Origin of the sequence: Microbacterium marinum (assembly GCF_014204835.1) — a bacterium.
Classification (GTDB): Bacteria; Actinomycetota; Actinomycetes; order Actinomycetales; family Microbacteriaceae; genus Microbacterium; species Microbacterium marinum.
In genome coordinates this window covers 2,257,939-2,370,201 of record NZ_JACHMD010000001.1, presented here as the reverse complement: position 1 = coordinate 2,370,201, position 112,263 = coordinate 2,257,939, and the positions used below count along the sequence as shown (strand labels likewise).

Genomic DNA, 112,263 nt, shown 5'->3' with positions numbered 1-112,263 from the left:
GTCCGTTCCACCACCACCTCGAGATGCGCGGCTGGCCCGAGATCACGATCGTCGTGCGGATGTGGGTGATCGCCGGCATCCTCGCGGTGTTCGGCGTCGGAATGTTCTACGTCGCGTGGCTGGCGGCGATGTGAGCGCCCCGCTCGACACCCTCACCAGCTGGCACGCGGACTGGAAGGGATTGCGGGTAGCCGTGCTCGGTCTCTCCGTCACCGGCTTCTCCGTGGCCGACACCCTGGCCGAACTCGGCGCCGAGGTTCTCGTCGTCACCGAGAACGCGTCGGAGGAATACGCGCGGCTTCTGCCCGTGATCGGCGTCGGCCTCGCCGAGGGCCCGCTCGACACGGTGCCGGCGGCTCTCATCGACTTCGCGCCCGAGGTCGTCATCGCCTCGCCCGGCTTCGCTCCGCACCACCCCGTCGTCGCCTGGGCGCAGAGCGAGGGCATCGCCCTCTGGGGCGACATCGAGCTGGCGTGGCGCGTCCGCGACAAAGTGCTCCGCGCGGACGGCAGCCCCGCCGACTGGGTGCTCATCACCGGCACCAACGGCAAGACGACCACGACGCAGCTCACCGCCACCATGCTCGTCGCCGGCGGCCTGCGCGCCGCGCCCTGCGGCAACATCGGCGTTCCCGTTCTCGACGCGGTCCGTGACCCGGAAGGCTTCGACGTCCTGGTCGTCGAGGTATCCAGCCACCAGCTCTGGTACCTCGGACTGCAGTCCGGACCCGACCGCCTGTCACCGCACGCGAGCGTGTGCCTCAACCTCGCCGAGGACCACCTCGAGTGGCACGGCTCGTTCGACGCGTACCGCGATGCGAAGGCGCAGGTCTACGACAACACGCGTGTCGCGTGCGTCTACAACAAGAGCGACCTCGCGACCCAGGCGATGGTCGAAGACGCCGAAGTGGTCGACGGATGCCGCGCCATCGGCTTCGACCTCGGTGTGCCCGGCCCGAGCGACCTCGGCCTGGTGGACGACATCCTCGTCGACCGGGCGTTCCTCGACGAGCGTCGCACGAACGCCCTCGAGCTGACCACCCTCGACGAACTCGCGGCCGCCGGTCTCACGGCGCCGCACGTGGTCGCGAACATCCTGGCTGCCGCGGCGCTGGCCCGCTCTCTCGACGTCGCGCCCGCCGCGATCCGCGATGCGCTGCGGGGCTTCCGCCTCGACCCGCACCGCATCGAGGTCGTCGCCGTCGCCGCCGGTGTCACCTGGGTCGATGACTCGAAGGCGACGAACCCGCACGCCGCGGCATCCTCCCTCACCGCGTATCCCGGCGCGATCTGGGTCGTCGGCGGACAGCTCAAGGGCGTCGACATCGGCGACCTCGTCGCTGCGCGGGGGCCCGCGGTGAAGGCGGCGATCGTCATCGGCGTCGAGCGAGACGCGGTCCGCGCGGCGTTCGCGCGACACGCGCCCTCGGTCCCGCTGTTCGAGGTCGATCACGCTCACACTGAAGATGTCATGACCGAGGTCGTCGCGCTGGCGGCGGACGTCGCCCGTGACGGAGACGTGGTCCTCCTCGCTCCGGCTGCGGCGTCGTTCGACCAGTTCGCGTCGTACTCGGACCGCGGCCGGCGGTTCGCGGTCGCAGTGAACGAGCGGATCGACCGCGACGGACACGGAAGGGATGCCGGTGACCTCGACGACCGACCGTCCCCTTCCGGCGGACTCCGCTGACCCGGGACGCGGCTTCACCGCGAGGGTGAGCCTCGGACGGGTCTTCACCCCGGTCCCGAGCGAGTTCCTCCTCATCACCTCGACAGCGCTCCTGCTGACCGTCTTCGGACTCGTCATGGTGCTGTCGGCGACCATGGCCACGTCGGCCAGCGCCGAGGACGGACCGTTCCAGACGGTGATGAAGCAGGCGATGTTCGCGATCGTCGGCATCCCGCTCATGCTCGTCTTCAGTCGACTTCCCGTGCAGTTCTGGAAGCGCATCTCGTGGATCGCGCTGATCGGCGCGCTGGGGCTGCAGCTGCTCGTGTTCACCCCGCTGGGGTACGAGTTCGACGGCAACCGCAACTGGATCGCGATCGCCGGTGTCCAGGCCCAGCCGTCCGAGTTCCTGAAGCTCGCCTTCGCGCTGTGGCTGGGATATGTGCTCTACCGCAAGCACACCCTCCTCGGGCTGTGGCGGCACGTCTTCATCCCCGTGGTGCCCGTCTCCGCAATCGTCATCGGATCCGTCGTCGCCGGCCACGACCTCGGCACCGCGATGATCCTCGTGCTCATCCTGCTGGGAGCACTGTTCTTCTCCGGCGTGAAGCTCCGCGTCTTCGTCATCCCCGCCGTCGTCGCCGCGGGGATCGTGGCCTTCCTCGCCATCTCTAGCCCCAACCGCATGGCGCGCATCACGAGCTTCCTGAACCCGAACTGCATCGACGAGTACCTGACGACCTGCTACCAGCCGCTGCACGGCATCTGGGGCCTCGCCAGCGGGGGAGTCTTCGGCCTGGGGCTCGGAAATTCGCGCGAAAAGTACGCGTGGCTGCCCGCGGCCGCGCACGACTACATCTTCTCCATCGTGGGGGAGGAGCTCGGCCTCATCGGCTGCGTCGTCGTGCTCGCCCTGTTCACGCTCTTCGCCATCGGCGCGTTCCACGTCATCCGCAAGACGCACGACCCGTTCATCCGCATCGCAGCCGGCGGCATCACGGTCTGGATCGTCGGTCAGGCGCTCATCAACATCGGCGTCGTGCTCCGCGTCTTCCCCGTTCTCGGCGTTCCCCTGCCGTTCATGTCGCAGGGTGGCACGTCGCTCGTGTCGGTCCTCATGGCGTGCGGCGTGCTCCTCGCCTTCGCACGCACTCTGCCGAGTTCGCATCCGGTCGTCGCCGAGCCCCGCCGGTAGGCTCGATCCGGTGACGACGTACCTTCTGGCCGGCGGTGGCACCGCGGGCCACGTGAATCCCCTGCTCGCCGTGGCCGATGCGATCCGTGCGCGCGAGCCCGAGGCGACGGTGCTGGTGCTCGGCACGAAGGAAGGCCTCGAAGCCCGCCTCGTCCCGCTGCGCGGCTACGAACTGCTGATCGTCGACAAGGTCCCCTTCCCCCGTCGGCCGAACAGTGCGGCCCTCCGCTTCCCGGCCCGGTTCACGCGCGCCATCGGTCAGGTGCGCTCTCACATCCGCGAGCGCGCGGTCGACGTCGTCGTCGGCTTCGGTGGGTACGCCTCGGCGCCGGCCTACGTCGCGGCGCGCCGGACGGGCGTGCCGTACGTCGTCCACGAGGCGAACGCCAAGCCCGGGCTGGCCAACATCCTGGGCGCACGCCGCGCTGCGGCATCCGGAGTCGCTTTCGAGGGGACGCCCCTCCGCGGCGCCGAGGTCGTCGGGATGCCGCTGCGACCCGAGATCGTGAACCTCGACCGCGATGCACTGCGCGTCGAGGCCGCCGCCGCGTTCGGCCTGGACCCCGCCCGGCCGGTGCTGCTGGTCTTCGGCGGATCCCTCGGTGCGCTGCGCCTCAATCGCGCGTTCGCGGGCGGGTGGCGGTCGGTGGTGGATGCCGGATGGCAGATCCTTCACGCGGTGGGAGAGCGCAACGAGGCAGTCGACCCCGGCGATCCGGCGTACCGCGTCGTGCCCTACATCGACCGCATGGACCTCGCCTTCGCCCTCGCCGACGCCATCGTCTCGCGCTCGGGAGCCGCGACGGTGAGCGAGATCAGCGCCCTCGGCATCCCCGCGGTCTACGTTCCCTACGCCGTCGGCAACGGCGAGCAGGCGCTCAATGCGACCTCCGCCGTGCAGGCGGGCGCGGCCCTCCTGATCCCGGACGGCGAGTTCACCGAAGACCGGATCCGGACCGAGATCGCGCCCCTGCTTCGGGATGCCGCCGCGCTCACGCGCATGCGAGCGGCGGCATCCGAGGTCGGCACCCGCACGGGGAGCGAGAACGTGCTGGCCCTGATCGATCGCGCGCTGGCGCGCTGAGGCGTCCAGCGCGCCGCAGCCGCCGCCCAGGGCCCGCGATCTAGACTTGACGGGCCATGATTCGACCCGATCTCACGCTCCCGATTCCGGAGCACATCACCGCCGCCCACTTCATCGGGATCGGCGGGTCGGGCATGTCCGGCCTCGCCGGGATGTTCCTCGATCGCGGCATCCGCGTCTCAGGATCGGACCGCTCCGACAGTGCCGCCATGCAGGCTGTCGCCGCGCGCGGCGCGACGGTGCACGTCGGCCACGCCGCCGAGAATCTGCCCGACGACGTCGATGCGATCGTGTTCACCGGCGCGATCTGGCCCGAGAACCCGGAGTACCTGCTGGCGAAGGAGCGCGGCATCCCCGTGCTGCACCGCTCGCAGGCTCTGCACTGGCTGATCGGCGGCCGTCGCCTGGTGAGCGTCGCGGGCGCCCACGGCAAGACGACGTCGACCGGCATGATCGTCACGGCCCTGCGCGCGGCCGGCGCAGACCCGACCTTCGTCAACGGGGGAGTCATCGCCGCCCTCGGCGTCTCGAGCGGCACCGGCTCCGACGACATCGTCGTCATCGAGGCGGACGAGTCCGACGGGTCCTTCCTGCTCTACGACACCGCCGTCGCCCTCATCACGAACGTCGACCCCGACCACCTCGACCACTGGGGGTCGCGCGAGGCCTTCTACGACGGCTTCGTCCGGTTCGCGGATGCCGCCTCCGAGGCCGTCGTGATCTCCGCCGACGACCCGGGTGCGCGCGAGGTCACGGCGGCGCTGTCGCACGCTCAGGTGGTGACGTTCGGTCGTGCGGAGGACGCCGACCTGCGTGTCTCGGACATCGCGACCGACGGGCCGGTCTCCTTCACGCTCCACTACGCCGGTGACACCGCCACCGGCCGACTCGCCGTTCCGGGCGCGCATAACGCGATCAACGCCGCGGGCGCCGTCGCCGTCCTGATCACCCTCGGATACGACCTCGAGCCGGCCGTGCGTGCGGTCGAGGAGTTCGGCGGCACGGTCCGCCGCTTCGAGCTGCACGGCATCCGCTCCGGCGTCAGCGTGTACGACGACTACGCGCACCACCCCACCGAGGTCGCCGCCGCCCTCTCCGCAGCGCGGACCGTGGTGGGCGATGGCCGCATCATCGCGCTCCACCAGCCGCACACCTACTCGCGCACGCAGGCGATGTACCGGGAGTTCGCGGAGGTGCTCGAGACCCTCGCCGACCACACGGTCGTCCTCGATGTGTACGGCGCGCGTGAGGACCCGGTGCCGGGTGTCACCGGTGAGCTGGTCAGTGGAGCGTTCGCCGACCCTGATCGTGTGCACTTCGTCGCCGATTGGCAGGATGCCGCCGAGTACACGGCATCGGTCGCCCAGGAAGGGGACTACGTCATCACCCTCGGCTGCGGCGACGTCTATCGCATCATTCCCCAGGTGCTCGAGGCCCTCGGGTCGGAGCGGTAGGGATGCGACGGCCGTCTCCGCTGCCGTCGACTCCGTCGGCCGGTCGCCCGTCGACGCCGGCGCCCTCGCCGGTCGCGCCCGACGACGACGCCTCGACGGAGGCGGTTCCGGCCGATGCGGGTGCGTCGGGGCCGATCGCCCCGGTGCTCCCGCTGATCGCGGGGGAGCGGCAGGCGGAGAAGAGCGACCCGCTCGACGGCGAGGATCCCGAGCCTGACGACGCGGCATCCGATCGTCCGCTGGGCGTTCGCGACGTCTGGGCCGCCGCCCGCGCGCGCAGGAGGGCGCTTCGCCGCGAGATCCGGCGCTTCACGGCGCGCCAGCGGCGACGGCGGAACGCCTGGCTCGCGGCGGTGGGCGCAGTGCTCGTCGTCGCTGTCGGTGCGGTTGCGCTCGCGTACAGCCCGGTGTTCGCCGTGTCGACGATCACCGTCGTCGGCGCCGAGAAGCTCGACCCCGCGGTGGTCGAGAACGCTCTCTCGGGGCAGCTGGGCACGCCCCTGGCCCTCGTCGACTCGAGCGACGTCAAGGCGGCGCTCGTGACGTTCCCCCTGGTCGAGACGTACACGATCGAGGCGCGCCCGCCGCAGGAGCTGGTCGTGCGCATCGTGGAGCGGACGCCCATCGGCTCGCTGTCGTCGAAGGCAGGGCACACTCTGGTGGATGCCGCCGGCGTCGCGCTGGCGACGACGAAGGACGCGCCGGAGGGGTACCCGGCTCTCACGGTGACCGGTGGTGCCGGGTCCCGCGCGTTCGCCGCCGTGGGGGCTGTCTACCGCGCGCTCCCGGAGGATCTGCGCACGCAGGTGCGCGCCGTCTCGGCGACCACCCCGAACGACGTGACGCTCACGATCGAGGGTGCGGACGTGCTGTGGGGCGGCGCGGAGGACTCCGCCGAGAAGGCGGTCGTGCTGCGCGCAGCGATGGCCGCCAACCCGCCGTCGAAGGTCGATCTGTACGACATCTCGTCGCCCGGTGCGGTCGTCATCCGCTGACTTCGGACTCGATCTGACGACACGCCCAGCGTGTTGCGCTCACCGCTGTCTCGCGCGCCTACTTTCGGAATCAGGAATTGCATACTCGGCAATTCTTTAAACCTCTGGTTGAGGTTGAAGGTTTGCACTTGAGGTTCGGGACGATACGGAGGCCGGCGTGAGCCAGAACCAGAACTACCTTGCAGTGATCAAGGTCGTTGGCGTGGGCGGTGGCGGTGTCAACGCCGTCAACCGCATGATCGAGCTCGGCCTTCGCGGCGTGGAGTTCATCGCGGTCAACACCGACGCGCAGGCGCTGCTGATGAGCGACGCCGACATCAAGCTCGACGTGGGCCGCGAGCTCACGCGTGGACTCGGCGCCGGAGCCGACCCCGAGGTGGGTCGCCGTGCGGCGGAGGACCACGCCGAGGAGATCGAGGAGGCCCTTGCGGGCGCCGACATGGTCTTCGTGACCGCCGGTGAGGGTGGTGGCACCGGCACCGGTGGCGCCCCCGTCGTCGCGCGCATCGCGAAGTCGATCGGCGCGCTCACCATCGGTGTGGTGACGAAGCCCTTCTCCTTCGAGGGACGCCGGCGCCAGACGCAGGCGGAGTCCGGTGTCTCCAAGCTGAAGGAAGAGGTCGACACCCTCATCGTCGTCCCGAACGACCGGCTCCTCGAGATCAGCGACCGCGGCATCTCGATGATCGAGGCGTTCGCCACGGCTGACCAGGTGCTCCTCGCCGGTGTGCAGGGCATCACCGACCTCATCACGACGCCGGGTCTCATCAACCTCGACTTCGCCGACGTGAAGTCCGTCATGCAGGGCGCCGGATCGGCGCTGATGGGCATCGGCTCGGCTCGCGGCGCGGATCGCGCGATCAAGGCGGCGGAGCTCGCTGTCGAGTCGCCGCTGCTCGAGGCGTCGATCGAGGGCGCGCACGGCGTGCTGCTGTCGATCCAGGGTGGATCGAACCTGGGCATCTTCGAGATCAACGATGCCGCGCAGCTGGTCAAGGAGGCCGCGCACCCCGAGGCCAACATCATCTTCGGAACGGTGATCGACGACACCCTCGGCGACGAGGTGCGGGTCACCGTGATCGCGGCCGGCTTCGACGGCGGTGAGCCCTCGGCCAAGGTCGAGCCCATCACGGCGACCCGGCCGGCGTCCGCTCCCGTCCTGCCTCCGCTTCCCGCCGACACGGTCGCGCGCGATCTGGCGGCAGCGGAGTCCGCGTCCTCGAAGGAGTCGGTGTCGGTGTCGGCGCCCGTGTCGAACAACGACTACGACTCGGCGTTCGGCGACGACGACCTCGACATCCCCGATTTCCTGAAGTAAGTCGGGCGCGACCTCACGTGAACCTTCGATCGCGGCTCGCCGACATCGATGCGCGCATCTCGGATGCCGCTCGAGCGGCGGGCCGCGATTCGTCGGAGCTGACACGGATCGTCGTCACGAAGTTCCACCCGGTGGATCTCGTCGAGGAGCTCGCCGCCCTCGGCGTGACCGACGTGGGGGAGAACCGTCAGCAAGAGGCGACGGCCAAGCGCGCGGCCTACGGCGACGGACCCCTGCGCTGGCACTTCATCGGCCAGGCTCAGACGAACAAGGCGCGGGCGATCCGTGCGGTGGCGGACGTCGTCCATTCCGTCGACCGCGTCCGCCTCGCCGACGCCCTCCACGCGGCGGCTCCCGAGGGCGACGCCGAGCCGCTGGACGTGCTCCTGCAGGTGAACCTGACGACGGACACGGGCCGCGGCGGGGTCGCACCCGTCGATGTCGAGGCTCTCGCCCAGCACGTGCGCGCGCAGTGCCCGTCGCTGCGACTCCGAGGCGTCATGGGCGTCGCTCCGCTCGATGAGGCGCCCGCATCGGCGTTCGCCCGCCTGGCTGAATCCTCGGCCGTTGTGCGCGGCGTGGACCCCGACGCCACCTGGATCTCCGCCGGCATGACCGGCGACTTCGTCGAGGCGATCGCCGCAGGCGCGACACACCTGCGGATCGGCTCGGCAATCACCGGCCCGAGGCCGACACACGGTTAGCCTCGACACAGACGAGCAAACGGAGGATGCGATGTCGAACCCGCTCAAGAAGACCATGGTGTACCTGGGCCTCGCCGATGAGGAAGAGGTCTACGAGGAGCAGGCTCCGCGCCGCGAGAAGCAGGTGGAGAACAAGACCGCTCCGGTGACTCCGATCCACCGTCCCGCCGTCGTGCGCCAGCCCGCGCCGTCCGCGATCAGCGAGATCGTCACCGTCCACCCGAAGCAGTACCGCGATGCTCAGTCCATCGCCGAGAACTTCCGCGACGGCATCCCGATCATCATCAACCTCTCGCAGATGAGCGATGCCGACGCGCGCCGTCTCATCGACTTCGCCAGCGGTCTGTCGCTCGGCCTGTACGGCCGCATCGAGCGTGTGACGAGCAAGGTCTTCCTGCTGTCGCCGGAGAACGTCGCGGTCTCGGGTGAGGGAGCCATCGCCTCGGGCGACGCCGACTCCACCCCGTTCACGCACTGACGTCGTGTCGATCATCGGCCTCATCGCCGGGATCCTCAACACGCTGGTCCTGATCTATGTGCTGTTCCTCCTGGCACGTCTGATCCTCGAGTACATCCCGATGTTCAACCGGGAGTGGCGTCCCCGAGGCGGCATGCTCGTGGTCGCCGAAGTCGTCTTCACGGTGACGGACCCGCCCCTGAGATTCTTCCGTCGGTTCATTCCGCCGCTGCGGATCGGACCGATCGCGCTCGACCTCGGATTCCCGCTCACCATGCTCAGCTGCTTCGTGCTGCTGTCGATCACCCAGGCGCTCAGCGCCCTCTGACCCGTCGTCGCACCCGTCACCTCGTCGGACTATGCTGGCGGGGTACGGCTCGCGCCTCGCGGGTCAGTCACTGACCGGCCCGCCTCCAGAGCCCAGAAAGAGGAAAGACACATGCCTTTGACTCCTGAAGACGTCGTCACGAAGCAGTTCCAGCACGTCCGCTTCAAGGAGGGCTTCGACCCGGACGAGGTCGACGACTTCCTCGACGAGATCGTCGTCGAGTGGCGCAAGACCATCGCCGAGAACGAGGAGCTCAAGGCGAAGCTCGCCGCGTACGAGTCCGGTGAGACCCCGGCCGAGGCTCCCACGCCCGCCGCCGAGCCGGAACCGGAACCGGTCGTCAGCGAGGTTCCCGCCGCGGAGCCCGCCGCCGAGGCTCCCACGTCCGCAGCGCCCGCTGCCGCGTCCGCCGGCATCATCGAGCTCGCTCAGCGCCTCCACGACGAGCACGTCGCCGAGGGTAAGGCGCAGAAGGAGAAGCTCATCTCCGAGGCGCAGACCGAGGCCGACACCATTCTCAACGACGCGCGCACCAAGGCCCGCGACGAGATGACCCGCCTCGAGAGCGAGCGCGGAACCCTCGAAGCTCGCATCAGCGAGCTGCGTCAGTTCGAGCGTGACTACCGCGTCCAGCTGCGCGGCTTCATCGAGGAGAAGCTGCGCGACCTCGACGTGGCCGGCACCTCCGGCGCAACGCCGATCTCGGCTTCCTGACGCCTCGCACCTTGTCGAGCCGTACGTCCGCTCGCCGGACGACTCTGCACGCTGCAGCGGCCGGCACCACCATCGCGATCCTCGCGGTGCTGGTGCTGGCCGCTGATCAGTTCACCAAGTACCTTGCGCTGGAGAACCTGCCCGAGAAGCAGGCGGTCCCGGTGCTCGGCGACGCCCTCCAGCTGTTCCTGACGTTCAACCCCGGTGCCGCCTTCTCCCTCGGCGAGGGAGTCACGTGGGTCTTCACCCTCGTCCTCATGGCCGCCGCTCTCGTGATCGTCTTCCTCGCGGTCAGCCGGGTCCGCACGCGGTCGTGGTCGATCGTCCTCGGACTGCTGCTCGGCGGCATCCTGGGCAACCTCACCGACCGGTTGCTGCGTCCGCCGGGGTTCCTGACCGGTCACGTCGTGGACTTCATCCACACGCCGTGGCTGTGGCTCGGTTTCCCGTCGGCGATCTACAACGTCGCCGACATGTTCATCGTCACGATGATGATCAGCGTCGCGCTTCTCGTCCTGCTCGGCATCCGATTCGATGGATCTCGGGAGAAGGACGACACCGAGCAGGCGCCGGCGGCGACCGCCGACCCGGATTCGGCTCCCTGACATGGAGTCGCGCAGCCTTCCCGTCCCCGACGGCTTGGACGGCGTCCGGGTGGATGCCGCTCTCGCCAAGCTCCTCGGCTTCTCACGGACCTTCGCCGCCGAGGTCGCCGAAAGCGGTGGGGTGGCTCAGGACGGCCGCGTCCTCGGCAAGTCCGACAAACTCGTCGCGGGCGGATGGCTCAGCGTGGAATGGGAAGACCGCCGCGGACCGGAGATCGTTCCGATCGCCGTCCCCGACCTCGGGATCGTCCACGACGACGACGAGATCGTCGTGGTCGACAAGCCGGCGGGCGTGGCCGCGCATCCGTCCCTCGGTTGGGAAGGACCCACCGTCGTCGGCGCTCTGGCGGCGGCCGGCTTCCGCATCGCCACCTCCGGGGCGGCCGAGCGTCAGGGTGTGGTGCATCGCCTCGACGTGGGCACCAGCGGCCTCATGGCGGTGGCGAAGACCGAGCGCGCCTACGTCGCCCTGAAGCGCGCGTTCAAGGAGCGCGAGGTCGACAAGATCTACCACACCGTGGTCCAGGGCCATCCCGATCCGCTCTCAGGCACGATCGACGCACCGATCGGCCGGCACCCGAACCACTCGTGGAAGTTCGCGGTCACGCCGTCGGGGAAGGACTCGGTGACGCACTACGAGACGATTGAGGCGTTCCCGGGCGCCTCACTGCTCGAGGTGCATCTCGAGACGGGGCGAACCCACCAGATCCGCGTGCACATGGCAGCCCACCGGCACCCGTGCGTTGGAGATCCGCTCTACGGGGCCGATCCCACGCAAGCTGCGCGTCTCGGGCTCAGCCGTCAGTGGCTCCACGCCCGGGAGCTGTCCTTCGCGCACCCCGCGAGCGGCGAGTGGGTGACCTTCACGTCCGAGTACGCTCCTGACCTCGCGCACGCGCTCGGCATCCTCCGCGGCGACTGAGCCGCGTGGCGGTCACCGGCCGCCGTGGAAGGACGCGGGATCGTCTTCCGCGATGGCGAGGGCGATCTTCCGCACGTGGGTCTGGTCGACCTCCACCAGCTCGCCGAGGCCGTACCACCCGACCTCGGTCAATTCGCCGTCGGCGGGGTGGGGTTCGCCCGCCACCCAGTCGCAGCGGAATACGAGGTCGAGGTAGTCGACCTGGTCGCCGTTCGCGTACACGACGCGCGGGACCTGCTGCACGTGGGCGAGCCGCGTGACGCGCACCTCGATGCCTGCCTCCTCGCGGCATTCCCGGACGGCCGCATCGGCGGGTTCCTCACCGGGGTCGATGATGCCGGAGACGGGCTGCCATGCGCCGTTGTCGGCTCGACGGCCGATCAGAACCTTCTCGTCCTTGAAGACGATCGCCGTCACACCGACCAGGGGCAGGGGATCCGTGCCGATCTTCTCGCGCAGGGTGAGGACGAAATTGGGAGTGGCCATGGACCCAGCCTAGGTTCCCCATCGATGCTCACCCTGAGGGTGAACCTGAGGCGACCTGGTCCGACCTACGGCGATCCGGGTCGGCGATGTCCGACCCCTTCGTAGACTCGAGAGGTGGCATCCGATTCCTTCGTCCATCTGCACGTGCACAGCGAGTACTCGATGCTCGACGGTGCGGCCAAGATCAACGCCATGACGCAGGCGGCGGCCGATTATGGGATGCCGGCGATCGCCGTCACCGATCACGGGAACACGTTCGCGGCGTTCGAGTTCTACAACGCCGCCCGGAACGCCGGGGTGAAGCCGATCATCGGGCTCGAGGCCTACGTGACGCCCGGTACTCACCGCAGCGACAAGTCGCGCGTGCAGTGGGGTTCGCCCGACCAGAAGAGCGACGACGTCTCGGGTTCGGGCGCCTACACCCACATGACCATGTGGAGCCAGACCACCGAGGGCATGCACAACCTGTTCCGGCTGAGTTCGCGCTCGAGCATGGAGGGTTACTACTTCAAGCCCCGCATGGACCGAGAGCTGCTCCAGACCTACGGGAAGGGACTTATCGCGACGACCGGATGCCCCTCGGGTGAGGTGCAGACCCGACTCCGGCTCGGCCAGTACGAGGCGGCGCGTGCGGCGGCCGCGGAGTTCCAGGACATCTTCGGCAAGGAGAACTACTTCGCCGAGATCATGGACCACGGGCTGCCCATCGAGCGCCGGGTGATGAGCGATCTCATCCGCCTCGCGAAGGATCTTCAGATCCCCCTGGTCGCCACGAACGACTCGCACTACACGCATCAGCACGAAGCCGACGCGCACGAAGCGCTCCTGTGTGTGCAGTCCGGGTCGACGCTGGACGATCCCAACCGCTTCAAGTTCGACGGCGACGGCTACTACATCAAGACGGCACAGGAGATGCGGCAGCTGTTCCGCGATCACCCCGAGGCCTGTGACAACACCCTCCTCATCGCCGAGCGGTGCGAGGTCGAGTTCAACACCTCCGCCAACTACATGCCGCGATTCCCCGTGCCCGACGGCGAGACCGAGGACAGCTGGCTCATCAAGGAGGTCGAGGCCGGCCTCCACTACCGGTATCCCGGTGGCATCCCCGACAAGGTGCGCAAGCAGGCCGAGTACGAGACCGGGATCATCCTCCAGATGGGGTTCCCCGGGTACTTCCTCGTGGTGGCCGACTTCATCAACTGGGCCAAGGACCACGGCATCCGCGTCGGCCCCGGCCGAGGCTCCGGTGCCGGTTCGATGGTCGCCTACGCGATGAAGATCACCGACCTCGACCCGCTCGAGCACGGGCTCATCTTCGAACGCTTCCTCAACCCCGACCGCGTCTCGATGCCCGACTTCGACGTCGACTTCGACGACCGGCGCCGTGGTGAGGTCATCGACTACGTCACCGAGAAGTACGGCTCTGAGCGCGTCGCCCAGATCGTCACCTACGGCACGATCAAGTCGAAGCAGGCGCTGAAGGACGCCGGCCGCGTGCTCGGGTTCCCGTTCAGCATGGGGGAGCGGCTCACCAAGGCCATGCCCCCGCCCGTCATGGGCAAGGACATGGAGCTCGGCGGCATGTTCGACCCCGAGCACAAGCGGTACAAAGAGGCGAGCGAGTTCCGTGCCCTCATCGACACCGACCCCGAAGCCAAGACCGTGTTCGAGCGCGCGCGGGGCCTCGAAGGGCTCAAGCGCCAGTGGGGTGTGCATGCGGCGGGCGTCATCATGTCGTCCGAGCCGCTGCTCGACATCATCCCGATCATGCGTCGCGAGCAGGACGGTCAGATCGTCACGCAGTTCGACTACCCGTCGTGCGAGACGCTCGGGCTCATCAAGATGGACTTCCTGGGGCTGCGAAACCTCACCATCATCTCCGACGCCCTCGACAACATCCGTACCAACCGCGGTGAGGAACTCGACCTCGAGCACCTCGCGCTCGATGACAGACCGGCCTACGATCTGCTGACGCGCGGCGACACCCTCGGTGTGTTCCAGCTCGACGGCGGCCCGATGCGCTCCCTCCTGCGGTTGATGAAGCCTGACAACTTCGAGGACATCTCGGCCGTCATCGCCCTGTACCGCCCGGGCCCCATGGGCGCGAACTCCCACACGAACTACGCGCTCCGCAAAAACGGGCTTCAACCGATCACCCCGATCCACCCTGAGCTCGAGGAACCGCTGAAGGACATCCTCGACACGACCTACGGCCTGATCATCTATCAGGAGCAGGTCATGGCGATCGCCCAGAAGGTCGCCGGGTTCTCGCTCGGACAGGCCGACATCCTCCGGCGCGCCATGGGCAAGAAGAAGAAGTCCGAGCTCGACAAACAGTACGAGGGCTTCTCCGGGGGCATGAAGGAACGCGGGTTCGGCGAGGGCGCGATCACCGCGCTCTGGGACATCCTGCTGCCGTTCTCGGACTACGCGTTCAACAAAGCGCACTCCGCCGCCTACGGACTCGTCTCGTACTGGACGGCCTACCTCAAGGCCCACTACCCGGCCGAGTACATGGCGGCGCTGCTCACGAGCGTCGGCGACTCCAAAGACAAGATGGCCGTCTACCTCAACGAGTGCCGTCGCATGGGCATCAAGGTGCTGCCTCCCGACGTGGGGGAGTCGATCCGCTTCTTCGCGGCCGTCGGCGAAGACATCCGCTTCGGTCTGGGCGCCGTCCGCAACGTCGGCGCGAACGTCGTCGACGGGATCGTCGCGGCCCGTGAGGCCGAGAAGTACTCGAGCTTCCACGACTTCCTGTCGAAGGTCCCCGCGCACGTCGCCAACAAGCGCACGGTCGAGTCGCTCATCAAAGCCGGCGCGTTCGATTCGCTCGGCTCGACCCGCCGTGCCCTCATGGAGATCCACGAGGATGCCACCGAACAGGCCGTCCTCGACAAGCGGCGCGAGGCGAACGGCGAGGTCGGCTTCGACTTCGACAGCCTCTGGGGCGACGACGAGCCGCAGCAGGTCGCCCGCGTGCCGGAGCGCCCGGAGTGGACGAAGAAGGACAAGCTCGCCTTCGAGCGAGAGATGCTCGGCCTCTACGTGTCGGACCACCCCCTCGCGGGTCTCGAGATCCCGCTGGCCAAGCACGCGTCGACCTCCATCCACGACCTTCTCGCCTCGGAAGACATCGGCGACGGCGACATCGTGACCGTCGCGGGGCTCGTCACGAGCGTGCAGCATCGCGTGGCGAAGCAGAGCGGCAACCCCTACGGCATGATCACCGTCGAGGACTTCGACGGCGAAGTCACGGTCATGTTCATGGGGAAGACGTATACCGAGTTCCAGTCGATGCTCCAGGCCGACGCGATCCTCGTCGTCCGCGGCCGGGTCTCCCAGCGCGATGACGGTCGGAATCTCCACGGTCAGTCCGCCTTCGCACCCGACCTCGGAAATGTGGATGCGTCCGGGCCCCTGGTGCTGATGGTGCCCGAGCATCGAGCGACGGAGACGACGATCGCCGGTCTCGCGGCTGTTCTGAACCGGCATCCGGGATCGACGGAAGTCACGCTGAAGCTTCACCGGGGCGGCGTTGCGAAGGTCTTCGAAGTGCCCGCGCAGGTCGACGTCACGGTCGACCTCTACGGCGAACTGAAGGGCCTCCTCGGGCCGCAGTGCCTCGGCTGACCGCATCACCTCGCGGGGTAGGATCGCAGGCGGCGTGCACCGGCGCCATTCGGAAGGAGCATCGTGACCGACGAGAAGACGAACCCCGAGACCCCGGAGGATGCCGCGTTCACGGCGGACGACGTCAGTGACACGGTTGTGCGCGACGAGCCGACCGCGGCGTTCGAGCCGCTGCCGGCAGACGAGCCCACCGCCGTCTACGGTCAGGACGACACCTCCGTCGTTTACGGCGAGGACGAGCCCACCGCCGTGTACGGCACGGATGATGTCGCGGCGGCGTCGGATGCCGATGGCTCGGACTCCTACCGCGCTGCTGAGCCGGCCGACGCGGACCCGCTCCCGTCGACTGCCGAATCGACCGTCCACGAGGGCGCGGACGCCGTGCCCCCGCAGTACGGGGTCGGGCCGTTCTCCCTCCGCGAGGTGTCACTCCTCGGAGTGTGGGCGCTCGCCTTCCTCTTCTCCTTCTTCCCGCTCTACGTCGCGGACGACTTCAGCCGCTTCTTCGGCGGGCCCACCGTCTGGACGGCGGGCATCGACTGGGTGCTCGCCATCGGAGCGCCCACCGTCGCGGTGTTCCTGCTCGTGCTCCGCCGTTTCTCGCCCGACGGGATTCGCCGGGTCGGGTCGCTCGGTATCGATCAGTTCGCCTCGGTCGCGTTCTCTGTCGGCGCCGTCATCTGGGTGGGCTGGCTGTGGGGCAACATCGCCCGTGGCATCGCGAGCGGCTTCTGGCTCAGCAGCTGGGTGGTCTGGGTCGAGGCGATCCTCTTCCTCGCCGCCGTGGCGCTGACCGTGGTGGCCCCCTTCATCCCGCCGTTCCACGAAGACTTCCTGCACCGGGCAGAGACGACCTCGCACCGTGTCGCCCGTCGTGCACGGCCGGTCGTCGCCCGACCCGTCTCGGACGCGCGGTACACGATGGCGGCGCCGTCGGTCGACCCGGAGCCCGCCCCGTTCGGCGACCCCATCGACGACGACGAGCCCGCTCCGATCGCCGCTCCCGCTCACCAGGCCTTCTGGGCGCTCGTACCTGCCGAGCGCGACGTGGTCGACGAGAACGGCATCCCGCTGTTCCGCATCGGCCCGACCGCCTGGGCGCTGGTGATCGAGGATCGCGGTGACAGCTTCGTCGTGCGCCACGAGGACGGTCGCATCGGCTACCTCACCGACGTCTCCGGCGTCACGCGCGGCTGAGCCGCCGGTAACCTGGAGGGATGCTCCGGACGATCGATCTGCGCGGCCGCGCCGTTGAACCTGACGACCTGCTCGCTGCGGTTCCACGTGCCGCCGCCGCACGTGATGAGGCACTCGCGACGGCGGCGGCGATCGTCGCCGACGTCGCCGCTCGCGGCGCCGACGCGCTGCGTGAGCAGGCGTCCCGCTTCGACGGCGTCGACGGGCACGAGATCCGGGTTCCCGCGGCACACCTCGATGAGGCACTAGCGTCGCTCGACGCCGGCGTGCGTGCCGCTCTCGAGAAGGCCATCGATCGGGTGCGCCACGCGTCCGCTGCGCAGGTCCCGGCCCCGATCGTGACCGAGGTCGCGCCGGGCGCTCGCATCGAGCAGCGCTGGCGGCCGGTCCGCCGCGTCGGCGTGTACGTCCCGGGCGGAAAGGCCGTCTACCCCTCCAGCGTCGTCATGAACGTGGTCCCGGCGCAGGTCGCCGGCGTCGCCGAGGTCGCCCTCTCCTCTCCTCCGCAACGTGATCACGGCGGACGTGTCCACCCGGTGATCCTGGCCGCCGCGAAGCTGCTCGGCGTGACGGAGGTCTACGCGATGGGCGGGGCGGGTGCGATCGGCGCGTACGCCCACGGCGTGGGGGAGCTCGCTCTCGCTCCGGTGGACGTCATTTCCGGTCCCGGCAACAACTTCGTCGCCCTGGCCAAGCGTGTCGTGGCGGGAATGGTGGGAACGGACTCCGAAGCGGGGGCGACCGAGATCCTCGTCGTCGCCGATGAGTCCGCCGACGCCGATCTCGTCGCCGCGGATCTCGTGAGCCAGGCGGAACATGACGAGCAGGCGGCGGCGGTGCTCGTCACGGCATCCGAGCAGCTCGCCCGCGCCGTCGGTGCCGCAGTCGAGGTGCGTGCGCGCGCCACTCTGCACGCCGATCGCGTGGCGATCTCGCTGGCCGGTCCGCAGTCCGCGATCGTCCTGGTCGATGACATCGAGACGGCGACGGCGTTCAGCAACGCCTACGCTCCCGAACACCTCGAGCTGCACGTGTCCGACCCACGTCCGGATGACTTCGTCAACGCCGGTGCGGTCTTTGTGGGCCCGTGGACTCCCGTGAGCCTCGGCGACTACCTCGCCGGGAGCAACCACGTGCTGCCGACGGGCGGCCAGGCACGGTACGCGGCCGGACTGTCCGCGTCCACGTTCCTTCGTCCGCAGCAGGTCATCACCTACGATCGCGACGCCCTCGCCGCGGTGCGCGACGAGATCGTCACGCTGTCGTCTGCCGAGGTGCTCCCCGCGCACGGCGAAGCGGTCACCGCTCGTTTCGACGCGTAATCTGGTCTGCCATGCACTGCCCGTTCTGTCGCCATTCCGACTCCCGTGTGATCGACTCCCGTACGAGCGATGACGGCCTCAGCATCCGCCGCCGTCGCCAGTGCCCGAAGTGCGGCGGCCGGTTCACGACCGTCGAGACCGCGAGCCTGAACGTCATCAAGCGCTCCGGCGTCATCGAGCCGTTCAGCCGCGAGAAGGTCATGTCCGGTGTGCGGAAAGCGTGCCAGGGGCGCCCCGTGACGGAGGCAGACCTCGCCGTCCTCGCCCAGGCCGTCGAAGAGTCGGTGCGCCAGACGGGTGTTTCCCAGATCGACGCGAACGAGATCGGCCTGGCGATCCTCGGCCCCCTCCGCGAGCTCGACGAGATCGCCTTCCTCCGTTTCGCAAGCGTCTACCAGGCATTCGAGACGCTGGAGGACTTCGATGCGGCGATCGCGCAGCTGCGGGCAGACCACGTGGGCGATCGCGGCACGACCGAGGCGTGATGAGTCGTCCTGGAGGACGGCCGCTGCGGCTCTAGGCTGAGAGGCGATGTATCGCCTCCTCTTCGATCTCGTCCTCCGCCGTTTCGACCCCGAGACCGCTCACCATCTGGCCATGGCGGTGATCCGCGCTGCCGGCGTGTGCCCGATCGCGGCCGTCGTGCGACGATTCACCCGCCCCGCGCCGGAGCTGCGGACCGAGGCCCTTGGCCTGGTCTTCGAGTCGCCTTTCGGGATTGCGGCCGGGTTCGACAAGAACGCCGTGGGGGCGCTGGGCCTGCATGCCCTGGGCTTCGGTCACATCGAGGTCGGCACGGTGACGGCGATCGCGCAGGACGGCAATCCGAAGCCTCGCTTGTTCCGTCTGGTCGCCGACCGGGCCCTGATCAACCGCATGGGGTTCAACAACCTCGGCGCCGCGGCGGCAGCGGAGCGACTGCGGCGCATGCGCGACCGCCGGCGGCGGCCGGTCCTCGGTGTCAACATCGGCAAGTCGCGGATCGTCGACGTCGCGGACGCCACGGCGGACTATGTGGCGAGCACGCGCCTGGTCGCCCCCGTCGCCGACTACCTCGTCGTCAATGTCTCCTCCCCGAACACGCCGGGCCTGCGGGGGCTCCAGGCTGCGGAGACCCTTCGCCCGCTCCTGGAAGAGGTGCACCGCGCCGCGGGCGACACGCCGCTGCTCGTGAAGATCGCGCCGGACCTTTCCGACGATGAGATCGACGCGATCGCGCGGCTCGCCGTCGACGTCGGACTCGCGGGGCTCGTCGCGACGAACACGACGATCTCTCGCGACGGATTGACGACGGATGCCGCTGCCGTTGCCGCCCTCGGCGCCGGGGGACTGTCCGGTGCGCCGCTTCGTGCGCGATCGCTCGAGGTCCTGCGGCGCGTGCGGGCCGTCGTGCCCGCGAGTTTCTGCGTCATCGCCGCGGGTGGTGTGGAATCGGCATCCGACGTCGTCGAACGAATCGACGCCGGTGCGGACCTCGTGCAGGGCTACAGCGCCTTCGTCTACGAGGGGCCGTTCTGGGGCCGACGCATCAATCGTGACCTCGCTCGGATCCGTTCGCCGCGCCGCTGAGCCGAGGCGGCATCATCGGCTCCGCCGTTGCCATTAGAGTTCTCTCATCACCACTGGGGGATGGGAAAACTCAATGAAGAAGTCATTCGTCGCGCCCTTCGTCTTTCTGACGATCGCCGCGATCTCTCTGACGGGCGCGCCCGCTGCTGTCGCCGATGATTCGGAGCCGACACCGACGCCGGCGAACGTCGTTGTCAACAAGCCGGGGATCTTGACGCTGCCGAACGGCGACGGTGTCAGGGACACCACGTCGTTCACCGTCGAGGCCGACGCTCCGACCACGGTCGCGCTGTCGCTCGTCGACCCGGCCGATGAGAGCGTCGTCAGCGTCCTCGACCCGGTCATCCTGACCGAGGGTGCGCTCACGGCGACGGTTCCGCTGACGCTCGACGGTGTCGTCCGTCCGGGCGGCTTCGCGCTCCGTGCCACGCCGGAGGGCGGGGAGACAACGTCGACGAAGGTGATGATCGGGTCGGGTCAGCCCCAGTTCGCCAACATCGCGCTCAGCCGCAGTGTCATCTACACCTACAAGAAGGCGACTGCTCGTTCGAGCGTCGCCACCGTCTACGCACGTGACGAAACGGGCGAGCGCGTGCCGTTCACCGGCTCCGTGGCAGCGAAGGTCGGATCGAAGACGGTCACCTCGAAGGTGTCTTCGGCGGCCGGAGCCGACGCGAAGGTGACGATCGCCGCCACGTCGCTCCCGCTGGGAGCGGGCACGGTCACGTTCACCGCGACCGCTCAGGGACTCACCTCGAAGGGGTCCGCGAAGCTGACCGTCCGGAACGTCGCGGTCACCGCGACGAAGGTCTCCGCATCGCAGCGGACGGTCTACCCCGCGAAGGACGGTTACCTGGATGCCACCAAGATCGCCGTTTCGGCGAGCTCGTCGACCGGCAAGACGATCGGCGCGACCGGCACGGTGAAGATCGTGCGAGGCAGCAAGACGGTGCGCACCTGGAAGCTGTCGTCGACCAAGTCCTGGTCCACCACGTGGGACGGCAAAGTCGGCGGCAAGGTCGTTCCGGGCACGTACACGGTGAAGGTCGCCCTGAAGGGCCCGGAGGGCGCCACGAAGTCCGCGTCCACCACGATCGCCGTCAAGAAAGGCAAGCTTGTGTCGACGAAAACGAAGAAGACCTACAAGGCTTCATCGATCCTGAAGACCTACACCCCGTTGGACGAGTACGGCCAGGGATATTGCCAGTATGACGAGGTGACCTTCGGCTGCATCGGTTTCGACGGCTACTACGGCGATGATGCGGTGTCGCTCATCGCGGAAGGGTCGACGACCATTCCGGCCTCGGTGCGGAGCGCGAAGGCTTTCGGCGCCGTAAAGGTGAAGATGACCCTCAATGCTTCCGGAGTATCCGGCCAGGCTGTGTGGGGGTACGGATCCGTGTCCGATCCGACCGCAAAGGTCACGGCGATGAAGAAGGGCAACACGTCGCCTGGTTGGTACACCGTACCGAAGTCGGGGACGAAGCTCGGCGTCGTCGCCGCGACGGGCGAGTACTCCTATTTCTTCGCGAAGACGATCACGGTCGAGTACAGCCACAAGAAGATGGTGAAGTAGACCCCGCACGACGAAGGGCCCGCACCAATCAGGTGCGGGCCCTTCGTCATGAACCGTTCAGGACGGGTACTGTCCGCGGGTCACCTGCGGCTTGGGGAGGCGCATGAAACGCATCTGCACCGAACGCATCGCGGCGTACCAGCCGAGGCCCTTCTCGCGCCGGTCGCCCCACTTGTCCTTCGCGAGCGACTTCACCTTCCGGCTCAGGATGATCATGTCGGCCACGACGAACAGGATGTACGCCCACAGGCCCACGTAGGCGTAGAAGACGACCGTGTTGTTCGGCACCAGTGCCACCAGGATGACGAGCACCAGCAGCGGCATGACCAGCTCGCCCGCGTGCCACCCGGCATCCGTGTAGTCGCGCGCGAAGCGCCGCTGCGGCCCGCGATCGCGCGGAGTGAGGTACCGCTCTTCACCGTTGGCCATGCCGACGCGTGCCTTCTCACGCTGCGCGGCGAGCTCGGCCTTCGCGCGTGCGCGGGCCTCCTTGGTATTGGCGACGAGGGGTCGCTTCCGGGCGGCCTCCTGTTCCGAGCGCGAGGGCGTCGGGCGGTTCTTCCCGGGGCCGCTCGGGGCGTCGGGTGCGGTGTCGGCGGGAGGCGGAGTCTTGGCCACGGGGGAGGGTCCTCGGGATCGTCGGGAAAGCGTGCGCCATAAGATTACCCGCATGACCTCAGACACCCCCCGATCCGAGGCGGTGCGCGAGGCCGGTCTCGCCGCCGTCCCCGCCGCCATCGCCGACCTGGGCGCGCTCGTGCGCATCCCCTCCATCGCCTTCCCCGGTTTCGACCGTGGCGAGGTCGAGCGCAGCGCTGAGGCCGTGAAGGGTCTGCTCGACGGTCTGGACCTGTTCGATCGCGTCGAGATCAAGACGGCGACGGTGGCCGAGACGGGGGAAGAGGGCATGCCGGCCGTGCTCGCTTCGCGCGCAGCCCGCAACGGGCGCCCCACGATCCTCCTGTACGCCCACCACGACGTGCAGCCGGTGGGCGACGAGGAGCTGTGGGAGACCCCGCCGTTCGAGCCGACGGTCCGCGACGGTCGCATCTACGGGCGGGGTGCCGCCGACGACAAGGCGGGCATCATGGCGCACGTCGGCGCGCTGCGCGCGATCACCGAGGTGCTGGGATCGGACTTCGACCTCGGCGTCAACATCTTCTTCGAGGGTGAGGAGGAGGCTGGTTCCGCGTCCTTCGCCCAGTTCTTGAGTGACAACGCCGACGCCCTCCGTGCCGACGTCATCGTCGTCGCCGATTCCGGCAACTGGGATGCCACGACGCCTGCCCTGACGGTGTCGCTGCGCGGCAACGTCCGGTTCACCCTCGACATCGAGACCCTCGACCACGCGTCGCACTCGGGCATGTTCGGCGGCGCCGTGCCCGACGCGATGCTCGCGACGGTTCGCCTCCTGAACTCCCTGTGGGATGAGGAGGGCGCGGTGGCGGTGGCGGGGCTCCGGCATCGCGACGCCGAAACCCCCGCCTACACCGAGGAGACCCTCCGCGATGAGGCGGGGCTCCCGGCGGAGGTGTCGCCGATCGGCCGGGATTCCATCCTCAGCCGCATCTGGAACAAGCCCTCGATCACGGTGACGGGCATCGATGCTCCGAGCGTGCGCAACGCCTCCAACACGCTCTCCCCGAAGACGACCGTCGTGATCAGCAGCCGGATCGCACCGGGGCAGGAGGCACGCGAGGCGTTCGAGGCGATCGAGGCGCACCTGCGCGAGCACGCGCCGTTCGGCGCGAAGCTCACCTTCCGTGACGTCGACTTCGGCGACCCGTTCCTCGTCGACACGACGGGGTGGGCGGTGGCGCAGGCGCGCACCGCACTCGCCTCCGGCTACGGCGTCGATCCCGTCGACATCGGTGTGGGTGGCTCGATCCCCTTCATCGCCGACCTGGTGCGCGAGTTCCCCGCCGCGCAGATCCTGGTCACGGGTGTGGAGGACCCGCACGCGCGTGCCCACAGCCCCAACGAGTCGCTTCACATCGATACGTTCCGCAACGCACTCGTCTCCGAGGCTTTGCTCCTGGAAAGCCTCGACGCGACCGTCCTCTGACGGCGACGCGGCGTAGAATCGACAGAGCACGCCACTCCCGCTCCTGAAGAGCACTGGTGGCCCGAACCCGGGGAGAGTCATGACCGACATCGCCACGCCGACCACCGAGACCACGCCCGCGCACGGTGTCGCCCTGAGCGACGCCGCGGCCGCGAAGGTGAAGAGCCTCCTGCAGCAGGAGAACCGCGACGACCTGCGTCTTCGCGTCGCCGTGCAGCCGGGTGGCTGTTCGGGTCTCATCTACCAGCTCTACTTCGACGAGCGCTACCTCGATGGCGACCAGACAGTCGACTTCGACGGCGTCGAGGTGATCGTCGACGACATGTCCGTGCCGTACCTGGACGGCGCGAAGATCGATTTCAAGGACACGATCTCCGAGCAGGGCTTCACGATCGACAACCCCAACGCCGCCGGCAGCTGCGCCTGCGGCGACAGCTTCCACTGATCCATCCGGGCCCCTCACTTTCGGCCGTGCCTACCTGAGCGGTTGGCCGGAATCGCTTGAGAGGTTGCCCTAGACTGGCATGAGTCTGACCTTCATGTCCCCGAAAGGTGCACCGTGCGCGTCAAACGCCGACTCCGTTGGGCCATCGTTCCGCTGGGGATCGCCACTGCGATCACCCTGGCGGCGTGTAGCCCTACCACTGCGAACGGCTTCCTCCCCGGCTTCGACGAGGAAGGTGGTCAGGCGACCAACCAGACCTCGATGATCGCCGGTCTGTGGACCACGTCGTGGATCGTCGTGCTGGCGGTGGGTGTGATCACCTGGGCGCTGATGGGCTTCGCCGCGATCGCCTACCGCCGGCGCAAGGGCCAGTCCGGCCTGCCGGTGCAGCTGCGCTACAACATGCCGATCGAGATGTTCTTCACGATCGCGCCGGTCATCCTGGTGCTCGGCTTCTTCGCGTTCACTGCACGGGACCAGGCCATCCTCGAGACGCAGTACGAGGACCCCGACGTCTGCATCACGGCCATCGGCAAGCAGTGGGCGTGGGACTTCCAGTACACCGGCAACGACTGCGAAGACCCGTCGGACGCGGTCTGGACCATGGGCGTCCAGGCGCAGACGGACGCCGAGGGCAATGTCATCAACGAGGTCCCCGAGCTCGTCCTCCCGGTGAACCAGAAGGTCACCCTGAAGCTCGAGTCCCGCGACGTCATCCACTCCTTCTGGATCATCGACTTCCTCTACAAGAAGGACATGATCCCGGAGCGCGACAACTACTGGTCGTTCATCCCCACCAAGGAGGGCGAGTTCGCCGGCAAGTGCGCCGAGCTCTGCGGCCAGTACCACTCGATGATGCTCTTCAACGTGAAGGTCGTCTCGCAGGACGAGTATCAGGACTACCTCGCCGAGCTCGAGGCCGCCGGCCAGACCGGTGACATCGACGACGTCTACGACCGTCAGCAGAACCTGCCCGGAACCGACGGTTCGGGCGAAGCCGAGGGAGCAGAGAACTGATGGCCACCAACGTCCCCTCCGGACAGCCGCTCCCGCCGCGCCAGGCGGCGCTGCTCAGCAGCAGCCGCGTGGAGCACAAGGGCAACATCATCGTCAAGTGGATCACCTCCACCGACCACAAGACGATCGGGTACATGTACCTGATCGCCTCCGTCATGTTCTTCATGCTCGGCGGCGTCATGGCGCTGATCATCCGTGCGGAGCTGTTCGAGCCCGGCATGCAGGTCGTGCCGACCAAGGAGCAGTACAACCAGCTCTTCACGATGCACGGCACGATCATGCTGCTGATGTTCGCGACGCCGCTGTTCGCCGGCTTCGCCAACGCCCTGCTGCCGCTGCAGATCGGCGCCCCCGACGTGGCGTTCCCCCGTCTGAACGCGTTCGCCTTCTGGCTGTTCACCTTCGGCTCGCTGATCGCGGTCGCCGGCTTCCTCACCCCGCAGGGTGCCGCGGCGTTCGGTTGGTTCGCCTACCAGCCGCTCGCCAATGAGACGTTCTCGCCGGGTGCGGGTGGCGATCTCTGGATGCTCGGCCTCGGCATGAGCGGTTTCGGCACGATCCTCGGCGCCGTGAACTTCATCACGACGATCATGACGATGCGCGCCCCCGGCATGACGATGTGGCGCATGCCGATCTTCAGCTGGAACACCCTCGTCACCAGCATCCTGATCCTGATGGCGTTCCCCGTGCTGGCCGCGGCCATCCTGGCCGCCGCCGCCGACCGCATCCTCGGCGCGCACATCTACGACCCGGCCAACGGCGGTGCGCTGCTGTGGCAGCACCTCTTCTGGTTCTTCGGCCACCCCGAGGTCTACATCATCGCGCTGCCGTTCTTCGGCATCGTGTCGGAGATCTTCCCGGTCTTCAGCCGCAAGCCGATCTTCGGCTACAAGACCCTCGTCTACGCGACCATCGCCATCGCGGCGCTGTCGGTGTCGGTGTGGGCGCACCACATGTACGTCACCGGCGCGGTCCTGCTGCCCTTCTTCGCCCTCATGACGATGCTCATCGCCGTCCCGACGGGTGTGAAGATCTTCAACTGGATCGGCACGATGTGGCGAGGCTCGATCACCTTCGAGACGCCGATGGTGTTCTCGCTGGGCTTCCTGGTGTCGTTCGTCTTCGGTGGTCTGACCGGTGTCATCCTCTCGTCGCCGCCGCTCGACTTCGCCGTCTCCGACTCGTACTTCGTCGTCGCCCACTTCCACTACGTCGTCTTCGGCACCGTCGTGTTCGCGATGTTCGCGGGCTTCTACTTCTGGTGGCCGAAGTGGACCGGCAAGATGCTGAACGAGCGCCTCGGCCTCGTCCACTTCTGGCTGCTGTTCATCGGCTTCCACATGACCTTCCTCATCCAGCACTGGCTGGGCGCGGACGGCATGGTCCGCCGCTACGCCGACTACTCGGCCGCGGACGGCTGGACGTGGCAGAACCAGGTCTCGACGATCGGATCGATGATCCTGGCGGCATCCATGGTGCCGTTCCTGCTGAACGTGTGGATCACGGCGCGTACGGCGCCGAAGGTCACCGTCAACGACCCCTGGGGGTACGGCGGTTCGCTCGAGTGGGCCACCAGCTGCCCGCCGCCGCGGCACAACTTCACCTCGATCCCGCGCATCCGCAGTGAGCGTCCGGCATTCGATCTGAACCACCCTGAGGCCGGGATCCCGGTCGGCGTCGGCCCGGCGAAGGACGCGCCCGACGCACCCGTGATGGACCTGGCGAACGGTGAGGTCAAGTAATGAAGACCAACGTCAACCTGTGGTGGATCCTCGCGGCCTTCTTCGGCCTCGTGGCCGTGGTCTACACGGTCTGGAGCATCCTCGCTCACCCCTCGCTCGTCTGGTACAACGCGATCGAGTGGGTCGGATCCGTCGCCCTCGTGTTCGTCACGATGATGGCCGCGATGATCGCGTTCTACACGTCGCGTGTCGAGCGCGCCCAGGGTGGAGAGCTGCCCGAGGACTCGCTGACGGCCGACATCGACGACGGTGACCCCGAGATGGGCGAATTCTCGCCGTGGTCGTGGTGGCCGCTCGTGCTCGCCGGCTCGGCGGCACTCGCCTTCATCGGACTCGCCGTCGGCGAGTGGATGGTCCCGATCGGCATCGGCGTCTTCGCCGTCGCGATCGTCGGCTGGGTGTACGAGTACTACCGCGGGTACTTCGCACGCTGAGCACCTCGACTCTGCGCATACGCGCCGGCGTCGCTTCAGACGTCGGCGCGTTTCGCGATGTCAATCAGGATGCCGCTTTCACGTCGCAGCTCGCTGCGGCGGTCGCCGACGGTGTCGGTGGCGGCCCGTCCGGCGACCTTGCGTCGGCGGCGCTGATCCACCGATTGATCGCCTCGAGCCTCTCTGTGCGAGACGCGGAGGACCTCATCGTCCGTCTGCGGATGGCGAATTGGGATCTGGGCGCCTTCATCCGCCGGGATCCCGACCTCGCGGGGATGGCGAGCACGCTCACCGGAATCTGGTTGGTGGAGGACGCCGGTCTGCTTCTCGCTCACACCGGCGACTCCCGCGCATATCTCCTCCGCGACGGGGAGCTCACGCGCGAGACGCGCGACGACTCGTTCGTCCAGGCACTCGTCGACCGGGGCCTCATCACGTCGGACGCCGCCTGGTCGCACCCGCGGCGGAACATCATCACCGCGTCCCTCAGCGGAGCCGATGGAGACGTCGTCCGCGTGGAGTCGCGGGCGGCGGCCCTGGGCGACCGATGGCTGCTGTGCAGTGACGGTCTGACGGACTACGTGCCAGAGGCGGAGATCCTCAGCATCCTCTCGTCGGCAGAGGACGTGACGAAGGCGGCGCGACAGCTCGTCGATGTCGCGCTCGAGGCGTCGTCACGCGACAACATCACCGCGATCGTGTGCGACGTCGAGTCTGGCGCCCCGTACGAGACCGCCGTTCCCGTCCTGGCGGGCGCTGCGGCGCATCGGTATCCAGAGGTGCTCGAGGCCGGTCTCGCGACGGCGTGAGGCGACTGTGCCGCGTCAGGTGGACGCGGACGGGCGCACGACCATGACGAGCGGGTCGAATGTGCGGGGGAGGGGACCCTCTGCTCCCTCGACCGGGTAGCCCTCGCGCGCCCAGTACTCGTACCCGCCGATCATCTCCCGGACGGCGTAGCCGAGGCGGGCGAACTCCACCGCGCCCTTCGCTCCGGCGTTGCAGCCGGGGCTCCAGCAGTAGACGACGACGTTCGCGTCGCGGGGGATCTCCGCGCCCGCTCGTGCGGCGATCTCGCGGTAGGGGATGTGCAGGGCGCCGCGTGCGTGCCCCTGGTTCCACGCCTCCTCGCTGCGCACGTCGACGAGGACGACATCCTCGCCGGCGCGCTGCGCGGCGTACACATCGCTCGGGTCGGTCTCGTGGCGGAGCTTGTGCTCGAAGTAGGACAGGGGGTCTGGGTGGGTCATGGGATCGACGCTACGGCAACGACAAAGCGGCGAGGATCGACCTGACGGTCAGTCCTCGCCGCTTTCCTGCCAAGCGACGTCAGTCGTCCTTCTCGGAACGGTCCTTTGTCTCGGCGGACTTCTTCGGCTTCTTCCCGGCATCGCCCTCATCGGGGACGATGATGTTCGACGGACGGTTGGCCGTCTCCGGGTTGTGGCCGTCCTCGATCGGGTGCAGCGGAGCGTCGGGGACGCTGGCGCGCTCGTGAGCGCCCTGGATCTCCGCTGCTTCCTCGGTCGCGATGTGGTCGAGCTCGTGGTGCTGGTGAGCCTCGGCCGCGGCGATCTCGGACTGTGTGACGGGGGAGAGGCGGTCTTCGAAGAACCAGCGCGACAGCGAAGCGCGCATGTTCTGGTGCCACGGGATCCGACCCTTGTCGTTGGGGCGGACCACCAGAGGCTCGTTGATCTCGAAGTCGATGAGCTTCACGCGCTCATACGCGTCCACGGGCTGGTGGACCTCGATGTACTCGCCACCGGGGAGCCGGACGATGCGGCCCGACTCGTAGCCGTGGAGGGCGATCTCGCGGTCCTTCTTCTGCAGCGCGAGCGCGATGCGCTTGGCGACGAAGTACCCGATGACCGGTCCGACGATCAGGAGCGCCTGCAGCGTGTGGATGACGCCCTCCATCGTGAGCGAGAAGTGCGTCGCAATGATGTCGGAGGATGCCGCTGCCCACAGGACCGCGTAGAAGATGACGCCCGCGACGCCGATGGCCGTGCGCGTCGGTGCGTGGCGGGGGCGCTGCGCGATGTGGTGCTCGCGCTTGTCGCCGGTGATCCACGCCTCGATGAACGGGTAGACCGCGACGAGGACGATGAACAGACCGAGGACGGCGATCGGCAGCAGGATGCCGAACGACCAGGTGCGGTCGAACAGGACGATGTCGAGGTTCGACGGTGCCAGACGCAGCGCGCCGTCCGCGAAGCCGATGTACCAGTCGGGCTGGGTTCCGGCGGAGACGGGCGAGGGGTCGTACGGGCCGTAGTTCCAGATCGGGTTGATCGTGAACAGCGAGGCGATCAGGACAATCACGCCGAACGTGATGAACAGGAAGCCGCCCATCTTCGACATGTACACGGGAACCATCGGGTAGCCGACGACGTTGTCGTTCGTGCGGCCGGGGCCGGCGAACTGCGTGTGCTTGTTGATGATCATCAGCATGAGGTGCACGACCAGCAGGCCGATGAGGATCAGCGGCAGCAGGAGGATATGCAGCGTGTAGAGGCGGCCGACGATCGCCATGCCCGGGAACTCGCCGCCGAAGAGGAGGTACGAGGTCCAGGTGCCGATCAGCGGGATGCCCTTGATCATGCCGTCGATGATGCGCAGACCGTTGCCCGAGAGCAGGTCGTCGGGGAGCGAGTAGCCGGTGAAGCCCTCAGCCATCGCGAGGATGAAGAGGATGAAGCCGACCACCCAGTTGAGCTCGCGGGGCTTGCGGAACGCGCCGGTGAAGAAGATGCGCAGCATGTGCACACCGATCGAGGCGACGAACAGCAGGGCTGCCCAGTGGTGGATCTGGCGGACCAGCAGGCCGCCGCGCAGGTCGAACGAGATGTGCAGCGTCGACTCGAGCGCCGCAGACATCTCGATCCCGCGCAGCGGGTGGTAAGCCCCGTTGTAGTGCGTGGGTGCCATCGACGCCTCGAAGAAGAACGTCAGGAAGGTGCCCGAGAGGAAGACGACGACGAAGCTCCACAGAGCGATCTCGCCGAGCATGAACGACCAGTGGTCGGGGAAGATCTTCCGTCCGAGCTCCTTCACCAGGCCGGATAGGCTGGTCCGCTCGTCGAGGTAGTTGGCGGTGGCGCCGATGAAACGACCGCCGAGGGGCTTGTCGGCCGCCTTCGGAGCGGATGCCGACGCGGTCTCAGTCGCGGTGCTCAATGACGCTCCCAGAAGCTCGGCCCGACGGGCTCTTCGAAGTCGCTCTTGGCGACGAGGTAGCCCTCAGCGTCCACTTCGATCGGCAGCTGGGGGAGCGGTCGGGCGGCCGGGCCGAAGATCACTTCGGCGCCGCGCGACACGTCGAACTGCGACTGGTGGCAGGGGCAGAGGAGGTGGTGGGTCTGCTGCTCGTACAGCGCCACCGGGCAGCCGACGTGCGTGCAGACCTTGGAGTAGGCGACGATGCCGTCGTAGGACCACTCGAGCTTGTTGTACTCGGCGGGCAGCTGCTCGGGGAGCAGCCGCATGAGGAGGACGATGGCCTTGGCCTTCTCCTCGAGGTATCCATCCAGGTGGTCGACGTCCTTGAGGGACTCCGGGATGACGTGCACGGCGGAGCCGAGCGCGACGTCGGCGGCGCGGATGGGCAGACCGGAGGGGTCGTGCGCGAGGCGCTCGCCCTTCTTCCACATCGTGTGCTTCAGGAGGGCGACCGGGTCGCCGGCGAGCGGCTTCTCCTCGGAGCTGTGCGGTGCGAGACCGCGGAAGAGGGTGACGCCGGGGATGATCGAGGCGACCAGCGCAGCGATCAGCGAGCCGCGGATGGCGGTGCGGCGGCCGAAGCCGGACTCCTCGTTCGCCTCGCGGAAGACGTTGATCGCACCCTCGCGGGTCGACTCCTTGCCGCGGGTGGTGTGGCGGGCCTCGATGTGCTCCTTGTCCGACATGATCGCCTTGGACCAGTGGATCGCACCGATACCCAGAGCGAGCAGCGCGAAACCGATGCCCAGACCGATGAAGAGGTTGTTGCTGCGGATGTCGCCGAACTCGCCGCTCTCGATCGGGAACAGCATGTAGGCGGCGACGGCCCACAGGCTTGCGGCGAGAGAGATGTAGAACAGCGTGTAGACGGTGCGGACCGCCCGCGTCATCGCCGCCGGGTCCTTGTCGGTCATCCGCTCGCGGTGCGGCGGGAGACCCGGGTTCTGCACGGGGTCGGTCACCGCGACCGCGAGCCCGGACGAGGGCTTGGTGGTCGCCCTCTGGAGCTCGAGCGGCTCTTCCTCGTGTGACATTGTGCTCCTCGAAATCGAATTCTTTACGTCAGTGGGGGATCAGTTGGACTTCGCGGTGATCCACACGCACACGCCCAGCAGCGTCCCGATACCGAAGATCCAGATGAACAGGCCTTCGGAGACAGGACCGAGGGAGCCGAGGCTGAACCCGCCCACGGACTCGCTCTCCTGGAGGTACTGAAGCGACGAGATGATGTTGCGCTTCTCTTCGGGCGTCAGCGTCATGTCGTTGAAGACCGGCATGTTCTGCGGGCCCGTCACCATGGCGGCGTAGATGTGCAGCGGGCTGGTCTTGGTCAGCGCCGGCGCGTACTTGCCCTCGGTGAGTGCACCACCGGCTGCGGCCACGTTGTGGCACATGGCGCAGTTGATGCGGAACAGCTCGGCGCCCTCGGTGAGATCGCCCTTGCCGTCGAGAAGCTCCTCGTCGGGGTAGGTCGGGCCGGGGGAGACCGACTGGACCCACGACGCGACGGCCTCGATCTGCTCCTGCGTGAACTGCGGAGTCTTCTGCGGCGCCTGGGGGCCCTGAGCCTGCAGCGGCATGCGGCCGGTGGCCATCTGGAACTCGACCGACAGCTCACCGACGCCGTAGAGCGACGGCCCGTCGGCGGTGCCCTCCATGTTGAGGCCGTGGCAGGTCGCGCAGTTCGCCTGGAAGAGCTTCTTGCCGTCCTCCACGGTCAGCGTCGATGCCGTGTCCGTCGACTCGGTGGAAGCCATCGCGGCGGACGCTCCCGCGTAAATGCCGCCGGTCAGCAGGAGACCGACGCCGATGAGGGCGGCGGCAGCCCACTTGCTGCGGCGGCCCGTCTGCCGACGCGGGGTCTTGGATGCCATGAAGGAACTCAGCTCCGCTCTGTATTACCGGATGAAGTAGATGACCGCGAACAGGATGATCCAGACCACGTCGACGAAGTGCCAGTAGTACGACACGACGATGGCGGAGGTCATCTCCTTGCGACCGAAGTTCTTGACGGCGAACGCACGACCGATCACCAGCAGGAAGGCGATGAGGCCACCCGCCACGTGCATCGCGTGGAAGCCGGTGGTGAGGTAGAACGCCGAGGCGTAGGGGTCTGCGCTGATCGGCATCCCCTCGGCGACCAAGGTGGCGTATTCCCAGACCTGGCCCGAGACGAAGACCGCGCCCATCACGAAGGTGAGGAAGAACCACTCGACCATGCCCCACTGGCGGAAGTTCCAGACCGATCCCTTGCGGTAGGGCTGGAACCGCTCGGCGGCGAACACGCCGGCCTGCGTGGTGAAGGACGAGAGCACCAGGATCAGGGTGTTGACCGCGGCGAACGGGATGTTCAGCAGCTCGGTGCGGTCCTCCCACAGGCCGGGGGAGATGTTGCGGATCGTGAAGTAGATCGCGAACAGCCCAGCGAAGAACATCACCTCGCTGCCGAGCCACACGATGGTGCCGACGGCAACCGGGTCCGGTCGTTTCACCGAACGCAGTGCCTGGTTGTAGGTCGCAGGAGTGGTCGTCACATTCCCCATTATGGCCGATTTCGTGGCAGAGGTTTCGCATCCCTGAAGGTGGTTCCGTCTTTCGGGGGTGTGAGGATCTGCTCTGCTGCCGCCGCGAGTCCGCTGGCAGTGTCCTGAGTAGGATCGGGGGTCATGGCGGACATGTACTCCTGGCCCGAGATCCTCACCTCCCTTCTTGCGAAGTCGGACCTCAGCGTGTCGGAGTCGACCTGGGCGATGCGCCAGGTGATGAGCGGATCGGCGACGCCCTCCCAGCTGTCGGCCTTCCTGATCGCGCTCCGGGCGAAGGGCGAGACGGTCGACGAGATCGTCGGTTTCCGTGACGCGATCCTCGAAGCTGCCGTGCCGCTGCCCGTCCGCGCTGAGGTGCTCGACATCGTTGGAACGGGCGGCGATCGTTATGGGACCGTGAACGTCTCGACGACGGCCTCCGTCGTCGTCGCCGCCGCCGGGATCCCCGTCGTGAAGCACGGCAACAAGGCCTCCAGCTCGAAGTCGGGGTCCTCCGATGTCCTCGCCGCGCTCGGCATCGACCTGACGCAGACCCCCGAGCGTGTCGCCGCCGTCCTCGACGAGGTCGGCATCACGTTCGCGTTCGCCTCCGCGTTCCACCCTGGGTTCCGGCACGCCGGGCCCACGCGCGCCGAGCTCGGCATCCCCACGGTCTTCAACTTCCTGGGGCCGCTGTGCAACCCGGCGCGAGCCGAGGCGAACGCCGTCGGTGTCGCGCAGCTCGACCGGGTCCCGCTGATCACGGGCGTCTTCCGCACCCGCGGCGCCACGGCGCTCGTCTTCCGAGGGGACGACGGAATGGATGAGCTCACCACCACCGGCCACAGCCGGGTGTGGGAGGTCAGCCGCGGCGACGTGCGCGAGCACGACGTGGATCCGCGCGACATCGGCATCCCGCGCGCCGAGATCGCCGACCTGCTCGGCGGTGACGCCGCGCACAACGCGGCCGTGGTCCGCCGGGTGCTGGAAGGGGAGGGCGGCCCCGTGCGCGACATCGTCCTGCTGAACGCCGCCGCCGGCATCGTGTCGTACCGCCTCTTCCAGGATGCCGCCGAGCTGCAGCGCCCGTTCCTCGACCGGTTGCACGAGGCATTCGGTGAGGCGGCAGCGGCCGTCGACACGGGTGCGGCGGCGGCGAAACTGGGCGCGTGGGTGGACGCATCGCGTGCGACGGGGAATGCCGACCGAACAGGCGATTAAACCCGGCGCAGAGCCGTGTGCTGCGGCATCCGCCCGCAATATCGTGAGGTCATAAGAAGGCTCACGAAAGGATGCCGCTCATGTCCGACACCGTTGCCACCGCAGACACCATCGAAGCGCCGCAGAAGAAGGTGGGACTGGTCAAGATCATCGGCACGCTCGGGATCCTCGGCGGCATCGTGCTCATCATCGCCGGGATCATCGTGTGGTCGGTCGTCTCGTCGCAGCTCCGCGCGGAGAACATCACCGTTCCCGACGACGCGATGGCCTTCCAGGGGCAGACCGTCGCCGGCCCGCTGACCGCTTACGTTCAGGCGGACATCATCCAGCTTCACGCGCTCGAAGCGTCCGGGGGCAAGACGTACGCGGAGCTCGAGCAGGACGACCCGGTGCGCGCCGTCATGATGAACGCGTCGTTCCTCCGTGCCTCGCTGTTCACCTCGGTCGTGTCGTTCGGCGTCGCTGCCTTCGCCATGGGCATCGGGGTCCTGTCGATCCTCGTCGGCACGGGCCTCAACCGGCTCGCGTCGGCACCCGTGGTCGTTCGACGGGCGACTGTGGTCTGATACAACGCATGAGACCCGTCGACGCGCTCACCGAGATCGCCGAGCTCCTTGAACGGAACCGGGCGTCGCGGTACAAGTCGAAAGCGTTCCGCGCGGCGGCCGAGACGGTCGCAGGTCTCAGCGCAGCCGAGCTCGCCGACACGGGGCGGTTGCGCTCACGGAAGGGCATCGGTGATTCGACCTTCGCGGTCATCACCGAGGCCCTTTCGGGCGTTGTGCCGCAGTACCTCCTGGACCTCCGGGCATCGGTGGAGCCGGAGACGACCTCGACGTTGCGGACCCTCCTCAAAGGCGACCTGCACGCGCACTCGGACTGGTCGGACGGGCTCACCTCGATCGACCTGATGGCCGATGCGGCGCGAGCGCTCGGTCACGATTATCTGGCGCTGACCGATCATTCGCCTCGCCTGCGAGTGGCGAACGGCCTCTCCGCCGAGCGGCTGCGCCAGCAGCTGACAGAGCTCCCGGCGTTCTCCGGCGGCGGTTTCACCCTGCTCAGCGGGATCGAGGTCGACATCCTGGACGGCGGCGCGCTCGATCAGGAGGACGCGCTGCTCGATGAGCTCGACATCGTCGTCGCTTCTGCGCATTCCAAGCTCCGCATGGACGCGGGGCCGATGACGCGGCGCCTGGTCGCGGCGGCGTCGAATCCCCGCGTCGACGTGCTCGGGCATGTGACGGGCCGGCTGGTGAGCGGGTCGCGCGGAACCCGTCCGCCCTCGACGTTCGACGCGCGGGCCGTCTTCGAGGCCTGCGCCTCGAACGGGGTGGCGGTGGAGATCAACTCGCGGCCCGAACGGGAGGATCCCCCCGACGAGCTGCTGTCGCTCGCCGTGGAGATCGGGTGTCTGTTCGCTATCGACTCGGACGCGCACGCCTCTGGGCAGCTGTCGCTCCTCGATCACGGGGCGGCCCGTGCCGAGCGTCTCGGCGTGGATCCGGACCGGGTCGTGACGACGTGGTCCCTCGACCGGCTGCGGGACTGGTCGCGCGGACGCTGACCGGTGAGGCGCTCAGGCCCGCGCGGCGACCGCGTCGGCGGCGCGCTGTGCCGATGCGCCCAGGCCCCACGCGTCGGCGAGGGCGGTGACCGAGGCGGCATCCGGTTCGCGGAGGCGGGCGTCGACCGGTGCGAGATCGAGGGTTCGGACCACCTCGACCACGGTGGGTGCGACGGCGAGGTAGTCGGCGGCGGCGAGGATCTTGGCGCGGACGCCGGCGCTCATACCCTCGCCCGCCTCGGCGGCGGCGCGGATGCCGGACAGGTCGCCGTGTGCGGCGAGCAGGGTGGCGGCGGTCTTCTCTCCGACGCCGGCGACGCCGGGCAGACCGTCGGAGGCGTCGCCGCGCATGACGGCGAAGTCGGCGTACTGGGCCGGGAGGATGCCGTACTTCTGGGTGATGAGGCTGTCGGTGAGCTCTTCGAGGTTGCTCATGCCGCGGCCGGTGTAGATGACTCGGACTCCGCGGGCGTCGTCGACGAGTTGGAAGAGATCGCGGTCGCCGGTCACGACGTCGACGGGGATGTCGCTCTGGGTGGCGAGGGTGCCGATGACGTCGTCGGCTTCGTGTTCGGCGATGCCCACGATCGGGATGCCGAGGACGCCGAGTGCCTCCCGGATCACGGGGATCTGGGTTTCGAGCGGGTCGGGGATCTCTTCGACGTCGGCGCCGGTGTCGACGACCTGGGCGACGCGGTGGGCTTTGTAGCTCGGGATGAGGTCGACGCGCCACTGCGGTCGCCAGTCGTCGTCCCAGCAGGCGATGAGGTGCGTCGGCTCGTAGGTGGTGACGAGTTTGCCGATCATGTCGAGGAGACCGCGGACCGCGTTGACGGGGCGGCCGTCGGGAGCCTTGACGGTGTCGGGGACGCCGTGGAAGGCGCGGAAGTAGAGGCTGGCGGTGTCGAGCAGCATGAGGCGGTCGGTCACCGGACCATCCTGGCACTCAGCAGCCCGGGCCGTCCGGGTCTTCTGCGCAGGTCTGCTCGACGAGCGCGGTCTCGACGTCGACGATGCGGATGGGAACGGCGTCGGTCGACACGTCGAGGATGCCGGCGATGGGGAACCAGCCGAAGCCGGCGTCGCCCTCAGCGGCGTATCGGATGTCGACGTGCGCGTCGTAGGTGCCGACCGCGGTGTAACTGTGGCTGGTGGGCGTGGCGGTGAACTGCGGGGCGCCGAGATCGGCCCAGTCGGTGCCGGGGGTGGTCGTCTCGCGAGTCGTCGAGTCCCCGTAGTGGAAGAGGTACGACACGGGCGTGAATCGCACGGTCACCGGGATGTCGAAGATCTCGCCGTCGACCGTGTGGGGCGCGGCGTCGACGACGAAGTTCGTCGGCATGCCCACGACGCCCATCCCGCCGGGTTCGCCGGTGAGGTTCGGCGGGTCGGGCGCGTAGACCGCGACGTCCTGGATCGTCGCGGTCGTGACGTCGGGTGCCTCGGGGTCGGCCGGCTCGGCTTCCCCTTCGGGCGGGATGACTCCGCGGCAGAGACTGTCGTACGGGCACCGCCCGAACCACTCGTCGGCGGTCAGCCCTCCCGGGTAGATGCGCTCCGGCTCCTCTGTCGGGCCAGGGGCGGGCGTCCAGTCGTCAACCCGGTCCGGAGCGGGAGCATTGCGCTGCTGGACCTCCTCGCGAGTAGCTCCGATCGCCACCGACGACCCGCTGTTAGTGGCAGCACAGCTCGTTCCCGCCAACCAACGGTTTGAGCTTCCGCATCCGCGGTCATCAGCGGCCGCAGACGTCGGCGCTGCGTTGAGCAAGGTTAGTACCGCCAGGGATACGGCTATCCCTCGCATGTCGCGGCCACATCACTAGTGTCGATGCGTTGCAGGCGAACGTCTCCGGCCTCGTTACGCACGAGAGAGATCGTCTCGAGTTGTCGGTCTGGACGGTCTGCGCTCACCAGGGACGTCCCGTTCGCATCGCGCACGTCCACATTCGAGACGTCGATACAGCTCTCGATGTCGACTTCATTGCCGTCGCTTCGCAACCCATTGATAGCGAGGATTCGGGTTTCTCCGCTGACAGACTGTCCTGCGGCGTGCATTTCGGAGAACGTGCGGCGATCGAGATCGTTGAGTTCGCCAGTCGTCAGGGCGAACAAGGGCTCGAACGTCTGCGGATCGGCGAGATCGACGTCATTCAGAGCGTCGACGTAGGCGCGATAGGTCTCCTCGGCGGCGGCGAAGGCCTCCTCTTCCGACGCGAATCCTGTGGCGGTGGGACTGGGCTCAGGTGCGGGCGGAGCGCACGCGGAGAGCGAGAAGGCGGCGAGGCATGCGACGAGGATCGTCGTGATCGTGGGCGCAGGTGCTCGCATGCGACCACCGTAGCCAGGCGACTCGCAACGCCGGTGGGTTCTCCACAGGACGTAGGCTCGGATGCCAACAACGAGAATCGGGGGAGGAGATGTCCTTCGGAGCTGCGGCATCCGTTCCCCGAGGTCGACGGTTGAACGCTCAGGCGCCCTGCCCCTGCGGCGGCGCGGAGTTCGGATCGTGCTGCGGACCGGTCCTCGCCGGCGCGGACGCACGCGATCCCGAGGCGCTGATGCGCTCGCGGTACACCGCCTTCGCGCTCGGCGATGTCCGGCATCTGCGCGACACGTGGTCGCCGCGGACGCGCCCCGATGACGTCGGGGTCGACACCGACACGGACTGGCTCGGGCTCACGGTGGAGGCGAGCTCCGCCGCGGGGGACGAGGGTCGTGTGTCGTTCCGTGCGCGGTGGCGCGACCGACGCACCGGCGAGTCCGGCACCCTCTCGGAGCACAGCCGGTTCCAGCGGCACTCCGGGCGCTGGTACTACGTCGAGGCCGTCTGATACCCTGGAGCGTCACGCACGTGGCTCTTCAGCCGCGCCTGTCCGACATCGCAACATCATCCACCACGCCTCGACCGGCTTCCGCACGTCCTCGTGCGGACTGACCCGAGGCCCGACGACAACACCATCCAAGGACAACCCCCTACATGACTAACGCAACGACCGCCCCGGCCACCAAGCAGGTCGCCATCAACGACATCGGATCTGCTGAGGACTTCCTGGCCGCGGTCGAGAAGACCCTGAAGTTCTTCAACGACGGAGACCTCATCGAAGGCACCGTCGTGAAGATCGACCGCGACGAGGTCCTCCTCGACGTCGGCTACAAGACCGAGGGTGTCATCCCCTCGCGCGAGCTCTCGATCAAGCACGACGTCGACCCCAACGAGGTCGTGGGCGTCGGCGACCAGGTCGAGGCCCTCGTTCTCCAGAAGGAGGACAAGGAAGGCCGCCTGATCCTGTCCAAGAAGCGCGCGCAGTACGAGCGTGCATGGGGCGACGTCGAGAAGATCAAGGAGAACGACGGTGTTGTCACCGGTTCCGTGATCGAGGTCGTCAAGGGTGGTCTGATCGTCGACATCGGTCTCCGCGGCTTCCTGCCCGCGTCGCTCATCGAGCTGCGCCGCGTCCGCGACCTCACGCCGTACCTCGGCCAGGAGCTCGAGGCCAAGATCCTCGAACTCGACAAGAACCGCAACAACGTCGTGCTCTCGCGTCGTGCGCTGCTCGAGCAGACCCAGTCGGAGTCGCGCTCGAACTTCCTGAACAACCTCCACAAGGGCCAGGTCCGCAAGGGCACGGTCTCGTCGATCGTCAACTTCGGTGCGTTCGTCGACCTGGGTGGCGTCGACGGTCTCGTCCACGTCTCCGAGCTGTCCTGGAAGCACATCGAGCACGCCTCCGAGGTCGTCGAGGTGGGCCAGGAGGTCACCGTCGAGATCCTCGAGGTCGACCTCGACCGCGAGCGCGTCTCGCTGTCGCTCAAGGCGACGCAGGAGGACCCGTGGCAGGTCTTCGCCCGTACCCACGCGATCGGTCAGGTCGCTCCGGGTAAGGTCACGAAGCTCGTCCCGTTCGGTGCGTTCGTCCGCGTCGCAGACGGCATCGAGGGCCTCGTCCACATCTCCGAGCTCTCCGGCAAGCACGTCGAGCTCGCAGAGCAGGTCGTCTCCGTCGGCGAAGAGGTCTTCATCAAGATCATCGACATCGACCTCGAGCGTCGTCGCATCTCGCTCTCGCTCAAGCAGGCCAACGAGTCTGTCGACCCCAACGGCACCGAGTTCGACCCGGCGCTGTACGGCATGGTCACCGAGTACGACGAGAACGGCGAGTACAAGTACCCCGAGGGCTTCGACCCCGAGACCAACCAGTGGAAGGAAGGCTTCGACGAGGCCCGCCTCGCCTGGGAGGCCGAGTACGCCGCTGCTCAGGGTCGCTGGGAGGCTCACAAGGCCGCCGTCGCCAAGGCTCTCGAGGCCGAGGCTGCCGCTCCGGTCGAGACCGGTTCGTCGTCCTTCTCGTCCGAGGTCTCCGGCGGCGCCGGTACCCTCGCCGACGACGAGGCGCTTGCCGCTCTCCGCGAGAAGCTGTCCGGTCGCTGATCGAACACCCGCATCACCGAGGGGTCGGAGCTTCGTGCTCCGGCCCCTCGGTCGTTCTCGCGCGCGTGGCCGCGTGAGGAACACCTGCGCGGACGGTAACGTTCAGCTGTGAGCAAGAGGGCATCGGCGGATCGGCGCCGTTCGGGAGCGAATCCCGGCATGCCCGGCCGGCTCCGGGCTGTCCTGGGCACGGATGCCGGGGACATGCCGCTCACGGAGCTGCGCGATCGCATCGTGGCCAACAACCAGATGCTGCTCACGGCGATTGTGGGAGCGATCTTCCTGTCGGGCATCGCCGCGGGATGGCTGGCGAACGTCCCGCAGTTCGTCGTCGGTGTCGTCATCATCGTCCTCGCGGCTCTGGCGAGCCTCGCCGTCCCGTGGTCTCGCGTCAGCCCGACGTGGGTGGGCGTGATCCCGCTCGTGGACATCGTCGCCATCGCCTTCCTCCGCTCCGCAGACGTCCCCGGCGTCGCGCTCCTCTGGGCGTTCCCCACGATGTGGCTCTCGTCCCTCGGGCGCATCTGGTTCATCGCGGCCTGCGTCAGCGTGATCGGCGCCTACTGGGTCACCCTCGCCTACCTGCCGAACTTCGAATGGACCTGGGCGGTCATCGTGCTGCCGGCGGTGATCATCGCGATCGGCGCGTCGACCTACAACGCAACCCGGCGCTTCGTCGCACAGCGGACGCTGATCGACAAGCAGACCGAGCGCCTCACGGCCGCGCTCCGGCACGCGAGTCGGCAGGAGCAGCTCCTCGCGGAGGTGCTCGACACCGTCGACTTCGGCGTGCTGCGCGTCGGGCCGTCGGGAGAGATCACGTTCGTCAACGACGCCCTCGGCCGGTTCCAGCAGCGCATCCCCGGCTTCGGCCGCGTCGATGCGGTGGGGGAGATCTTCGCGGCCGATGGTCAGACGCCGCTGGACCCTTCGGAGCGCCCACTCGCGAGAATCATGCGGGGGGAGACCTTCGACGACCTGGTCGTCTGGTACCCGGTCTCCGAATCACGCCGCGCGGCGCTCAGCCTGACCGCACGGCGGCTGGCGGATGCCGACGGTCAGCCGGCCGGCGTGGTCCTCGTCGCCCGCGACGTCACCGAGGAGCGGACGGCGCTGAAGGCGCGCGACAGTCTCGTGGCATCCGTATCGCATGAACTGAGGACGCCGCTGACGTCGATTCTCGGGTATCTGGAACTCGTCCTGGACAACGAGGACGTCGCGGAGGGCGTGCACCGACAGGTCGACGTCGCCTACCGCAACAGTGAGCGGCTGCTGGGGATCGTGTCGGGCATCCTGGCCGCATCCACGGCGTCGCGGATGTCGGCCGAGGTGACGATCTCGCCCCGCAGCAGCGACGTCGCCGACCTGTTGCGCGCATCGGCATCCGACCTCGGGCCGGTGGCGCGGGAGCGCGCCATCAGGATCGACATCGACGACGTCACCTCGGCGCCCGCGTTCATCGATCCCTCGCGGATCCGCCAGGTGATCGACAACCTCGTCAGCAACGCGATCAAGTTCAACCGCGACGGCGGAACCGTCACCCTCGGCAGCTCCACCGACGGCGCGCACACCTGGTTCCTCGTCCGCGACACCGGCATCGGACTCACTCCCGAGGACCAGGACCGCGTCTTCGAGCGGTTCTTCCGGGCAGAGAGCGGCGTCCCGGGCACCGGCCTGGGACTCGCGATCAGCCTCGAGATCGTGCGCGCCCACGGGGGCGACATCACGGTGACGTCGACCCTCGGGCTCGGGACCACCTTCATGGTGCAGGTCCCGGCGAACGCCGAGATCGCGGCGACCGAGGTCGAGGACGGGGAGGCATGATGCTGGACTTGCTCTCGGTCACCGTCATGACCGCGCTCGTCGCGCTCGTCGCGAGCGGGATCTTCGTCGTGGAGACCCTGCGGCGCCGTGACACCGGCGCCGGGCGGCTGTGGGCCGTCGGCTACCTGTGCGGCACCGTGACGACCTTCGCCTACATCTCCTGGGCGGCCGGCATCGGCGGAGCGATCGCCATCGCGATCGGCAACGCCACCTTCGCGTTGACGCCGGGATTCATCTGGCTCGGCAACCGGCGCTTCAACGATCGTCCCCTCGTCTGGGCATCACTCACTCTCGCGGCCCTCACCCTCCTCACGTTCGTCGCGGCGCTCGTGCGCGTTCCCGTCGACGGGAGCTGGGGAGGGTGGGAGATCATGGCCGCCACGATCGTCGTCCTCTTCGTGTTCGGCGGATGGGAGGCCCTGCGACGGCCCATGGGCCGCATCGGCAATGCGCGGCTGTTCACCGGCGTGCTCCTCGCGGGAGCCGCCTACTACGCGGCCCGCCTCGTCGTCTTCCTCATCGACGGTGCGGACGGGGAGTTCTTCACGACCTGGTTCGGATCCATCTCGGCGAACATCGCGACGGTGGTGCTGACGATGGTCGCGGTCGTCGTCACGTCCATCCTGCGCGCGACGAAGGGCGTCACCCAGCGGTACGAGTGGCTCAGTGACAACGGGGTCGCCGCCGACGGCGTCATGCTCGGTCGCACCTATCGCGACGCCCTGAAGGACATGACCGAACGAGCGAGCTGGCGGCGGGAGCTGGTGAGCGTCATCGTCGTCCACGTCGACGGCCTCGAGGAGATGAACGCGGCATTCGGTTCGGATGCCGTGGACGAGCTCGCCGCGACATGGCGCGCGGCCGTTCGCCGTTACGCCCCGGCGGCCGCACTGGTGGGCGAGGACGGCGATGTGGCCCTGTCGGTGTGCGGGCTCGCCAGCACCGCGGCGGACGCGCGCCGCCAGGCGGCCGCCATCTACCGCGGCTGCATCGACGAGCTGGCGGGAAGCCCCACCGGGCTGCTGCCGGTCATCGGCGTCGGGGTCGCGCTGACGGAGACCGTCGGATACGACACCGCGCATCTGCTCGACTCCGCACGGACAGCCGCTGTGCGCGCCGCGAGCAGCCTGGAGTCGTCCGTGCTCTTCGGCGGCGTCGACGAGGCCCGATCGCGCCTCATCTGACGCATCGTCGCGAACGACGTGGCATCCTCGGAGGGTGACCCTCATCGCGCTGACCGGCGGCATCGCCTCGGGGAAGTCCACCATCGCGGCCCGGCTGGCCTCCCACGGAGCCGTGGTGGTCGACGCGGACCAGATCGTCCGTGACGTGCAGCAGCCGGGGTCCCCGGTGCTGGCCGGCATCGCGCGCGAGTTCGGCGCGGACGTCATCACCGCTGACGGGGCGCTCGATCGTGCCGCACTCGCCTCGCGCGTCTTCGGGGACGCGGAGGCGGTCGCACGGCTGAATGCGCTGGTGCACCCCGCTGTGCGGGAGGAGTCGGCGCGGCGGTTCGCCGCGGCATCCGCCCGACCCGATGCCGTCGTGGTCTACGACGTCCCGCTGCTGCTGGAGGCCCGGGCCGACGACCCGTGGGAGCTCATCGTGGTCGCGCACGCGCCGGCCGAGCTCCGTCGCTCCCGGATGATCGAGCTGCGGGGGATGTCGGCGGATGCCGCTGACGCGCGGCTCGCAGCACAGGTCGACGATGAGCGGCGCCTCGCGATCGCCGATGTCGTGATCGACACAGCGGGGACGCTGGAGCACACGCTCGCGCAGACCGACCGGCTCTGGGAGCGCCTGCAGGGCCGGGAGTCCGCCGGCTGATCCGCGCGACGCTCGCCGACGGCGAACGGCGGATCCGATGTCGGAGGCCGCGCCTACGCTGGAGGGATGCAGACCACGCGTTCCGTTCGGCCGTTCGAGGTCATCAGCGAATACATGCCCAGCGGCGACCAGCCGCAGGCGATCGCCGACCTTGCGGCGCGCATCAACGCCGGCGAGACCGACGTCGTGCTGCTGGGTGCGACCGGTACCGGCAAGTCCGCGACGACCGCCTGGCTGATCGAGCAGGTGCAGCGCCCCACGCTCGTGATGGCGCACAACAAGACCCTCGCCGCGCAGCTGGCCAACGAGTTCCGTGATCTCCTGCCCGAGAACGCCGTCGAGTACTTCGTCAGCTACTACGACTACTACCAGCCCGAGGCGTACGTCCCGCAGACGGACACCTTCATCGAGAAGGACTCCTCCATCAACGCCGAGGTGGAGCGGCTCCGGCACTCCACCACCAACTCCCTGCTCAGCCGGCGTGACGTCGTGGTGGTCTCGACCGTTTCGTGCATCTACGGTCTCGGCGCTCCGGAGGAGTACCTCCGGGCCATGGTCGCCCTGCAGGTGGGGGAGCGGTACGACCGCGACGCCCTGATCCGCAAGTTCATCGCGATGCAGTACAACCGCAACGACGTGGACTTCTCCCGCGGCAACTTCCGCGTGCGCGGCGACACGATCGAGATCATCCCGGTGTACGAGGAGTACGCGGTCCGCATCGAACTGTTCGGCGACGAGATCGAGGCGCTGTACATGCTCCACCCGCTCACGGGTGACGTCGTGCAGAAACTCGAGAGCGTGCCGATCTTCCCGGCATCCCACTACGTCGCGGGCACCGAGACGGTGCAGCGCGCGATCAAGACGATCGAGCACGAGCTCGATGAGCGGCTGAAGGAGTTCGAATCGCAGGGCAAGCTCCTCGAGGCCCAGCGCCTGCGGATGCGGACGACCTTCGACCTCGAGATGCTGCAGCAGCTCGGTTTCTGCTCGGGCATCGAGAACTATTCGCGGCACCTCGACGGGCGGATGCCGGGGGAGGCCCCGCACACCCTGCTCGACTTCTTCCCCGACGACTTCCTTCTGGTCATCGACGAGTCGCACGTGACCGTGCCGCAGATCGGCGCGATGTATGAGGGTGACGCCTCGCGCAAGCGCACCCTCGTCGATCACGGCTTCCGCCTCCCGAGCGCGATGGACAACCGGCCGCTGCGCTTCGACGAGTTCAAGCAGCGCGTCGGTCAGACGGTCTACCTCTCGGCGACCCCCGGTCGGTATGAGATGGGCATCGCCGATGGTGTCGTCGAGCAGATCATCCGCCCCACCGGCCTGATCGACCCCGAGATCATCGTCAAGCCGTCGAAGGGTCAGATCGACGATCTCCTCGAAGAGATCCGTGTCCGCGTCGAGCGCGATGAACGCGTGCTCGTGACGACCCTCACCAAGAAGATGGCCGAGGAGCTCACGGACTTCCTCGGCGAGCACGGCGTACGCGTGCGCTACCTCCACTCCGACGTCGACACACTGCGTCGCGTCGAGTTGCTGACGGAGCTCCGCCAGGGTGTGTACGACGTCCTGGTCGGCATCAACCTCCTCCGCGAGGGTCTCGACCTCCCCGAGGTGTCGCTCGTGGCGATCCTGGATGCCGATAAGGAAGGGTTCCTGCGGTCAGGCACCTCCCTCATCCAGACCATCGGGCGTGCCGCGCGAAACGTGTCGGGGCAGGTGCACATGTACGCCGACAAGATGACGGACTCGATGGCGGCGGCGATCGAGGAGACCGAACGGCGTCGCGAGAAGCAGATCGCCTACAACCTGGAGAACGGGATCGATCCGCAACCGCTGCGGAAGAAGATCGCCGACATCACCGACGCCCTCGCTCGCGAGGCGACGGACACGCGCGACATGATGAACAGTCGCGGGGCGAGCAAGACGAAGTCCGGCAAGGGGAAGAGCCCGACGCCTCAGCTCCGTCGGGAGGGCATCGCGGCAGAGGGCGCCAATCAGCTCGAAGCGACGATCGAAGACCTCACGCGGCAGATGCTCGCGGCGGCCGATGAACTCAAGTTCGAGCTGGCGGGCCGCCTGCGGGACGAGGTGCAGGATCTGAAGAAGGAGCTCCGGGCGATGGAGCGCGCGGGCCACGCCTGAGGTGAGACCTCAGGGGCAGTGCATGAGGGGGCGCTCGCCGGACCGGTCGAAGGTGTGCTCCGACATCGGCCGACCGCACAGGGGGCAGGCGCGCTCCGTCCGGATCGGCTCCGGTTCGGTCTCGTACGGTCCCACAGAGGCCGGCCCCGCGTAACGGATGAGGCGACTGTTCCAGTAGCTGTACCAACCGCCCGCGGCACGCACCCGTTCCCGGAACGGCGGGCGCTCGGGGTCTCGTTTCGACATATGCTTAGTGTACTAAGTATTAGGGGAGGTGGGGTTACGCATGGACGATGACCACGCGCTCGCTCTCGAGAGCCAGCTCTGCTTCGCGATCGTGACCGCGGCGCGCAACGTGGTGTCGATCTACCGGCCCGTCCTGGAGCCGCTGGGGCTGACGCATCCGCAGTACCTGGTGATGCTGTCCCTGTGGGAGCGGGCTCCGCAGTCCCTCAGCGAATTGGCGGCGGCTCTCGCCGTCGAGCCGGCGACCCTCTCGCCGACCGTGAAGCGACTCGAGGCGCAGGGCAGAGTCGCCCGGCGACGGCGGGGCAGCGACGAGCGCGTGCTCGAGATCACGCTCACGGACGAGGGTGCGGCGCTGCGCGAGCGCGCGCTCGCCGTGCCGCGCGAGATCATGCGTCGGGTGGGGATGGATCCGGCGGACGTCGCACGGCTCCGCGACGGACTGGCTCCGTTCGCCGGACGTCGAAGCGACGAGAACGTCGCGGAGTGATCGCTCCGAGCGAAGCCCGGAGCCGGTGTCGGTGGTCCAATCTAGGATTGACCGGTGCCCATCGTCCCCGTTCCCTCCGCCTCGAAACTCAGCGTCCGCGGCGCTCGCGTCCACAATCTGAAGGACGTCGATCTCGAGATCCCGCGTGACTCCCTCGTCGTCTTCACTGGTCTGTCCGGCTCCGGGAAGTCGAGCCTCGCATTCGACACGATCTTCGCGGAAGGGCAGCGCAGGTACATCGAATCGCTGAGCTCCTATGCGCGGCAGTTCCTCGGCCAGGTAGACCGCCCTGACGTGGACTTCATCGAGGGACTGAGCCCGGCGGTGTCCATCGACCAGAAGTCGACCAACCGGAACCCGCGCTCGACAGTCGGCACGATCACCGAGATCAACGACTACATGCGTCTGCTGTGGGCGCGCATCGGCATCCCGCACTGCCCGGAGTGCGGAGAGCAGATCCAGCGTCAGACCGTTCAGCAGATCGCCGATCAGCTCATGGAGCTGCCCGAACGCACGCGCTATCAGATCGTCGCGCCCGTCGTCACGCAGAAGAAGGGCGAATTCGTCGACCTCTTCAAGGAGCTCTCCGCAAAGGGGTACGCGCGCGCGATCGTCGACGGTGAGGTCGCACAGCTCGCCGAGCCGCCCGTCCTCAAGAAGAGCTACAAGCACGACATCGCGGTCGTCGTCGACCGCCTGGTGGCGAGCCCCGACATCCTCAGCCGGGTCACCGACTCCGTCGAGACCGCACTCGGGCTGGCTGGCGGCATCCTGCAGGTCAACTTCGTCGATGAGGAGGGCGACGCGGCCTGGCAGAGCTACAGCGAGAAGCTCGCGTGCCCCAACGGACACCCGCTCCAGCTCACCGAGATAGAACCGCGGACCTTCTCGTTCAACGCGCCCTTCGGCGCCTGCCCCGCCTGCTCCGGACTCGGCACGCGGATGTCCGTCGACACCGAACTCCTCCTCGGAGACGAGGAGCTCTCGATCGCCGAAGGCGTCATCATCCCGTGGACCACTCAGGGCAAGGGGCTGTTCCAGTACTACGAGCGCCTGCTCGTGGGCCTCGCGGACGACCTCGGATTCTCCCTCGACACGCCCTGGAAGGATCTCGACGAGGACGTGCAGAACGCCGTCCTGGCAGGCGAGAACTACAAGGTCACAGTGAAGTGGAAGAACCGCTACGGCCGTGAGATGCGGTACGCCTCGGGGTTCGAAGGAGTTATCCCGTACATCGAGCGACAGTTCACGCAGGCCGAGAGCGACACCCAGCGGCAGCGGTGGTCGGAGTTCCTGCGAGAGGTGCCGTGCCCCGTCTGCGACGGCGACCGACTGAAGCCCGAGGTCCTCTCCGTCCTCGTGCACGGTCACTCGATCGCCGACGCCTCGCGGCTCTCCCTCGGCGAGGCGCAGACCTACTTCGCGGAACTGCAGCTCACCGACCGCGAGGCCACGATCGCGGCAGCGGTGCTCCGTGAGATCCGTGCCCGTCTCGACTTCCTCATCCAGGTCGGTCTCAACTACCTCAGCCTGAGTCGCGCCGCGGGATCGCTCTCGGGCGGCGAGGCGCAGCGCATCCGACTGGCCACCCAGATCGGATCGGGCCTCACCGGCGTCCTGTACGTGCTCGACGAGCCGTCCATCGGACTCCACCAGCGCGACAACCGCCGCCTCATCGAGACCCTCGTCCGTCTGAAGAACCTGGGCAACACGCTCGTCGTCGTCGAACACGACGAGGAGACGATCCACGCCTCCGACTGGGTCGTCGACATCGGCCCGCGCGCCGGCGTCGAGGGCGGCAACGTGATCCACTCGGGTCCGGTCGAGCAGCTGCTGACGGATGAGGACTCGATCACCGGCGCGTACCTCAGCGGTCGACGTGCGATCACCATGCCCAAGAAGCGGCGCAAGGTCGACAAGGGCCGGCAGGTTCGCGTCGTGGGGGCCCGCGAGAACAACCTCAAGAACGTCACCGTCGACTTCCCCCTCGGCGTCCTGACCTCCGTCACCGGCGTCAGCGGATCGGGCAAGTCGTCTCTGGTGAACGGCATCCTCTACGAGGTGCTGGCGACCAAGCTCAACGGCGCGCGTCGAGTCGCGGGCAAGCACACGCGCGTCACCGGACTCGAGAACCTCGACAAGGTGGTTCACGTCGACCAGGCGCCCATCGGCCGCACGCCGCGCTCGAACCCGGCGACGTACACCGGCGTGTTCGATCGGATCCGGTCGCTGTTCGCCGAGACCCCCGAGGCGAAGGCGCGCGGCTACCAGCCGGGGCGCTTCAGCTTCAACATCAAGGGCGGCCGCTGCGAGGCATGCTCCGGCGACGGCACGATCAAGATCGAGATGAACTTCCTCCCCGACGTCTACGTCGACTGCGAGGTGTGCCACGGCCAGCGCTACAACCGCGACACTCTCGCCGTGCACTACAAGGGCAAGAACATCGCCGAGGTCCTCGGGATGCCGATCTCCGAGGCGGCCGAATTCTTCGAGCCGATCACCGCGATCCACCGTTACCTGAAGACCCTCGTCGACGTCGGCCTCGGCTACGTGCGGCTCGGGCAGTCGGCGACGACCCTGTCCGGTGGTGAGGCCCAGCGTGTCAAGCTCGCGACGGAGCTGCAGCGCCGGTCCAACGGTCGCACGATCTACGTGCTCGACGAGCCCACCACCGGTCTGCACTTCGAAGACGTCCAGCGCCTGCTGGACGTGCTGAACAGCCTCGTCGACAAGGGCAACACGGTGCTGGTCATCGAGCACAACCTCGACGTGATCAAGTCGTCCGACTGGGTGATCGACCTGGGCCCGGAGGGCGGCTCCGGCGGTGGAACCGTCCTCGCGACGGGAACCCCCGAGCAGATCGCCGCGGTGCCCGAGAGCCACACCGGCCAGTTCCTCGCCGAGATCCTGGAAGTGGCACCCGCACGCAAGGCGGGCTGACGTGGCATCCGCTCTGCCCTACAAGCCGAAACCGGGGGAGATCCCCACCAATCCCGGCGTCTATCGGTTCCGAGACGCCGACGGCAGGATCCTCTACGTCGGCAAGGCCAAGAACCTTCGGGCGCGGCTGTCCAACTACTTCGCACCGCTTCACACGCTCCACGAGCGGACCCGGCGCATGGTGACGACGGCGGCGAGCGTCGAATGGACGGTCGTGAAGACCGACGTCGACTCGCTGCAGCTCGAGTACACCTGGATCCAGGAGTACTCGCCGCCGTTCAACGTGCGTTACAAGGACGACAAGTCCTACCCGTACATGGCCATCACGCTCGCGGACGAAGCCCCCCGCGTGATCGTGACGCGCAACCGTCGGATCAAGGGCGCGAAGTACTTCGGGCCCTTCCCGAAGGTGTGGGCCGTCCACGACACGATCGATCAGCTCATCAAGGTGTTCCCGATCCGCACCTGCAGCGATTCGTCGTACAAGAAGGCGATGGCGTCGGGGCGACCGTGTTTCCCCGGCCAGATCGGCCGGTGCGGCGGCCCCTGCTCGATGAAGGTGACGATCGAGGAGCACCGCGCGATCGTCGACGATTTCATCGCCTTCATGTCGGGGGGCGACAAGCGGTTCACGAAGACCCTTGCCGCTCGCATGCGCGAGGCGGCCGCGGCGATGGACTACGAGGCTGCCGCCGGATACCGCGACAAGCTCCAGGCGATGGATGCCGTGTTGAATCGCAGCGCGCTCGTGTTGAGCGAGGACACGGATGCCGATCTGTTCGGCGTCGCCGAGGACGAGCTGTTCGCTGCGGTGCAGCATTTCGTGGTGCGCGGGGGGCGGGTCCGCGGGGTCCGCGCGGCCACGATCGACAAGGAGCTGGACATCACCGGCGCCGAACTCGTGGACCAGCTGCTGCAGCGCGCCTACGGTGACGCGGCGCCCGACGACGTCCCCCGACAGGTGCTGGTGCCCACACTCCCCGAGGATGCGGCCGAGCTGGAGCAGTGGCTCCAGGCCCGCCGGGGCAAGAAGGTCACCCTGCAGGTGGCTCAGCGCGGCCAGAAGGCCGATCTGATGCGGACGGCGACGATCAACGCGCAGCAGGCGCTCATGCTGCACAAGACGCGGCGCTCGAGCGACTACACGTCGCGGACGAAGGCACTGACAGATCTGCAGGAGGCGCTGGAGCTCGACGAGGCGCCGCTGCGAATCGAGTGCTTCGACGTCTCCCACCTCGGGGGGACGAACGTCGTCGCCTCGATGGTCGTCTTCGAGGACGGCCTGCCGCGAAAGGACCAGTACCGGTCGTTCTCCGTCACGGAGACCACCGACGACACGGACTCGATGTACCAGGTCCTGATGCGCCGGCTCGCTCACGTCGACCGCGATGAGGCCGAGCAGGAGCGCATCGATCCGACGGCCGAAGGTGACGTGGACACCACGCGGCGCAAGCCCCGGTTCGCGTACCGTCCGCAGCTGCTCCTCGTCGACGGTGGAAAGCCCCAGGTGGAGGCGGCGGCACGCGCACTGCGCGACAGTGGGCACACCGAGATCGCCCTGTGCGGCATCGCCAAGCGTCTCGAGGAGGTCTGGCTGCCGGGGGAGGACTTCCCCGTGATCCTCCCGCGCACGTCCGAGGCCCTGTACCTCCTGCAGCGACTCCGCGACGAAGCCCACCGCTTCGCGATCACCCACCAGCGAAAGAAGCGCCGTCGCGACATCAGCACCGTCTTGTCGGAGGTCCCCGGACTGGGCGACGCGCGCATCAAGGCGTTGCTCCGGCATTTCGGATCGGTGAGCGCGCTGCGCGGCGCGACGGTGGAGCAGATCCAGGAGCTCCCGGGCATCGGCCCGCGATTGGCCGAGAGCGTGTTCGCCCATCTCTCATCGGGTTCGGTGGCCGACGGCGAAGATCGCTAGGCTGGAGACCCGACGCGGACAGGGGTTGATCACGGTGACCGACGGGCAGACGCCAGGAGAGATCCTGATCGTCACGGGCATGTCCGGGGCCGGACGGACCACGGCCGCGAACGCGCTGGAGGACCTCGACTGGTACGTCGTCGACAATCTGCCTCCGCAGATGCTGAAGCCGCTGCTCGATCTCACGGCGCTCGCCGCGGACGCCCTTCCGAAGGTCGCCGCCGTGGTCGACGTGCGAGGCCGTCAGCTCTTCGGTGAGCTGCCCGCCGTCACCCGGGCGCTCCGCGGCGGCCGCCAGCTCCGGGTGTTGTTCCTGGATGCCGCGGACGACGTGCTCGTCCGCCGTTTCGAAGCCGTGCGCCGCCCGCACCCCCTTCAGGGCGAGGGCACGATCCTCGACGGCATCCGCCGGGAACGGGAGCGGGTCGCGTCGATCCGCGAGGCTGCGGATCTGATCGTGGACACCAGCAGCCTCAACATCCACCAGCTCGCCAGCCGTATCGTCGACCACTTCAGCGAAGCGGGCGATGCGCGCCACACCGTCACAGTGATGAGCTTCGGTTTCAAGTACGGCCTGCCGCCCGACGTCGATCTCGTCGCGGACATGCGGTTCCTGCCGAACCCCTACTGGGAGCCCGATCTCCGTGCCCTGACGGGTGAGGACGAGGCTGTGCGGGAGTTCGTCCTCGGGCAGGAGGGCGCCGTCGAGTTCATCGACGCGTACGCCGCTGCACTCCGCCCGGTCCTGCAGGGCTATCAGCGGGAGAACAAGCGTCACTCCGTTGTCGCCATCGGCTGCACGGGCGGCAAGCATCGATCCGTGGTCACCTCGCTGGAGCTCGCGGATCGGCTGACGTCGGAGCACGGGGTGGCGGTCCGGGTCACGCACCGCGACCTCGGTCGCGAGTAAGCTGATCCTTTGTCCCCGACCGCCTCTCCCGAAGGATCGACGTGCCCCTGACTGCTGACGTGAAGACGGAGTTGACCTCGGTTCGGGACCCTCGACCCACCGCTCGGGTGGCCGAACTGACGACGATCCTCCGCTTCTCGGGCGGACTGCACTCCATCGCAGGTCGGGTTGCCGTCGAGGCGGAGCTCGAGACCGACGTCCTCGCCCGCCGCGTGGCGCGGGATCTCATGGAGATCTACGGCGTTCGGCCCGAGCTCGCCCACGTGCAGGCCTCCGGGGGACGCACCGGCAACCACTTCGCCGTCCGGGTCATCGAGGGCGGCGAGACGCTCGCCCGGCAGACCGGGCTGCTCGACCCCCGTCGCCGTCCGGTGCGCGGTCTTCCGAACAAGATCACGACCGGCGCGCGTCCCGATCTCGCCGCCGTGTGGCGGGGCGCCTTCCTGGCCGCGGGAACCCTGACCGACCCGGGCCGATCCGCGGCGCTCGAGGTGGCCTGCCCCTCCGGTGAGGCCGCCATGGCCCTCGTCGGTGCGGCACACCGCCTCGGCATCGCCGCCAAGGCTCGCGAGGTGCGCGGCATCCCGCGCGTCGTCGTTCGCGACGGTGAAGCGATCCGGACGGCGCTGCTGGTGATGGGTGCCCAGAAGACGGCAGCGGCGTGGGAGGAGATGAGGCAACGACGTGAGGTGCGCGCCGGCGTGAACCGCCTCGTCAACTTCGACGATGCGAACCTCCGCCGTTCCGCTCAGGCCGCCGTCGCCGCGTGTGCTCGCGTGGAGCGCGCGCTGGAGATCCTCGGTGACACGGTGCCCGACCACCTCAAGCAGGCCGGTGATCTGCGCCTCGCGCACCGCGATGCGAGCCTCGACGAACTCGGTCATCACGCCGACCCGCCTCTGACGAAGGATGCCGTAGCGGGACGGATCCGGCGACTGCTGGCGATGGCGGACAAGAAGGCCGCGCAGGACGGCGTGCCCGACACCGAGTCCGCGGTCCCCGCCGGGCTCGAGGACTGAGCGTTACATTCCTTCTTCTCGGGAAGCAACGGGGTGCCCGGGCGGTTGGCCCTCAATAGGATGAATCCGATCAGCCGCGCTTCGGCGCGGCACCAACCGAAGGAAGAGGACATGGCGAAGTACACGTTGCCCGAACTCCCGTACGACTACTCCGCGCTCGAGCCGAGCATCAGCGGAAAGATCATGGAGCTTCATCACTCGAAGCACCACCAGGCGTACGTCACCGGCGCGAACACCGCTCTGGAGCAGCTCGTCGAGGCCCGTGACAGCGGCAACCTCGCGAACGTGAACAAGCTCGAGAAGGACCTCGCGTTCAACCTCGGCGGCCACGTCAACCACTCGATCTTCTGGACCAACCTCGCGCCCGCATCGCAGGGTGGCGGCGGCGAGCCCGAGGGCGAGCTGCGCGCAGCGATCGACGAGTTCTTCGGCAGCTTCGACAAGTTCCAGGCGCACTTCACCGCCGCCGCGACCGGCATCCAGGGCTCGGGCTGGGCCGTCCTCAGCTGGGACCCGATCGGACAGCAGCTGATCATCCAGCAGCTTTTCGACCAGCAGTCGAACACCGCCCAGGGCACGGTCCCGATCTTCCAGCTGGACATGTGGGAGCACGCCTTCTACCTGGACTACCTCAACGTCAAGGCCGACTACGTCAAGGCCGCGTGGAACATCGCGAACTGGCAGAACGTCGCGCAGCGTCTCGACGCCGCTCGCGAGAAGACGGCCGGCCTGCTCTAGTAGTAGTGTCGTAAACAGGTGAGGATGCCGGGCTCCTCCCGGCGACGGGGGCAGAGTTCCGGCATCCTCTCTCTTTTTCAGCACATCGCGTTCGGCTCCTGACGGCGCCCGGCGCGACGAGAAACGGGAGACAACGTGTCTGTCAAGATCGGCATCAACGGCTTCGGCCGAATCGGACGCAACTTCCTTCGCGCGGCTCTCGCGCAGGGAGCTGACCTCGAGATCGTGGCGGTGAACGACCTCACCGACAACAAGAGCCTCGCCCACCTCCTGAAGTACGACTCCGTCGGCGGCCGTCTGGACGCCGAGGTCTCGTACAGCGAGGACTCCATCACCGTCAACGGCAAGACCATCAAGGTCTTCGAAGAGCGCGACCCGGCGAACCTGCCCTGGGGCGAGCTCGGCGTCGACATCGTCATCGAGTCGACCGGTCGCTTCACCAAGGCCGCTGACGCCAAGAAGCACATCGCCGGCGGCGCCAAGAAGGTCATCATCTCGGCTCCCGGCACCGACGTCGACGGCACGTTCGTCATGGGCGTCAACGACGGCACCTACGACCCGGAGACGATGCACGTCATCTCCAACGCGTCGTGCACCACCAACTGCCTCGCGCCCATCGCCAAGGTCTTCAACGACAACTTCGGCATCGAGCGCGGCTTCATGATGACGGCGCACGCCTACACCGCCGACCAGAACCTCCAGGACGGCCCCCACGGCGACCTGCACCGTGCTCGCGCGGCTGCCATCAACATCGTCCCCGCTGCCACCGGTGCCGCCAAGGCCATCGGCCACGTGCTGCCCGAACTGAACGGCAAGCTCAGCGGCTCGTCGTACCGCGTGCCCGTGCCCACCGGCTCGATCGTCGACCTCACGGTCATCACCCCGACCGAGGGCCTGACCGCCGAGGTCATCAATGCGGCCTTCGAGAAGGCGGCTGCCGAGGGTGAGCTCGTCGGCTACCTGAAGTACAACACCGACGCGATCGTGTCGAGCGACATCCAGCTCGACCCGCACTCGTCCGTCTTCGACGCCGGCCAGACCAACGTCTCGGGCAACCTCGTGAAGATCTCGTCGTGGTACGACAACGAGTGGGGATACTCGAACCGTCTCGTCGACATCACCGAGCTCGTCGCCAGCAAGCTCTGACGATGGCTCTGCGCACCCTCGATTCGCTGGGTACGCTCGCAGGCAAGCGTGTCATCGTCCGTGTTGACTTCAACGTCCCCCTGAAGGACGGCGTCATCACGGACGATGGCCGCGTGCGCGCCGCGTTGCCCACGCTCACCGCACTCGTGGGCCAGGGCGCCCGGGTGATCGCGGTCTCGCACCTCGGTCGTCCCGACGGTGCACCCGACGCGAAGTACAGCCTGGCCCCGGTGGCCGAGCGGCTCGCCGAGCTGCTCGAGGCGCCCGTGGTGTTCGCGAGCGACACCGTCGGCGCGTCTGCACAAGAGGTCGTCGCCGGCCTCGGCGACGGACAGGTCGCCGTTCTCGAGAACCTTCGGTTCAACGCGGGCGAGACGGCGAAGGACGACGCAACCCGCGCCGCCTTCGCCGCGGAGCTGGCGGCGCTGGGCGATGCCCTGGTCTCCGACGGGTTCGGCGTCGTGCACCGCAAGCAGGCGTCGGTCTACGACCTCGCCGAGCTGCTGCCCTCCGCAGCGGGGCTCCTCATCGAGAAGGAGGTCGACGTCCTCGACCGCCTGACCGAGCGTCCGGAGCGGCCGTACGCAGTCGTGCTCGGCGGATCGAAGGTCAGCGACAAGCTGGGCGTGATCGAGCACCTGCTGCCGAGGGTCGACAAGATCCTCGTCGGCGGCGGCATGCTGTTCACCTTCCTCGCGGCGCAGGGACACAAGGTCGGCAAGAGCCTCCTCGAAGAGGACCAGCTCGACACCGTCCGCGGATACATGGAATCGGCGCGGGAGCGCGGGGTGGAGATCATCCTGCCGGTCGATGCCGTCATGGCATCCGGTTTCGCCGCCGACGCCGACCATGTGGTCGCCGCCGCGGACGCGCTGGAGGACACCGCTTTCGGTGCCGAGGGCATGGGTCTCGACATCGGCCCGAAGACCGCCGAGCTGTTCGCCGACGCCATCCGTCAGGCGAAGACGGTCTTCTGGAACGGCCCCATGGGCGTGTTCGAGATGCCGGCGTTCGCCGCCGGCACGAAGGCTGTCGCACAGTCGCTCACCGACGTCGACGGGTTGTCGGTCGTCGGTGGGGGAGACTCCGCCGCCGCTGTTCGCCAGCTCGGTTTCGATGACGAACAGTTCGGTCACATCTCGACCGGCGGAGGCGCGAGCCTCGAATTCCTCGAGGGCAAGAAGCTGCCCGGATTGGAGATCCTCGGATGGGAAGCGTGAGCCGGAAGCCGCTCATCGCCGGCAACTGGAAGATGAACCTCGACCACCTGCAGGCGGTCGCGTTCGTCCAGAAGCTGCACTGGACCCTGAAGGATGCCGCGCACGAGAGCGACGCGGTGGAGGTTGCGGTCTTCCCGCCCTTCACCGACATCCGCACCGTGCAGACGCTCGTCGATGCCGACAAGATCCCGTTCGCCTTGGGCGCGCAGGACCTGTCGACGCAGGACTCGGGCGCATACACCGGCGAGATCTCGGGAGCGTTCCTGAAGAAGCTCGACGCGTCGTACGTCATCATCGGCCACTCCGAGCGTCGTCAGTACCACCACGAGACGGACGAGCTCGTCGGCGCGAAGGTCCAGGCCGCGTTGCGTCATGGCCTCGTCCCGGTCGTGTGCGTCGGCGAGACCCTCGAACAGCGCGAGGAGTCCGGGCCAACCGCGGTCTCGGTCGCGCAGCTCGAGGTCGCCCTGCAGGGGATCTCGGCCGACGCCGACATCGTCGTGGCGTATGAGCCCGTGTGGGCCATCGGCACCGGTCAGGTGGCGTCGCCCGAGCAGGCCCAGGAGGTCTGCGCCGCGCTGCGTGCGGTCGTCGCCGACGTCCTCGGGGAGGAAGCGGCGGCCCGGACCCGGATCCTGTACGGCGGATCGGTGAAGTCGGGCAACATCGCGAGCTTCATGCGCGAACCCGATGTGGATGGTGCCCTGGTGGGTGGAGCGAGCCTCGTCGCCGACGAGTTCGCCGCGATCATCCGCTACCAAAAGCACGTCGGCGTGTGACCGCCGCGCGGCGCGGACCCCTACCCGGGACCGCGCCGCGCAGCCGGTATACTCGTGCACTGTGCGCCGACCGTTCGGCGACCCGAAAGGCTTGAACGACTGTGGACATCCTCCAGCTTGTGCTGCAGGTGCTGCTGGGCATCACCAGCCTCCTGCTCACCCTCCTGATCCTTCTGCACAAGGGTCGCGGCGGCGGCCTCTCCGACATGTTCGGCGGTGGCATGAGTTCCGCGATGGGCTCGTCGGGTCTCGCGGAGCGCAACCTCAACCGCTTCACCATCATCCTGGCGCTCGTCTGGTTCGTCGCCATCGTCGCCCTCGGCCTCATCACGAAGTTCCAGGGCATCTGATGGCCACCGGGGGGAACGCCATCCGTGGCACGCGCGTCGGCGCGGGACCGATGGGGGAGCAGGATCACGGTCACCACGCGGACCGCGTCGCCGTCTCGTACTGGGACGCGCTCGGCAACGAGACCGTCCGCTACTTCGCGGCGGGAATCCCCGAAGAGGAGATCCCCGAGACGATCGACTCGCCGCACTCCGGCCTTCCGGCCGGTCGCGACAAGGCCAATCCGCCGGCAGTCGCCAAGACCGAGCCCTACAAGACGCACCTCGCCTACGTGAAGGAGCGTCGCAGCGACGACGAGGCGGACTCGATCCTCGAGGACGCCCTCAAGCAGCTTCGCGAGCGCCGCGGTCAGGACTGATCGTTCGCGCACAGACGCCACCTCGTCAAGGACGGGGTGGCGTCTCGCTTTTCGAGGCTCAGAACTCCGGGTCGATGAGCTCTTCGGGCACCGAGCCCGCGGCTGCCTCATCCACGAAGAAGACCGTCTGCTTCCGCCCCTTCGCTCCCGCTGCGGGGACCGAGTGGTAGCTCGCCCCCGCGAGCGCGAGTCCGAGCGCGGACGCCTTGTCGACGCCGGGGAGGACGAGCCAGACACGGCGCGACGAGTTGAGCACGCGACGGGTCAGGGTGAGGCGCTCCGCAGGAGGCAGCGGAGAATCACGCACCGGGAGAACCGTGTGTTCGACATCGGCGATCTCGGTGCGGTCGGGGAACAGTGAGGCGATGTGGCCGTCGGGCCCGACGCCGAGGAAGCACACGCTGAAGACCGGCCAGGCCTGCTCGTCCGTGCCGAAGCTCGCGAGCTCGTCGGCGTAGCGCCGGGCGGCTTCTTCGACATCGATCCCCGCATCGGATGCGGCGAAGCGATGCAGGTTGTCCGAAGGGATGCCGATGTGGTGGAGGAAGGCATCGGAGGCGGCGGCGTCGTTGCGTTCGGGGGAGTCGGCGGGCACGAAGCGCTCATCCGCCCACCAGACGTGGACCCCCGACCAGTCCACGCCCTCGCGGGAGCTGCTGTGGCCCGCGGCACGGAGGACGGCCGTGACGGCGGTGCCGCCACTGATCAGCACGTGGGTCGTCTTGCCGGCAGAGCTGCGCTTGGACACCCGCTGCAGGAAGCGCTCGGCGACGCCGGAGGCAAGCGCCTCGGCATCCTTGATGACGACGACGCGCTTCTCTGCCCGGAACTCCGACATATGACTCCTACCTCGTGGGAGGCTCGAGGAGCGCCCAGCCGTCTGTGATCACTCGACCATACAAGAGGTCGGGATCCAGTCGGCGCAGCTCTTCGGCGAGACACTCCCGCAGCGACCTGCGCGGCAGCACGATGTCGTGCGTGGGCTGGCCTGGCTGGGTCAGCGTGGCATCCGTCTCGTTGGAGCGCTCGAGGACGATGTCACCCGACGCGCGTACGAGCCGCACCGAGCGGATGCCGTGGCTCCATTCCTCGGCCGGAGCGTAGCGCCACTCGACGGGCACATCGAGCTTCATCCGCAGCCAGGCCGCGAGGAGCCCGGTCGACGGGGAGTCCCCTGCGCCGACGACCTCGACACCGATGACGGATTCGTAGGGCGGCTGGTCGAGGACCGCGGCGAGCTGCTCGCGCCAGTGCGTGAGTCTCGTCCATGCCAGGTCGGTGTCGCCGGGCTTGTAGACGTGGCCGAGCGACGCGAGCCGATCGCTCACGTAGGGCTTGGTGGATGCGTCGGTGATGCGACGCTGCGCCATCCGCCCGATCGCCGAGGAGGCGGGCGCGGAGGGCGGGTCCTCGGGCCACCATGCGACGACGGGGGCGTCGGGCAGCAGCAGGCCGTTCACGAGGCTCTCCTGGTTGTCGGCGGCCTCGCCGCGCGCCCGCAGGACGACGACCTCGCTGGCGCCGGCGTCTCCGCCGACACGGATCTGCGCGTCGAGACCCGTCGCGGCGTCGGGCTGAACGACGAGGACGATCACGCGCATGGGGTGCTCACGCGACGCGGCGTTGGCCGCTTCGATCGCCTCTTCGTCGAAACCGCCGGTGGAGACGATGACGAGGGTGAGGACACGGCCGAGCGCGACGGCTCCGCCTTCCTCACGGACGCTGACGAGCTTCTTCGCGATGGTGGACACCGTGGTGTCCGGCAGATCGACGATCACGGGCGCCTCCAGACGCGGCCGTCGCGGGCCAGGAGTTCATCGGCGGACGGGGGGCCCCACGAGCCGGGGGAGTACTGCTCCAGCTGCTGGTCCTGAGCGGCCCAGTACTCCTCGACGGGGTCGAGGATGCGCCACGAGAGTTCGACTTCCTCGTGCCGCGGGAACAGGGGCGGGTCGCCGAGGAGGACATCGAGGATGAGCCGCTCGTAGGCCTCTGGGCTGGACTCGGTGAAGGCGTGGCCGTAGCCGAAGTCCATCGTGACGTCGCGCACTTCGTTGCCGGCGCCGGGCACCTTGGAGCCGAAGCGGAGGGTGACGCCCTCGTCGGGCTGGATGCGGATGACGAGAGCGTTCTGGCCCAGCTGCAGGGCCTGGCTGCGCAGGAACAGCAGGGGCGGCGTGTGCTTGAACACGACGGCGATCTCGGTCACCCGGCGGCCGAGACGCTTGCCAGTGCGGAGGTAGAACGGCACGCCGTTCCAGCGCCGCGTCGCGATCTCGAGCTTGATCGCCGCGTACGTCTCGGTGGTCGAGGCGGGGTTCATCCCGTCTTCGTCGAGGAAGCCCGTGACGTTCTCGCCGCCCTGCCATCCACCGGCGTACTGACCGCGGGCGGTGGCCGTCGAGAGGTCGTCCGGAAGCTTCACCGCGGCGAGCACCTTCTCCTTCTCGGCGCGCAGGTGCTCGGCGTCGAGGGAGATGGGCTCCTCCATCGCCGTGAGGGCGAGGAGCTGCAGCAGGTGGTTCTGGATGACGTCGCGCGCGGCGCCGATGCCGTCGTAGTAGCCGGCGCGACCTCCGACGCCGATGTCCTCGGCCATCGTGATCTGCACGTGGTCGACGTAGTTCGCGTTCCACAGCGGCTCGTAGAGCTCGTTGGCGAAGCGCAGCGCGAGGATGTTCTGCACCGTCTCCTTGCCGAGGTAGTGATCGATGCGGAAGATCGCGTCAGCGGGGAAGGCGACTTCGAGTGCCTCGTTGAGCTCCCGTGCGGTCTGCAGGTCGCTGCCGAACGGCTTCTCAATCACCACGCGACGCCAGCGGTCGCTGTCGGCGGTGTCGTCGACGAGGCCGGAGTCGCGCAGCTGGCGGGCGACCGTGGGGAAGTCCTTCGGCGGGATCGACAGGTAGTACGCGTGGTTTCCCATCGTGCCGCGCTCCACGTCGAGGCGCTCGACCGTCTCACGGAGGCGGGCGAAGGATGCCGCGTCGTCGAACTCGCCCTGCACGAAACGGATGCCCTGCAGCAGCTGCTTCCAGGTCTCTTCGCGGAACGGCGTTCGTGCGTGCTGACGGACAGCGTCGTAGACGACCTTCGCGAAGTCCTGGTCCTCCCAGTCGCGTCGGGCGAATCCGACGAGGGCGAACCCCGGCGGAAGGAGCCCGCGATTGGCGAGGTCGTACACGGCCGGCATCAGCTTCTTGCGGGACAGGTCGCCCGTCACACCGAAGATGACCAGCGCGCTGGGACCGGCGATCCGGTTCAATCGTCGATCGTCGGGGTCGCGGAGGGGGTTCACCCCGCGGGAGATCTCTGCAGCCATCGACTCAGCGTGCCGCGTCGAGAGCGTCGCGGACGGTCGCCTGCAGGTCGTGCCACGAGACGATGAACTTCTCCACGCCCTCGTCCTCGAGCACCTGCGTGACGTCGACGAGGTCGACGCCGGCCGCAGCGAGCTCGTCGAAGGTCCGGTGCGCGTCGGCGTAGGCGCCGGTGACGGTGTCGCCGGTGATCACCCCGTGATCGAAGGTCGCCTCGAGCGTCTTCTCCGGCATCGTGTTGACAGTGCCGGGGGCGACGAGCTCGGTGACATAGAGGGTGTCGGGAAGCGCGGGGTCCTTGACGCCGGTCGAGGCCCACAGGGGGCGCTGGACGGTGGCGCCGGCGGCGATGAGCTCGACGGCGCGGGGCTCGGCGAACGTCTTCTCGAAGAGCTCGTACGCGAGGCGTGCGTTGGCGAGGCCGGCCTTGCCCTTCAGGGCGGTCGCAGCGGGCGTGCCGATCGCGTCGAGCCGCTTGTCGACCTCGGTGTCCACGCGCGACACGAAGAACGAGGCGACGGAGTGAATCGTCGCGATGTCGTGGCCGTTCGCGGCGGCCTCACGGATGCCGGTGAGGTACGCGTCGATCACTGCGGCGTAGCGCTCGAGCGAGAAGATCAGCGTCACGTTGACGGAGATGCCCTCGGCGAGCACGGCGCTGATGGCGGGCAGGCCCGCCAGGGTGGCGGGGATCTTGATGAGGGTGTTCGGCCGGTCGACCTTGGCCCACAGCTCCTTGGCCTGCGCGATGGTCGCCTCGGTGTCGTGGGCGAGATCGGGGGAGACCTCGATTGAGACGCGGCCGTCGACGCCGTCGGTTTCGTCGAACACCGGACGGAAGATGTCGGCCGCGTCACGCACGTCGGTCGTCGTGATCTCGAAGATCGCGGTGTCGACATCGGCGCCGTTCTGTGCGAGAGCGACCAGCGGTGCGTCGTACGAGTCGTCGTTCTTGTTGCCGATGGCGGCCTGGAAGATGGACGGGTTCGTCGTCACGCCGACGACGTCGCGCTTCTGGATCAGCTCGGCGAGGTTGCCGCTGTCGATCCGCGAGCGGGAGAGGTCGTCGAGCCAGATGCTGACGCCGGCGGCGGACAAATCTGCGGTGGGGGTGCTCATGCGTTCTCCTTGACAGTTGCGCGTGCCGCTTCCACGACCGCTTCGGCGGTGACGCCGAACTTCTCGAACAGGGTCTTGTAATCGGCCGACGCGCCGAAGTGATCGATGCCCACGGTCCGGCCGCGGTCGCCGACGAGGCCACGCCACAGTCCGGTCGCGCCCGCCTCGATCGAGACGCGGGCGGTCACGGCGGCTGGGAGGACGGACTCGCGGTAGGCGGCATCCTGCTCGGCGAACCACTCGAGGCTCGGCGCCGACACGACGCGGGCGTTGATGCCCTCCTCGGCGAGAGTCTCGCGTGCCACGACGGCGAGCTGCACCTCGGAGCCGGTGGCGATCAGGACGACGTCGGGCTTCGCGTCGGGCGCATCGATGAGAACGTACGCACCCTTGGCGACACCTTCGGTCGTCGCGAACCCGTTCTCGCCGCGCGGGAAGACCGCGATGTTCTGGCGGGTGAGGGCGATGCCGGTGGGGCCGCCCTGGCGACGCAGGATCTCGAGCCACGCCGCTGCCGTCTCGTTGGCGTCCGCGGGACGCACCACGGTGAAGTTCGGGATGAGGCGGAGCGTGGCGAGCTGCTCGATGGGCTGGTGGGTCGGCCCGTCTTCACCGAGGGCGACCGAGTCGTGCGTCCAGACGAACACCGAGGGGATGTCCATCAGTGCGGCCAGGCGCACGGCCGGGCGCATGTAGTCGCTGAAGATCAGGAACGTGCCGCCGAAAGGGCGTGTCGGTCCGTGCAGCTTGATGCCGTTGACGATCGCACCCATGGCGTGCTCGCGGATGCCGAAGTGGAGCACACGTCCGTACGGGTCGCCCGACCATTCGTGGGTCGACCACTCGGCGGGGATGAAGCTCTTCGCGTCCTTGATGGTCGTGAGGTTCGACTCGGCGAGGTCCGCCGATCCGCCCCACAGCTCGGGGAGCTCGGCCGCGAGTGCGTTCAGCACCACGCCCGACGCCGCGCGGGTCGACACGTCCTTGCCCGCCTCGAACGTCGGCAGGGCGTCCTCGATGCCGTCGGGGAGCGTGGCCGCCTCGAGGCGGTCGAGCAGCGTTTTGCGCTCGGGGTTGGCGGCCGCCCAGGCGTCGAAGGACTCCTGCCACGCCGCCCGGTCGGATGCCGCGCGCTCGGCGAGCGAACGCGTGTGAGCGATCACGTCATCCGCGACCGCGAACGTCTCCTCGGGATCGAACCCGAGGACCTTCTTCGTCGCGGCGAGCTCGTCGGCACCCAGCGCGGAGCCGTGGATCTTGCCGGTGTTCTGCTTGCCGGGAGCCGGCCAGCCGATGATCGTCTTCAGGATGATGAGCGAGGGCTTCGCGGTCTCGGCCTTCGCTGCCTCGATCGCGGAGTGCAAGGCGGCGACGTCCTCGACGTATTCGCCCGTCTTCTTCCAGTCCACGACCTGGACCTGCCAGCCGTATGCCTCGTACCGGGCCTGCACGTCCTCGGTGAAAGCCACGTTCGTGTCGTCCTCGATCGAGATCTGGTTCGAGTCGTAGATCGCGATGAGGTTGCCGAGCTGCTGGTGACCGGCGAGGGAGCCCGCTTCGGCGGTGACGCCCTCCTGCAGGTCGCCGTCGCCCGCGACCACGAAGACGTGGTGGTCGAACGGGCTCGTGCCCGCCGCGGCATCCGGGTCGAACAGACCCCGCTCGTAGCGGGCGGCATAGGCGAACCCGACGGCCGAGGCCAGGCCCTGGCCGAGCGGTCCCGTCGTGATCTCGACGCCCTTGGTGTGGCCGTACTCCGGGTGGCCCGGGGTCAGCGAGCCCCACGTGCGCAGCGTCTTGAGGTCGTCGAGCTCGAGGCCGAAACCGCCCAGGTAGAGCTGCACGTACTGGGTGAGGGAGGAGTGGCCCGCAGAGAGGATGAAGCGGTCGCGACCGAGCCAGTGGGTGTCGGTGGGGTCGTGACGGAGAACCCGCTGGTACAGCAGGTACGCGGCGGGGGCCAGGCTCATGGCCGTGCCCGGGTGGCCGTTGCCGACCTTCTCCACCGCATCCGCGGCCAGTACGCGCGCGGTGTCCACCGCGCGCCGGTCGATCTCATCCCAAGCCAGCTCTGACACCTGGTCGCCTTTCGTCACGGGTCGGCGCGGACGAGGGCCTGCAAAAGAGGGGTGTCGTCCCGCGCGCGGGACTTTCAGCATATCCAGCCGGGCCCTTCGTCGGGGCCGGATCGGCGCTCTGTGACGAACTTTGGCAAAGGGTTGCCATGGGCCTGCTCGAAATGGATGCCGTAGACTCGACGCGACGATCAACAGCGGTGGGGACATGGCAATCACACAGACCGACGGGCGCGCGACCGCGTCGACCCGGTCGTCCATCGGCTCCACCATCCGTGCCTACGTGCAGCTGACGAAGCCGCGCGTGCTGGAACTCCTGCTCGTCACGACGATCCCGGTGATGTTCCTCGCCGAGGGTGGCCTGCCCGATCTGTGGCTGATCCTGGCCACCGTGATCGGAGGCGCGATGAGCGCCGGCTCCGCGGCATCCTTCAACATGTACCTCGACCGCGACATCGATGCGCAGATGAAGCGCACGAAGAACCGGCCGCTCGTGACCGGCGAAGTCACCCCCCGGGGCGCGCTCATCTTCTCGTGGACGCTCGCGGTCGTCTCGACCGTGTGGCTCCTCGCGACGACCAACTGGGTTGCAGCCTCGCTGAGCGCGGCGGCGATCTTCTTCTACGTCGTCATCTACACGATCTGGCTCAAGCGCCGGACCGAGCAGAACATCGTCTGGGGTGGCATCGCCGGATGCTTCCCCGTCATCATCGGCTGGTCGGCGGTCACGGAGTCGCTGTCGTGGACGCCGTTCATCCTCTTCCTGCTCGTCTTCCTGTGGACGCCGCCGCACTACTGGCCGCTGTCGATGAAGTACAAGGGCGACTACGAAGAGGCCGAGGTGCCGATGCTCGGCGCGACGCGCGACGGCATCCAGGTCGGCCTGCAGGTCATCCTCTACGCCTGGGCCACGATCGCAAGCTCGCTGCTGCTGATCCCCGTCGCGGGGATGGGTCTCGTCTACACCGTGTCGGCGCTCGTTTTCGGTGGATGGTTCATCTACGAGTCCCACGTGCTGTACGCCCGCGCCGTGCGCGGCGAGCAGATCAAGCCGATGCGCGTCTTCCACGCCTCCATCACGTATCTGACGCTGCTGTTCGTGGCGATCGCGATCGACCCGCTGCTTCCCTTCTGAGACGCAGCGGGCCGATCGGCCACCGTCAGCGGGTAACCGGAGTCGCGTCGGACTCGATGCGCTCGTCGGCGTCGGCCGGACCGTCCGTGACCGTGGGGTCGTTCCACGCGGCGTCGTCGACGATCCGGTCATCGGCGATCACAGCGGTGGGAGCGAAGGCGCGCAGCGCACCCAGGGTGGCGGCGAGTGCCAGACCGACGGCGCCGGCGCCGATCAGGATCGCGCCGAGCACGGCCCAGATCTGACCGACGTACACTTCGACGCCGGTCGCCGTGCCGGCCGTCAGCGCCGTCTCCATGAGGCTGAGCTTGTCGACGAGGACCAGGGCTCCGGCGGTCGCGGATGCGAGCGAGCCAGCGATCAGCAGCCAGAACGGAATGCTGCGGACGAGGCGGGGGCGGGTGTTCATCGGATCTCCTCAATAGCGGAATCGTCCGATTGCGGACGACCGTCGCTACTGTTCCCGACCCACCCGAGCAGATCCTCGGTGGTTCCTATGAGGCGGCCATGTATGCGGAGTCGGCGGGTGCCTTCAGCCGCAGGACGACCACCGTCATCGCCGCTGCGGTCAGGGCGGCCAGAACCATGTGGATCCCCACGGCGAGCTCGGGGAGACCGTTGCGCGCCTGGTAGAGCCCGACGGCGATCTGGACGAGCTCCGCGAGCAGGAGCACCGAGATCCAGGTGCGGGTACGCAGGTTGCGGATCCACGCGACGGCGGTGAGCGCGACGGTGAGAGCGAGCAGCGCGTATCCCGGCCATGCGTGCACGTGCTCGAGGACCTCGGCGTTGAACCCGTTCCGCCCGGCAGCCGCGTCGCCCGAGTGCGGGCCGGCGCCGGTCGTCAGGACGCCGAAGGCGATCGTGAGCGCGAGCACGAGGGTCGTCCCGTGCGTGAGGCCGGCGTACCAGGCCGGGACGGCGCGGCGACGTGCCCCCGCCGGCTCGTCGAGGCGCACGAGGAACGCGGCGCAGACGCAGACGAGCACGAGCGAGACGACGTAGTGGAACCCGACGATGAACGGATTGAGCCCCGTCAGCACGGTGATGCCGCCCACGATCGCCTGCGCCACGACGCCGCCGAGCACGATCGCCGCGAGCACGAAGAGGTCGCGACGATCGCGGCGCATGCGCCACACGAGGAGGACGACGGCGAGGGCGAGGATGCCGACGAGCCCGGTCAACGTGCGATTGCCGAACTCGATGATCCCGTGGATGCCCATCTCGGGCGTGGCGACCAGAGAGTCGGGCGTACAGGTCGGCCAGGTCGGGCACCCGAGCCCGGATCCCGTGAGCCGCACGGCGCCGCCGGTCGCGATGATAAGAGTCTCGGCGAGGAACGACAGCCACGCGAACACGCGGAGAGCGGGGGAGATGCGGACCGCCGTCGCTGCCGTCGCGGGAGAGTCGGTGGTCAGCATGGAATCGCCTCCGGGCGGGGATCGGCACGGCCGCAGGGGGTGGCGGTGCCTGTAGAATGGCGGGGTAGGCGAGAGCGACTCCGGTCGCGGCTCGCACAACGATTCTAGGCGCGGTCTCGTGCCGGAAGAGCGGCCCAGCAAGCGGCATCCCCCCTCGCGCACTCCTCGTGAGACCGGGAATGCCGGAGCGGATGACACCGCCCGGGCCTGTGAGGAGGAAACGTCATGTCGGATGTGCTCATCGACCGTCCCGAACTCGAGGGCCTGGGGGTGTACGAGTTCGGCTGGCACGACCCGGATGCCGCCGGCGCGAGCGCGAAGCGCGGCCTCAACGAGGCCGTCGTCCGCGACATTTCGGCGTTGAAGTCCGAGCCCGAGTGGATGCTGAAGACCCGTCTGAAGGGCCACCAGCTGTTCGGCCGCAAGCCGATGCCGACGTGGGGCGCCGATCTCTCCGAGATCGACTTCGACAACATCAAGTACTTCGTGCGCTCCACGGAGAAGCAGGCGCAGTCGTGGGAGGACCTCCCCGAGGACATCCGCAACACGTACGAGAAGCTCGGCATCCCCGAGGCGGAGCGCGCGCGGCTGGTCGCCGGTGTCGCCGCGCAGTACGAGTCCGAAGTGGTCTACCACCAGATCAACGAGGAGCTCGAGAAGCAGGGTGTCATCTTCATGGACACCGATACCGCTCTGCGCGAGCACCCGGAGTTCTTCGAGGAGTACTTCGGCACCGTGATCCCCGCGGGCGACAACAAGTTCGCCGCGCTGAACACGGCCGTCTGGTCGGGTGGCTCGTTCGTCTACGTGCCCCCGGGCGTGCACGTCGAAATTCCGCTGCAGGCCTACTTCCGCATCAACACCGAGAACATGGGCCAGTTCGAGCGGACGCTGATCATCGCCGATGAGGGCAGCTACGTGCACTACATCGAAGGGTGCACGGCCCCGATCTATAAGAGCGACTCGCTGCACTCGGCCGTCGTCGAGATCATCGTGAAGAAGAACGCGCGCGTTCGCTACACGACGATCCAGAACTGGTCGAACAACGTCTACAACCTCGTCACCAAGCGTGCCGTCGCCCACGAGGGCGCGACGATGGAGTGGGTCGACGGCAACATCGGCTCCAAGGTGACGATGAAGTACCCGTCGATCTACCTCATGGGAGAGCACGCCAAGGGCGAGACCCTCTCCGTCGCGTTCGCCGGCCCCGGCCAGCACCAGGACGCCGGCGCGAAGATGATCCACATGGCGCCGTACACGCAGTCGTCGATCGTCTCGAAGTCGATCGCGCGCGGCGGTGGTCGCGCCGGATACCGCGGCGAGGTCCGCGTGGACGCCAACGCGCACCACTCGGCCAACACGGTCCGGTGCGACGCGCTCCTGGTCGACACGATCTCGCGCTCCGACACGTACCCCGCGATCGACATCCGGGTCGACGACGTGCAGCTCGGCCACGAGGCGACGGTCTCGAAGGTCAGCGAAGAGCAGCTGTTCTACCTCATGAGCCGGGGGATGCCGGAGGACGAGGCCATGGCGATGATCGTGCGCGGCTTCATCGAGCCGATCGCCCGTGAGCTGCCCATGGAGTACGCCCTCGAGCTGAACAAGCTCATCGAGATGGGCATGGAAGGATCCGTCGGCTGATGACGACAGCGACTCAGACCCCCGCGAACACCGCGGAAGGTCACATCGACCCTGCGGCCGTGCTGACCGACGGCGGCTTCGTGCCCGTGCAGACGCGGTCGGAGCGACCCTGGTCGTACGACGCGGCGGACTTCGGCGTGCCCACCGGCCGCGAGGTCAACTGGAAGCACACCCCACTCGACCGGCTCCGACCGCTGCTGGTCGACGAGCCGGCGCCCCACGACGTCATCTCGGTCGAGGTGAGCGGACCCGCGGAGGTGCAGCATCTCCGCCTGAAGGTGGACGAGGCTCCGCGCGGCGAGGTGTTCCGCCCCGAAGACGTGACCAGCGCGATCGCGTGGACGCAGGAGGCGGAGGCGCCGCTCATCCGCATCCCGGCGAACGTCGAGCTCGATGAGCCGGTCGTCGTCCATCTCACCGGCACCGGTGGCGTGGCGCACGCGCACGTCGTGATCGAGGCGCAGCCGAACTCGCGGGGCACCGTGATCCTCCGCCACGAGGGCACGGCCGAGCAGGCGCAGAACGTCGAGATCATCGTGCGCGACGGCGCCGCGCTGACGGTCGTCTCCGTCCAGCGGTGGGATGACGACGCCGTTCACCTCTCGGCCCACCAGGCCCGCGTGGACAAGGATGCGACACTCACCCACATCGTGGCGAGCCTCGGCGGCGGCGTGGTCCGCGTGAACCCGTCGGTCGAGCTGGCCGGAGCCGGCGCGCAGGGCAAGCTCTACGGCCTGTCCTTCGCCGATGCGGGGCAACACCTCGAAAGCCAGGTCTACCTGCACCACAAGGGTCCGCACACCGTCGGCGACGTGCTCTACAAGGGCGCTCTCCAGGGCGCGAGCGCCCGCAGCGTGTGGATCGGCGACGTCCTCATCGGGCCGGATGCCGTGGGCACCGACTCCTACGAAGCGAACCGAAACCTCGTCCTCACCGACGGCGCGCGCGCCGACTCGATCCCGAACCTCGAGATCGAGACGGGCGACATCGTCGGCGCCGGGCACGCGAGTGCGACGGGTCGCTTCGACGACGAGCAGCTCTTCTACCTCCAGGCCCGGGGGATCGACGAGGAGGAGGCGCGCCGGCTGGTCGTGCTGGGTTTCCTCATCGAGATCGTCCAGAAGATCGGCATCCCCTCGCTCGAGGAGGAGTTCACCGCCGCGATCGAGGCCGAGCTCGCCGGTGGTGTCGCCCCGTGAGTGCACAGAAGGTGCTCCAGCTGAGCGCCCTCACCCAGGACACCGCGGTGCGCGTGGAGATCGACGGCGTTGCGATCGCCGTCGTCCTCGACGGTCAGGGCGAGGTGCACGCCATCGGCGACACCTGCACCCACGGCGACATCTCGCTGGCCGACGGCTTCGTCGAAGGCGAATCGCTCGAGTGCTGGGCGCACGGCTCGGCCTTCTCGCTGCGCACCGGTCGTCCCCTGAACCTTCCGGCCTACGAGCCGGTGCCCGTCTACGAGGTCACGATCGACGGGGACGACATCCTCATCGATCCCACGGTGACCAAAGCTGTGAACTGAAGAAAGAAGCCTGACATGTCTGTCCTCGAGATCCGCGACCTGCACGTGACGGTCGAGACCGAAGCCGGCGAGACCCCGATCCTCAACGGCGTGACCCTCACCGTCCGCACCGGAGAGACCCACGCCATCATGGGCCCCAACGGCTCGGGCAAGTCGACCCTGGCGTACACGATCGCCGGCCACCCGAAGTACACCGTCACGGGCGGCAGCATCACCTTCGACGGCCAGGACGTCCTCGCGATGTCGGTCGACGAGCGCGCCCGCGCCGGCCTGTTCCTCGCGATGCAGTACCCGGTCGAGATCCCCGGTGTGACGGTCACCAACTTCCTCCGCACCGCCAAGACCGCGGTCGCCGGGGAGGCGCCGTCGATCCGCGCATGGAGCAAGGACGTCAAGGAGGCGATGAAGAACCTGCGGATGGATCCCAAGTTCGCCGCCCGCAACGTCAACGAGGGATTCTCGGGCGGAGAGAAGAAGCGGCACGAGATCCTCCAGCTGGAGCTGCTGCAGCCGAAGATCGCCGTCCTCGACGAAACCGACTCCGGCCTCGACGTCGACGCGCTGAAGATCGTGTCCGAGGGCGTCAACCGTGCCAAGGAGCAGAGCGACATGGGCGTGCTCCTCATCACGCACTACACGCGCATCCTGCGCTACATCAAGCCTGATTTCGTCCACGTGCTCGTGAACGGCCGCGTTGCAGAAGAGGGCGGCCCGGAGCTCGCCGCTCGACTCGAGGACGAGGGCTATGACCGTTTCCTCGCCCCCGTCGGCGACGAGGCCTAGGATCGACGCATGACCGAGACGCTCGCACCCGAGAAGTACGACGAGGTCACCGAAGCGCTGAAGGACGTCATGGATCCCGAGCTCGGGATCAACGTGGTCGACCTCGGCCTCATCTACGACCTCGGCTGGGATGACGAGAACGACGCCCTCGTCATCCACATGACGCTCACCTCCGCCGGCTGCCCCCTGACCGACGTGCTCGAGGAGCAGACCGGGCAGGCGCTGGACGGCGTCGTCGATCGCTTCCGGATCAACTGGGTCTGGATGCCGCCGTGGGGTCCTGAACGCATCACGGACGACGGCCGCGACATGATGCGCGCCCTCGGCTTCTCGATCTGATGTCACGCACTGTCATCCGGGCGGTCCTCGCCGTCGTGCTGACTAGTCTCGAAGGGTGACGGTCACGCCCCTGGACGCGCTTCCGCTCGAGGTCCTTCGGCGGCGGTCGAGCACGAAGTGGCGTTCCTACGGGCCGGACGTCATCCCGATGTTCGTCGCGGAGACCGACTTCCCGCTCGCGCCGGCGATCACGGACGCCCTGCGCGAAGCGGTGGAGATCGGCGACACCGGGTACACGCCGCCGCGTCCGGAGATCGGCAGCGCGTTCGTCTCCTTCGCGCACCGCCACTGGGGGTGGAGGGTCGACCCGGCGCGGGTGCGATGGACCGGCGACGTGATGATGGGTGTGGTCGAGATCCTGCGGGCGACCGTGGCGCCCGGGGAGCGCGTGGTCATCACGCCTCCCGTCTACCCACCCTTCTTCGACACCGTCCGCGAGGCGGGCGCCGTCGTGGAGGAGGTGCCGCTCGTCGATGACGGGTCGGGGTGGTTCCTCGACCTCCCGGGCATCGACGCGGCGCTCTCCGGCGGTGCGCGGGCTGTGCTGCTGTGCAATCCGCACAACCCCACCGGGACCGTGCACAGCCGCGAGCAGCTCGCGCAGCTCGCGACGATCGCCGCCCGTCACGGGGCGGTCGTCGTCAGCGACGAGATCCACGGTCCCCTGGCGCATGCGGACCACCCGTTCACGCCGTTCCTCTCCGTCTCGGACGACGCGGCAGACGTGGGCTTCGCGGTGACGAGCGCGTCGAAGGCCTACAACCTGGCAGGACTCAAGTGCGCCGTCATGGTCGCGGCATCCGAGGCGAACGCCGCGGTTCTCCGGCAGCTGCCCTGGGAGGTGGAGTGGCGCACGGGACTCTTCGGAGCGCTGTCGAACATCGCCGCCTTCTCCGGCGACTCCGACGCGTGGCTCGCGTCGCTGCGAGCGCGCCTCGACGTCAATCGGACGCTGCTGGCTGAGCTGCTGGCACAGCATCTCCCGCTCGCCCGCTATCGTCCGCCGCAGGCCGGATTCCTGGCGTGGATCGACGTGTCGGCGTACAAGTGGGGCGACGATCCCGCCGTCGCGGTGCGACGGAACGCGCGCGTCGCGCTCCACCACGGGCCGTACTTCGGCCCGCAGGGCAGAGGGCACGTCCGCATGAACTTCGGTTGCGGCCCCGACATCCTGCGTGAGGCAGTCGAACGGATCGCGGCATTCGCACGATCCGGCTCCCGCCTCTGATCGCGCGGGTCAGTTCTCCGAACGCCCCAGTCGCCAGTACCCCATGAAGGCGACGGCACGGCGGTCCACGCCGACGTCCCCGACGAGGTGGCGTCGCAGCGCCTTGATGGCGGATGCCTCGCCGGCGAGCCACGCGTACAGCGGCGCGCGCTTGAGCGCGGCGCCGCCCTTGGCGGTTCGCGGCACCTCCCACAGGATGTCGGTGTCCACGTCGATCTCCTCGACTTCCGCGCCGACGCCCTCGGGTGCCAGGCGGTGAGCGATCTCCGTGACGGCCGAGATGAGGTGATCGTGGCGGTGCTGCTCGCCTTCGCGGGCCGCCGTCACCAGCTCGAAGCCCGGGTGCTCGGGAAGGTAGGCGATGTCCTCGGCGTGCGGCACCTCGAGGACGACGACCCCGCGTGCATCGTGGGGAAGCTGCTCGAGGATCCGGGCGATGGCAGGAGCGGCCGTCTCATCTCCCGCGAGCAGGATCGCATCAGTGCGCGCCGGCGGCACGAAGTCGATGCCGAAGTTCACCCCGCGGTGCTCGACGGTGGGAGCGAGGATCAGCACCTCATCGCCGACCTGTGCGCCGGCGATCCACGCCGACGCCGGGCCGATGACGTCGTGGGCGACCATGTCGATGTCGACTTCGTTCTGCGCGTTCCGCACGGCTCGGGTCGTGTAGGTCCGCATCACCGGTCGTGCAAGCTCCGGCATCTCCCGCCACCGGTCGTACCAGTCGTCCCCGGTGGGCATGGAGTCGATGGGCGCGGTGGCCGTCGGGAACATCACTTTCACGCGCTGGTCGAAGCCAGGGTCGCCGTAGCTGCCCAACTTGTCGTCGCGGAACGTGAACCGTCGGAAGCTCGGGGTCAGGTTGGTGACCGCGGCGACGGGGGCGCGGAAGAAGGTCATCGTGTTGCGGCTCATGCGGCTTCCTCGAGTCAGGCGGGGCGAGCGGCGTCGGAGGACGCCGGAACGTGGTGGCGGCCGATGGGCAGGACGAGCGGTCGTCCCGTGAGGGGGTCTGCGATGACCTGGCTGTCCATCCCGAACACGTCCTTCACGGTTCGTGCGGTGAGGACCTCGTCGGGGTCGCCGGCGGCATACAGGTGCCCGCCCGCCATCGCCACGAGGTGGTCGGCGTATCGGGCGGCGAGATTCAGGTCGTGCAGGACCATCACGATCGTGGTCCCGTTGCGGCGGTTGAGGTCGGTCAGCAGATCGAGGACGTCGATCTGGTGGCTGACGTCCAAGAAGGTCGTCGGCTCGTCCAGGAGCAGGACGTCGGTCTGCTGCGCGAGCGCCATCGCGATCCACACCCGCTGGCGCTGACCTCCGGAGAGCTCGTCGACGGGACGGTCCGCGAGAGCGGCGGTGTCGGTGGCCTCGAGGGCGGCGGCGACGGCTTCGTCATCGTTCCGGCTCCAGCGCGAGAGCGGACCGTGGTGCGGCGTCCGTCCTCGGCCCACCAGGTCGGACACGGCGATCCCCTCGGGGGCGATGGGCGACTGCGGGAGCAGACCGAGGTCGCGGGCCACCTGCTTCGTGGGAAGACGGTGGATGTCCTTGCCGTCGAGGATCACCTGGCCCGCTCGGGGGGTGAGCAGGCGGGCCATCGACTTCAGCAGAGTTGACTTGCCGCAGGCGTTCGCGCCGACGATCGCGGTGATGCGCCCGGCGGGAACGGTGAGGTCGAGGTCGTCCACGATGACCCGGTCGCCGTAGGCGAGCCGAACGTGCGAGACCTCGAGCGTGCGGTCGGCGGTCATAGGGAACCTCCCGAGCGGCTGCTGCGGATGAGCAGGAAGATCAGGTACGGAGCGCCGAGCACGCCGGTGACGACGCCCACGGGCAGTCGCATGCCCAGCAGGTACTGTCCGGTGAGGTCGGCGAAGAGGACGAGGAACGCGCCGAACAGGCCCGCGACGAGGACGGGCGAGCCGACGGGGCCCAGGAGCCGGGCGGCGATGGGGCCGGCCAGGAACGCCACGAACGAGATCGGGCCGGCGGCGGCGGTCGCGAAGGCCAGGAGTGCGACGGCGCACACGATGAGCATGATCCGACGCCGCTCGACGGGCACTCCGAGCGCGGATGCCGTGTCGTCGCCGAGGCGGAGCAGTTCGAGGTCGCGCGTGAGCCACAGCAGCACCGGCACGACGATCGCGATCGCGATCGCGAGCGGGACGGCTTGGCTCCACGCGGCGCCGTTGAGGTTGCCGGTGATCCAGCGCATCGCCGCCTGGAGATCCCACTCCGCGGCGCGGGAGAGGACGTAGGCGACCACGCTGTTGAACATCGCCGCCACGCCGATCCCGATCAGGATGAATCGCGCTCCGGCACCGCCGTCCTTGAAAGCCAGCAGATAGATGGTGAGTGCCGTGGCGAGGGCGGCGACGGTCGCGACGAGGGAGACGGTGGTCTCGTCGAAGGAGAGGAAGACGATTCCGACGACGGCTGCGGCGCTCGCTCCAGCGTTGATCCCGATGATGTCGGGGCTGGCGAGCGGGTTGCGCAGCATGGTCTGGAAGACGGCGCCACCCATGCCGAAGCAGAGGCCGGCCAGGAGGGCGACCGTCGATCGGGGCAGCCGGAGCTCGCCGACGGTGAAGGAGGCCCCCGGGACGGTCTGACCGGTGATGACGGCCCACACTTCCGCGGGTGTGTAGAAGGTCTGTCCCACCATCAGAGAGATGAGGTAGGCCGCGGCGACGGCGATCAGCAGGAGGCCGGTCACGACGATCCGGCGGCGCCGGCGACGGGCCCTGCCCTGCGAGACGATCTCGAGAGCGCCGCGCTGCGGCGCGAGGGCGGTCACAGTGCCCTCATCTTCTGACGGCGGACGATGGCGATGAAGAACGGCGCCCCGATGAGGGCGGTGACCACTCCCACCTCGACCTCCTGGGGGCGGGCGATGACGCGGCCGACGACGTCCGCGACCGTGAGGAGGCCGCCTCCGACGAGTGCGGAGACGGGGAGGAGCCAGCGATGGTCGGGGCCGACGATGAGCCGGCAGACGTGAGGGACGATGAGTCCGACAAAGCCGATGGGGCCTGCGAGCGCAGTGGCCGATCCGCAGAGGATGACGGCGCCGAGAGCGGAGACCAGGCGGGCCGTCCGAACCCGCTCGCCGAGACCGGTGGCCAGTTCGTCGCCCAGGGCGAGGGAGTTGAGTGCTCCGCTGGAGGCGATGCAGATGACGGCGCCGACGGCGAGGAACGGGAGGAGCAGGGCGATCTTGTCGAAGGTGGCGCCGCCGACGCCGCCGATCTGCCAGAAGCGGAAGACGCTCATGACGTCGATGCGCGGCAGCAGGATCGCGCTGACGAGGGAGGTGAAGGCGACGGCGGTGGCCGCGCCTGCGAGGGCGAGCTTGAGGGGGCTCGCACCACCCCGGCCGAGGGAGCCGATCGTGTAGACGAACACCGCGGCGAGCCCGGCTCCGAGCATCGCGAGCCAGATGTAGCCCAGGGAGCTGGTGATGCCGAAGAAGGCGAGGCCGGTCACGACGGCGAGCGACGCGCCGCCGTTGATGCCGAGGATCTGAGGGTCTGCGAGCGGGTTGCGGGTGACGCCCTGCATGACGGTGCCCGCCATGGCGAGCGCCGCGCCGACGAGGAGGGCGAGCAGAGTTCGGGGCACTCTCCGGGCGACGGCGGCCGCGGAGGTCGTCTCGATGTCGCCGGTGAGACCGGCGACGATGTCGGGGAGGCTGACGGTGCGGTTTCCGAAGGTCACCGACAGAACCGCGATCACCGCGACGGTGGCGACGAGGATCAGCAGCCAGGCCACGCGGCGCCGCCGCGTCCGGCGTCGGGGAGACGCGGACGCGGCGACGACGGGTGCCGAGACGAGAGTGCTCACGAGGGGGAGGAGGGGTGCGGTCAGATCACTCGGTGACCTTCGCCGCCGCCTCTCCGAGGAGGTCGACGAAATCGGCCGTCAGGTCGTTCGTGATGGACAGCGGGCTCGGGTTCGCCGCCGCCGACAGCGGAGCGTTCGAGAGCGGGAGGACGACGACCGCGCCCGAGGCCACGGCCGGGATCTTCGCCAGCAGCGGGTCGGCCTGCATCTGCGCGAGGGTGGTGTCGTCGCCGTAGGTCACGAGCACGTCGAGGTCGCTGAAGCGCTCGATCTCCTCGGTGCTGTTGGTGATCCAGAACTGGTCGGTGTTCTCCGACTGCTCCACAACCGTCGCGGCCGGCTCGAACCCGAGGTCCTGCAGGAAGAGCTGTCGGGGGTCCTCGAGGGAGTAGAAGCCGATCTGGCTGAGATCGGTGGCGTCGAACGAGCTGAAGATGGTCGTCTTGCCGGCGACCGCGGGGTACTCGGCGGTCAGTTCGCCGAGGTGCGCGGTGAGGTCGTCGACGAGCGCCTCGGCCTCGTCCTTCAGGCCGAGCGCGGTGCCGTTGATGGTCGTCAGCTCCTGCCACGTCGTGCCCCACGCGACGTCGGGGTAGGCGACGACCGGCGCGATCTTGGTGAGGGTGTCGTAGTCCTCCTGCGTGAGACCGGAGTAGGCGGCCAGGATGATGTCGGGCTGCGCGTCGGCGACCGCCTCGAAGTCGATGCCCTCGGCCTCGTCGAAGAGGACCGGGGTCTCGGCACCCAGCTCTTCGAGCTTGTCCTCGACCCAGGGGAGGATGCCGTTGTCGTCGTCGTCGCCCCACGTCACGGCGGGCATGCCGACGGGCACGACGCCCAGAGCCAGGGCGGCTTCCTGGTTCGCCCACGAGACGGTGGCGACCCGCTCGGGCTTCTCCGAGATGGTGGTCGTGCCGAACGCGTGCTCGATGGTGACGGGGAAGCCGGAGGACTCCGCCGCTTGATCCGAGGTGTCGTTCCCCGCGGTGGTGCCCGTGGTGGCGCATCCGGTGAGGACGAGGAGGGATGCCGCAGCGACGGCGACGAGAGAGCGGATGCGAGGCACGAGAGCTCCAGGGTCGAATGTTTAGGGTCGCCTAACCTTACATCCGCGCCCGTCCGTCAGGAAATCGTCGGACGCGAAACGGCCCGCACCGAAGTGCGGGCCGTCTCACGAAATGGAGGCGGGGATCAGCGGCGCGAGCGGCGCTCCACGGCGCGTGCGCCCAGCCATGCCGCCGGGATCAGGAGAGCAGCGAAGGCGGCCTTGATGAGACCCGGAACGATAAAGGGTGTGACACCCGCCTCGAGCACCAGCGCGACGGTCACCTCGGCGCCGACGACGGTGCCGAGAATCACGGCCATGTACGGCACGCCGATCAGGAACGGGACGATCGATGCACCCACGAAGCCGGCGAAGGCGAGCGCGGGCTTGCGGTCCCACGCGCGCTCGGCGACCCAGCCGGCGACGAACGCCGCCGGGATGAAACCGAGGATGAACCCGAACGCAGGGTTGAGGACGTAGGCCGGGCCCGCCAGGGCGCCCGCGAAGATCGGCGCACCGGCGAGCCCGGCGAGCATGTAGGTCGTCAGCGCGGCGGCGCCGCGCCGGGCGCCGAGCGCGGCTCCGACCACGATCACCCCGAGCGTCTGACCGGTGATCGGCACCGGGCCGATGAAGAAGGAGACCTTGGCGAGCAGCGCCACGAGGGCGACACCGGCCAGGACCAGGGCGGCATCCGTCGCGAGGGCACGTGCGCGCGTCGACGGCCGAGCGATCAGGTCGGCGAGGACGGGGCGCCGGACGGCGGTGGACAGGGACATCGGGCCTCCTGGGCGTCGGTGCGCGCGGCCGCGCGCTCATTCGCCACATCCTAGGGGCGCTCTCGCGCGGGCACGGGAAACGCTGTCGACGCGCGACAAGATCTATACTGGGGATTTGGCCGCTCGGCCGATTCCCCTCCCGAAGAACGGACGTCTGCTGTGCTCGCCGTGCACGATCTCGAGATCCGCGTGGGCGCCCGCACGCTCATGTCGGAAGTGTCCTTCCGCGTGTCGGACGGAGACAAGATCGGCCTCGTGGGCCGCAACGGCGCCGGCAAGACCACCCTGACGAAGGTGCTCGCCGGCGACCTCATCCCCGCGGACGGCAAGGTCGACCGCTCCGGAGAGCTCGGCTACCTGCCGCAGGACCCCCGTACCGGGGACCCCGAGATGCTCGCCCGGACGCGGATCCTCGATGCGCGTGGGCTCGGCACCCTCGCCCTGCAGATGCACGAAGCCTCGATGCTCATGGGCGACGACGACGAGACCGTCGCCGCCAAGGCGATGCGCCGGTACGGCAACCTCACCGAGCGCTTCGAGGCTCTGGGTGGTTACGCGGCTGAGGCCGAAGCGGCATCCATCGCGCACAACCTGTCGCTGCCGGACCGCATCCTCGACCAGCCGCTGAAGACACTCTCGGGTGGTCAGCGCCGCCGGATCGAGCTCGCCCGCATTCTGTTCTCCGACGCGCAGACGATGATCCTCGACGAGCCCACCAACCACCTCGACGCGGACAGCGTCGTGTGGCTGCGGGAGTTCCTGAAGAACTACAAGGGCGGGCTGATCGTCATCAGCCACGACGTCGAGCTGGTCGGCGAGACGGTGAACCGGGTGTTCTATCTCGACGCCATGCGGCAGGTCATCGACGTTTACAACATGAACTGGAAGAACTACCTCCGTCAGCGCGTCGCCGATGAAGAGCGCCGCAAGAAGGAGCGCGTCAACATCGAGAAGAAGGCGACCGCACTCCAGCTCCAGGCGGCACGGTTCGGTGCGAAGGCGTCGAAGGCCGCAGCTGCGCACCAGATGGTGGCGCGTGCGGAGAAGATGCTCTCCGGCCTGGAGGAGGTGCGCCAGGAGGATCGGGTCGCGAAGCTCCGGTTCCCGAAGCCCGCCCCGTGCGGCAAGACCCCGCTCATGGCGAAGGACCTCTCGAAGTCCTACGGGTCGCTGGAGATCTTCGCCGGCGTCGACCTCGCGATCGACCGCGGGTCGAAGGTCGTCGTGCTGGGTCTCAACGGAGCGGGGAAGACCACGCTCCTGCGCATCCTCGCCGGCGTGGACAAGCCCGACACGGGCCAGCTGGAACCGGGGCACGGTCTCAAGATCGGCTACTACGCCCAGGAGCATGAGAACCTCGACGTCACCCGGTCCGTCCTGGACAACATGATGTCTGCGGCCCCCGACATCACGGCGACCGAAGCCCGGAAGGTCCTCGGGTCGTTCCTGTTCACCGGCGACGACGTGCTCAAGCCCGCCGGCGTGCTCTCCGGCGGTGAGAAGACGCGCCTGTCGCTGGCGACCCTCGTCGTCTCGTCGGCCAACATGCTCCTGCTCGACGAGCCCACGAACAACCTCGACCCCGCCTCACGCGAAGAGATCCTCGGAGCGCTCGCGCACTACGAGGGCGCGGTCGTGCTGGTCTCGCACGACTCCGGCGCCGTCCAGGCGCTGAACCCCGAGCGCGTGCTCATCTTGCCCGACGGCGTCGAGGACATCTGGGGTCGCGACTACGTCGACCTCATCGAGTTGGCGTAACGCGGTCCGGACGTTGTTGGCGTGACGCGGTCCGGCGGGTGAGCTGACGCGGGTCAGCGGACGTCGAGGAGCTCGTCTTCCGCTTCCATGTCGCGATCGCGGCGGCCCGTCTTGCGCCGTCGCGGCACCGACTCCCCGGACTCCGCATCCTCGCGGCGATGCGCGACCTCGGTGCGGATCATGTACCAGATGAACGCGAAACCCATCACGGCGAAGAGGATCCACTGGATGGCGTACGACAGATGCGGCCCCGGGTCCTCCGACGGCGGCTCGAGTGCGTTCGGCCGTTCCGCCGCGGGGTCTTCGTCGGTCATCAGCACGTAGGCCGACGTCACAGCGGCGGACTCCTCGCCGATCGTCTCAGCGATCAGCGGCAGATCGATGGTCGCGACCTGCCCTTCGGGCGCCGACCGACCCTCGCGCGCGGACATCTCTCCCGGCTGCAGGCGGCCCGTGACGGTCGCCGTGCCGCTCGGCGGGGCGGGCACCGCATCGGGTTCCGGCTGATCGCGGCCAGGAGGGACCCACCCTCGATCGACGATCACGACGCGGCCGTCATCGGTGCGGAACGGGACGAGGACCTCGAAGGCACTCGTCCCGCCACGCGGGCGGTTGCGCACCAGCAGGGTGTCGTCGGCGAGGTACTCGCCGCGGAGCGTGACCGTGCGCCACTCATCGCTTGGGTCGAACGCCGCGCCGGGGGCGATCAGCTCCGCCAGGTCCACGGGAGCCCGGTCGTAGTTGCCGGCCACGAGCGCGAGTTCCGCCTCTCGCTCGGCACTGCGGGCGAACTGCCAGTTCGACAGCATCACGCACGCGATCGCGAACACGACGGCGACCGCCACGTAGCCGCTCCAGCGCAGGACGGTGCGCCGGTTCACGAGGTCGCCGCCTCGTCGAACCGCAGAACCTGCACCGGGAACTCCCTCGTCGCGAGGTAATCGCGCAGGAACGCGACGTGCTCGTCGCACGCCGCCCAGATCTTCCGCCGGTCGGGGGTGTGGATGCGGGGGTTGCGCCACACGACCTGCCACTCGGCGTCAGCGCGGCATCCAGCCCGGGAGCACTGCGCCGCGGTCACGTGCGATCCCCGTCGCGCTTCTCCTCGATGCGGATGATTCCCTCGCCAGTGTCGTCGGAGTCGACGAGCATCGGCGTCGACGACGTGATCTCCCGACGCGGCTGTTCCGCCCGGCGCGCGGTCGGGGCTGCGCTGACGTTGGCGATCACGACCGCGAGATACGGCAGGACCGCGGCACCCAGGGCGAACATCCATGTGTACCAGCTGTAGGGCGTGACCGTCACCATCAGGATGAAACAGGTGACGCGGACGCCCATGACGATGAAGTACTTCCGCGTACGGGCGCGGGCGTCCTCCTCGGGTGCGGTGGCGAGCGAGGTGGCCGACTGTGCGGAAGTGGATCTCATATGGCCCGCCGTGAACTCAACTGAAGGTGGTCGACCCCGACGATGCCGCCAGACCGATGATGAAGACGACCCAGATCACCCAGAAGACGATGAGCAGCACCCACATGCCGGTGCCGACCCACCCCACGATGGTGCCCGCCAGGGCCAGGCCACGGCCGTTCTCGCCGGAGGTCTTCACCTGCCGCAGCGAGATGTGACCCATGATCGCGCCCGCGATCGACCCGAGCACCGGGACGAAGGAGAGGCCCGCGATCGACGCGATGAGCGAGACGATCGCGAGGACGTTGGTGGGTCGCGCGGGCGACGCGGGTGCGTAGCCATAGGGCGCCTGGCCATAGGGTGCCTGGCCGTACCCCGATGCCGGGTACTGCGGCGCGGAGTACTGCGGCTGCGGGGCCGCGGGAGGCGGGTAGGAGCCTCCGTAGCCCGGTGCGGCCGGCGGTGCCGGGGGAGTCGTGTCGCCCGAGGAAGGCGGGGTCGGCTGCGGTGCGGGGTTCGTGGCGTCGGTCACGGACGTCTCCTTCGAGCGGGATGCTGCTCCCAGCGTACCGCCCGCACCGCGACTAGGCTGGGGCGGTTCCCCGCTGCCGTCATCTCCAAGGAGCACCATGTCCAGTGAACGCGTCGTCCTCGTCACCGGCGGCAACCGCGGCATCGGCCGGGCCATCGCAGAGCGCTTCGTCGCCGACGGCTACCGTGTCGCGGTGACGGCACGATCCGGGGAAGGTCCCGAGGGCACCCTGACGGTGCGGGCGGATGTGACGGATGCCGCGGCTCTCGACGCCGCGTACACCGAGGTTGAGCAGCAGCTCGGCCCCATCGCCATCGTCGTCGCGAACGCGGGCATCACGAAGGACACGCTTCTTCTGCGGATGACGGAGGAGGACTTCGACTCGGTCGTCTCGACCAACCTGGGAGGCGCGTTCCGGGTCGTCAAGCGTGCCGCGAAGGGGATGCTCCGCGCCCGGTGGGGTCGCGTGATCCTCATCTCCTCGGTCGTGGGCCTGTACGGCTCCGCCGGTCAGATCAACTACTCGTCGTCCAAGAGCGCGCTGGTCGGATTCGCACGGTCGCTGACGCGGGAGCTCGGCGCGCGGTCGATCACCGCCAACGTCGTCGCCCCCGGCTTCATCGAGACGGACATGACCGCGGCCCTGCCTGAGGACACCCAGGCGGAGTACAAGAAGAACATCCCCGCCGGACGGTTCGGCGATGCTGCGGAGGTCGCAGCAGTCGTCGCCTGGCTCGCCTCGGACGATGCGGCCTACATCTCCGGCGCGGTCATCCCGGTCGACGGCGGCCTGGGCATGGGGCACTGAGCCCACGATCCGACACGCGCGAGCGTGAGCTGCAATCAGCCGATGGCGGCCAGCAACGCGCGCGCCAGACGGTCGGGGTCGGAGAACTGCGGCCAGTGGCCGGTTCCGAGCGGGACCACCGTGGCGTCCTCGATCGCGTCGAACTCCGCGGCGAAAGCGCCCCACTGCTGCACGACCCGGCGGAACGTCTCCTCGTCCATGCCGCCCATCAGCATCGTCACCGGCACAGCGTGACGCGCCCCACCCGACAGAGGCAGCGGGTCGGTCGGCACCCTCGCGGGCACTGATCGCGTCGTCGGCGCGGTGCGCTCGCGGACCTCGGGGGCGAGATCGGCGACGTCCTCCTCGTCGAAGAAGTCCCACCCGGGGAAGGGGACGACGCCGTGTAAGACGGGGAACTCCGAGATCTCCGCGCCGGGAGGAGGCGGAGTGGTGTCGACGAAGACGACGCGCGCCACGCGGCCCGCGCGCGCCTCGGTTGCCGCCCAGGCCACGTTCCCACCACCGCTGTGGCCGACGAGGACCACGTCACCGTCGGCGCCGTCGATCTCCCTGACGACAGCCTCGATCCAGTCGGCGATCCCGATGTCCGAGGACTCGGGCGCGGCGACGCCGACACCGGGCAGGGTGGGGCGTGCGGGGTGTGACCGGCCTCCCGCAGGGGGTCGACGATGTCGTCCCACGACGAATCGTCGAGCCAGAGTCCGGGGATGAGGATGACGTCCATACCGGCGAGAGTACGCCCGGGCGCCGACACGCCACGAGGTCAGGGCAGGAGTGGGATGACCTGAGCCAGATCGACCGGTCCCACGACGACGTCGGCCTGACGTCGGACGGCGGGTTTGGCGTTGAACGCGACCCCCAGGCCTGCGGCATCCATCATCTGGAGGTCGTTCGCACCGTCGCCGATGGCGATGGTCCGGTCCGTCGGCACGTTGTGCTCGCGTGCCCATTCCCGGAGGGCGGCTGCCTTCCCCGCGGCGTCGATGATCTCGCCGTCGACCTCGCCGGTGAGAACCGCATCCGAGCTCACGAGCCGATTCGCGCGCCATACGTCGATCCCGAGGTCGGGCGCCACGACGTCGAGGATCTCGTGGAACCCGCCGGACACGACGGCAGCGACGCCACCGCGTCGATGGATCGCCTCGACGAGCTCGCGTGCCCCGGGAGTGGGCTCAACGCGGGAGAGCACCCGGGTGAACGACGCGAGTGGAACGCCCGCCAACTGCTCGACCCTCGACCGGAGGCTGGCGGCGAAGTCGACCTCGCCGCGCATCGCCGCCTCCGTCGCCGCCGCGACCTCGCGTCCACGTCCGGCTTCATCGGCGATCAGCTCGATGACTTCGTTGCGGATCAGCGTGGAATCGGCGTCGAAGACGACGAGGAATCGGGCGTCAGGCACCCGTCCACGCTATCGGGTCGCCGCGGCGTCCTCGGTCACGGGGTGATGCGGACGTTCTTGCCCACGACGGTCAGCCCGCTGTCGGTCACCGTGAACCCGCGGGAGAGATCGAGTTCGCGGTCGACCCCGACCGTGGCGCCCGCTTCGAGCACGACGTTCTTGTCGAGGATCGCCCGGTGCACCCGGGCACCCGCTCCGACGCTGACGTGGTCGAACAGCACGGAGTCCGTGATCGTCGAGCCCCCTCCCGAGAGCGTCCACGGTCCGACGACGCTCCGCTCGAGGTGGGTGCCCGAGAGCACGCAGCCGAGCGAGACGATCGAATCGATCGCGTTCCCGATGCGGCCGACGCCATCGCGCACGAACTTCGCGGGAGGCGAGTTGACCGACTGCGAGCGGATGGGCCAGTCCATGTTGTAAAGATTGAAGACCGGGAGCGCCGAGATCAGGTCCATGTGCGCGTCGAAGAATGAATCGATCGTCCCCACATCGCGCCAGTAGTCGCGGTCGCGGTCGGTCGACCCGGGCACGTCGTTGCGCTTGAAGTCGTAGACGGCGGCCTCGCCGCGGTTCACAAAGTAGGGGATGATGTCGCCGCCCATGTCGTGGTTGGACGTCGGCAGCTCGCCGTCTGCCTCGACGGCCTCGATGAGCGCGTCCGTGTCGAAGACGTAGTTGCCCATCGAGGCGAGGACCTCGCCGGGGCTGTCGACGAGTCCGGTCGGATTCTGCGGCTTCTCGAGGAAGTCGCGGATGGTCGAGCCGTCCTCGGGGTCGACGTCGATGACGCCGAACTGATTGGCCAGGCCGATGGGCTGACGGATGCCGGCGACCGATGCGCGCGCGCCCGAGGCGATGTGCGCGTCGATCATCTGCTGGAAGTCCATGCGGTAGACGTGGTCCGCGCCGATCACCGCGACGATGTCGGGCTTCTCGTCGTGGATCAGGTTCAGGGACTGGAGGATCGCGTCGGCGGAACCCGAGAACCAGCGCTTCCCGAGCCGCTGCTGGGCGGGGACGGAGGTGACGTACGCGCCGAGGAGGGCGGACATCCGCCAGGTCTGCGACACGTGGCGGTCGAGACTGTGCGACTTGTACTGGGTCAGCACGACGATCTGCCGCAGGCCCGAGTTGATGAGGTTCGAGATCGCGAAATCGATGAGGCGATATTGACCGCCGAAGGGTACCGCGGGCTTGGCCCGATCCTGCGTGAGCGGCATGAGCCGCTTCCCTTCGCCTCCGGCGAGGACGATCCCGAGTATCTTCGGCGATGCTGGCATGTGCCCACACTATGGCTGTTTGCGACCGGGCGGCCAGGACTATGTCACGTGTTTCGTGTGCCCTAGAGTTCGGTCCATGCGCGTCGACATCGTCACGAAGGAGTACCCGCCCGAGATCTACGGCGGAGCGGGTGTCCACGTCACCGAGCTGGTGCGTTCGCTCCGCTCGCGCATCGAGGTGCAGGTGCGCGCGTTCGGCGGCGGACGCGACGAAGCGGACACGACCTCCTACGCCGTGCCGCCGGGGCTCGCCGCGGCGAACCCCGCGGTGCAGACCCTCGGCACCGACCTCGAGATCGTCGGGGACATCGCCGGGGCGGACGTGGTCCACAGTCACACCTGGTACGCCAACTTCGCCGGGATGCTCGCTTCCATGCTCCACGGCATCCCGCACGTGGTCACGGCCCACTCGCTCGAGCCGCTGCGGCCCTGGAAGGCCGAGCAGCTCGGCGGTGGGTACGCGGTGTCGAGTCACATCGAGAAGACCGCGTACGACCAGGCGGCGGCCATCGTCGCCGTCAGTGACGGCATGCGTCGCGACATCCTCCGCAGCTACCCCGATCTCGACCCGCAGAAGGTCCGCGTCATCTACAACGGCATCGACGTCGACGCCTGGCACCCGCGAGAGGATGCCGCTCTCCTCGAACGACTCGGGATCGACAGCGCGCGTCCCTCCGTCGTCTTCGTCGGTCGCATCACACGGCAGAAGGGGCTCCCGTACTTCCTCCGGGCCGCCGAGCAGCTGCCCCCCGAGGTGCAGCTCGTCCTGTGTGCGGGGGCACCGGACACGCCCGAGATCATGGCGGAGGTGCAGGGACTCGTCCGCGACCTGCAGCGAACGCGCGACGGCGTGGTGTGGATCGAGGAGTTCCTCCCGCGTCCCGACCTGTGCGCGATCCTCACCGCCGCCACGACGTTCGTCTGCCCGTCGGTGTACGAACCGCTGGGCATCGTCAACCTCGAGGCCATGGCGTGCGGCGCAGCGGTCGTCGGCACGGCCACCGGCGGCATCCCCGAGGTCGTCGTCGACGGCGAGACGGGCCGCCTGGTGCCCATCGAGCAGGCTCAGGACGGCACCGGCACGCCGCTCGACCCCGATCGCTTCGTGGCCGACCTCGCGGCCACGCTGACCGAGGTCGTCTCCGACCCGGAGCGGGCGCACGCGTATGGCCGGGCCGGCCGCGAGCGCGCAGCGACGGCGTTCAGCTGGGAGGCGATCGCCGACGCCACGGCGGCGCTGTACCGGGAGGTCGCCGACTCCGGCCGATAGGCTGGGAGGCATGCCTGAGGTCCTCGAACTCGCCGACGTCGTCGTCCGCCGCAACGCCCGCAACATCGTCGACGGGATCGACTGGACGGTCGGCTCCGACCAGCGGTGGGTCGTCCTCGGACCCAACGGCGCCGGGAAGACGACGATCCTGCAGCTCGCGGCGACGTTCATCCACCCGACCTCCGGCGAGGTCACCGTTCTCGACGAACGACTCGGACGCACCGATGTGTTCGAGCTGCGGCCCCGCATCGGATTCGCGTCGTCGGCCATGGCCAAGCGCGTTCCCCAGGACGAGACCGTCATCGACGTCGTCCTGACCGCTGCCTACGCCGTGACGGGGCGCTGGCGCGAGGACTACGAGGCGATCGACGAGCGTCGCGCGCGGCGGGTGCTGGGGGAGTGGGGCCTCGGCGACCTCGCCGACCGGACCTTCGGGACCCTTTCGGACGGTGAGCAGAAGCGCGTGCAGATCGCCCGCGCCGTCATGACCGACCCGGAGCTCCTGCTCCTGGACGAGCCGACCGCGAGCCTTGACCTCGGCGCGCGCGAAGAGCTGCTCGGTCTGCTGGGCGGCTACGCCCGCGAAGAGACGACACCCGCCATGATCATGGTCACCCACCACGTCGAGGAGATCCCCGTCGGCTTCACGCACGTCCTCCTCCTGCGCGAGGGGCGCGTCGTCGCGCAGGGGCCGATCGCCGAGGCGCTCACGGCGGAGACCCTGACCGAAACCTTCGGGATGCCGATCACGTTGACCGCCGAGGATGGCCGGTTCGCCGCACGCGCGGCATCCTGATAGAATCGCTCCTTGGCGCACTCGCGCCGCAGACTTCCACCCGCCTCTGGCAAAATCCAGGGCATTTCGTGAGGAACCCAATGAAGACTGACATCCACCCCGAGTACAAGGCGGTCGTGTTCCGCGACCTCGGCTCCGGCGAGACCTTCCTGACCCGTTCGACGGTCACCAGCGACAAGACGATCGAGCTGGACGGCGAGACCTACCCGGTCATCGACGTCGAGATCTCGTCGGCTTCGCACCCGTTCTACACGGGCAAGCAGCGCATCATGGACTCGGCCGGTCGCGTCGAGAAGTTCAACCAGCGCTTCAAGAACTTCGGCAGCAAGTAAGCAGCCGTCCTCGAAAGCCCCGCTCCGGCGGGGCTTTCGTCGTTTCCGGGCGGATCCGCCCGGTGCCGATCAGCGGATCGGCCAGCTGCCGTCGAGTGCGTCTGCGGGGTCGAGGCGGCCGATGGAGATGAAGTACTCGGTCAGGCTCTCGGCCTGCGCTCGGGCCCAGCCGATCTGCTGCGTGTGCAGCTCGGGCGCGGTCAGGTCCAGGGCGAATCGTGCCGCGATCGCCTGTGCGACTCGGCCCGCGGCGACCGCATCGGCTGCCGCGTCGTGTGCGCCTTCCAGCACCACGGCGTAGTGCGCGGCGACCACCTCGAGGGTGCGCTTGCCGCGACGGTACCGGTCGAAGGTCTTGTCGACGACGAGGGGGTCGACGACCGGCGCGGGGGCATCGATCGTCGGGACGGCATGGCGGATGCCCTCGTAGCGGAGCATCGAGAAATCGAAGGAGGCGTTGTACGCGACGACCGGGATGCCGGCGTCGAAGAGCGCGCGCAGGGCGTCGGTGACCTCTGCGACGACCTCGCCCGCCGGCCGGCCCTCAGCCCGTGCGCGCTCCGTGCTGATGCCGTGGATGGCGCTTGCGCCCTCGGGGATCTCGACCCCCGGATCGGCCATCCAGCTCGTCGCTTGAACCACCGTGCCGGTCGCGTCGAGCACACCGACGTGCGCGGTGACGATCCGGTCCTCACGGACGTCCACGCCGGTCGTCTCGAGGTCGAAGACGCCGATCAGGCCGCCCGGCGCGGGGAGCAGCGGGACGGCCACGGACTCTTCGACGACGACCGCCACGGCCGTCTCAGCCACCGGTGCGGGCAGGTCGCCGAACACGTCGTCATCCCAGAGCGGAATCGCCTGCCAGCCGGTCATGCTCCGACGCTACGATGACGCTCCGACATCGCGGTCGCGGCGCGCCGCCCTCGTAGACTCGACGGGTGACCGCCGTGAATCCGTACGCCGCCGACCTCGCGCAGATCCCGGTGCATCGGCACGAGGTCGAGCTCGCGGGATCCACGACCGCGTACTGGGTGTACGGCGAGGCCGACGCCGAGACCACGATCGTCGCGGTGCACGGCTTCCGTGGCGAGCATCACGGACTCGAGCCGGTCGTCGCGCAGCTCCCGGGGTTCCGGGTCATCTCACCGGACCTCCCCGGGTTCGGCGAAACGGCACCGCTGCCCGGCCGTCGCCACGACCTCGACGCCTACGCGCAGTGGCTGACGGAGTTCGTCGCCGCCGTGGCCCCGGGCGCCGTGGTGCTCGGCCACTCGTTCGGATCGATCGTCGCCTCCGCGGCGGTCGCCCGCGGACTGGCGACTCCGAAGCTGATCCTCATCAACCCCATCGGCGCGCCGGCCCTCGAAGGGCCCCGCGGCATCCTCACCCGCCTCGCCGTGTTCTACTACGACGCCGGCGCGAAGCTGCCCACCCGCATCGGGGAGGCGCTCCTGCGCAATCCGCTCATCGTGCGGGTCATGAGTCTCGCGATGGTCAAGACGAAGGATGCCGCGATCCGGCGCTTCGTCCACGATCAGCACGACACCTACTTCTCGCGCTTCGCCGACCGCGACACCCTCCGCGACGCGTTCGTCACGTCCGTGTCGCACGACGTGCGCGAGGCGGCGTCCGCGATCGCTCAGCCGACGCTCCTCGTCGCGGCGGAGAAGGACGACATCACGCCGCTGTCCGCGCAGGTCACCCTGCGCGATCGATTCCCGGATGCGGAGCTCGAGGTGATCCCGCGCGTCGGGCACCTCATCCACTACGAGACGCCGCGTGAGGCGGCATCCGCCATCAGGCGCTTTCTTCGGCCTTCCGGCGCCGATACGCGTTGACGTTCATGCGGTTGCCGCAGTTGCCGGTGTCGCAGTACCGCTTCGAGCCGTTCTTCGAGTAGTCGATGTAGACGGCGGAGCAATCGTCGGCGTCGCATTCGCGCACGCGGTCGAAATGGTCCGACCGGATGACGTCGACGAAGGCCATCGCCACCTCGACGGTGATGCGTGTCGCCAGCGGCGCCTGGTCATCGGTGGCGTGGATGTGCCAGTCGTACCCGTCGTGGATCGTGAGCTGGGGGAGTGCCTTCCCCTCGCGGAGCATGGCGTTCACGATCGGGACGGCAGCCTCGCGATCGCCCGCCCACAGCATGCGCAGACGGGTGCGCGCTGCGCGCAGCTCTGACAGCTCGACGTCGTCGCGCCGGATCGTGCCGCTGTAGGGGAACTCGCGGAGGAACGCAGCCAGATCGTCCTGGGTGGCGAGTCGATCGAGCCCGTCGGCATCGGTCTCGGGGAGCGAGTTGACGAGCGCGGTCGCCGCGCGGAGGGACAACTCCGTGTCACGGATGAACATGATGTTGACTCCTGACGAAGGGAAACGCTACTGTCACCAGTGTAAGCACACATCACTCCTGACAATCGGAGCAGCCCGGTGACGCACACGGCGCCTCGCACCCTCGCTCGCACCACGAGCACCCGCCCCGCGACCACCGTGGTCCAGGCCCGAGGCCTGCTGATCGCCGTCCTGAGTGCGCTGGCCTTCTCCGTCAGCGGGCCGATCGCCAAGCCGCTTCTCGAGAACGGGTGGTCGCTCGCGGCGGTCCTCTTCGTGCGGATGGCGGTCGCGGGGCTGGTCGTGTCTCCGGCGCTCATCCGCACGCTGCTGCGGCAGCGCCGGTTCCTCCGCACCCACTGGCTCTCGCTGGTCGCCTTCGGTCTCATCCCCGTGGCCGGCTGCCAGCTGCTCTACTTCTCCGCCATGCAGCGGATGCCGGTCGCCGTCGCGCTCCTGATCCAGTACCTCGCGCCGGTGATGCTCGTGCTGTTCGTCTGGCTCCGCACCCGCACCGCTCCTTCGCGCGCGGTGATCGCAGGCTCCGTGGTCGCGATCGCCGGCCTCGTCCTCGTCGTCGACATCGCGGGGGCGCGGTTCGATCCGCTCGGCACCGTGTTCGCCCTGCTGGCCGCCGTGTGCGTGTGCTTCTACTTCGTCATGAGCGAGCGGACGGGGCCGGACCTGCCCCCGCTGGCCCTCGCCTCCGGCGGTCTGTTCGTCGGCGCCGCCGCGATCGGCGTGCTGGCCCTCGTGGGTGTCCTGCCCTTCACTGCGCCGCTGCTCACCGTCCCCGTGGCCGGCGTCCCGCTCCCCGCGATCGCGGCGCTCCTCCTGGTCGGCGTGTGCACGGCGATCGGATACTCGTTCGGCGTCATGGCGGTGCCGCTGATCGGGTCGCGTGTCGCGTCATTCGTGGGCTTGTCCGAGGTGCTGTTCGCCCTCATGTTCGCGTGGATCCTGCTGGCCGAGACTCCCGCCCCGATACAGTTCGCGGGGGGAGCGCTCATCCTCGTCGGCGTGGTGCTCGTCCGTCTCGACGCCCGCGCCGCGGCGGCAGTCAGTGCTCCCGTCGAGCCGCTGCCAGGAGAGGTCGGACCCGGTATCCGATGACCTCGCCCATGGCGAGGGACGTCTCGGTGCGCTCGACCCCCTCGATCGCGAGGATGCGGGCGTCGACATCGAACAGGTGCTGCGTGTCCCGCGCGGCGACACGCACGAGCAGGTCGATCGGACCGCTCAGCCCGTGACACTGCACCACCTCGGGGATCTGCTCGAGCTCGGCGGTGATCCGCGGGAGATCGGCCTGCTTCACCTGCACCTGCAGGACCGCGTCGATCGTGTAGCCCAGCGCGGCCGGTGACATCGCGCGCTCGAACGAGAGGAAGACCCCCGAACGCTCGAGCTTGGCCATCCGAGCCTGGACGGTGTTGCGCGACAGCCCGAGCCGCTCGCTGAGGGCGACGACGGTGGCGCGGTGGTCGTCGGCGAGCGCGTTCAGCAGCTCGAGATCGACGTGGTCGAGGGCGCTCATAGTGCGAAACCATAGCAAACCCCATCGCGGCATCCTGCGCATGATGCTCAATTCGATCTCGGATGCTTGAGCGAGGTGCAATGTCGGCATAGTCTCGCGGCATCCGGCGACGATGCCGGTGTTCTGCGCCGGTCACCCCTTCACGAGAGGGGCGACCGCGATCAGAGAGGGACGATGATGACCGACACTCTGACCCCGGCCGCCGCGCGGTCGACCGACACCGACGACGTCGCCCGGCTGCTCGATCACACCGGCTCCCGTGTCGCCGACGAACGGCTCGATCCGTGGATCGCCGACGTCGACGCCGCGATGCTCCGCGAGCTGTACCGCGACATGGCGATGACGCGCCGACTGGATGCCGAAGGCGTCGCCCTGCAACGCCAGGGACACCTCGGCCTCTGGGCACCCGCACACGGGCAGGAGGCCGTCCAGGTGGGCACCACCTGGGCCTGCCACGACGACGACTTCCTGTTCCCGACCTACCGTGAGGTCGGCATCGAGCTCGTCCGCGGCATCGAGCCCGCGGACTTCGTGATGGTGTGGCACGGGGCGAAGCACTCCTCGTGGGACCCCTCCGTCGCCCACGTCGCCAACCCCCAGATCATCATCGGCGCGCAGAGCCTCCACGCCGTCGGATACGCCATGGGCATCCAGCGCGACGGGGGCGACCAGGTCGCGGTCGCCTACTTCGGCGACGGGGCGACGAGTCAGGGCGACGTGAACGAGGCGATGGTGTTCGCGGCATCCTTCGAGAGCCCCGTCGTCTTCGTGTGCTCCAACAACCAGTGGGCCATCTCGGAGCCGGTGGGTCTCCAAGCCCAGTACCCGATCGCCGGACGGGCGCCCGGCTTCGGCATCCCCAGCATGCGCATCGACGGCAACGACGTGCTCGCGTGCGTCGCGGCGATGCGCTGGGCGGCGGACCATGCACGCAGCGGACTCGGACCGGCGTTCATCGAGGCGGTCACCTACCGCATCGGTCCCCACACCACCTCCGACGACCCCACCCGCTACCGCGATCCCGCCGAAGTGGACTACTGGCGCGCGCGTGACCCGCTCGCCCGCGTGGAGGCCTACCTCCGCCGCATGGGAGCGTTCGACGACGCGTTCCGTGACTCCGTCCAGGCCGACGCCGACCGATTCACCGCAGCGATGCGGGCCGCGGTCGTCGAGGCGACGCCCCCGCCCCCGCAGCGGCTGTTCGAGAACGTCTACGCGGAGCCGCACACCGGCATCGAAGAGCAGCGGGCGGCCTTCATGGCCTACCTCGACGGCTTCGGCGCGGAAGGCGGTGCGGCATGACCCAGCTGACGCTCGGCAAGGCGCTGAACGCGGGGATGCGGCGCGCGCTCGCCGACGACGACAAGGTCCTCGTCATGGGTGAGGACATCGGAAAGCTCGGCGGCGTCTTCCGCATCACCGATGGCCTCCAAGCGGAATTCGGCCCCCGTCGCGTCGTGGACACCCCTCTGGCGGAGTCCGGGATCGTGGGCACCGCCGTCGGGCTCGCGTTCCGCGGGTTCCGTCCCGTGGTCGAGATCCAGTTCGACGGATTCGTCTACCCGGCGTTCGATCAGATCGTCAGTCAGGTCGCCAAGCTCCACTACCGGACGCAGGGGCGGGTCACCATGCCGCTGACGATCCGCATCCCATGGGCGGGCGGGGTCGGCGCCGCCGAGCACCACTCGGAGTCGCCCGAGGCGTACTTCGTGCACACCGCGGGGCTCCGGGTCGTCGCAGTGTCGAATCCTCAGGACGCCTACACGATGTTGCGGCAGGCCATCGCGTGCGATGACCCGGTCATCTTCCTCGAACCGAAGCGGCTCTATCACGCGAAGGGGGAGGTCGATGTCGATGCCGACATCGCCGACGCGGCGCCCCTGGGCCTCGCCAGAGTCGTTCGCGAGGGCTCCGACGTCACCGTCCTCACGTACGGGTCGCACGTGACCACGGCTCTCGACGCGGCGCTCGCCGCAGAGGATGAGGGGATCTCGCTGGAGGTCATCGACCTGCGGTCGATCTCACCGGTGGACTACGCCGCCGTCACGGCATCCGTCCGGCGCACGGGTCGCGTCGTCGTCACGCACGAGGCGTCGCGCGAAGGGGGTGTGGCCGCGGAGATCATCGCGAGCGTCACCGAGAAGTGCTTCCACTACCTCGAGGCGCCGCCCGTGCGGGTCACCGGCATGGACATCCCGTACCCGCCGGCGAAGCTCGAGCGGTACCACCTGCCCGACCTCGACCGGATCCTCGACGCCGTCGACCGGGTCATGGGCCGGCCGAACAGCCTCTCGGAGGTGTCCGCATGATCACCGACTTCCGTCTCCCCGACCTCGGGGAAGGTCTTCCCGAGGCCGAGATCGTGCAGTGGCACGTGGCGCAGGGCGACCAGGTGACGCTCAACCAGACGATCGCCGAAGTCGAGACCGCCAAGGCCATCGTCGAGCTACCCTCTCCGTTCGCGGGGACCGTCGCCGCCCTCCGACACGACGCGGGCGATGTCGTCGCCGTCGGCGAGGTGCTCATCTCCTTCGATGTGGCCGGCGCCGAGGCACCCGCGCCCGAGGAGGACGACGTGCCCGCTCCGGCCGAGACGCGCGAGCCGAACCTCGTCGGCTACGGAGCCGAGCCGCGGGCAGCCGGCCGCCCGAAGCGTCGGGTGCGCGGGGCGTCGGCCGGCGGATCCGCCGACGACGCGGTCCGGGAGGCCGCGCCTCACGACGCGATCGTCGCGGCGCCGCCCGAGCGGGAGATGCGGGAGCGTCCTCGCTCCACGCCGCCGGTGCGGAAGCTCGCGAAGGATCTCGGCGTCGAGCTCGCCCTCGTCGAGGCATCGGGTGCGTCCGGGATCATCACCCGTGAGGACGTCGAGGCCTACGCGGGCCGGACAGCGACGGCGCCGACCGTTCCGGTGGGCATCGATCGGCCGTCCGACCGCTCCGCCACGGAGCGCGAGGAACGCATCCCCATCCGCGGCGTCCGCAAGCACACCGCCGACGCGATGGTGCGGTCGGCGTTCACCGCACCGCACGCGTCGACGTTCCTGACCCTGGACGTCACGGCATCCGTGCGTCTGGTGGAGGGACTGCGTGCCGATCGACGGTATGCCGACCACCGCGTGGGGATCCTGGCGGTCGCGGCGAAGGCCGTCTGCGTGGCGCTCAGGCGCACCCCCGACCTCAACGCCACGTGGGACGAGGCCGCCGGTGAGATCGTGCGTCGGCGCTACGTGAACCTGGGCATCGCGGCGGCGACCGACCGCGGTCTCGTGGTCCCCTCGGTGAAGGACGCCGACAGGATGTCGCTGCTCGAGTTGGCAGGCGCAATCGGCGAGCTCGCCGCGACCGCGCGTGCGGGACGGGCGACGCCCGCGGACCTCAGCGGCGGCACCTTCTCGATCACGAACTTCGGGGTCTTCGGAGTGGATGCCGGGACGCCGATCCTCGTGCCCGGCGAGGCGGGGATCCTGGGGCTCGGCGCGGTCCGCCGCCAGCCCTGGGAGTTCGAGGGCGGCATCGCGCTGCGCGACGTGCTGACGCTCAGCCTCTCGTTCGATCACCGGCTCGTCGACGGTGCCGAGGCGGCGAGGTTCCTCACAGACGTGGGGGACATCCTCCGCGAGCCGGGACGGGCGATGGTGCTGGCATGAAGATGGATCTCTCCGGTTACGGACTCTCCGAGGAGCAGTACGAGCTCGCCGGTCTTGTGCGCTCCTTCGCGGACGATGTCGTCGCACCGGTCTCGTATGAGGCCGATCGCACCAAGACGCTCCCGATGGACGTGGTCGCGCAGATGGGGGAGATGGGGCTGTTCGGACTCCCGTTCCCCGAGGAGGTCGGCGGGCAGGGCGGCGACTACGTGGCTCTCGGACTGGCGATCGAGGCCCTCGCGAGAGTCGACCAGTCGATCGCCATCACGCTCGAGGCAGGGGTGAGCCTCGGTGCCATGCCGGTGTTCCGGTTCGGCACCGACGTGCAGCGGTCGGAACTCCTGCCCGACCTGCTGGCCGGCCGCGCGCTCGCCGGGTTCGGCCTGACCGAGCCGGAGGCGGGATCGGATGCCGGGGCGACCCGCACCACCGCTCGACTGGACGGCGGCGAGTGGGTGATCGACGGCGCCAAGCAATTCATCACGAACTCGGGGACCCCGATCACCCGATTCGTGACGGTGACCGCGGTGACGGGAGAGCGTGCCGATGGTCGCCGGGAGGTGTCGACGATCATCGTCCCCACGGGCACCCCCGGATTCTCCGTCGGACCCGCCTACGACAAGGTGGGCTGGCATGCCAGCGACACCCACCCGCTCACCTTCGAGGGCGCCCGGGTGCCGGAGGCGAACCTGCTGGGAGAGCGCGGCCGGGGATTCGCGGGGTTCCTGCACATCCTCGACGAGGGGAGGGTCGCGATCGCGGCCCTTGCGACCGGCGCGGCGGAGGGATGCTTGGAGGCGGCCGTCGACTACGCGCAGAGCCGGGTGGTGTTCGGCGAGCGCCTCGGAACGCGTCAGAGCATCCAGTTCATGCTGGCCCGCATGCAGCAGCGCGTCCACGTGGCGCGACTCGCCTGGCTCCATGCGGCGCGGCTGCGTGACGCGGGCCGCCCGTTCAAGGTCGAGGCCGCGATCGCCAAGGTCACCGCGAGCGATGCTGCGATGGACAACGCCCGCGACGCGACGCAGATCTTCGGCGGGAACGGCTTCATGAACGAGTACCCGGTGGCACGCCACTACCGCGACTCGAAGATCCTCGAGGTCGGGGAGGGCACCACCGAGGTTCAGCTGCTCGTCATCGCCCGGGCGCTGGGCGTGGCGTGAGGCGCCGCGTCGTCGGGCGCCCGCTCAGGCGGGGACGCCCGGCGACGCGAGCAGTCGGAGCCGCTCCCGCTCGACGAGGAACGTGTGGCGCGAGCCGTTGGCGAGGCGTATGCCGTCCTCGGGGTGGAGTCCGGCTGTGGCATGACGCAGCACCGCGCGGATGAGCGCGCCGTGCGCGACGACGACGATTTCGGGTGCGCGGGGCGCGGTCGCCGCGCGGGCGTCACGGATGACCTGACGCATCGCGTCGATGGCGCGTGAGGTGACGTCCGGCCATTCCTCGGCGCCGGGGATCTCCGCGGTGTGCCAGGAGCCCCATCGCGCGAGGAACTCGGTGTCGGTCATGCCCTCGGCTTCGCCGTAGGAGCGTTCGCGGAGGGTGGCGTAGCTGCGCAGCACCTCGATGCCGAGGACGTCGGCGATGATCTCGGCGGTCTCGCGCGCGCGGGAGAGGTCGCTTGACGCGAGGATGAGCGGCACGGTCGGGTCGCGCTGCTCGGCGAGCGCGAGGCCGACTTCCCGTGCCTGCGCGCGTCCGGTGGCGTTGAGCGGGATGTCCGTCGACCCCTGGATGCGGCGGTTCAGGTTCCAGTCGGTCTCGCCGTGGCGCACGAGGGTGAGGGTCGTCACCGTTCGAGCCTACGGTGCCGAAGGGGCCATGCCGTCCGCGGCGGTCAGCTCGCGGGCGAGTTCGGTCAGGACCTCCGAGGTGCCCGCGTCGACTTTGACGGTTGCCCGGGAGTCTCCTCGTGTCTGGCCGCGGTTGACGATGACGACGGGCATCCGTCGCCGGCGGGCTCGTTCGAGCAGACGGATCCCCGAGTTGACGACCAGGGACGAGCCGGCGATCAGCAGGGCGGTGCTGCTGTGCACGAGCTGCTCCGCCTCGCGGAACTTCTCGGCGGGGATGAACTCGCCGAAGAACACGACGTCGGGCTTGAGGACGCCGCCGCACACCGAGCACACCGGGACGACGAAGTCGTCTCCGACGTGGGGGAGGACGTCGCCGTCGGGGCCGAGCTCGACGTTCTCCGGGACCGTGATCCACGGGTTGTCTTGTTCGACACGGATCGCGAGGTCGCGACGATCGAAGACCTGGCCGCAGTGCAGGCAGCTCACCCGCCGCATCGTGCCGTGGAGTTCGACGACCCGGTGGCTTCCGGCGCGGACGTGGAGACCGTCCACGTTCTGGGTGATGACACCGGATGCCGCGCCGGCGCGCTCGAGCGCGGCGAGCGCCCGGTGGCCGGCGTTGGGGGAGGATGCCGAGAATGCCTTCCACCCCAGGTGGCTGCCCACCCAGTACCGCCGACGGGAGGCGTCGTCGGTGAGGAACTGCTGAGCGGTCATGGGGGTGCGGACGGGAGCGCCCTTGCCGCGGTAGTCGGGGATGCCCGAGTCGGTGGAGACGCCGGCCCCGGTGAGCACCGCGATCCGGTGTCCGCGCAACACGTCGATGGCCGTCCGAACGGCCTCCGCGGTCTCCGCGTCCTCATCCCACAGCGTGCCCACGCCACCTCCCGACTGCAGGTTCGAGCCTACGCCGTCTGCCGGCGCGGGCCGCCGACGGTGCGTGACACCATGGGCACCATGACCATCGAGCGGATCGACGATCCTGCCGACCCGCGCCTGGCCGATTACCGCGGATTGACCGACACGGCCCTGCGCCGGGTGGCCGAACCCGCTGGCGGGCTCTACATCGCCGAGTCCGCGAAGGTGATCGCCCGGGCGGTAGCTGCCGGACACCGCCCGCGTTCGCTCCTGGTGCAGGAGAAGTGGCTGGCGGATGCCGAGTCGCTGGCGGGTTCTGCGCCGGTGTACGTGGTGCCGGATGCCGTGGCCGAGGAGGTCACGGGATACGCGGTGCACCGGGGCGCCCTCGCCGCGATGCACCGTCCCGATCTGCCCGCGGTGGCCGATCTCGTCGCCCGGGCGCGGCTGGTCATGATCCTGGAGGATGTCGGCGATCACACGAATGTGGGTGCCGCCTTCCGGGCCGCGGCGGGGTTGGGTGTCGACGCGGTCCTCGTCTCGCCGCGCTGCGCCGACCCGCTGTACCGCAGGAGCGTGCGCGTGAGCATGGGGACCGTCTTCCAGGTGCCGTGGACGAGGATGCCGGAGTGGGATTCGGTCGCGCCGATCCTCCGCTCCGCCGGGCTGCATGTGGCCGCTCTCGCGCTGACGGAGGATGCTGTCCCGCTCGACCGGTTCGCCGCTCGTCGACCCGACCGCGTGGCCGTGGTCCTCGGGTCAGAGGGCGACGGTCTGTCCCGCCGCGCGCTCGCCACCGCGGACACCGTCGTCACGATCCCGATGGCGGGCGGCGTCGACTCCCTCAACGTGGCCGCGGCCTCCGCGGTCGCCCTGTGGGCGCTGCGCTGACCGGGAGCGGTCCGGTCAGTCGGCGTCAGAGGGCTCCGGGCGTCGGTACATCACCGGCAGCGCTTCAGGCCGCTTCGCGGTGATCGTGTCTCCCGACGACTGGTGGCGGAGGCGGCGCAGGACCCAGGGCACCAGGTACTCCCGCGCCCAGATCAGGTCGTTGCCGCGCGCCGCACGCCACGTCGTCGACGGCAGCGGGTCGGGCTGCATGGCCTGCAGGTCGTTCGGCACGTTCAGCGCCCGCAGGACCATGCGGGCGACCTCGTGGTGTCCGAGCGCGTTCATGTGGAGGCGGTCGTCGTCGAAGAACCGCATGTCCTGGACCTCTTTGAGCGCCCACTGGTCGGCCACGATGCAGTCGTACCGGTCCGCGATCGCCCGGATGTTCTCGTTGTAGATCGCGACCCGGCCGCGGATGCCGCGGAAGACCGGGGTGAAGGCGGTGTCGATGCCGGTGAACACGACGACGGTGGCGCCCTGCGAGGACAGCCGCGCGACGGCATCCTCGAACAGCTCGGCCACCGCGTCGGGGTCACCGCCCGGGCGGATGACGTCGTTTCCACCGGCGGAGAAGGTCACCAGGTCGGGCTTGAGCGCGAGCGCGGGTTCGACCTGCCCGTCGACGATCTGCCCGATCAGGCGGCCGCGGACGGCGAGGTTCGCGTACGCGAAGTCGTCCACCTGCGCGGAGAGGACTTCGGCGACACGGTCGGCCCACCCGCGGTGGCCGCCGGGGAGGGAGGGCTCGGGATCGCCGATGCCCTCCGTGAACGAATCTCCGAGGGACACCATGCGTCGCCACGGGTGGGCCGTCGCATTCGGGACGTACGGGGTGCGGTTCTCGTCGGTCGCCGGCTCGTTGTTTCGCATGAGACCTCCGCTTCGAGGCTACCTGTCGGTGGGAGCATCTATCGTGGATCGACGTGACGGGGAACGAGCGAGCCGGAGAAGCGGAGGTGTCCGAACCCGCCGACGGCGGACACTTCGGCAGCTTCGCCGCCGAGCACCTCTCCCCGGCCTTCCCGCAGCGCGCCCCGTGGGGAACCGCGCAGAACCTCCGCGCCTGGCAGGCCGAGGCGCTCGAGCAGTACTTCGACGCGGACGGGCCTGAGGGCGTGGGGCGGGGGCCGCGCGACTTCCTGGCCGCGGCGACCCCGGGTGCAGGCAAGACGACCTTCGCGCTCCGTCTCGCGAGCGAGCTCATGCGACGCGGGGTCATCGACCGGATCATCGTCGTCGCTCCGACCGAGCACCTGAAGACGCAGTGGGCGGATGCCGCGGCGCGCGTCTCCATCCGCCTCGACCCCCGCTTCAGCAACAAGCACTACGCGCCGGCCCGGCACTATCACGGCGTCGCGGTCACCTACGCGCAGGTGGCGGTGAAGGCGTCGGTGCACGAGCGTCTCGTGCTGGACTCCCGCGCCCTGGTGATCCTCGATGAGGTTCATCACGGTGGCGACGCGCTCAGCTGGGGCGACGCGCTGCGGGAGGCGTATGGGCGGGCGACGCGACGCCTGCTGCTGTCGGGCACGCCGTTCCGCAGTGACACGGCGCCGATCCCGTTCGTCGAGTACCACCCGAACAGCAAGGGCATCCGCATCTCGCGGACGGATTACAACTACGGCTACGGGCGCGCGCTCGCCGACGGCGTTGTCCGTCCCGTCCTCTTCCACGTGTACGCGGGCCAGATGCGCTGGCGCACCAAGGCGGGGGACGAGTACGAAGCCCACCTCGGGCAGGACAACACGAAGGACATCAACTCGCAGGCCTGGCGCACCGCGCTCGATCCGCAGGGTGACTGGATTCCCGCCGTCCTGCGCTCCGCCGACCGTCGGCTCAGCGAGGTCCGCCAGGACGTGCCCGACGCCGGCGGGCTCATCATCGCGACCGACCAGACGGCGGCACGGGCGTACGCGGCGATTCTGCGGGACATCACCGGCGAGGCGGCGACCGTCGTGCTCTCGGACGACAAGGCGGCGTCGGGTCGGATCGAGACCTTCGCGCAGTCGACCACCCGCTGGATGGTGGCCGTCCGGATGGTGTCGGAGGGCGTCGACGTCCCGCGACTGGCGATCGGCGTGTACGCGACGAGCGCCTCGACGCCGCTGTTCTTCGCGCAGGCCATCGGCCGCTTCGTTCGGGCCCGGCGCCGAGGCGAAGCGGCATCCGTGTTCCTTCCGAACGTCCCGCAGCTGCTCGCGCTCGCGAACGAGATGGAGCGCGAGCGCGACCACGCCCTCGATCGCGAGAGCGACGGGGAGGACTCGCTCGAGGACGACCTCCTGGCGGAGGCGGAGCGGGAGGACAAGGCCTCCGATGCGCTGACGGAGGAGTTCAGCTACCAGGCGCTCGGGTCGGTGGCGCACTTCGACCGGGTCCTCTACGACGGCAAGGAGTTCGGCCAGCTGGCCGTTCCCGGAACGCTCGAGGAGGAGGAGTTCCTCGGAATCCCGGGTCTGCTCGAGCCCGAGCACGTCCACGAGCTCCTCATGCAGCGCCAGTCCCGGCAGACCCGCCACCGCCACGCGCGGGAGGCGCAGGAGCAGAAGACCGGGCTCCCCGCGAACGAGGTCGAGGCGACGCTCCCGCCCGCCCTCCACCGAACCCTGCGCGAGCAGCGGCAGCTGCTGAACAGCCTCGTGGGCCTGTACGCGCGGCAGAGCGGCGAACCCCACGGCTCGGTGCACGCCGAGCTCCGTCGGGTCTGCGGCGGGCCCGAGGTCGCCCGCGCGACGGTCGCCCAGCTGCAGGCGCGCATCGATGTCCTCCGCCGCCGCGTCCACTCCTGACGACGGCTTCGGACGGCTCGGGGCCGGGCGCGGTTCGGCGATCCGAAATGCTGACAGTTCGGTTCCGGGCGCGGTTCCGTGGGATGCCGCTGGCTAGCGTGGAAGGGACATGAGCGCGCACACCCCGACGGCGTCCCTTCCCGCCAGCCCGAAAGATCGTCGTCGATGGGCGCAGTACCTGGTCGATGAGCGGGCCGAGGCTCGCGTTTACCGTGAGCTCGCCACGCGGAAGACGGGCGAGGAGCGCGAGATCCTCGTCGCTCTCGCCGAGGCAGAAGGGCGCCACGAGGCGCACTGGCTGGAACTCCTCGGCGGTGAGCCGCCCCGCCTCCCGGCCGCCTCCGTCCGCACCCGGCTCCTCGCCCTGATGGCCCGCAGATTCGGCTCGATCTTCGTCCTCGCCCTCGCCCAGAATGCGGAGAACCGTTCGCCCTACGACGATGACCCGCACGCCACGCCCGCGATGCGCGCCGACGAGAAGATCCACGGTGAGGTCGTCCGCGGACTCGCCGCACGGGGACGCCTCCGTCTCTCGGGCACGTTCCGGGCTGCGGTGTTCGGCGCCAACGACGGCCTCGTCTCCAACCTCGCCCTCGTCATGGGCATCGGCGCGACGGGCGTCGCGCCGCAGTTCGTCCTCTTCAGCGGCGTCGCGGGGCTCCTCGCCGGAGCGCTGTCGATGGCCGCCGGCGAATTCGTCTCCGTGCGATCGCAGCGCGAACTGATCGAAGCGACCCACCCGAACAACGACACCGACCACGTCCTGCCCGACCTCGACCTGGACGCGAACGAGCTCGCGCTCGTCTACCGCGCCCGAGGACTCGACGAGGCGGGATCGCTGGCCCGGGCGCGCAAGGTCATCGCGGCCGCGCAGGCCAGTGACCGCGCCGTGCCCTACCGCCGCGCCGCGGAGCCCCCCGCAGACCTCGAGTCCGTGGGGTCGGCCTTCGGCGCCGCGGCATCCAGCTTCGCCTTCTTCGCCTCCGGGGCCGTGATTCCGGTGCTGCCCTGGATCTTCGGACTCTCGGGGCTCGCCGCCGTCGCGCTCGCCCTGGCCCTCGTCGGCCTCGCGCTCCTGCTCACCGGTGCGACCGTGGGGCTGCTCTCGGGTGCACCGCCGCTGCGGCGCGGCCTGCGCCAGCTCGCGATCGGCTTCGGCGCTGCGGCCGTGACCTATCTTCTCGGGCTGCTGTTCGGCGTGTCGGCCGCGTGACCCGGCCCGATTTATCGCTGCGGCGGAAGCGTGCTAATCTCGATCTTCGGTTGCGAAACCGAAACCACCTTGCGCGGGTGGCGGAATAGGTAGACGCGCTAGCTTGAGGTGCTAGTGCCCGAATAGGGCGTGGGGGTTCAAGTCCCCCCTCGCGCACGAACAGAATGGGTCCCGGAAACGGGGCCCATTCTTCGTTTCCGGGTGCCGTCCCGAACGGGTGTCCCCGCCCGGGTAGCGTGGTCCGCATGGCCGATATCGACGAGCTGCCCGAGGTCGCGCGTGTGGCGCGCGACCTGATCCGATTCGACACGACGAACTTCGGTGAAGGCCGTTCCCGCGGCGAGCGCGAGGCAGCGGAGTACGTCGGCGCCTATCTGGAAGCCCTCGGGCTCACGCCGGAGTTCTACGAGCCGATCCCGCGGCGCACGAACGTCACCGCCCGCATTCCGGGCCGCAACCCCGACAAGCCCGCACTCATCCTGCACGGACACCTGGACGTCGTCCCCGCGGTCGCCGAGGACTGGAGCGTGGATCCGTTCGAGGGCGTCGTGAAGGACGGGATGCTGTGGGGCCGCGGCGCGGTGGACATGAAGGACATGGACGCCATGATCCTGACGTCGGTCGCCGAGCTCCTCCGCGCGGGGGAGCAGCCCGAACGTGACCTCGTCGTGACGTTCTTCGCCGATGAGGAGAACGGCGGCGTCGAAGGCTCGCAGCTCGTCGTCCGTGATCGGGCCGAATGGTTCGCAGGTGCGACCGAGGCGATCAGCGAGGTCGGCGGATACTCGATCGCGGTGGGCGATCGCCGCGCGTACCTGCTCCAGGTGGGGGAGAAGGCGCTCGTCTGGATCCGGCTGCACGCCCGCGGGCTTGCGGGCCACGGCAGCCGTCACCACCCCGAGAACGCCGTCACCCGGCTCGCGGAGGCCGTCGCCGCGCTCGGTCGGACCGGGTGGCCGATCGAGCTCACCTCGACCACGCGCCAGCTCGTCGCCTCCCTCGCCGACCTCTCCGGCGCCCACGCCGCCGAGCCGGACGTCGTGGCGGACGCGACCGGCGCGGCATCCGCTTTCCTGCGGTCCACGTTCCGGACCACCACGAACCCCACGGGGCTCACGGCCGGGTACAAGCACAATGTGATCCCGGATGCCGCGACCGCCGCGATCGACATCCGCACCCTCCCGGGGCACGAGGACGAGGTCCTCGCCGAGGTGCAGCGCATCGTCGGCGACGACATCGAGATCGAGGTCGTCCATCGCGACATCGGATTGGAGGTCCCCTTCGCCGGCGACCTCGTCGACGCCATGGTCGACTCCCTCGCGCGTCACGATCCGGGCGTGCCGGTGATCCCGTACCTTATGGGTGGAGGGACTGACAACAAGGCCCTCGCCGAGCTCGGCATCGCCGGGTTCGGGTTCGCACCGCTGCGACTGCCCGCCGATCTCGACTTCACCGGCATGTTCCACGGTGTCGACGAGCGCGTCCCGATCGATGCCCTCGTCTTCGGGCAGCGTGTGCTCACCGACCTGATCCGCACGTACTGAGAGGCCTCCATGTCGATAATCGAGGCGATCATCCTGGGCATCGTCCAGGGTCTGACTGAATTCCTGCCGATCTCCTCGAGCGCCCATCTGCGGATCGTGGGGGAGTTCCTCCCCTCCGCCGAAGACCCGGGTGCGACCTTCACCGCCATCACCCAGATCGGTACCGAGCTCGCCGTCCTCGTCTACTTCTGGGGGCGCATCATGCGGATCATCGCCGCGTGGGCGAAGTCGCTCGCCGGGCGGGTGCCGCGGAACGACCCCGACGCGCGCATGGGCTGGATCGTCGTCATCGGCACCATCCCGATCGGCATCCTCGGCTTCCTCTTCCAAGACGTCATCCGCGACACCTTCCGCAACCTCTGGCTCGTCGCGACGGTCCTCATCGTCTTCGGTCTCATCCTCGGCGCAGCCGACGCCCTCGGCCGGCGCGTGCGCACCGAGAAGGATCTGACGATCGGCCACGGCCTCACCCTGGGCGTCGCGCAGTCGCTCGCCCTCATCCCCGGCGTCTCCCGGTCGGGCGCCACGACCACCGCGGGCCTCGCCCTGGGGTACACCCGTCCCGCGGCCGCAGAGGTCGCCTTCCTCCTCGCGGTGCCGGCGGTCTTCGGAAGCGGACTGTACGAGCTCCTGCAGGCGATCAGGGAACCCGGCGAGTCGGTGTTCACGCTCGGCGAGACCGCCATCGCGACCGTGGTGGCTTTCGGCGTCGGCTGGGCGGTCATCGCCTACCTCATGCGGTATCTGAAGAAGGGCAGCTTCCTGCCGTTCGTGATCTACCGCGTGGTGCTCGGTGTCGTCCTGTTCATCCTGCTGGGCACCGGAGCCATCCAGGCGTACTGATCAGCGGCGGGGATCGTCCTTGCCGCGCGGACCGTCTCCGCGCCGGCGGAGGTACTTTTCGAACTCCTGCGCGATCGCGTCACCCGAAGCCTCGGGCGAGTCCCACGTGTCGCGCGTGGTCTCGAGTTGACGGATGTACTCCGTCATCTCCTCGTCGTCAGCGGCGGCGGCATCGATCGACGCTTCCCAGGCGAGTGCGTCGGCCGGCAGCTCGCCGCGCGCGATCTTGGCGCCGGTGATCTCCTCGAGCTTGTCGAGGAGGGCCAGCGTCGCCTTGGGTGAGGGGGTGTGCCCGGCGACGTAGTGCGGAACGCTCGCCCACAGCGCGGCGGTCGGGATGCCCGCCTGCTCGGCGGCCTGGGCGATCACCGAGAGGATGCCGACCGGTCCCTCGTAGGTCGATCGCTCGAGGTTCAGGAGCGTGCGCAGGTCGTCGTTCTCGGATCCCGCGAACACCGAGATCGGGCGGGTGTGCGGGACGTCGCTCATCATCGAACCGAGTGCCACGATCCCGGTGATGTCCTCGCCGAGCGCCGCGTCGACGAATTCCGCGGCGAACGACTGCCACGCGCGCGCGGGCTCGGGTCCGGTGAGCAGCCACAGCGACGTCACGTCGTCGGCGCGGTCCTGTGGGCGCCACAGCGTCGCCTCGGGCCAGACCAGGTGCCGCGCGCCGTCGGCATCCGTCTTCATCTGCGGGCGCGTGTACTGGTAGTCGAAGTAGAGCTCGGGGTCCACCGCGAACGCGCGCTCGAAATGGCCGGCGGCCTGCACCTGGGTCGCCGCAGCCGTCGCCGCCTCGCCGGCGTCGTTCCACCCGTCGAAAGCGATCACGAGCACCCGATTACCCAGTCCTTGCACGGACGTCCTCTCTTTCGGTACCCCCACGATACGCCGACCCCCGGCGGGTGGGTGGGTGTCCCTCGCTTAGGCTGGGCGGGTGACTTCGCCCCTTCCCGCTGCGGTCCTCTGGGACATGGACGGCACCCTCGTTGACACCGAGCCCTACTGGATGGCGGCCGAGACCGCCCTCATCGAGAGCTATGGCGGTCGATGGAGCCACGAGCAGGCCATGCAGCTGGTCGGTCTCGGGCTGGAGGACTCCGCCGGTGTGCTGCAGGCGGCGGGCGTCCGTCTGTCTGCGCCCGAGATCGTCGCGCACCTCACCGACGAGGTGATGCGTCAGCTCCGCGAGAGTGGCGTCCCGTTCCGCGCCGGCGCCCGCGAGCTGCTGCTGAGCCTCCGCGAGGCCGGGGTCCCCACCGCGCTCGTGACGATGTCGATGAGTCGGATGGCCCGGGTGGTGGTCGACCTGATCGAGTTCCGCGCCTTCGACCTCGTCATCGGGGGCGACGACGTCGCCCGGCCCAAGCCCTTTCCCGACCCGTACCTCCAGGCCTGCGAGCAGCTGGGTGTGAACCCGGCCGACACCGTGGCGTTCGAGGACTCGCCCAACGGGGCACGCTCCGCGATCGCCGCGGGGACCGTGACCGTCGGAGTCCCGAACATGGTGCCGCTGGAAGGCGTCGGGGCGTTCACGCTGTGGCCGACGTTGGAGGGCCGCACCGCCGGCGACGTGGCCGATGTGCTCGCCGCCGCACGGGCGGAGGTGTCCGCATGAGCGCCGATCGGCGCCCGAGCGGTCCGTTCCGCATTGGGGATCGCGTCCAGCTGACCGGGCCCAAGGGCCGGCTGCACACCATCACGCTGCGTGAGGGCGGGGAACTGCACACCCACCACGGCGTGCTCCGCCACGAGGCGATCGTCGGTCAGCCCGACGGCTCGGTGGTCGTCAACAGCGGGGAACACGAGTACCTCGCCCTGAGGCCGCTCCTGCGCGACTTCGTGATGTCCATGCCGCGCGGCGCGGCGATCGTGTACCCGAAGGATGCCGCGCAGATCCTCGCCTCGGCCGACATCTTCCCCGGCGCGACGGTCGTGGAAGCGGGCGTCGGGTCGGGAGCGCTGTCGCTGTGGCTGCTGCGGGCGATCGGGAGCGAGGGCCGGCTCATCTCATTCGAGCGCCGCGAGGAGTTCTCGCAGGTGGCCGAGGCGAACGTCGAGACGTTCCTCGGCGAGGATCCCGAGAACTGGGATGTCGTCGTGGGTGATCTCGGCGAGCGTCTGCCGGAGGTCGCATCCGCCGGAACCGTCGACCGCGTGGTGCTCGACATGCTCGCTCCCTGGGAGTGCATCGACGTCGTGGCCGAGGCCCTGACCCCGGGCGGCGTCGTCCTCTGCTACATCGCCACGGCGACGCAGCTGAGTCGGGTGGCCGAGTACATCCGCGGGACGGGTCTGTTCACGGACCCCGAGGCGACCGAGACCATGGTTCGCGGCTGGCACGTCGAGGGTCTGGCGGTGCGTCCCGACCACCGGATGGTCGCGCACACTGGCTTCCTGATCACGGCGCGTCGCCTCGCCCCGGGAGCCGTTCCGCCCGATGTCCGCAAACGGGCGCTCAAGAAGCCCAGCTACGCGGATGCCGATGTGGAGGCCTGGACGCCGGGAGCCGTCGGCGACCGGCAGATCACCGACAAGAACCTCCGCAAGCGCGTCCGCGATGCCCAGCGCGCCGCCGACGGCGCTCGGCAGGCGGCGGGGGATCGCCCCGACGAGACCGTAGACTGAGCGAATGCGTCAGATCCCCGCGGCCATCGCCGTGCTCGGCCTCTCCGCCCTCGCTCTCGTCGGATGCGCGGCATCCGCTCCCGCCGCCGGATGCGAGCGGGCCGAGACCGGTTCTTCCGCTCTCGACCTCATCGAGGTCACGGGCGATCAGGGTCAGCCGGCGGCGACGACGACGGCTCCGGTCCACGTCTCGGAGACCACCTACACCGACCTGACCGTCGGCTCGGGCGAAGCCGTCACGACACGCGCACAGGACGTGCAGTTCACCACCACCGTCCTGAACGGGACCACCGGCCAGGCCGTCGTCTCGTCGGGAACGACCGTGCAGACGGTCACGCAGTGGGCGACCTTCGCCGAGGGCGTCGCCGACATCCTCGAGTGCGCGACCGAGGGCTCTCGCATCGTCGGCGCGATCGCCCCCGACGATCTCTCGGATCAGGCCGCGACCAACCTCGGGCTCTCCGACGGCGACAGCGCCATCTTCGTCATCGATCTCGACAAGGTCTATCTCCCGGCGGCCGACGGTGCGCCTCAGTACGTCGACGGCGCCGGGATCCCCACCGTCGTCCTCGATCCGGACGGCCGGCCGGGCATCATCGTGCCCGACGCCGAAGCGCCGGACGACCTGATCGTCAAGACGCTCAAGAAGGGCGACGGCGAGGTCGTCGCCGCCGACTCCACGCCGCGCGTCCACTACACCGGTGTCCTCTGGGAGACCGGAGAGGTGTTCGATTCTTCATGGGAGAAGGGCGCCTCCGCCGCCTTCTCGCTCGACGGCGTCGTCGAAGGCTTCGCAGACGCTCTCGAGGGGCAGAGCGTCGGCTCCCAGGTGCTCGCCGTGATCCCCCCGGAGCTCGGCTACGGCGACCAGGCGTCGGCGTCGATCCCCGCCGGATCGACGCTCGTGTTCGTCATCGACATCCTCGGCATCGACGAGACCGCACCCGCGACACAGTGAGGCGGCCCGCCACCCGGCGGGCGATCGCGCCTAGGATGATGCTGTGAACGGCGACTCCCACCGCAGCGCACCCGAGGAACGGCTGGTCAACCTCGTGGTCGCTTTGCTCGCGACCGAGCAGGGGCTCACGAAGGACACGATCCTGACCTCCGTCGCGGGGTACCGCGAGCAGGGGGCGGGCGGCGCGTCGAAGGACGCACTCGAGAAGATGTTCGAGCGCGACAAGGAGAATCTCCGCGCGCTCGGTGTGCCGATCGAGACCATCGGGGACTTCGCCGATCCCGACGATCTGCGCGAGGCCCGGTACCGCGTCCCGACGGCCGAGTACTCCCTGCCCGTCGACATCGATTTCAGTCCCGCAGAGATCGCGGTCCTCAACCTCGCCAGCGGCGTGTGGGGCGAGTCCTCGATGTCGGCGGACGCGCGCAGCGGTCTGCGCAAGATCCGGGCGCTCGGCATCGACGTCGACGCGCCGATCATCGGCTATGCGCCGCGGATCAGTCTCCGCGAGCCGTCGTTCACGCCACTGCAGCGCGCCATCGAGCAGGCGCGCGTCGTGGAATTCGACTACATCAAGGGCGGGTCGGATGCCGCTCATCGCCGCCGGATCCAGCCGCTCGCGCTCCTCGAGTACGAGGGTCGCTGGCACGTGTACGGCTTCGATGTCTCCCTGGGCGCCGAGCGGACCTTCCTCCTCACCCGCATCAGCTCCGATGTGACCGTCACCCGTGCGTCGTTCGACGCCGCGCTCCGGGAGGGCGCGGGGGAGAAGGCGCTCGCGGGACTCACCGCGGTCGCCGAGCGGCAGCGGGCCCTCCTGGAGGTGGAGCCCGGCACCGAGGCCGCGCTGCGGCTGCACCGTCGCGGCATCCCCGCTGAGCAGGGCATCCACGTGCCCTACGTCGACGCGCACATCTTCGCGGACGAGCTCGCCTCGTATGGCCCCGAGGTACGTGTCGTGGCGCCGACCGATCTCCGCGACCTGGTGATCGATCGCCTCGAACGCACGCGCGCCCTGCACGCGGAGGCCGTCGCATGAGCGCACGACCGCTGCTGGCGACCGATCGTGCGTCGCTCATGCTCCAATTGGTGCCGTACCTGATCAGCCGGGGCGAAGTGTCCGTCGCCGACGCCGCGGAGGACTTCGAGGTCACTCCCGAGCAGATGCGCGCCATGGTCGAGAAGCTGACGGTCATCGGCCTGCCGGGCGACGGCGGCTTCTGGCAGATGGCGAACGATCTCTTCGACATCGACTGGGATCTCCTCGACGAGCAGGACCACATCTCGCTCACGAACGCCGTGGGTCTCGAGCGCACCCCCCGCCTCACCGCCCGCGAGGCGGCGGCGCTCCTCGCCGGGCTCCAGCTGGCTGCGAGTCTGCCGGGCGTCGGCGACAGCGGTGTCGTGCAGGGCCTGCTCGCCAAGCTCGCCCGCGGGGCCTCCAGCGCTCCGGCCGACGTCATCGTCGCGCCCTCGGCGGTCGACGAGGTCCGCACCACCGTCTCGGACGCGATCCGAGCCGGCGTCGCCGTGTCGTTCACCTACCAGGCGCCGGATGCCGCGCCCACCACGCGCACCGTGGATCCCGTGAAGGTCCACATCGCCGACGGCCAGTGGTATCTGCAGGGATGGTGCCACCTTCGCGAGGCGATCCGGACCTTCCACCTCGACCGTGTGTCCTCGGTGACGCTGACGGACATCCCGATCGCGCACGCCGGCGAGCCCGTGCCCGGACTGTTCGCGTCGGCCGAATCCGACGCCGTCGTCGAGGTCCGCTGCCGGGCCGACATCCTGCCGCTGCTCGGCGACTACCTCGATCGCGCCTCCGTGGCCGGGAGCGGGGAGTATCGCAGCGCGGCGCTGCGGGTCGCGGACGAGCGGAGCATCAAGCGCGTCGCCGCGCGCCTGGGTGGGGACGTCGAGATCACCGCCCCCGCGGCGGCACGTGCGTCCGCTGCATCCTGGGCCGAAGCCGGGCTCGCCCAGTACCGCTGAGACCCGTCGCAACCTCGGCGGCTAGACTGGGGGCACATCGAACCCGAGGAGCTTCTCATGGGCTTGCAAGGCTGGCACCTGCTGATCGTCCTGTTGGTGATCCTGCTGTTGTTCGGCGCCGCCAAGCTTCCCGCGCTCGCCAAGAGCGTCGGGCAGTCCGCGCGCGTCTTCCGCGGTGAGATGAAGGCGCTGAAGGAGGACGACGCCGATCCGTCCGCGACCTCGACGCCGCCGACGTCCACGTCGTCGTCCGTGCCGCCGTACCCGCCGCCCGCGCAGGGCTCCGGTGGGGCGCAGACGCCGGGCACCTGACTCCGGCCTTGGCGCGTCGCCCCGTCGACGAGGACGTCCCGTACCGCGATCGTCGGATGTCGCTCGCGGATCATCTCCGTGAGTTCCGTAAGCGACTGCTCATCGCCGCCGCGGCGCTCGTCGTCGGGATGATCGTCTCGTTCATCCTCACCGACTCGATCATCCTCGCGATGACCGAACCCATCCGCGTCGTCGCGGAGGAACGCGGCGAGGTGGGCGAAGTGACGCTGATGTTCGCGACCGTCACGTCGGCGTTCGATCTGCGCATCCGCATCTCGTTCGCGGTGGGCCTCCTGATATCCGCTCCGGTCTGGCTGTGGCAGATCTGGGCCTTCCTGATGCCGGGTCTCACCCGCAAAGAGGTGAAGTACACCTTCGGGTTCGTCGCGTCCGCTGTGCCGCTGTTCTTCGCGGGAGCCTTCTTCGGGTGGCTGATCCTGCCGCACCTCGTCGAGCTGATGGCCGGGTTCACCCCGGTCGGCGCGTCGAACTTCTACGACGCCAAGTACTACTACGACTTCGTGTTCAAGCTTCTCCTCGTCGTCGGCGTCTCTTTCGTGACACCCGTGTTCCTCGTGGCCTTGAACCTCGCGGGTGTCATGACCGGCAAAGAGATCATGAAGGGATGGCGCGTCGCGATCGTGATCGCCACGGTGTTCGCCGGCGCGGCCACCCCCGCGGCAGATATCGTCAGCATGCTGGTACTCGCGGTGATCCTCACCGTCCTCTTCTTCGCCGCGGCAGGCCTGTCCATGCTCTTCGACCGTCGTCGCCGCAAGCGTGACGCCGAACTGCTCGGGACGTCCGCATGAGCGATCCCGCGGAGCGGTACGCACTCGCCCAGGCGGCGAAGTCCCATCCGATCTCGGCGGAGTTCGCGGCGCTGCAGTCGTTCGGGCTCGACCCGTTCCAGATCGCGGGATGCCACGCCCTCGAAGACGGCCGGAGCGTCCTGGTGGCAGCGCCCACCGGCGCCGGCAAGACCATCGTCGGCGAGTTCGCGGTGCACCTCGCGATGGGCACGCCTGGCGAGAAGGCTTTCTACACGACACCGATGAAGGCGCTGTCGAATCAGAAGTTCCGTGAATTGCAGCAGGTGTACGGCGAACAGAACGTCGGCCTGCTCACCGGTGACACGAACATCAACGGAAACGCCCGCGTGGTCGTCATGACCACGGAGGTGCTCCGGAACATGATCTACGCCGACTCACCCGCGCTTCGCGGCCTCCGGTACGTCGTCATGGACGAGGTGCATTTCCTCGC

114 protein-coding genes and 1 tRNA gene (2 of these 115 cut by a window edge) are annotated in these 112,263 nt (G+C 68.8%); 77 read left to right on the top strand and 38 right to left on the bottom strand.

The genetic code is table 11. The annotated features are described in order from the left end of the window. The 13 genes from mraY to BKA24_RS11620 all read left to right on the top strand — a co-directional run. Positions 1-134, top strand: the 3' portion of a protein-coding gene (gene mraY / locus BKA24_RS11680) for a phospho-N-acetylmuramoyl-pentapeptide-transferase (RefSeq protein WP_184218299.1). 976 nt of this gene lie to the left of the window's left edge; 134 of the gene's 1,110 nt are visible here — the last part of the coding sequence; the start codon falls outside the window, past its left edge; its stop codon occupies positions 132-134. Next, positions 116-1,687, top strand: a complete 1,572-nt coding sequence (gene murD / locus BKA24_RS11675; protein WP_425488713.1) for a UDP-N-acetylmuramoyl-L-alanine--D-glutamate ligase — start codon at positions 116-118, stop codon at positions 1,685-1,687. Before mraY ends, murD begins: the two co-directional genes overlap by 19 nt. After that, positions 1,644-2,861 carry a putative lipid II flippase FtsW gene (gene ftsW, locus BKA24_RS11670; RefSeq protein ID WP_343066107.1) on the top strand — a complete coding sequence of 406 codons (1,218 nt, stop codon included), beginning with the start codon at positions 1,644-1,646 and terminating at the stop codon, positions 2,859-2,861. Before murD ends, ftsW begins: the two co-directional genes overlap by 44 nt. A gap of 10 nt (positions 2,862-2,871) precedes the next feature. After that, entirely contained in the window at positions 2,872-3,945 is a 1,074-nt protein-coding gene (locus BKA24_RS11665) for a glycosyltransferase (protein ID WP_184218293.1), read from the top strand. A gap of 56 nt (positions 3,946-4,001) precedes the next feature. Next, positions 4,002-5,399: a UDP-N-acetylmuramate--L-alanine ligase gene (gene murC, locus BKA24_RS11660; protein WP_184218290.1), complete on the top strand. Its 1,398-nt coding sequence runs from the start codon at positions 4,002-4,004 to the stop codon at positions 5,397-5,399. A 2-nt stretch (positions 5,400-5,401) separates the two neighbouring features. Further along, the gene (locus BKA24_RS11655; RefSeq protein WP_184218287.1) at positions 5,402-6,394 is read left to right on the top strand and encodes an FtsQ-type POTRA domain-containing protein; all 993 of its coding nucleotides are present in this window, start codon (positions 5,402-5,404) and stop codon (positions 6,392-6,394) included. 157 nt (positions 6,395-6,551) lie between these two features. After that, on the top strand, positions 6,552-7,712 hold the full coding sequence (gene ftsZ / locus BKA24_RS11650; protein ID WP_184218284.1) for a cell division protein FtsZ: 1,161 nt from the start codon (positions 6,552-6,554) through the stop codon (positions 7,710-7,712). A gap of 17 nt (positions 7,713-7,729) precedes the next feature. Continuing rightward, positions 7,730-8,416, top strand: coding sequence for a YggS family pyridoxal phosphate-dependent enzyme (locus BKA24_RS11645; RefSeq protein ID WP_184218282.1), 687 nt, complete (start codon positions 7,730-7,732; stop codon positions 8,414-8,416). A gap of 31 nt (positions 8,417-8,447) precedes the next feature. After that, complete coding sequence (locus BKA24_RS11640) at positions 8,448-8,894, top strand: cell division protein SepF (RefSeq protein ID WP_184218279.1); 447 nt, start codon at positions 8,448-8,450, stop codon at positions 8,892-8,894. A 4-nt stretch (positions 8,895-8,898) separates the two neighbouring features. Then, the gene (locus tag BKA24_RS11635) at positions 8,899-9,201 is read left to right on the top strand and encodes a YggT family protein (RefSeq protein ID WP_184218276.1); all 303 of its coding nucleotides are present in this window, start codon (positions 8,899-8,901) and stop codon (positions 9,199-9,201) included. Between the two features lie 111 nt (positions 9,202-9,312). After that, positions 9,313-9,915 carry a DivIVA domain-containing protein gene (locus tag BKA24_RS11630; protein WP_184218273.1) on the top strand — a complete coding sequence of 201 codons (603 nt, stop codon included), beginning with the start codon at positions 9,313-9,315 and terminating at the stop codon, positions 9,913-9,915. A gap of 11 nt (positions 9,916-9,926) precedes the next feature. Next, positions 9,927-10,520, top strand: a complete 594-nt coding sequence (lspA, locus tag BKA24_RS11625; RefSeq protein WP_184218270.1) for a signal peptidase II — start codon at positions 9,927-9,929, stop codon at positions 10,518-10,520. A 1-nt stretch (position 10,521) separates the two neighbouring features. Further along, positions 10,522-11,442, top strand: coding sequence for an RluA family pseudouridine synthase (locus BKA24_RS11620; protein WP_184218267.1), 921 nt, complete (start codon positions 10,522-10,524; stop codon positions 11,440-11,442). Positions 11,443-11,454: 12 nt separating this feature from the next. Here BKA24_RS11620 and BKA24_RS11615 read toward each other — a convergent pair whose 3' ends face one another. Continuing rightward, positions 11,455-11,928 (bottom strand): NUDIX hydrolase, encoded by a 474-nt coding sequence (locus BKA24_RS11615; RefSeq protein ID WP_184218264.1) that lies wholly within the window; start codon positions 11,926-11,928, stop codon positions 11,455-11,457. 162 nt (positions 11,929-12,090) lie between these two features. On the opposite strand from BKA24_RS11615, the gene dnaE reads away from it, so the two are divergent. The 6 genes from dnaE (at position 12,091) to BKA24_RS11585 (ending at position 21,225) form a co-directional block, all read left to right on the top strand. After that, entirely contained in the window at positions 12,091-15,561 is a 3,471-nt protein-coding gene (dnaE, locus tag BKA24_RS11610; RefSeq protein ID WP_221417677.1) for a DNA polymerase III subunit alpha, read from the top strand. Between the two features lie 63 nt (positions 15,562-15,624). After that, positions 15,625-16,758, top strand: a complete 1,134-nt coding sequence (locus BKA24_RS11605; RefSeq protein ID WP_184218256.1) for a hypothetical protein — start codon at positions 15,625-15,627, stop codon at positions 16,756-16,758. A 20-nt stretch (positions 16,759-16,778) separates the two neighbouring features. Then, a complete protein-coding gene (gene hisD, locus BKA24_RS11600) occupies positions 16,779-18,080 on the top strand; it encodes a histidinol dehydrogenase (RefSeq protein WP_184218253.1) in 1,302 nt (433 codons plus the stop codon). Positions 18,081-18,091: 11 nt separating this feature from the next. After that, positions 18,092-18,565 carry a transcriptional regulator NrdR gene (nrdR, locus tag BKA24_RS11595; protein ID WP_184218249.1) on the top strand — a complete coding sequence of 158 codons (474 nt, stop codon included), beginning with the start codon at positions 18,092-18,094 and terminating at the stop codon, positions 18,563-18,565. Positions 18,566-18,611: 46 nt separating this feature from the next. After that, positions 18,612-19,649, top strand: a complete 1,038-nt coding sequence (locus BKA24_RS11590) for a quinone-dependent dihydroorotate dehydrogenase (RefSeq protein ID WP_184218246.1) — start codon at positions 18,612-18,614, stop codon at positions 19,647-19,649. 73 nt (positions 19,650-19,722) lie between these two features. Next, a complete protein-coding gene (locus tag BKA24_RS11585) occupies positions 19,723-21,225 on the top strand; it encodes a hypothetical protein (protein ID WP_184218243.1) in 1,503 nt (500 codons plus the stop codon). 57 nt (positions 21,226-21,282) lie between these two features. Here the strand turns inward: BKA24_RS11585 and BKA24_RS11580 are convergent, their stop codons facing one another. After that, the gene (locus BKA24_RS11580) at positions 21,283-21,843 is read right to left on the bottom strand and encodes a DUF3043 domain-containing protein (protein WP_184218240.1); all 561 of its coding nucleotides are present in this window, start codon (positions 21,841-21,843) and stop codon (positions 21,283-21,285) included. A gap of 52 nt (positions 21,844-21,895) precedes the next feature. On the opposite strand from BKA24_RS11580, the gene BKA24_RS11575 reads away from it, so the two are divergent. From BKA24_RS11575 to BKA24_RS11550, 6 genes are all read left to right on the top strand, one after another. Continuing rightward, a complete protein-coding gene (locus tag BKA24_RS11575; protein ID WP_184218238.1) occupies positions 21,896-23,290 on the top strand; it encodes a dipeptidase in 1,395 nt (464 codons plus the stop codon). A 79-nt stretch (positions 23,291-23,369) separates the two neighbouring features. Next, positions 23,370-23,735: an iron-sulfur cluster insertion protein ErpA gene (erpA, locus tag BKA24_RS11570; protein ID WP_184218235.1), complete on the top strand. Its 366-nt coding sequence runs from the start codon at positions 23,370-23,372 to the stop codon at positions 23,733-23,735. 114 nt (positions 23,736-23,849) lie between these two features. Then, complete coding sequence (gene ctaC, locus BKA24_RS11565; RefSeq protein ID WP_184218231.1) at positions 23,850-24,752, top strand: aa3-type cytochrome oxidase subunit II; 903 nt, start codon at positions 23,850-23,852, stop codon at positions 24,750-24,752. Further along, a complete protein-coding gene (ctaD, locus tag BKA24_RS11560) occupies positions 24,752-26,494 on the top strand; it encodes an aa3-type cytochrome oxidase subunit I (protein WP_184218228.1) in 1,743 nt (580 codons plus the stop codon). The genes ctaC and ctaD overlap by 1 nt, the downstream gene beginning before the upstream one ends. Next, positions 26,494-26,928, top strand: coding sequence for a cytochrome c oxidase subunit 4 (locus BKA24_RS11555; protein WP_184218225.1), 435 nt, complete (start codon positions 26,494-26,496; stop codon positions 26,926-26,928). The genes ctaD and BKA24_RS11555 overlap by 1 nt, the downstream gene beginning before the upstream one ends. Next, a complete protein-coding gene (locus BKA24_RS11550) occupies positions 26,841-27,737 on the top strand; it encodes a PP2C family protein-serine/threonine phosphatase (RefSeq protein WP_343066106.1) in 897 nt (298 codons plus the stop codon). Before BKA24_RS11555 ends, BKA24_RS11550 begins: the two co-directional genes overlap by 88 nt. A 15-nt stretch (positions 27,738-27,752) precedes the next feature. On the opposite strand, the gene BKA24_RS11545 is transcribed toward BKA24_RS11550, so the two are convergent. The 5 genes from BKA24_RS11545 to ctaE all read right to left on the bottom strand — a co-directional run bounded on the left by BKA24_RS11545 (position 27,753) and on the right by ctaE (position 32,693). Beyond that, positions 27,753-28,178 (bottom strand): rhodanese-like domain-containing protein, encoded by a 426-nt coding sequence (locus tag BKA24_RS11545; protein WP_184218222.1) that lies wholly within the window; start codon positions 28,176-28,178, stop codon positions 27,753-27,755. A 79-nt stretch (positions 28,179-28,257) separates the two neighbouring features. Further along, on the bottom strand, positions 28,258-30,108 hold the full coding sequence (gene qcrB, locus BKA24_RS11540; RefSeq protein WP_184218219.1) for a cytochrome bc1 complex cytochrome b subunit: 1,851 nt from the start codon (positions 30,106-30,108) through the stop codon (positions 28,258-28,260). Further along, positions 30,105-31,184 (bottom strand): cytochrome bc1 complex Rieske iron-sulfur subunit, encoded by a 1,080-nt coding sequence (gene qcrA / locus BKA24_RS11535; RefSeq protein WP_184218216.1) that lies wholly within the window; start codon positions 31,182-31,184, stop codon positions 30,105-30,107. Before qcrA ends, qcrB begins: the two co-directional genes overlap by 4 nt. Positions 31,185-31,223: 39 nt before the next feature. Further along, a complete protein-coding gene (gene qcrC / locus BKA24_RS11530; RefSeq protein ID WP_184218213.1) occupies positions 31,224-32,024 on the bottom strand; it encodes a cytochrome bc1 complex diheme cytochrome c subunit in 801 nt (266 codons plus the stop codon). A 24-nt stretch (positions 32,025-32,048) separates the two neighbouring features. Continuing rightward, positions 32,049-32,693: an aa3-type cytochrome oxidase subunit III gene (gene ctaE / locus BKA24_RS11525; protein ID WP_184218210.1), complete on the bottom strand. Its 645-nt coding sequence runs from the start codon at positions 32,691-32,693 to the stop codon at positions 32,049-32,051. 123 nt (positions 32,694-32,816) lie between these two features. Between ctaE and trpD the strand changes: the two genes are divergently transcribed. The 3 genes from trpD (at position 32,817) to BKA24_RS11510 (ending at position 35,463) form a co-directional block, all read left to right on the top strand. Continuing rightward, positions 32,817-33,896: an anthranilate phosphoribosyltransferase gene (trpD, locus tag BKA24_RS11520; protein WP_184218207.1), complete on the top strand. Its 1,080-nt coding sequence runs from the start codon at positions 32,817-32,819 to the stop codon at positions 33,894-33,896. A gap of 80 nt (positions 33,897-33,976) precedes the next feature. Further along, the gene (locus tag BKA24_RS11515; RefSeq protein ID WP_184218204.1) at positions 33,977-34,462 is read left to right on the top strand and encodes an aromatic ring-opening dioxygenase LigA; all 486 of its coding nucleotides are present in this window, start codon (positions 33,977-33,979) and stop codon (positions 34,460-34,462) included. An 8-nt stretch (positions 34,463-34,470) separates the two neighbouring features. Then, positions 34,471-35,463, top strand: a complete 993-nt coding sequence (locus BKA24_RS11510) for a PHP domain-containing protein (RefSeq protein ID WP_184218201.1) — start codon at positions 34,471-34,473, stop codon at positions 35,461-35,463. A 12-nt stretch (positions 35,464-35,475) separates the two neighbouring features. Here the strand turns inward: BKA24_RS11510 and BKA24_RS11505 are convergent, their stop codons facing one another. The 3 genes from BKA24_RS11505 to BKA24_RS11495 form a co-directional block, all read right to left on the bottom strand. Then, the gene (locus tag BKA24_RS11505; RefSeq protein ID WP_184218198.1) at positions 35,476-36,393 is read right to left on the bottom strand and encodes a 5'-3' exonuclease H3TH domain-containing protein; all 918 of its coding nucleotides are present in this window, start codon (positions 36,391-36,393) and stop codon (positions 35,476-35,478) included. A 16-nt stretch (positions 36,394-36,409) separates the two neighbouring features. After that, entirely contained in the window at positions 36,410-37,123 is a 714-nt protein-coding gene (locus BKA24_RS11500; RefSeq protein ID WP_343066105.1) for a hypothetical protein, read from the bottom strand. 131 nt (positions 37,124-37,254) lie between these two features. Beyond that, entirely contained in the window at positions 37,255-37,791 is a 537-nt protein-coding gene (locus BKA24_RS11495; protein ID WP_184218192.1) for a hypothetical protein, read from the bottom strand. Positions 37,792-37,880: 89 nt separating this feature from the next. Here BKA24_RS11495 and BKA24_RS11490 point away from each other — a divergent pair, with 89 nt between their 5' ends. The 6 genes from BKA24_RS11490 (at position 37,881) to uvrB (ending at position 45,691) form a co-directional block, all read left to right on the top strand. After that, positions 37,881-38,294: a YchJ family protein gene (locus tag BKA24_RS11490; RefSeq protein ID WP_184218189.1), complete on the top strand. Its 414-nt coding sequence runs from the start codon at positions 37,881-37,883 to the stop codon at positions 38,292-38,294. 146 nt (positions 38,295-38,440) lie between these two features. Further along, the gene (rpsA, locus tag BKA24_RS11485; RefSeq protein ID WP_184218186.1) at positions 38,441-39,892 is read left to right on the top strand and encodes a 30S ribosomal protein S1; all 1,452 of its coding nucleotides are present in this window, start codon (positions 38,441-38,443) and stop codon (positions 39,890-39,892) included. A gap of 159 nt (positions 39,893-40,051) precedes the next feature. Further along, on the top strand, positions 40,052-41,716 hold the full coding sequence (locus BKA24_RS11480) for a sensor histidine kinase (protein WP_184218183.1): 1,665 nt from the start codon (positions 40,052-40,054) through the stop codon (positions 41,714-41,716). Next, a complete protein-coding gene (locus tag BKA24_RS11475; RefSeq protein ID WP_184218180.1) occupies positions 41,713-42,900 on the top strand; it encodes a nucleotidyl cyclase domain-containing protein in 1,188 nt (395 codons plus the stop codon). The genes BKA24_RS11480 and BKA24_RS11475 overlap by 4 nt, the downstream gene beginning before the upstream one ends. Positions 42,901-42,934: 34 nt before the next feature. Then, entirely contained in the window at positions 42,935-43,543 is a 609-nt protein-coding gene (gene coaE, locus BKA24_RS11470) for a dephospho-CoA kinase (RefSeq protein ID WP_184218178.1), read from the top strand. A 66-nt stretch (positions 43,544-43,609) separates the two neighbouring features. Continuing rightward, positions 43,610-45,691, top strand: a complete 2,082-nt coding sequence (gene uvrB, locus BKA24_RS11465; protein WP_184218176.1) for an excinuclease ABC subunit UvrB — start codon at positions 43,610-43,612, stop codon at positions 45,689-45,691. A 9-nt stretch (positions 45,692-45,700) separates the two neighbouring features. On the opposite strand, the gene BKA24_RS11460 is transcribed toward uvrB, so the two are convergent. Further along, positions 45,701-45,937 (bottom strand): hypothetical protein, encoded by a 237-nt coding sequence (locus BKA24_RS11460; protein ID WP_184218174.1) that lies wholly within the window; start codon positions 45,935-45,937, stop codon positions 45,701-45,703. Positions 45,938-45,977: 40 nt separating this feature from the next. On the opposite strand from BKA24_RS11460, the gene BKA24_RS11455 reads away from it, so the two are divergent. The 11 genes from BKA24_RS11455 (at position 45,978) to BKA24_RS11405 (ending at position 57,806) form a co-directional block, all read left to right on the top strand. Next, a complete protein-coding gene (locus BKA24_RS11455) occupies positions 45,978-46,427 on the top strand; it encodes a MarR family winged helix-turn-helix transcriptional regulator (protein WP_184218172.1) in 450 nt (149 codons plus the stop codon). Between the two features lie 54 nt (positions 46,428-46,481). Beyond that, positions 46,482-49,367 carry an excinuclease ABC subunit UvrA gene (uvrA, locus tag BKA24_RS11450; protein ID WP_184218168.1) on the top strand — a complete coding sequence of 962 codons (2,886 nt, stop codon included), beginning with the start codon at positions 46,482-46,484 and terminating at the stop codon, positions 49,365-49,367. Between the two features lies 1 nt (position 49,368). Next, positions 49,369-51,288, top strand: a complete 1,920-nt coding sequence (gene uvrC / locus BKA24_RS11445; protein WP_184218166.1) for an excinuclease ABC subunit UvrC — start codon at positions 49,369-49,371, stop codon at positions 51,286-51,288. Positions 51,289-51,322: 34 nt separating this feature from the next. After that, entirely contained in the window at positions 51,323-52,198 is an 876-nt protein-coding gene (rapZ, locus tag BKA24_RS11440) for an RNase adapter RapZ (RefSeq protein WP_184218155.1), read from the top strand. Positions 52,199-52,239: 41 nt separating this feature from the next. Beyond that, positions 52,240-53,217, top strand: coding sequence for a DNA-binding protein WhiA (gene whiA / locus BKA24_RS11435; protein WP_184218153.1), 978 nt, complete (start codon positions 52,240-52,242; stop codon positions 53,215-53,217). Between the two features lie 111 nt (positions 53,218-53,328). Next, entirely contained in the window at positions 53,329-53,955 is a 627-nt protein-coding gene (locus BKA24_RS11430; protein WP_184218151.1) for a superoxide dismutase, read from the top strand. A gap of 135 nt (positions 53,956-54,090) precedes the next feature. Continuing rightward, positions 54,091-55,101, top strand: a complete 1,011-nt coding sequence (gene gap / locus BKA24_RS11425; RefSeq protein WP_184218149.1) for a type I glyceraldehyde-3-phosphate dehydrogenase — start codon at positions 54,091-54,093, stop codon at positions 55,099-55,101. A gap of 2 nt (positions 55,102-55,103) precedes the next feature. Continuing rightward, the gene (locus BKA24_RS11420) at positions 55,104-56,321 is read left to right on the top strand and encodes a phosphoglycerate kinase (RefSeq protein WP_184218147.1); all 1,218 of its coding nucleotides are present in this window, start codon (positions 55,104-55,106) and stop codon (positions 56,319-56,321) included. Then, positions 56,309-57,100 carry a triose-phosphate isomerase gene (gene tpiA, locus BKA24_RS11415; protein ID WP_184218145.1) on the top strand — a complete coding sequence of 264 codons (792 nt, stop codon included), beginning with the start codon at positions 56,309-56,311 and terminating at the stop codon, positions 57,098-57,100. The genes BKA24_RS11420 and tpiA overlap by 13 nt, the downstream gene beginning before the upstream one ends. 101 nt (positions 57,101-57,201) lie before the next feature. Beyond that, entirely contained in the window at positions 57,202-57,450 is a 249-nt protein-coding gene (secG, locus tag BKA24_RS11410; protein WP_184218143.1) for a preprotein translocase subunit SecG, read from the top strand. Continuing rightward, positions 57,450-57,806 (top strand): RNA polymerase-binding protein RbpA, encoded by a 357-nt coding sequence (locus BKA24_RS11405; protein ID WP_184218141.1) that lies wholly within the window; start codon positions 57,450-57,452, stop codon positions 57,804-57,806. The genes secG and BKA24_RS11405 overlap by 1 nt, the downstream gene beginning before the upstream one ends. A 58-nt stretch (positions 57,807-57,864) precedes the next feature. Here the strand turns inward: BKA24_RS11405 and pgl are convergent, their stop codons facing one another. The 5 genes from pgl to tkt are packed head-to-tail and all read right to left on the bottom strand — an operon-like array spanning position 57,865 to position 64,323. After that, a complete protein-coding gene (gene pgl, locus BKA24_RS11400; protein WP_184218139.1) occupies positions 57,865-58,644 on the bottom strand; it encodes a 6-phosphogluconolactonase in 780 nt (259 codons plus the stop codon). Between the two features lie 7 nt (positions 58,645-58,651). Next, positions 58,652-59,584 (bottom strand): glucose-6-phosphate dehydrogenase assembly protein OpcA, encoded by a 933-nt coding sequence (locus BKA24_RS11395; protein WP_184218137.1) that lies wholly within the window; start codon positions 59,582-59,584, stop codon positions 58,652-58,654. After that, positions 59,581-61,128 (bottom strand): glucose-6-phosphate dehydrogenase, encoded by a 1,548-nt coding sequence (gene zwf / locus BKA24_RS11390; protein WP_184218135.1) that lies wholly within the window; start codon positions 61,126-61,128, stop codon positions 59,581-59,583. Before zwf ends, BKA24_RS11395 begins: the two co-directional genes overlap by 4 nt. A gap of 4 nt (positions 61,129-61,132) precedes the next feature. Beyond that, entirely contained in the window at positions 61,133-62,245 is a 1,113-nt protein-coding gene (gene tal / locus BKA24_RS11385; RefSeq protein ID WP_184218133.1) for a transaldolase, read from the bottom strand. After that, complete coding sequence (gene tkt / locus BKA24_RS11380; protein WP_184218131.1) at positions 62,242-64,323, bottom strand: transketolase; 2,082 nt, start codon at positions 64,321-64,323, stop codon at positions 62,242-62,244. Before tkt ends, tal begins: the two co-directional genes overlap by 4 nt. Positions 64,324-64,528: 205 nt before the next feature. Between tkt and BKA24_RS11375 the strand changes: the two genes are divergently transcribed. Continuing rightward, a complete protein-coding gene (locus tag BKA24_RS11375; RefSeq protein ID WP_184218129.1) occupies positions 64,529-65,455 on the top strand; it encodes a heme o synthase in 927 nt (308 codons plus the stop codon). 25 nt (positions 65,456-65,480) lie between these two features. Here BKA24_RS11375 and BKA24_RS11370 read toward each other — a convergent pair whose 3' ends face one another. Beyond that, a complete protein-coding gene (locus tag BKA24_RS11370) occupies positions 65,481-65,864 on the bottom strand; it encodes a dinucleotide-utilizing enzyme (protein ID WP_246367082.1) in 384 nt (127 codons plus the stop codon). 85 nt (positions 65,865-65,949) lie between these two features. Then, positions 65,950-66,876, bottom strand: coding sequence for a COX15/CtaA family protein (locus BKA24_RS11365; RefSeq protein WP_184218127.1), 927 nt, complete (start codon positions 66,874-66,876; stop codon positions 65,950-65,952). A gap of 225 nt (positions 66,877-67,101) precedes the next feature. Between BKA24_RS11365 and sufB the strand changes: the two genes are divergently transcribed. The 6 genes from sufB to BKA24_RS11335 are packed head-to-tail and all read left to right on the top strand — an operon-like array spanning position 67,102 to position 72,395. Next, positions 67,102-68,520, top strand: coding sequence for a Fe-S cluster assembly protein SufB (gene sufB, locus BKA24_RS11360; RefSeq protein ID WP_184218125.1), 1,419 nt, complete (start codon positions 67,102-67,104; stop codon positions 68,518-68,520). Beyond that, positions 68,520-69,719, top strand: a complete 1,200-nt coding sequence (gene sufD / locus BKA24_RS11355; protein ID WP_184218123.1) for a Fe-S cluster assembly protein SufD — start codon at positions 68,520-68,522, stop codon at positions 69,717-69,719. The genes sufB and sufD overlap by 1 nt, the downstream gene beginning before the upstream one ends. Beyond that, complete coding sequence (locus BKA24_RS11350; RefSeq protein ID WP_184218120.1) at positions 69,716-70,045, top strand: Rieske 2Fe-2S domain-containing protein; 330 nt, start codon at positions 69,716-69,718, stop codon at positions 70,043-70,045. Before sufD ends, BKA24_RS11350 begins: the two co-directional genes overlap by 4 nt. Before the next feature lie 15 nt (positions 70,046-70,060). Continuing rightward, entirely contained in the window at positions 70,061-70,828 is a 768-nt protein-coding gene (gene sufC / locus BKA24_RS11345) for a Fe-S cluster assembly ATPase SufC (protein ID WP_184218118.1), read from the top strand. A gap of 9 nt (positions 70,829-70,837) precedes the next feature. Continuing rightward, positions 70,838-71,167 (top strand): metal-sulfur cluster assembly factor, encoded by a 330-nt coding sequence (locus tag BKA24_RS11340; protein WP_184218116.1) that lies wholly within the window; start codon positions 70,838-70,840, stop codon positions 71,165-71,167. 55 nt (positions 71,168-71,222) lie between these two features. Continuing rightward, positions 71,223-72,395, top strand: a complete 1,173-nt coding sequence (locus BKA24_RS11335; RefSeq protein ID WP_184218114.1) for an aminotransferase class I/II-fold pyridoxal phosphate-dependent enzyme — start codon at positions 71,223-71,225, stop codon at positions 72,393-72,395. A 9-nt stretch (positions 72,396-72,404) separates the two neighbouring features. Here BKA24_RS11335 and BKA24_RS11330 read toward each other — a convergent pair whose 3' ends face one another. The 6 genes from BKA24_RS11330 to BKA24_RS11305 form a co-directional block, all read right to left on the bottom strand. Further along, the gene (locus tag BKA24_RS11330) at positions 72,405-73,310 is read right to left on the bottom strand and encodes a siderophore-interacting protein (protein ID WP_184218112.1); all 906 of its coding nucleotides are present in this window, start codon (positions 73,308-73,310) and stop codon (positions 72,405-72,407) included. A 14-nt stretch (positions 73,311-73,324) separates the two neighbouring features. Continuing rightward, positions 73,325-74,152 (bottom strand): ABC transporter ATP-binding protein, encoded by an 828-nt coding sequence (locus tag BKA24_RS11325; protein ID WP_184218110.1) that lies wholly within the window; start codon positions 74,150-74,152, stop codon positions 73,325-73,327. Further along, the gene (locus BKA24_RS11320; RefSeq protein WP_184218108.1) at positions 74,149-75,198 is read right to left on the bottom strand and encodes an iron chelate uptake ABC transporter family permease subunit; all 1,050 of its coding nucleotides are present in this window, start codon (positions 75,196-75,198) and stop codon (positions 74,149-74,151) included. Before BKA24_RS11320 ends, BKA24_RS11325 begins: the two co-directional genes overlap by 4 nt. After that, positions 75,195-76,244 (bottom strand): iron chelate uptake ABC transporter family permease subunit, encoded by a 1,050-nt coding sequence (locus BKA24_RS11315; protein ID WP_184218106.1) that lies wholly within the window; start codon positions 76,242-76,244, stop codon positions 75,195-75,197. Before BKA24_RS11315 ends, BKA24_RS11320 begins: the two co-directional genes overlap by 4 nt. A 25-nt stretch (positions 76,245-76,269) precedes the next feature. Continuing rightward, positions 76,270-77,310: an ABC transporter substrate-binding protein gene (locus BKA24_RS11310; protein WP_184218104.1), complete on the bottom strand. Its 1,041-nt coding sequence runs from the start codon at positions 77,308-77,310 to the stop codon at positions 76,270-76,272. A gap of 125 nt (positions 77,311-77,435) precedes the next feature. After that, positions 77,436-78,068: a biotin transporter BioY gene (locus BKA24_RS11305; RefSeq protein WP_184218102.1), complete on the bottom strand. Its 633-nt coding sequence runs from the start codon at positions 78,066-78,068 to the stop codon at positions 77,436-77,438. A 159-nt stretch (positions 78,069-78,227) separates the two neighbouring features. Between BKA24_RS11305 and BKA24_RS11300 the strand changes: the two genes are divergently transcribed. Then, positions 78,228-79,826 (top strand): ATP-binding cassette domain-containing protein, encoded by a 1,599-nt coding sequence (locus BKA24_RS11300; protein WP_184218100.1) that lies wholly within the window; start codon positions 78,228-78,230, stop codon positions 79,824-79,826. A gap of 53 nt (positions 79,827-79,879) precedes the next feature. Here the strand turns inward: BKA24_RS11300 and BKA24_RS11295 are convergent, their stop codons facing one another. From BKA24_RS11295 to BKA24_RS11280, 4 genes are read right to left on the bottom strand one after another with little or no spacing between them, the layout of a single operon-like run. Then, complete coding sequence (locus BKA24_RS11295) at positions 79,880-80,707, bottom strand: SURF1 family cytochrome oxidase biogenesis protein (protein ID WP_184218098.1); 828 nt, start codon at positions 80,705-80,707, stop codon at positions 79,880-79,882. Next, positions 80,704-80,907 (bottom strand): hypothetical protein, encoded by a 204-nt coding sequence (locus BKA24_RS11290; protein WP_184218096.1) that lies wholly within the window; start codon positions 80,905-80,907, stop codon positions 80,704-80,706. The genes BKA24_RS11295 and BKA24_RS11290 overlap by 4 nt, the downstream gene beginning before the upstream one ends. Further along, positions 80,904-81,254, bottom strand: coding sequence for a DUF3099 domain-containing protein (locus BKA24_RS11285; RefSeq protein ID WP_184218094.1), 351 nt, complete (start codon positions 81,252-81,254; stop codon positions 80,904-80,906). The genes BKA24_RS11290 and BKA24_RS11285 overlap by 4 nt, the downstream gene beginning before the upstream one ends. 16 nt (positions 81,255-81,270) lie before the next feature. Next, complete coding sequence (locus BKA24_RS11280; protein WP_184218092.1) at positions 81,271-81,765, bottom strand: DUF4190 domain-containing protein; 495 nt, start codon at positions 81,763-81,765, stop codon at positions 81,271-81,273. Between the two features lie 97 nt (positions 81,766-81,862). Between BKA24_RS11280 and fabG the strand changes: the two genes are divergently transcribed. Next, on the top strand, positions 81,863-82,573 hold the full coding sequence (fabG, locus tag BKA24_RS11275) for a 3-oxoacyl-ACP reductase FabG (protein ID WP_184218090.1): 711 nt from the start codon (positions 81,863-81,865) through the stop codon (positions 82,571-82,573). Positions 82,574-82,608: 35 nt separating this feature from the next. Here the strand turns inward: fabG and BKA24_RS11270 are convergent, their stop codons facing one another. The 3 genes from BKA24_RS11270 to glgC all read right to left on the bottom strand — a co-directional run bounded on the left by BKA24_RS11270 (position 82,609) and on the right by glgC (position 85,255). Further along, a complete protein-coding gene (locus tag BKA24_RS11270) occupies positions 82,609-83,256 on the bottom strand; it encodes an alpha/beta fold hydrolase (RefSeq protein WP_343066100.1) in 648 nt (215 codons plus the stop codon). Positions 83,257-83,339: 83 nt separating this feature from the next. Continuing rightward, entirely contained in the window at positions 83,340-83,975 is a 636-nt protein-coding gene (gene serB / locus BKA24_RS11265; RefSeq protein ID WP_184218089.1) for a phosphoserine phosphatase SerB, read from the bottom strand. 35 nt (positions 83,976-84,010) lie between these two features. Further along, complete coding sequence (gene glgC, locus BKA24_RS11260) at positions 84,011-85,255, bottom strand: glucose-1-phosphate adenylyltransferase (RefSeq protein ID WP_184218087.1); 1,245 nt, start codon at positions 85,253-85,255, stop codon at positions 84,011-84,013. A 76-nt stretch (positions 85,256-85,331) separates the two neighbouring features. Here glgC and glgA point away from each other — a divergent pair, with 76 nt between their 5' ends. From glgA to BKA24_RS11245, 3 genes are all read left to right on the top strand, one after another. Then, complete coding sequence (gene glgA, locus BKA24_RS11255) at positions 85,332-86,525, top strand: glycogen synthase (protein ID WP_184218085.1); 1,194 nt, start codon at positions 85,332-85,334, stop codon at positions 86,523-86,525. A 10-nt stretch (positions 86,526-86,535) separates the two neighbouring features. After that, on the top strand, positions 86,536-87,321 hold the full coding sequence (locus BKA24_RS11250; protein WP_184218083.1) for an ABC transporter ATP-binding protein: 786 nt from the start codon (positions 86,536-86,538) through the stop codon (positions 87,319-87,321). 80 nt (positions 87,322-87,401) lie between these two features. Further along, positions 87,402-87,653, top strand: coding sequence for a type B 50S ribosomal protein L31 (locus tag BKA24_RS11245; RefSeq protein WP_184218081.1), 252 nt, complete (start codon positions 87,402-87,404; stop codon positions 87,651-87,653). A 69-nt stretch (positions 87,654-87,722) separates the two neighbouring features. Here BKA24_RS11245 and BKA24_RS11240 read toward each other — a convergent pair whose 3' ends face one another. Further along, on the bottom strand, positions 87,723-88,526 hold the full coding sequence (locus BKA24_RS11240; RefSeq protein WP_184218079.1) for an exonuclease domain-containing protein: 804 nt from the start codon (positions 88,524-88,526) through the stop codon (positions 87,723-87,725). 65 nt (positions 88,527-88,591) lie between these two features. Between BKA24_RS11240 and BKA24_RS11235 the strand changes: the two genes are divergently transcribed. Then, entirely contained in the window at positions 88,592-89,491 is a 900-nt protein-coding gene (locus tag BKA24_RS11235) for an alpha/beta fold hydrolase (RefSeq protein WP_184218077.1), read from the top strand. On the opposite strand, the gene BKA24_RS11230 is transcribed toward BKA24_RS11235, so the two are convergent. Continuing rightward, the gene (locus tag BKA24_RS11230; RefSeq protein ID WP_184220721.1) at positions 89,451-90,011 is read right to left on the bottom strand and encodes a CGNR zinc finger domain-containing protein; all 561 of its coding nucleotides are present in this window, start codon (positions 90,009-90,011) and stop codon (positions 89,451-89,453) included. The two genes, BKA24_RS11235 and BKA24_RS11230, sit on opposite strands and share 41 nt — an antisense overlap. 75 nt (positions 90,012-90,086) lie before the next feature. Here BKA24_RS11230 and BKA24_RS11225 point away from each other — a divergent pair, with 75 nt between their 5' ends. Next, positions 90,087-91,100 carry an EamA family transporter gene (locus BKA24_RS11225; RefSeq protein ID WP_343066099.1) on the top strand — a complete coding sequence of 338 codons (1,014 nt, stop codon included), beginning with the start codon at positions 90,087-90,089 and terminating at the stop codon, positions 91,098-91,100. On the opposite strand, the gene BKA24_RS11220 is transcribed toward BKA24_RS11225, so the two are convergent. Further along, positions 91,048-91,521, bottom strand: a complete 474-nt coding sequence (locus tag BKA24_RS11220) for an Lrp/AsnC family transcriptional regulator (protein ID WP_184218075.1) — start codon at positions 91,519-91,521, stop codon at positions 91,048-91,050. The genes BKA24_RS11225 and BKA24_RS11220 overlap by 53 nt on opposite strands. 177 nt (positions 91,522-91,698) lie before the next feature. Here BKA24_RS11220 and pdhA point away from each other — a divergent pair, with 177 nt between their 5' ends. The 4 genes from pdhA to BKA24_RS11200 are packed head-to-tail and all read left to right on the top strand — an operon-like array spanning position 91,699 to position 96,333. Next, complete coding sequence (gene pdhA / locus BKA24_RS11215) at positions 91,699-92,823, top strand: pyruvate dehydrogenase (acetyl-transferring) E1 component subunit alpha (protein WP_184218073.1); 1,125 nt, start codon at positions 91,699-91,701, stop codon at positions 92,821-92,823. After that, complete coding sequence (locus tag BKA24_RS11210; protein ID WP_184218071.1) at positions 92,820-93,830, top strand: alpha-ketoacid dehydrogenase subunit beta; 1,011 nt, start codon at positions 92,820-92,822, stop codon at positions 93,828-93,830. Before pdhA ends, BKA24_RS11210 begins: the two co-directional genes overlap by 4 nt. Further along, positions 93,827-95,170: a dihydrolipoamide acetyltransferase family protein gene (locus BKA24_RS11205; RefSeq protein ID WP_184218069.1), complete on the top strand. Its 1,344-nt coding sequence runs from the start codon at positions 93,827-93,829 to the stop codon at positions 95,168-95,170. Before BKA24_RS11210 ends, BKA24_RS11205 begins: the two co-directional genes overlap by 4 nt. Positions 95,171-95,172: 2 nt before the next feature. After that, positions 95,173-96,333 carry an acyl-CoA dehydrogenase family protein gene (locus BKA24_RS11200; RefSeq protein ID WP_184220715.1) on the top strand — a complete coding sequence of 387 codons (1,161 nt, stop codon included), beginning with the start codon at positions 95,173-95,175 and terminating at the stop codon, positions 96,331-96,333. Between the two features lie 24 nt (positions 96,334-96,357). Here BKA24_RS11200 and BKA24_RS11195 read toward each other — a convergent pair whose 3' ends face one another. Both BKA24_RS11195 and BKA24_RS11190 read right to left on the bottom strand, forming a co-directional pair. After that, a complete protein-coding gene (locus tag BKA24_RS11195) occupies positions 96,358-96,963 on the bottom strand; it encodes a histidine phosphatase family protein (protein ID WP_184218067.1) in 606 nt (201 codons plus the stop codon). A 9-nt stretch (positions 96,964-96,972) separates the two neighbouring features. Beyond that, positions 96,973-97,845, bottom strand: coding sequence for a Sir2 family NAD-dependent protein deacetylase (locus tag BKA24_RS11190; protein WP_184218065.1), 873 nt, complete (start codon positions 97,843-97,845; stop codon positions 96,973-96,975). A 78-nt stretch (positions 97,846-97,923) separates the two neighbouring features. Between BKA24_RS11190 and BKA24_RS11185 the strand changes: the two genes are divergently transcribed. Beyond that, on the top strand, positions 97,924-98,715 hold the full coding sequence (locus BKA24_RS11185) for a TrmH family RNA methyltransferase (protein WP_184218063.1): 792 nt from the start codon (positions 97,924-97,926) through the stop codon (positions 98,713-98,715). A 15-nt stretch (positions 98,716-98,730) separates the two neighbouring features. On the opposite strand, the gene BKA24_RS11180 is transcribed toward BKA24_RS11185, so the two are convergent. Next, positions 98,731-99,585: an SGNH/GDSL hydrolase family protein gene (locus tag BKA24_RS11180; protein ID WP_184218061.1), complete on the bottom strand. Its 855-nt coding sequence runs from the start codon at positions 99,583-99,585 to the stop codon at positions 98,731-98,733. Positions 99,586-99,671: 86 nt separating this feature from the next. On the opposite strand from BKA24_RS11180, the gene BKA24_RS11175 reads away from it, so the two are divergent. From BKA24_RS11175 to BKA24_RS11155, 5 genes are all read left to right on the top strand, one after another. After that, a complete protein-coding gene (locus tag BKA24_RS11175; RefSeq protein WP_184218059.1) occupies positions 99,672-101,504 on the top strand; it encodes a DEAD/DEAH box helicase family protein in 1,833 nt (610 codons plus the stop codon). A 109-nt stretch (positions 101,505-101,613) separates the two neighbouring features. Then, entirely contained in the window at positions 101,614-102,717 is a 1,104-nt protein-coding gene (locus BKA24_RS11170) for a VIT1/CCC1 transporter family protein (protein ID WP_184218057.1), read from the top strand. A 71-nt stretch (positions 102,718-102,788) separates the two neighbouring features. Next, positions 102,789-102,873: transfer RNA gene (locus BKA24_RS11165), tRNA-Leu, on the top strand. A gap of 89 nt (positions 102,874-102,962) precedes the next feature. Continuing rightward, on the top strand, positions 102,963-104,261 hold the full coding sequence (locus tag BKA24_RS11160; RefSeq protein ID WP_184218055.1) for a M20/M25/M40 family metallo-hydrolase: 1,299 nt from the start codon (positions 102,963-102,965) through the stop codon (positions 104,259-104,261). 9 nt (positions 104,262-104,270) lie between these two features. Continuing rightward, positions 104,271-105,104, top strand: coding sequence for an undecaprenyl-diphosphate phosphatase (locus tag BKA24_RS11155; RefSeq protein ID WP_184218053.1), 834 nt, complete (start codon positions 104,271-104,273; stop codon positions 105,102-105,104). Here BKA24_RS11155 and BKA24_RS11150 read toward each other — a convergent pair whose 3' ends face one another. Continuing rightward, complete coding sequence (locus BKA24_RS11150) at positions 105,105-105,965, bottom strand: PAC2 family protein (protein WP_184218051.1); 861 nt, start codon at positions 105,963-105,965, stop codon at positions 105,105-105,107. Positions 105,966-106,044: 79 nt separating this feature from the next. On the opposite strand from BKA24_RS11150, the gene BKA24_RS11145 reads away from it, so the two are divergent. The 8 genes in view from BKA24_RS11145 to BKA24_RS11110 are tightly spaced (at most 57 nt apart) and all read left to right on the top strand, a layout consistent with a single transcriptional unit that may run on beyond the window. After that, the gene (locus tag BKA24_RS11145) at positions 106,045-106,725 is read left to right on the top strand and encodes an HAD-IA family hydrolase (protein WP_184218049.1); all 681 of its coding nucleotides are present in this window, start codon (positions 106,045-106,047) and stop codon (positions 106,723-106,725) included. Continuing rightward, entirely contained in the window at positions 106,722-107,735 is a 1,014-nt protein-coding gene (locus BKA24_RS11140; protein WP_184218047.1) for a tRNA (adenine-N1)-methyltransferase, read from the top strand. The genes BKA24_RS11145 and BKA24_RS11140 overlap by 4 nt, the downstream gene beginning before the upstream one ends. 4 nt (positions 107,736-107,739) lie before the next feature. After that, the gene (locus BKA24_RS11135) at positions 107,740-108,693 is read left to right on the top strand and encodes an FKBP-type peptidyl-prolyl cis-trans isomerase (RefSeq protein ID WP_184218045.1); all 954 of its coding nucleotides are present in this window, start codon (positions 107,740-107,742) and stop codon (positions 108,691-108,693) included. Positions 108,694-108,736: 43 nt separating this feature from the next. Then, a complete protein-coding gene (locus BKA24_RS11130) occupies positions 108,737-109,732 on the top strand; it encodes a WYL domain-containing protein (RefSeq protein WP_184218043.1) in 996 nt (331 codons plus the stop codon). Then, positions 109,729-110,688 (top strand): helix-turn-helix transcriptional regulator, encoded by a 960-nt coding sequence (locus tag BKA24_RS11125; RefSeq protein ID WP_184218041.1) that lies wholly within the window; start codon positions 109,729-109,731, stop codon positions 110,686-110,688. Before BKA24_RS11130 ends, BKA24_RS11125 begins: the two co-directional genes overlap by 4 nt. Before the next feature lie 57 nt (positions 110,689-110,745). Continuing rightward, positions 110,746-111,000 (top strand): twin-arginine translocase TatA/TatE family subunit, encoded by a 255-nt coding sequence (tatA, locus tag BKA24_RS11120; RefSeq protein ID WP_184218039.1) that lies wholly within the window; start codon positions 110,746-110,748, stop codon positions 110,998-111,000. 56 nt (positions 111,001-111,056) lie between these two features. Continuing rightward, entirely contained in the window at positions 111,057-111,812 is a 756-nt protein-coding gene (gene tatC, locus BKA24_RS11115; RefSeq protein WP_184220712.1) for a twin-arginine translocase subunit TatC, read from the top strand. Next, positions 111,809-112,263, top strand: the 5' end (the start) of a protein-coding gene (locus BKA24_RS11110) for a DEAD/DEAH box helicase (RefSeq protein ID WP_184218037.1). It continues 2,008 nt past the right edge of the window; 455 of the gene's 2,463 nt are visible here — the first part of the coding sequence; the start codon lies at positions 111,809-111,811; its stop codon lies beyond the right edge, outside the window. The genes tatC and BKA24_RS11110 overlap by 4 nt, the downstream gene beginning before the upstream one ends.

What these genes read in the sequence shown, in the direction of transcription:
- murC (WP_184218290.1), top strand. Translation starts at nt 4,002, where the DNA reads ATGATTCGACCCGATCTCACGCTCCCGATTCCGGAGCACATCACCGCC.
- BKA24_RS11655 (WP_184218287.1), top strand. Translation starts at nt 5,402, where the DNA reads ATGCGACGGCCGTCTCCGCTGCCGTCGACTCCGTCGGCCGGTCGCCCG.
- BKA24_RS11640 (WP_184218279.1), top strand. Translation starts at nt 8,448, where the DNA reads ATGTCGAACCCGCTCAAGAAGACCATGGTGTACCTGGGCCTCGCCGAT.
- BKA24_RS11630 (WP_184218273.1), top strand. Translation starts at nt 9,313, where the DNA reads ATGCCTTTGACTCCTGAAGACGTCGTCACGAAGCAGTTCCAGCACGTC.
- BKA24_RS11620 (WP_184218267.1), top strand. Translation starts at nt 10,522, where the DNA reads ATGGAGTCGCGCAGCCTTCCCGTCCCCGACGGCTTGGACGGCGTCCGG.
- BKA24_RS11615 (WP_184218264.1), bottom strand. Translation starts at nt 11,928, where the DNA reads ATGGCCACTCCCAATTTCGTCCTCACCCTGCGCGAGAAGATCGGCACG.
- dnaE (WP_221417677.1), top strand. Translation starts at nt 12,091, where the DNA reads ATGCTCGACGGTGCGGCCAAGATCAACGCCATGACGCAGGCGGCGGCC.
- hisD (WP_184218253.1), top strand. Translation starts at nt 16,779, where the DNA reads ATGCTCCGGACGATCGATCTGCGCGGCCGCGCCGTTGAACCTGACGAC.
- nrdR (WP_184218249.1), top strand. Translation starts at nt 18,092, where the DNA reads ATGCACTGCCCGTTCTGTCGCCATTCCGACTCCCGTGTGATCGACTCC.
- BKA24_RS11590 (WP_184218246.1), top strand. Translation starts at nt 18,612, where the DNA reads ATGTATCGCCTCCTCTTCGATCTCGTCCTCCGCCGTTTCGACCCCGAG.
- BKA24_RS11585 (WP_184218243.1), top strand. Translation starts at nt 19,723, where the DNA reads ATGAAGAAGTCATTCGTCGCGCCCTTCGTCTTTCTGACGATCGCCGCG.
- BKA24_RS11575 (WP_184218238.1), top strand. Translation starts at nt 21,896, where the DNA reads ATGACCTCAGACACCCCCCGATCCGAGGCGGTGCGCGAGGCCGGTCTC.
- erpA (WP_184218235.1), top strand. Translation starts at nt 23,370, where the DNA reads ATGACCGACATCGCCACGCCGACCACCGAGACCACGCCCGCGCACGGT.
- ctaD (WP_184218228.1), top strand. Translation starts at nt 24,752, where the DNA reads ATGGCCACCAACGTCCCCTCCGGACAGCCGCTCCCGCCGCGCCAGGCG.
- BKA24_RS11555 (WP_184218225.1), top strand. Translation starts at nt 26,494, where the DNA reads ATGAAGACCAACGTCAACCTGTGGTGGATCCTCGCGGCCTTCTTCGGC.
- BKA24_RS11545 (WP_184218222.1), bottom strand. Translation starts at nt 28,178, where the DNA reads ATGACCCACCCAGACCCCCTGTCCTACTTCGAGCACAAGCTCCGCCAC.
- qcrA (WP_184218216.1), bottom strand. Translation starts at nt 31,184, where the DNA reads ATGTCACACGAGGAAGAGCCGCTCGAGCTCCAGAGGGCGACCACCAAG.
- qcrC (WP_184218213.1), bottom strand. Translation starts at nt 32,024, where the DNA reads ATGGCATCCAAGACCCCGCGTCGGCAGACGGGCCGCCGCAGCAAGTGG.
- ctaE (WP_184218210.1), bottom strand. Translation starts at nt 32,693, where the DNA reads ATGGGGAATGTGACGACCACTCCTGCGACCTACAACCAGGCACTGCGT.
- trpD (WP_184218207.1), top strand. Translation starts at nt 32,817, where the DNA reads ATGGCGGACATGTACTCCTGGCCCGAGATCCTCACCTCCCTTCTTGCG.
- BKA24_RS11515 (WP_184218204.1), top strand. Translation starts at nt 33,977, where the DNA reads ATGTCCGACACCGTTGCCACCGCAGACACCATCGAAGCGCCGCAGAAG.
- BKA24_RS11510 (WP_184218201.1), top strand. Translation starts at nt 34,471, where the DNA reads ATGAGACCCGTCGACGCGCTCACCGAGATCGCCGAGCTCCTTGAACGG.
- BKA24_RS11495 (WP_184218192.1), bottom strand. Translation starts at nt 37,791, where the DNA reads ATGCGAGCACCTGCGCCCACGATCACGACGATCCTCGTCGCATGCCTC.
- BKA24_RS11490 (WP_184218189.1), top strand. Translation starts at nt 37,881, where the DNA reads ATGTCCTTCGGAGCTGCGGCATCCGTTCCCCGAGGTCGACGGTTGAAC.
- rpsA (WP_184218186.1), top strand. Translation starts at nt 38,441, where the DNA reads ATGACTAACGCAACGACCGCCCCGGCCACCAAGCAGGTCGCCATCAAC.
- BKA24_RS11480 (WP_184218183.1), top strand. Translation starts at nt 40,052, where the DNA reads ATGCCCGGCCGGCTCCGGGCTGTCCTGGGCACGGATGCCGGGGACATG.
- BKA24_RS11475 (WP_184218180.1), top strand. Translation starts at nt 41,713, where the DNA reads ATGATGCTGGACTTGCTCTCGGTCACCGTCATGACCGCGCTCGTCGCG.
- uvrB (WP_184218176.1), top strand. Translation starts at nt 43,610, where the DNA reads ATGCAGACCACGCGTTCCGTTCGGCCGTTCGAGGTCATCAGCGAATAC.
- BKA24_RS11460 (WP_184218174.1), bottom strand. Translation starts at nt 45,937, where the DNA reads ATGTCGAAACGAGACCCCGAGCGCCCGCCGTTCCGGGAACGGGTGCGT.
- BKA24_RS11455 (WP_184218172.1), top strand. Translation starts at nt 45,978, where the DNA reads ATGGACGATGACCACGCGCTCGCTCTCGAGAGCCAGCTCTGCTTCGCG.
- BKA24_RS11430 (WP_184218151.1), top strand. Translation starts at nt 53,329, where the DNA reads ATGGCGAAGTACACGTTGCCCGAACTCCCGTACGACTACTCCGCGCTC.
- BKA24_RS11420 (WP_184218147.1), top strand. Translation starts at nt 55,104, where the DNA reads ATGGCTCTGCGCACCCTCGATTCGCTGGGTACGCTCGCAGGCAAGCGT.
- tpiA (WP_184218145.1), top strand. Translation starts at nt 56,309, where the DNA reads ATGGGAAGCGTGAGCCGGAAGCCGCTCATCGCCGGCAACTGGAAGATG.
- BKA24_RS11405 (WP_184218141.1), top strand. Translation starts at nt 57,450, where the DNA reads ATGGCCACCGGGGGGAACGCCATCCGTGGCACGCGCGTCGGCGCGGGA.
- pgl (WP_184218139.1), bottom strand. Translation starts at nt 58,644, where the DNA reads ATGTCGGAGTTCCGGGCAGAGAAGCGCGTCGTCGTCATCAAGGATGCC.
- zwf (WP_184218135.1), bottom strand. Translation starts at nt 61,128, where the DNA reads ATGGCTGCAGAGATCTCCCGCGGGGTGAACCCCCTCCGCGACCCCGAC.
- tal (WP_184218133.1), bottom strand. Translation starts at nt 62,245, where the DNA reads ATGAGCACCCCCACCGCAGATTTGTCCGCCGCCGGCGTCAGCATCTGG.
- BKA24_RS11375 (WP_184218129.1), top strand. Translation starts at nt 64,529, where the DNA reads ATGGCAATCACACAGACCGACGGGCGCGCGACCGCGTCGACCCGGTCG.
- BKA24_RS11370 (WP_246367082.1), bottom strand. Translation starts at nt 65,864, where the DNA reads ATGAACACCCGCCCCCGCCTCGTCCGCAGCATTCCGTTCTGGCTGCTG.
- BKA24_RS11365 (WP_184218127.1), bottom strand. Translation starts at nt 66,876, where the DNA reads ATGCTGACCACCGACTCTCCCGCGACGGCAGCGACGGCGGTCCGCATC.
- sufB (WP_184218125.1), top strand. Translation starts at nt 67,102, where the DNA reads ATGTCGGATGTGCTCATCGACCGTCCCGAACTCGAGGGCCTGGGGGTG.
- sufD (WP_184218123.1), top strand. Translation starts at nt 68,520, where the DNA reads ATGACGACAGCGACTCAGACCCCCGCGAACACCGCGGAAGGTCACATC.
- sufC (WP_184218118.1), top strand. Translation starts at nt 70,061, where the DNA reads ATGTCTGTCCTCGAGATCCGCGACCTGCACGTGACGGTCGAGACCGAA.
- BKA24_RS11340 (WP_184218116.1), top strand. Translation starts at nt 70,838, where the DNA reads ATGACCGAGACGCTCGCACCCGAGAAGTACGACGAGGTCACCGAAGCG.
- BKA24_RS11330 (WP_184218112.1), bottom strand. Translation starts at nt 73,310, where the DNA reads ATGAGCCGCAACACGATGACCTTCTTCCGCGCCCCCGTCGCCGCGGTC.
- BKA24_RS11325 (WP_184218110.1), bottom strand. Translation starts at nt 74,152, where the DNA reads ATGACCGCCGACCGCACGCTCGAGGTCTCGCACGTTCGGCTCGCCTAC.
- BKA24_RS11305 (WP_184218102.1), bottom strand. Translation starts at nt 78,068, where the DNA reads ATGTCCCTGTCCACCGCCGTCCGGCGCCCCGTCCTCGCCGACCTGATC.
- BKA24_RS11285 (WP_184218094.1), bottom strand. Translation starts at nt 81,254, where the DNA reads ATGAGATCCACTTCCGCACAGTCGGCCACCTCGCTCGCCACCGCACCC.
- fabG (WP_184218090.1), top strand. Translation starts at nt 81,863, where the DNA reads ATGTCCAGTGAACGCGTCGTCCTCGTCACCGGCGGCAACCGCGGCATC.
- glgC (WP_184218087.1), bottom strand. Translation starts at nt 85,255, where the DNA reads ATGCCAGCATCGCCGAAGATACTCGGGATCGTCCTCGCCGGAGGCGAA.
- glgA (WP_184218085.1), top strand. Translation starts at nt 85,332, where the DNA reads ATGCGCGTCGACATCGTCACGAAGGAGTACCCGCCCGAGATCTACGGC.
- BKA24_RS11250 (WP_184218083.1), top strand. Translation starts at nt 86,536, where the DNA reads ATGCCTGAGGTCCTCGAACTCGCCGACGTCGTCGTCCGCCGCAACGCC.
- BKA24_RS11245 (WP_184218081.1), top strand. Translation starts at nt 87,402, where the DNA reads ATGAAGACTGACATCCACCCCGAGTACAAGGCGGTCGTGTTCCGCGAC.
- BKA24_RS11240 (WP_184218079.1), bottom strand. Translation starts at nt 88,526, where the DNA reads ATGACCGGCTGGCAGGCGATTCCGCTCTGGGATGACGACGTGTTCGGC.
- BKA24_RS11220 (WP_184218075.1), bottom strand. Translation starts at nt 91,521, where the DNA reads ATGAGCGCCCTCGACCACGTCGATCTCGAGCTGCTGAACGCGCTCGCC.
- pdhA (WP_184218073.1), top strand. Translation starts at nt 91,699, where the DNA reads ATGACCGACACTCTGACCCCGGCCGCCGCGCGGTCGACCGACACCGAC.
- BKA24_RS11210 (WP_184218071.1), top strand. Translation starts at nt 92,820, where the DNA reads ATGACCCAGCTGACGCTCGGCAAGGCGCTGAACGCGGGGATGCGGCGC.
- BKA24_RS11205 (WP_184218069.1), top strand. Translation starts at nt 93,827, where the DNA reads ATGATCACCGACTTCCGTCTCCCCGACCTCGGGGAAGGTCTTCCCGAG.
- BKA24_RS11200 (WP_184220715.1), top strand. Translation starts at nt 95,173, where the DNA reads ATGGATCTCTCCGGTTACGGACTCTCCGAGGAGCAGTACGAGCTCGCC.
- BKA24_RS11185 (WP_184218063.1), top strand. Translation starts at nt 97,924, where the DNA reads ATGACCATCGAGCGGATCGACGATCCTGCCGACCCGCGCCTGGCCGAT.
- BKA24_RS11180 (WP_184218061.1), bottom strand. Translation starts at nt 99,585, where the DNA reads ATGCGAAACAACGAGCCGGCGACCGACGAGAACCGCACCCCGTACGTC.
- BKA24_RS11170 (WP_184218057.1), top strand. Translation starts at nt 101,614, where the DNA reads ATGAGCGCGCACACCCCGACGGCGTCCCTTCCCGCCAGCCCGAAAGAT.
- BKA24_RS11160 (WP_184218055.1), top strand. Translation starts at nt 102,963, where the DNA reads ATGGCCGATATCGACGAGCTGCCCGAGGTCGCGCGTGTGGCGCGCGAC.
- BKA24_RS11155 (WP_184218053.1), top strand. Translation starts at nt 104,271, where the DNA reads ATGTCGATAATCGAGGCGATCATCCTGGGCATCGTCCAGGGTCTGACT.
- BKA24_RS11140 (WP_184218047.1), top strand. Translation starts at nt 106,722, where the DNA reads ATGAGCGCCGATCGGCGCCCGAGCGGTCCGTTCCGCATTGGGGATCGC.
- BKA24_RS11135 (WP_184218045.1), top strand. Translation starts at nt 107,740, where the DNA reads ATGCGTCAGATCCCCGCGGCCATCGCCGTGCTCGGCCTCTCCGCCCTC.
- BKA24_RS11125 (WP_184218041.1), top strand. Translation starts at nt 109,729, where the DNA reads ATGAGCGCACGACCGCTGCTGGCGACCGATCGTGCGTCGCTCATGCTC.
- tatA (WP_184218039.1), top strand. Translation starts at nt 110,746, where the DNA reads ATGGGCTTGCAAGGCTGGCACCTGCTGATCGTCCTGTTGGTGATCCTG.
- tatC (WP_184220712.1), top strand. Translation starts at nt 111,057, where the DNA reads ATGTCGCTCGCGGATCATCTCCGTGAGTTCCGTAAGCGACTGCTCATC.